At 71.1% G+C, this 115,343-nt stretch carries 89 protein-coding genes and 1 pseudogene; 55 read left to right on the forward strand and 35 right to left on the reverse strand.

Annotation, left to right across the window (positions count from 1 at the left end; translation table 11 throughout):
* A partial coding sequence (locus FB563_RS00005) for an ABC transporter substrate-binding protein (RefSeq protein ID WP_142218380.1) occupies nucleotides 1-972 on the reverse strand: 972 nt, incomplete at its 3' end.
* A gap of 270 nt (nucleotides 973-1,242) precedes the next feature.
* Entirely contained in the window at nucleotides 1,243-3,300 is a 2,058-nt protein-coding gene (gene fusA / locus FB563_RS00010; protein ID WP_055705896.1) for an elongation factor G, read from the reverse strand.
* 413 nt (nucleotides 3,301-3,713) lie between these two features.
* On the opposite strand from fusA, the gene FB563_RS00015 reads away from it, so the two are divergent.
* The 3 genes from FB563_RS00015 to FB563_RS00025 all read left to right on the forward strand — a co-directional run bounded on the left by FB563_RS00015 (nucleotide 3,714) and on the right by FB563_RS00025 (nucleotide 6,412).
* Complete coding sequence (locus FB563_RS00015) at nucleotides 3,714-5,048, forward strand: erythromycin esterase family protein (protein ID WP_055705895.1); 1,335 nt, start codon at nucleotides 3,714-3,716, stop codon at nucleotides 5,046-5,048.
* A gap of 12 nt (nucleotides 5,049-5,060) precedes the next feature.
* Nucleotides 5,061-5,918 carry a helix-turn-helix domain-containing protein gene (locus FB563_RS00020; RefSeq protein WP_055705894.1) on the forward strand — a complete coding sequence of 286 codons (858 nt, stop codon included), beginning with the start codon at nucleotides 5,061-5,063 and terminating at the stop codon, nucleotides 5,916-5,918.
* Nucleotides 5,919-5,980: 62 nt separating this feature from the next.
* Nucleotides 5,981-6,412, forward strand: a complete 432-nt coding sequence (locus tag FB563_RS00025; protein WP_055705893.1) for a helix-turn-helix domain-containing protein — start codon at nucleotides 5,981-5,983, stop codon at nucleotides 6,410-6,412.
* Nucleotides 6,413-6,495: 83 nt separating this feature from the next.
* Here the strand turns inward: FB563_RS00025 and FB563_RS00030 are convergent, their stop codons facing one another.
* From FB563_RS00030 to FB563_RS00050, 5 genes are all read right to left on the reverse strand, one after another.
* On the reverse strand, nucleotides 6,496-7,098 hold the full coding sequence (locus FB563_RS00030; protein ID WP_055705892.1) for a ClpP family protease: 603 nt from the start codon (nucleotides 7,096-7,098) through the stop codon (nucleotides 6,496-6,498).
* Between the two features lies 1 nt (nucleotide 7,099).
* Complete coding sequence (locus tag FB563_RS00035) at nucleotides 7,100-7,738, reverse strand: ATP-dependent Clp protease proteolytic subunit (protein WP_055705891.1); 639 nt, start codon at nucleotides 7,736-7,738, stop codon at nucleotides 7,100-7,102.
* Between the two features lie 134 nt (nucleotides 7,739-7,872).
* A complete protein-coding gene (locus FB563_RS00040) occupies nucleotides 7,873-8,325 on the reverse strand; it encodes an NUDIX domain-containing protein (RefSeq protein ID WP_055705890.1) in 453 nt (150 codons plus the stop codon).
* A 33-nt stretch (nucleotides 8,326-8,358) separates the two neighbouring features.
* Nucleotides 8,359-9,645 carry an MAB_1171c family putative transporter gene (locus FB563_RS00045; RefSeq protein WP_055705889.1) on the reverse strand — a complete coding sequence of 429 codons (1,287 nt, stop codon included), beginning with the start codon at nucleotides 9,643-9,645 and terminating at the stop codon, nucleotides 8,359-8,361.
* A 12-nt stretch (nucleotides 9,646-9,657) separates the two neighbouring features.
* Complete coding sequence (locus tag FB563_RS00050; protein ID WP_055705888.1) at nucleotides 9,658-10,134, reverse strand: hypothetical protein; 477 nt, start codon at nucleotides 10,132-10,134, stop codon at nucleotides 9,658-9,660.
* A gap of 273 nt (nucleotides 10,135-10,407) precedes the next feature.
* Here FB563_RS00050 and FB563_RS00055 point away from each other — a divergent pair, with 273 nt between their 5' ends.
* Nucleotides 10,408-11,457 carry an alpha/beta fold hydrolase gene (locus FB563_RS00055; protein ID WP_199832794.1) on the forward strand — a complete coding sequence of 350 codons (1,050 nt, stop codon included), beginning with the start codon at nucleotides 10,408-10,410 and terminating at the stop codon, nucleotides 11,455-11,457.
* A 63-nt stretch (nucleotides 11,458-11,520) separates the two neighbouring features.
* Here FB563_RS00055 and FB563_RS00060 read toward each other — a convergent pair whose 3' ends face one another.
* The 5 genes from FB563_RS00060 to FB563_RS43685 all read right to left on the reverse strand — a co-directional run bounded on the left by FB563_RS00060 (nucleotide 11,521) and on the right by FB563_RS43685 (nucleotide 18,771).
* Nucleotides 11,521-14,454 carry a hypothetical protein gene (locus tag FB563_RS00060; RefSeq protein WP_055705886.1) on the reverse strand — a complete coding sequence of 978 codons (2,934 nt, stop codon included), beginning with the start codon at nucleotides 14,452-14,454 and terminating at the stop codon, nucleotides 11,521-11,523.
* Nucleotides 14,455-14,466: 12 nt separating this feature from the next.
* Entirely contained in the window at nucleotides 14,467-16,323 is a 1,857-nt protein-coding gene (locus tag FB563_RS00065; RefSeq protein ID WP_142218381.1) for an HSP90 family protein, read from the reverse strand.
* Between the two features lie 46 nt (nucleotides 16,324-16,369).
* Entirely contained in the window at nucleotides 16,370-17,356 is a 987-nt protein-coding gene (locus FB563_RS00070) for a hypothetical protein (protein WP_055710591.1), read from the reverse strand.
* 197 nt (nucleotides 17,357-17,553) lie between these two features.
* The gene (locus FB563_RS00075; protein WP_234358111.1) at nucleotides 17,554-18,069 is read right to left on the reverse strand and encodes a hypothetical protein; all 516 of its coding nucleotides are present in this window, start codon (nucleotides 18,067-18,069) and stop codon (nucleotides 17,554-17,556) included.
* Nucleotides 18,070-18,141: 72 nt separating this feature from the next.
* On the reverse strand, nucleotides 18,142-18,771 hold the full coding sequence (locus tag FB563_RS43685) for a hypothetical protein (protein WP_234358112.1): 630 nt from the start codon (nucleotides 18,769-18,771) through the stop codon (nucleotides 18,142-18,144).
* 460 nt (nucleotides 18,772-19,231) lie between these two features.
* On the opposite strand from FB563_RS43685, the gene FB563_RS00085 reads away from it, so the two are divergent.
* The 4 genes from FB563_RS00085 to FB563_RS00100 all read left to right on the forward strand — a co-directional run bounded on the left by FB563_RS00085 (nucleotide 19,232) and on the right by FB563_RS00100 (nucleotide 22,571).
* Nucleotides 19,232-20,479, forward strand: a complete 1,248-nt coding sequence (locus FB563_RS00085; RefSeq protein ID WP_055710595.1) for a S53 family peptidase — start codon at nucleotides 19,232-19,234, stop codon at nucleotides 20,477-20,479.
* Between the two features lie 213 nt (nucleotides 20,480-20,692).
* Nucleotides 20,693-21,328: a ParA family protein gene (locus FB563_RS00090; RefSeq protein WP_234358113.1), complete on the forward strand. Its 636-nt coding sequence runs from the start codon at nucleotides 20,693-20,695 to the stop codon at nucleotides 21,326-21,328.
* Nucleotides 21,325-21,555 (forward strand): hypothetical protein, encoded by a 231-nt coding sequence (locus FB563_RS00095; RefSeq protein ID WP_055710592.1) that lies wholly within the window; start codon nucleotides 21,325-21,327, stop codon nucleotides 21,553-21,555. The genes FB563_RS00090 and FB563_RS00095 overlap by 4 nt, the downstream gene beginning before the upstream one ends.
* A 149-nt stretch (nucleotides 21,556-21,704) precedes the next feature.
* Nucleotides 21,705-22,571 (forward strand): polysaccharide deacetylase family protein, encoded by an 867-nt coding sequence (locus FB563_RS00100; RefSeq protein WP_167528456.1) that lies wholly within the window; start codon nucleotides 21,705-21,707, stop codon nucleotides 22,569-22,571.
* Between the two features lie 36 nt (nucleotides 22,572-22,607).
* Here the strand turns inward: FB563_RS00100 and FB563_RS00105 are convergent, their stop codons facing one another.
* Together FB563_RS00105 and FB563_RS00110 are read right to left on the reverse strand one after the other, a co-directional pair.
* A complete protein-coding gene (locus tag FB563_RS00105; protein ID WP_055709449.1) occupies nucleotides 22,608-24,194 on the reverse strand; it encodes a Na+/H+ antiporter in 1,587 nt (528 codons plus the stop codon).
* Nucleotides 24,195-24,218: 24 nt separating this feature from the next.
* Nucleotides 24,219-24,467: a hypothetical protein gene (locus FB563_RS00110; RefSeq protein WP_055709450.1), complete on the reverse strand. Its 249-nt coding sequence runs from the start codon at nucleotides 24,465-24,467 to the stop codon at nucleotides 24,219-24,221.
* A gap of 365 nt (nucleotides 24,468-24,832) precedes the next feature.
* Between FB563_RS00110 and FB563_RS00115 the strand changes: the two genes are divergently transcribed.
* Nucleotides 24,833-26,542: an MFS transporter gene (locus FB563_RS00115; protein WP_234357996.1), complete on the forward strand. Its 1,710-nt coding sequence runs from the start codon at nucleotides 24,833-24,835 to the stop codon at nucleotides 26,540-26,542.
* Between the two features lie 64 nt (nucleotides 26,543-26,606).
* Here FB563_RS00115 and FB563_RS00120 read toward each other — a convergent pair whose 3' ends face one another.
* The 4 genes from FB563_RS00120 to FB563_RS00135 all read right to left on the reverse strand — a co-directional run bounded on the left by FB563_RS00120 (nucleotide 26,607) and on the right by FB563_RS00135 (nucleotide 31,486).
* Nucleotides 26,607-27,263, reverse strand: coding sequence for a pyridoxamine 5'-phosphate oxidase family protein (locus FB563_RS00120; RefSeq protein ID WP_079049052.1), 657 nt, complete (start codon nucleotides 27,261-27,263; stop codon nucleotides 26,607-26,609).
* A gap of 704 nt (nucleotides 27,264-27,967) precedes the next feature.
* Complete coding sequence (locus FB563_RS00125; RefSeq protein ID WP_055709451.1) at nucleotides 27,968-29,509, reverse strand: AMP-binding protein; 1,542 nt, start codon at nucleotides 29,507-29,509, stop codon at nucleotides 27,968-27,970.
* Nucleotides 29,510-29,735: 226 nt separating this feature from the next.
* Nucleotides 29,736-30,815 carry an acyltransferase family protein gene (locus FB563_RS00130; protein WP_063797151.1) on the reverse strand — a complete coding sequence of 360 codons (1,080 nt, stop codon included), beginning with the start codon at nucleotides 30,813-30,815 and terminating at the stop codon, nucleotides 29,736-29,738.
* A 98-nt stretch (nucleotides 30,816-30,913) separates the two neighbouring features.
* Nucleotides 30,914-31,486: a hypothetical protein gene (locus FB563_RS00135; RefSeq protein WP_055709452.1), complete on the reverse strand. Its 573-nt coding sequence runs from the start codon at nucleotides 31,484-31,486 to the stop codon at nucleotides 30,914-30,916.
* 459 nt (nucleotides 31,487-31,945) lie between these two features.
* Here FB563_RS00135 and FB563_RS00140 point away from each other — a divergent pair, with 459 nt between their 5' ends.
* The 3 genes from FB563_RS00140 (at nucleotide 31,946) to FB563_RS00150 (ending at nucleotide 34,383) form a co-directional block, all read left to right on the forward strand.
* Nucleotides 31,946-33,196 carry an MptA/MptB family glycosyltransferase gene (locus FB563_RS00140; RefSeq protein WP_142218382.1) on the forward strand — a complete coding sequence of 417 codons (1,251 nt, stop codon included), beginning with the start codon at nucleotides 31,946-31,948 and terminating at the stop codon, nucleotides 33,194-33,196.
* 226 nt (nucleotides 33,197-33,422) lie between these two features.
* Complete coding sequence (locus FB563_RS00145; RefSeq protein ID WP_079049049.1) at nucleotides 33,423-33,842, forward strand: ribonuclease domain-containing protein; 420 nt, start codon at nucleotides 33,423-33,425, stop codon at nucleotides 33,840-33,842.
* Between the two features lie 283 nt (nucleotides 33,843-34,125).
* The gene (locus tag FB563_RS00150) at nucleotides 34,126-34,383 is read left to right on the forward strand and encodes a hypothetical protein (protein WP_055709455.1); all 258 of its coding nucleotides are present in this window, start codon (nucleotides 34,126-34,128) and stop codon (nucleotides 34,381-34,383) included.
* A gap of 171 nt (nucleotides 34,384-34,554) precedes the next feature.
* Here FB563_RS00150 and FB563_RS43690 read toward each other — a convergent pair whose 3' ends face one another.
* Both FB563_RS43690 and FB563_RS00165 read right to left on the reverse strand, forming a co-directional pair.
* Nucleotides 34,555-35,889 carry an eCIS core domain-containing protein gene (locus FB563_RS43690; protein ID WP_234358000.1) on the reverse strand — a complete coding sequence of 445 codons (1,335 nt, stop codon included), beginning with the start codon at nucleotides 35,887-35,889 and terminating at the stop codon, nucleotides 34,555-34,557.
* 778 nt (nucleotides 35,890-36,667) lie between these two features.
* A complete protein-coding gene (locus tag FB563_RS00165; protein ID WP_055709456.1) occupies nucleotides 36,668-37,957 on the reverse strand; it encodes a COG1470 family protein in 1,290 nt (429 codons plus the stop codon).
* A 268-nt stretch (nucleotides 37,958-38,225) separates the two neighbouring features.
* Between FB563_RS00165 and FB563_RS00170 the strand changes: the two genes are divergently transcribed.
* The 17 genes from FB563_RS00170 to FB563_RS43450 all read left to right on the forward strand — a co-directional run bounded on the left by FB563_RS00170 (nucleotide 38,226) and on the right by FB563_RS43450 (nucleotide 58,979).
* Nucleotides 38,226-38,894, forward strand: a complete 669-nt coding sequence (locus tag FB563_RS00170; RefSeq protein WP_055709457.1) for a helix-turn-helix transcriptional regulator — start codon at nucleotides 38,226-38,228, stop codon at nucleotides 38,892-38,894.
* Between the two features lie 124 nt (nucleotides 38,895-39,018).
* Nucleotides 39,019-42,237 (forward strand): TolB family protein, encoded by a 3,219-nt coding sequence (locus tag FB563_RS00175; protein WP_142218383.1) that lies wholly within the window; start codon nucleotides 39,019-39,021, stop codon nucleotides 42,235-42,237.
* On the forward strand, nucleotides 42,234-42,974 hold the full coding sequence (locus FB563_RS00180; protein WP_055709816.1) for a Pvc16 family protein: 741 nt from the start codon (nucleotides 42,234-42,236) through the stop codon (nucleotides 42,972-42,974). Before FB563_RS00175 ends, FB563_RS00180 begins: the two co-directional genes overlap by 4 nt.
* A complete protein-coding gene (locus FB563_RS00185; protein ID WP_055709817.1) occupies nucleotides 42,971-45,049 on the forward strand; it encodes an ATP-binding protein in 2,079 nt (692 codons plus the stop codon). Before FB563_RS00180 ends, FB563_RS00185 begins: the two co-directional genes overlap by 4 nt.
* 195 nt (nucleotides 45,050-45,244) lie before the next feature.
* On the forward strand, nucleotides 45,245-46,801 hold the full coding sequence (locus FB563_RS00190) for a phage tail sheath family protein (RefSeq protein ID WP_055709818.1): 1,557 nt from the start codon (nucleotides 45,245-45,247) through the stop codon (nucleotides 46,799-46,801).
* A 35-nt stretch (nucleotides 46,802-46,836) separates the two neighbouring features.
* Nucleotides 46,837-47,277, forward strand: coding sequence for a phage tail protein (locus FB563_RS00195; RefSeq protein WP_055709819.1), 441 nt, complete (start codon nucleotides 46,837-46,839; stop codon nucleotides 47,275-47,277).
* Nucleotides 47,274-47,777, forward strand: coding sequence for a hypothetical protein (locus FB563_RS00200; RefSeq protein WP_055709820.1), 504 nt, complete (start codon nucleotides 47,274-47,276; stop codon nucleotides 47,775-47,777). The genes FB563_RS00195 and FB563_RS00200 overlap by 4 nt, the downstream gene beginning before the upstream one ends.
* Nucleotides 47,774-47,932 (forward strand): DUF6760 family protein, encoded by a 159-nt coding sequence (locus FB563_RS42675; RefSeq protein WP_167528457.1) that lies wholly within the window; start codon nucleotides 47,774-47,776, stop codon nucleotides 47,930-47,932. The genes FB563_RS00200 and FB563_RS42675 overlap by 4 nt, the downstream gene beginning before the upstream one ends.
* Before the next feature lie 103 nt (nucleotides 47,933-48,035).
* Nucleotides 48,036-51,326 (forward strand): hypothetical protein, encoded by a 3,291-nt coding sequence (locus FB563_RS00205; protein ID WP_142218384.1) that lies wholly within the window; start codon nucleotides 48,036-48,038, stop codon nucleotides 51,324-51,326.
* A gap of 24 nt (nucleotides 51,327-51,350) precedes the next feature.
* Nucleotides 51,351-51,776 carry a phage tail protein gene (locus FB563_RS00210; RefSeq protein WP_055707773.1) on the forward strand — a complete coding sequence of 142 codons (426 nt, stop codon included), beginning with the start codon at nucleotides 51,351-51,353 and terminating at the stop codon, nucleotides 51,774-51,776.
* Nucleotides 51,773-52,495, forward strand: coding sequence for a CIS tube protein (locus FB563_RS00215; RefSeq protein WP_079048912.1), 723 nt, complete (start codon nucleotides 51,773-51,775; stop codon nucleotides 52,493-52,495). Before FB563_RS00210 ends, FB563_RS00215 begins: the two co-directional genes overlap by 4 nt.
* Nucleotides 52,492-54,315, forward strand: a complete 1,824-nt coding sequence (locus FB563_RS00220; RefSeq protein ID WP_055707775.1) for a VgrG-related protein — start codon at nucleotides 52,492-52,494, stop codon at nucleotides 54,313-54,315. The genes FB563_RS00215 and FB563_RS00220 overlap by 4 nt, the downstream gene beginning before the upstream one ends.
* An 88-nt stretch (nucleotides 54,316-54,403) precedes the next feature.
* The gene (locus tag FB563_RS00225; protein WP_055707776.1) at nucleotides 54,404-54,721 is read left to right on the forward strand and encodes a PAAR domain-containing protein; all 318 of its coding nucleotides are present in this window, start codon (nucleotides 54,404-54,406) and stop codon (nucleotides 54,719-54,721) included.
* Nucleotides 54,721-55,143 (forward strand): GPW/gp25 family protein, encoded by a 423-nt coding sequence (locus FB563_RS00230; protein ID WP_055707777.1) that lies wholly within the window; start codon nucleotides 54,721-54,723, stop codon nucleotides 55,141-55,143. The genes FB563_RS00225 and FB563_RS00230 overlap by 1 nt, the downstream gene beginning before the upstream one ends.
* On the forward strand, nucleotides 55,143-57,101 hold the full coding sequence (locus tag FB563_RS00235; RefSeq protein ID WP_055707778.1) for a putative baseplate assembly protein: 1,959 nt from the start codon (nucleotides 55,143-55,145) through the stop codon (nucleotides 57,099-57,101). The genes FB563_RS00230 and FB563_RS00235 overlap by 1 nt, the downstream gene beginning before the upstream one ends.
* On the forward strand, nucleotides 57,098-57,661 hold the full coding sequence (locus tag FB563_RS00240; protein ID WP_055707779.1) for a phage tail protein: 564 nt from the start codon (nucleotides 57,098-57,100) through the stop codon (nucleotides 57,659-57,661). Before FB563_RS00235 ends, FB563_RS00240 begins: the two co-directional genes overlap by 4 nt.
* A 223-nt stretch (nucleotides 57,662-57,884) precedes the next feature.
* Complete coding sequence (locus FB563_RS43450) at nucleotides 57,885-58,979, forward strand: NADase-type glycan-binding domain-containing protein (RefSeq protein WP_244328986.1); 1,095 nt, start codon at nucleotides 57,885-57,887, stop codon at nucleotides 58,977-58,979.
* Nucleotides 58,980-59,682: 703 nt separating this feature from the next.
* On the opposite strand, the gene FB563_RS45080 is transcribed toward FB563_RS43450, so the two are convergent.
* Both FB563_RS45080 and FB563_RS00255 read right to left on the reverse strand, forming a co-directional pair.
* Entirely contained in the window at nucleotides 59,683-60,090 is a 408-nt protein-coding gene (locus FB563_RS45080; RefSeq protein WP_079049071.1) for an NUDIX hydrolase, read from the reverse strand.
* Nucleotides 60,091-60,750: 660 nt separating this feature from the next.
* On the reverse strand, nucleotides 60,751-62,109 hold the full coding sequence (locus FB563_RS00255; RefSeq protein WP_324615883.1) for a protein kinase domain-containing protein: 1,359 nt from the start codon (nucleotides 62,107-62,109) through the stop codon (nucleotides 60,751-60,753).
* Between FB563_RS00255 and FB563_RS45370 the strand changes: the two genes are divergently transcribed.
* On the forward strand, nucleotides 62,045-62,365 hold the full coding sequence (locus tag FB563_RS45370; protein WP_055709654.1) for a helix-turn-helix domain-containing protein: 321 nt from the start codon (nucleotides 62,045-62,047) through the stop codon (nucleotides 62,363-62,365). The genes FB563_RS00255 and FB563_RS45370 overlap by 65 nt on opposite strands.
* Nucleotides 62,366-62,931: 566 nt before the next feature.
* Nucleotides 62,932-65,157 carry a transglycosylase domain-containing protein gene (locus FB563_RS00265; protein ID WP_324615884.1) on the forward strand — a complete coding sequence of 742 codons (2,226 nt, stop codon included), beginning with the start codon at nucleotides 62,932-62,934 and terminating at the stop codon, nucleotides 65,155-65,157.
* A 257-nt stretch (nucleotides 65,158-65,414) separates the two neighbouring features.
* Here FB563_RS00265 and FB563_RS00275 read toward each other — a convergent pair whose 3' ends face one another.
* Nucleotides 65,415-66,791 (reverse strand): cryptochrome/photolyase family protein, encoded by a 1,377-nt coding sequence (locus FB563_RS00275; protein ID WP_142218386.1) that lies wholly within the window; start codon nucleotides 66,789-66,791, stop codon nucleotides 65,415-65,417.
* A gap of 66 nt (nucleotides 66,792-66,857) precedes the next feature.
* The gene (locus FB563_RS00280) at nucleotides 66,858-68,351 is read right to left on the reverse strand and encodes an SDR family oxidoreductase (protein ID WP_055707668.1); all 1,494 of its coding nucleotides are present in this window, start codon (nucleotides 68,349-68,351) and stop codon (nucleotides 66,858-66,860) included.
* A gap of 957 nt (nucleotides 68,352-69,308) precedes the next feature.
* Between FB563_RS00280 and FB563_RS00285 the strand changes: the two genes are divergently transcribed.
* Both FB563_RS00285 and FB563_RS00290 read left to right on the forward strand, forming a co-directional pair.
* Nucleotides 69,309-69,983, forward strand: coding sequence for a polysaccharide deacetylase family protein (locus tag FB563_RS00285; RefSeq protein WP_234357835.1), 675 nt, complete (start codon nucleotides 69,309-69,311; stop codon nucleotides 69,981-69,983).
* Between the two features lie 698 nt (nucleotides 69,984-70,681).
* Entirely contained in the window at nucleotides 70,682-71,341 is a 660-nt protein-coding gene (locus FB563_RS00290) for a zinc ribbon domain-containing protein (protein ID WP_055707640.1), read from the forward strand.
* A gap of 214 nt (nucleotides 71,342-71,555) precedes the next feature.
* Here FB563_RS00290 and FB563_RS00295 read toward each other — a convergent pair whose 3' ends face one another.
* Nucleotides 71,556-73,082 (reverse strand): alpha-L-arabinofuranosidase B, encoded by a 1,527-nt coding sequence (locus tag FB563_RS00295; RefSeq protein WP_055707641.1) that lies wholly within the window; start codon nucleotides 73,080-73,082, stop codon nucleotides 71,556-71,558.
* Between the two features lie 212 nt (nucleotides 73,083-73,294).
* Nucleotides 73,295-75,526: an alpha-L-fucosidase gene (locus FB563_RS00300; RefSeq protein ID WP_055707642.1), complete on the reverse strand. Its 2,232-nt coding sequence runs from the start codon at nucleotides 75,524-75,526 to the stop codon at nucleotides 73,295-73,297.
* 472 nt (nucleotides 75,527-75,998) lie between these two features.
* Here FB563_RS00300 and FB563_RS00305 point away from each other — a divergent pair, with 472 nt between their 5' ends.
* The 12 genes from FB563_RS00305 to FB563_RS00365 all read left to right on the forward strand — a co-directional run bounded on the left by FB563_RS00305 (nucleotide 75,999) and on the right by FB563_RS00365 (nucleotide 87,874).
* Nucleotides 75,999-77,063, forward strand: coding sequence for a sugar ABC transporter substrate-binding protein (locus tag FB563_RS00305; RefSeq protein WP_055707643.1), 1,065 nt, complete (start codon nucleotides 75,999-76,001; stop codon nucleotides 77,061-77,063).
* Nucleotides 77,064-77,109: 46 nt separating this feature from the next.
* On the forward strand, nucleotides 77,110-78,672 hold the full coding sequence (locus tag FB563_RS00310; protein WP_055707644.1) for a sugar ABC transporter ATP-binding protein: 1,563 nt from the start codon (nucleotides 77,110-77,112) through the stop codon (nucleotides 78,670-78,672).
* Complete coding sequence (locus FB563_RS00315; protein ID WP_055707645.1) at nucleotides 78,665-79,708, forward strand: ABC transporter permease; 1,044 nt, start codon at nucleotides 78,665-78,667, stop codon at nucleotides 79,706-79,708. Before FB563_RS00310 ends, FB563_RS00315 begins: the two co-directional genes overlap by 8 nt.
* An 89-nt stretch (nucleotides 79,709-79,797) precedes the next feature.
* Nucleotides 79,798-81,132 carry an L-fuconate dehydratase gene (locus tag FB563_RS00320; protein WP_055707646.1) on the forward strand — a complete coding sequence of 445 codons (1,335 nt, stop codon included), beginning with the start codon at nucleotides 79,798-79,800 and terminating at the stop codon, nucleotides 81,130-81,132.
* The gene (locus FB563_RS00325; RefSeq protein WP_055707647.1) at nucleotides 81,125-82,027 is read left to right on the forward strand and encodes an amidohydrolase family protein; all 903 of its coding nucleotides are present in this window, start codon (nucleotides 81,125-81,127) and stop codon (nucleotides 82,025-82,027) included. Before FB563_RS00320 ends, FB563_RS00325 begins: the two co-directional genes overlap by 8 nt.
* Nucleotides 82,018-82,455: an RbsD/FucU domain-containing protein gene (locus FB563_RS00330; protein ID WP_055707648.1), complete on the forward strand. Its 438-nt coding sequence runs from the start codon at nucleotides 82,018-82,020 to the stop codon at nucleotides 82,453-82,455. The genes FB563_RS00325 and FB563_RS00330 overlap by 10 nt, the downstream gene beginning before the upstream one ends.
* Nucleotides 82,452-83,489 (forward strand): zinc-dependent alcohol dehydrogenase, encoded by a 1,038-nt coding sequence (locus FB563_RS00335; protein WP_055707649.1) that lies wholly within the window; start codon nucleotides 82,452-82,454, stop codon nucleotides 83,487-83,489. Before FB563_RS00330 ends, FB563_RS00335 begins: the two co-directional genes overlap by 4 nt.
* A gap of 1 nt (nucleotide 83,490) precedes the next feature.
* Entirely contained in the window at nucleotides 83,491-84,252 is a 762-nt protein-coding gene (locus FB563_RS00340; protein WP_055707650.1) for an SDR family oxidoreductase, read from the forward strand.
* Nucleotides 84,249-84,878: a bifunctional 4-hydroxy-2-oxoglutarate aldolase/2-dehydro-3-deoxy-phosphogluconate aldolase gene (locus tag FB563_RS00345; protein WP_055707651.1), complete on the forward strand. Its 630-nt coding sequence runs from the start codon at nucleotides 84,249-84,251 to the stop codon at nucleotides 84,876-84,878. The genes FB563_RS00340 and FB563_RS00345 overlap by 4 nt, the downstream gene beginning before the upstream one ends.
* A complete protein-coding gene (locus tag FB563_RS00350) occupies nucleotides 84,875-86,095 on the forward strand; it encodes a sugar kinase (RefSeq protein WP_055707652.1) in 1,221 nt (406 codons plus the stop codon). The genes FB563_RS00345 and FB563_RS00350 overlap by 4 nt, the downstream gene beginning before the upstream one ends.
* Before the next feature lie 59 nt (nucleotides 86,096-86,154).
* The gene (locus FB563_RS00360; RefSeq protein ID WP_055707653.1) at nucleotides 86,155-87,198 is read left to right on the forward strand and encodes an aldo/keto reductase; all 1,044 of its coding nucleotides are present in this window, start codon (nucleotides 86,155-86,157) and stop codon (nucleotides 87,196-87,198) included.
* Nucleotides 87,173-87,874, forward strand: coding sequence for a FadR/GntR family transcriptional regulator (locus FB563_RS00365; RefSeq protein ID WP_055707669.1), 702 nt, complete (start codon nucleotides 87,173-87,175; stop codon nucleotides 87,872-87,874). The genes FB563_RS00360 and FB563_RS00365 overlap by 26 nt, the downstream gene beginning before the upstream one ends.
* A 69-nt stretch (nucleotides 87,875-87,943) precedes the next feature.
* Here FB563_RS00365 and FB563_RS00370 read toward each other — a convergent pair whose 3' ends face one another.
* The 5 genes from FB563_RS00370 to FB563_RS00390 all read right to left on the reverse strand — a co-directional run bounded on the left by FB563_RS00370 (nucleotide 87,944) and on the right by FB563_RS00390 (nucleotide 95,142).
* Nucleotides 87,944-89,596 carry a glycoside hydrolase family 27 protein gene (locus tag FB563_RS00370; protein ID WP_079048903.1) on the reverse strand — a complete coding sequence of 551 codons (1,653 nt, stop codon included), beginning with the start codon at nucleotides 89,594-89,596 and terminating at the stop codon, nucleotides 87,944-87,946.
* A 96-nt stretch (nucleotides 89,597-89,692) separates the two neighbouring features.
* Nucleotides 89,693-89,836, reverse strand: a complete 144-nt coding sequence (locus FB563_RS00375) for an endo-1,4-beta-xylanase (RefSeq protein ID WP_142218387.1) — start codon at nucleotides 89,834-89,836, stop codon at nucleotides 89,693-89,695.
* 185 nt (nucleotides 89,837-90,021) lie between these two features.
* Nucleotides 90,022-91,161: an SGNH/GDSL hydrolase family protein gene (locus FB563_RS00380; protein WP_055707655.1), complete on the reverse strand. Its 1,140-nt coding sequence runs from the start codon at nucleotides 91,159-91,161 to the stop codon at nucleotides 90,022-90,024.
* 93 nt (nucleotides 91,162-91,254) lie between these two features.
* Nucleotides 91,255-92,700, reverse strand: coding sequence for an arabinofuranosidase catalytic domain-containing protein (locus FB563_RS00385; protein WP_055707656.1), 1,446 nt, complete (start codon nucleotides 92,698-92,700; stop codon nucleotides 91,255-91,257).
* A 1,428-nt stretch (nucleotides 92,701-94,128) separates the two neighbouring features.
* Nucleotides 94,129-95,142 (reverse strand): LacI family DNA-binding transcriptional regulator, encoded by a 1,014-nt coding sequence (locus FB563_RS00390; protein ID WP_055707657.1) that lies wholly within the window; start codon nucleotides 95,140-95,142, stop codon nucleotides 94,129-94,131.
* A gap of 314 nt (nucleotides 95,143-95,456) precedes the next feature.
* On the opposite strand from FB563_RS00390, the gene FB563_RS00395 reads away from it, so the two are divergent.
* Together FB563_RS00395 and FB563_RS00400 are read left to right on the forward strand one after the other, a co-directional pair.
* Nucleotides 95,457-96,422: a glycoside hydrolase family 6 protein gene (locus tag FB563_RS00395; RefSeq protein WP_055707658.1), complete on the forward strand. Its 966-nt coding sequence runs from the start codon at nucleotides 95,457-95,459 to the stop codon at nucleotides 96,420-96,422.
* Nucleotides 96,423-96,585: 163 nt separating this feature from the next.
* Complete coding sequence (locus tag FB563_RS00400; RefSeq protein ID WP_055707659.1) at nucleotides 96,586-97,812, forward strand: glycoside hydrolase family 6 protein; 1,227 nt, start codon at nucleotides 96,586-96,588, stop codon at nucleotides 97,810-97,812.
* A gap of 300 nt (nucleotides 97,813-98,112) precedes the next feature.
* Here FB563_RS00400 and FB563_RS00405 read toward each other — a convergent pair whose 3' ends face one another.
* On the reverse strand, nucleotides 98,113-99,018 hold the full coding sequence (locus tag FB563_RS00405; RefSeq protein WP_055707660.1) for a LysR family transcriptional regulator: 906 nt from the start codon (nucleotides 99,016-99,018) through the stop codon (nucleotides 98,113-98,115).
* Between the two features lie 146 nt (nucleotides 99,019-99,164).
* Here FB563_RS00405 and FB563_RS00410 point away from each other — a divergent pair, with 146 nt between their 5' ends.
* On the forward strand, nucleotides 99,165-100,283 hold the full coding sequence (locus FB563_RS00410; protein WP_055707661.1) for a PrpF domain-containing protein: 1,119 nt from the start codon (nucleotides 99,165-99,167) through the stop codon (nucleotides 100,281-100,283).
* The gene (gene dctA / locus FB563_RS00415; protein WP_055707662.1) at nucleotides 100,280-101,695 is read left to right on the forward strand and encodes a C4-dicarboxylate transporter DctA; all 1,416 of its coding nucleotides are present in this window, start codon (nucleotides 100,280-100,282) and stop codon (nucleotides 101,693-101,695) included. Before FB563_RS00410 ends, dctA begins: the two co-directional genes overlap by 4 nt.
* Nucleotides 101,696-102,303: 608 nt before the next feature.
* On the opposite strand, the gene FB563_RS00425 is transcribed toward dctA, so the two are convergent.
* Nucleotides 102,304-103,797, reverse strand: a complete 1,494-nt coding sequence (locus FB563_RS00425; RefSeq protein WP_055707663.1) for an RICIN domain-containing protein — start codon at nucleotides 103,795-103,797, stop codon at nucleotides 102,304-102,306.
* A 345-nt stretch (nucleotides 103,798-104,142) separates the two neighbouring features.
* Between FB563_RS00425 and FB563_RS43700 the strand changes: the two are divergent.
* Together FB563_RS43700 and FB563_RS43705 are read left to right on the forward strand one after the other, a co-directional pair.
* Nucleotides 104,143-104,940: pseudogene (locus FB563_RS43700) on the forward strand (glycoside hydrolase family 97 N-terminal domain-containing protein); the annotation flags it as partial.
* 113 nt (nucleotides 104,941-105,053) lie between these two features.
* Nucleotides 105,054-106,034: a glycoside hydrolase family 97 catalytic domain-containing protein gene (locus FB563_RS43705; RefSeq protein ID WP_234357837.1), complete on the forward strand. Its 981-nt coding sequence runs from the start codon at nucleotides 105,054-105,056 to the stop codon at nucleotides 106,032-106,034.
* A 236-nt stretch (nucleotides 106,035-106,270) separates the two neighbouring features.
* Here FB563_RS43705 and FB563_RS00435 read toward each other — a convergent pair whose 3' ends face one another.
* On the reverse strand, nucleotides 106,271-108,049 hold the full coding sequence (locus FB563_RS00435) for an LPXTG cell wall anchor domain-containing protein (protein WP_234357838.1): 1,779 nt from the start codon (nucleotides 108,047-108,049) through the stop codon (nucleotides 106,271-106,273).
* 243 nt (nucleotides 108,050-108,292) lie between these two features.
* On the opposite strand from FB563_RS00435, the gene FB563_RS00440 reads away from it, so the two are divergent.
* The 4 genes from FB563_RS00440 to FB563_RS00455 all read left to right on the forward strand — a co-directional run bounded on the left by FB563_RS00440 (nucleotide 108,293) and on the right by FB563_RS00455 (nucleotide 113,309).
* Entirely contained in the window at nucleotides 108,293-109,261 is a 969-nt protein-coding gene (locus tag FB563_RS00440) for an expansin EXLX1 family cellulose-binding protein (RefSeq protein WP_055707664.1), read from the forward strand.
* A gap of 145 nt (nucleotides 109,262-109,406) precedes the next feature.
* A complete protein-coding gene (locus FB563_RS00445) occupies nucleotides 109,407-109,937 on the forward strand; it encodes a SigE family RNA polymerase sigma factor (protein WP_055707665.1) in 531 nt (176 codons plus the stop codon).
* On the forward strand, nucleotides 109,934-110,719 hold the full coding sequence (locus tag FB563_RS00450) for a hypothetical protein (protein ID WP_055707666.1): 786 nt from the start codon (nucleotides 109,934-109,936) through the stop codon (nucleotides 110,717-110,719). Before FB563_RS00445 ends, FB563_RS00450 begins: the two co-directional genes overlap by 4 nt.
* 169 nt (nucleotides 110,720-110,888) lie before the next feature.
* Complete coding sequence (locus FB563_RS00455; protein WP_425281725.1) at nucleotides 110,889-113,309, forward strand: non-reducing end alpha-L-arabinofuranosidase family hydrolase; 2,421 nt, start codon at nucleotides 110,889-110,891, stop codon at nucleotides 113,307-113,309.
* A 149-nt stretch (nucleotides 113,310-113,458) separates the two neighbouring features.
* On the opposite strand, the gene FB563_RS00460 is transcribed toward FB563_RS00455, so the two are convergent.
* Entirely contained in the window at nucleotides 113,459-115,081 is a 1,623-nt protein-coding gene (locus tag FB563_RS00460; RefSeq protein ID WP_055706829.1) for an RICIN domain-containing protein, read from the reverse strand.
* Nucleotides 115,082-115,343 lie beyond the last annotated feature (262 nt).

Below are 115,343 nucleotides of genomic sequence, written 5' to 3' on the forward strand. Positions count from 1 at the left end.
CGCGAGGTTGATGCCGGCGACCATCGAGTCGACCTGGGTGCCGGTGCCGGGAGTGCCGGAGATCACGGGGACGGGCGCGATGCCGTAGGCGTCCTCGCTCATGCCCTGGGACTTGAGGTTGGCGGCCGCGGACTGCCACAGCAGCATCGCCTGCCTGCCCTTGGCGAAGTCGCTGACGGACTGGTTCTGCGCGTACTCGGCGTCGCCGGTCGGGATGACCTTGTCCTTGGCCATCAGGTCGACGTAGCTCTTCACCGCGTCGACCACCTTGGGGTCGGTGAAGTCGGGCTTGCCGTCGGCGGTGAAGAAGTCGGCGCCGTGCTGCTTGGCGAAGACGAAGACGTGGTGGATGTTCTCCGACAGGTTCGAGCCCTCGGCGCCGAGCGCGGACTTGCCCTTGGCCTGGATCTTCTTGCCGTCGGCCACCAGTTCGTCCCAGGTGGCCGGGGGCTTGGATATCCCGGCGTCGGCGAAGATCTTCTTGTTGTAGTAGAGGGCGTAGGCCATGGAGTACAGCGGGACCGCGGCCGGGTCCTTGCCCGCCGCTCCGGTCGAGCCGAGCGCGGAGTCGACGAACCGGTCCTTGCCGCCGATCTCGGCGAACTTCTTCGTGTCCCACGGCAGCAGGGCGCCGGTCGCCTGCAGGGAGGCGCTCCAGGTGTTGCCGATGTTCAGCACGTCCGGGCCCTGACCCGAGGTGGTCGCGGTGAGGATCCGGTTGAGCAGGTCGGACCAGGGCACGACCTCCAGCTTCACCTTGATCCCGGTCTGCTTCTGGAACTTGTCGAGTTCGGGCTGGAGGACCTGCTTGTCGACGGCGATGCTCGCGCCCTGGTTGGAGGCCCAGTACGTCAGCGTCTTCGGCGAGTCGTTGGACCCGCCGCCGCTGGACGAGCCGCCTCCGCAGGCCGTGGCCGCGAGGACGAGAGACAGGGTGACGGCGCCTGTGGCCGCGGCTCGGATGCTGCGCATGGCTCCTGGTGTCCCTTTCCGGGAGTCGAGAAGCCCGAGGCTGCTCGCGGGAGCCGACGCCCTTGCCAACCGTTCGGCTCCGAAAGCCCCTCATGGCTTAATTTACGACGTGAGTTAAACCGTCCGGGGAACGCTCGTCAAGAGATCCGACAGCGCCGAACGGCGGAACGGCCGGGAAAGATGAGCTCCCGGATCCCGCCGGGCCCGCGCCACGGACCCGGCGGGCACGTGGCGCGGACCCGGCGGGCACGTGGCGCGGACCCCTCCCCGCTACCGGACCGGCACCGGCCGGGGTGCCGGGGCGTAGCCGGTGGGGCGGGTCGTGAAGGTGCCCCGACCCTGGGTGCGGCTGCGCAAGCGGGTCGCGTAGCCGAAGAGTTCGGCCAGCGGCACGGTCGCGGTCAGTACGGCCGCGCCGCCGCGGGTCCCGGAGCCGCCGACCCGGCCGCGCCGGGCCGCCAGGTCACCGAGGACCGAGCCGACGGCGTCCTCCGGCACGGTGACGGTGACCTCGGCGACCGGCTCCAGCACGGTGAGCGTGCAGGCGCGCAGGGCCTCGCGCAGCCCGAGCCGGCCGGCGGCCCGGAAGGCCGTGTCCGAGGAGTCCTTCACATGGGTGGAGCCATCGGTGAGCGTGACCCGCAGCCCGGTCACCGGGTGCCCTGCCAGCGGGCCCTCGGCGAGCGCGTCCCGGCAACCGGCCTCGACCGCGCGCACGTACTCCTGCGGCACCGCACCACCTGTCACGGCGGAGCGGAACTCGAAGCCGGTGACGCCGACTTCGGGGCCGAGTGGTTCCACGTCGAGCACGACATGGGCGAACTGCCCTGCCCCGCCGTCCTGTTTGACATGCCGGAACACGAACCCGGTCACTCCCCCGACGACCGTCTCGCGGTAGGCGACGCGCGGCCGGCCCACGGTGACCTCCGGTCCGCCGTCGCGGCGGATCTTCTCCACCGCGACCTCCAGATGGAGTTCGCCCATGCCGGACAGCACGGTCTGCCCGGTCTCGGCGTCGGTGCGCACCACCAGCGAGGGATCCTCCTCGGCGAGCCGCGCCAGCGCCGTGGCCAGCCGGCCGGTGTCCGTGGCGCGCCGGGCCTCGACCGCGACGGACACCACGGGGTCGGCGGCCACCGGCGGTTCCAGCAGCAGCGGGGCGCCGGGGTCGCACAGCGTGGAGCCGGCCCGAGCCGACTTCACACCGGCGAGGGCGACGATGTCACCGGCGACCGCGCGCTCCAGCTGCGCGTGCCGGTCCGCCATGACCCGCAGGATGCGCGCCACGCGCTCGGTGCGCCCGGTGCCCGGGTTCCACACGGTGTCTCCCTTCTCGACGGTGCCCGCATAGACGCGCACGTAGGCCAGCCGTCCGGTGGTGCTCGCGGTCACCTTGAACACCAGCCCCGCGAACGGCACTTCGGGGTCGGCGGCGCGCTCCTGCTCGGTCCCGTCGTGGACGCCGCGTACGGCCGGGACGTCCAGCGGCGAGGGCAGATAGGCGACCACCGCGTCCAGCAGCGGTTCGATGCCGCGGTTGCGGTAGGCGGAGCCGCACAGGACGACCACGCCGTCCCCGGTGCGGGTCAGGTCCCGCAGGGTGGCGGCGAGGGTGCCTGCGGACAGTGTCTCGCGCTCGCAGAACTCCTCCAGGGCGGCCGGGTGCAGCTCCGCCACGGTCTCCTCCAGCGCCCTCCGGCGCCGTACCGCCTCCTCGCCCAGCGACTCGGGCACGGGGCCCTCCACGGCCGTACCCGCGCCGTCGGCCCAGCACAGCGAGCGCATCCGTACGAGGTCCACCACACCCGTGAAGGCGCCCTCGGCGCCGATGGGGAGCTGGACGACGAGCGGCACGGGATGCAGGCGCTGCCGGATGGACTCGACGGCCCGGTCGAGGTCGGCGCCCGCCCGGTCCATCTTGTTGACGAAGGCGATCCTCGGCACGCCGTGCCGGTCCGCCTGCCGCCACACCGACTCGCTCTGCGGCTCGACGCCGGCGACGGCGTCGAACACGGCGACCGCGCCGTCGAGGACCCGCAGTGAGCGCTCGACCTCGTCGGCGAAGTCGACGTGGCCGGGGGTGTCGATGAGGTTGATGCGGTGCCCGTCCCAGGCGCAGCTGACGGCGGCGGCGAAGATGGTGATGCCGCGGTCGCGCTCCTGCGGGTCGAAGTCGGTGACGGTGGTGCCGTCGTGCACCTCGCCCCGCTTGTGGGTGGTACCCGTCGCGTACAGGATCCGCTCGGTGACGGTGGTCTTGCCGGCGTCGACGTGGGCGAGGATGCCGAGGTTGCGGATCGCGGCGAGGCTGGTGGTGTTCGTGCGCACGGCCCAGGGCCTTTCTGCGGATCAGGCCTGATGTTGAGGCCCGAATCGGGGAAGAGGGCAGCGCGATTGCCCGTGCGTCCGACGTCAGCGGGGCGTCACGGGTCTCCGGTGCCGGCCGCGCAGCGGGCACCGGCCGGGCCGGGACACGAGGATCACCTCGTACCGGGAGCGGGGAGCGACGACAGCGGTGCGTACGCGCACGGCCGGGCTCCCCTCTGTGTCGGACGACAGGCACCGCCGTACGGTCGGGGCGGTGCTCGGTACGGGACGACGGTACGAGAGGGAGGCGGGCGGGGCACGTCATTTTCCGCCGGGGCCACGCCGAGTTGGAGACTGTTGCCCCGCTGGTGACGCGAAAGGACAGGGTGATGGCCGAGGAAGTGCATCGATGACTGAAGGAGGACGCCGTACCGTTGAAAGGCCTTGACCCCGAGGCATGGGAGCGGGGCGGCGGTGACCTGGAACCACTGCGCGGGATTCTGGGCGACGTACGTGTGCTGGGGATGGGCGAAGCGACGCACGGGACGGCCGAGTTCTTCCGGCTCGAACACCTGTTACTGCGCTTCCTCGTCGAGGAGATGGGGTTCACCGCCCTGGCCATGGAGGCGAGCGCCTCGGCAGCCGCGCCGGTCGACGACTATGTGCTGCACGGAACCGGTGACGCCGCCGGTGTACTGGCCGGCCTCGGCTTCTGGACGTGGCGCACTCGGGAAATGCTCGATGTCGTCGAGTGGATGCGCGCCCACAACCGAACGGTTCCCAAGGACCGGGCCGTACGTTTCGTGGGTATCGCCCCCCAGCGATGCGGCCCCTCCCTGGCGGCACTGGCGGCCGTGCTGCGTACGGTGGCACCGGAACGGGCGGACCTCACCGGCGGCCCGCTCGGCACACTGGTGGACGCCGGCACGGGATCACTCGTGGACCAGCGCCCCCAACTCCTCGCCGAGGCAGGCGACCTGGCGCGGTTCCTCGAGGCAGAGCGTCCCCGGCTTGCCTCGCGCGTCGGGGACGCGGCCGTCGGTCACGCACTCAGGCATGCGCGCATGATCGTGGCCGCGGCCGACGTGGCCTCCCGGCCGCCGCGCGGCGACGGCGAGGAGACGGGCGCGCCGGCCGCCCGGGACCGCCACATGGCCCAGGAAGTGATCTCCCTGGAGGAGGGGTCCGGCGGGAAGGTGGCTGTCTGGGCCCACAACGGCCATGTCTGCACCGACCGTTACGCGGGAGACATACCCGCCATGGGGCATCACCTCAGGGATCACTACGGTGACCGCTACTACGCCTTGGGCCTGCTGTTCGGCGAGGGCGCCTTCCGCGCCCGCCCCGGAAACTCCGCGACACGACCGCCCAGGAAGCACACCATCGGTGCGGCAGGTCCGCCTTCCGTCGAGGCCCGACTGGCCTCGGCCAACTCCCAAGATCACCTGATCGACCTCCGGGCCGGCCGGGCCCGGCCCGCCGTCGCCCGGTGGCTGGGGAGCCCGCAGTTCACGCGGTCCTTCGGGGCCGGCGTGCCACGCGTGACGTACCGCTTCTCCATGACTCGCACCGTACTTGAGCGTGAGTACGACGGACTGGCGTACGTGGCCCGCTCGACGCCTTCCGTGCCGCTGAGCCGAGAGGCGGGGTGTGGTCGTTGCCACCACCCCCGTGGGCGGCAACGACCACACCTCGATCACCGGAAGGTGAAACTATCCTCTTCTGCTGATCTGATCAAGTGGCTAGAGTGGGTTCGACCGCCCATCTGATGGAGTACCCGCATGCCCGAGCGCACCTTCGACGGCCGTGAACTGCGCAACCGCCGTGTGCTGCTGCGCAAGTCCCAGTCCGAGTTGGGTGCGGCCCTGGGTGTGGGGACCAACGCCGTGTCGCGCTGGGAGACCGGTCAGGCCACTCCCCCGCCCGAGCGGCTTCCCGGCATCGCCGCGGCACTCGACGCGGACCTGGACGACCTGTTTCCGCGCCGGGAGCCGCCCAACCTCGCCGACCTGCGATGCGACGCGGGCATGACGCAGGCCGACACGGTGGCGGTCACGAAGACCCGGTCACCGATGTCGGTCCGCGCCGCCGAGCGTGGCAAGCGGCCGCTGCCCGAGGCGTTTCACGAGGCGCTCGCCCAGGCGTACGGCGTCTCCGTGCCGGAACTGCTCGCGGCCCAGAAGCGCAGCTTCGGTCACCTCGTGCCGGTGCAGGCCCCCGCGGGGTTGTCGGCGTCCTCGGTGGCGCACAAGCTCACGCACCTGCGGGACGAGGTCTTCCAGGGCACGCTGCCGTCGGACGCCGAGATCGCCGACGAGGGGAACCGCAAAGCCGGCAGGCCCGTGCTCACCGAGGCTCTCGTCGAAGCGCTGCGGCTGGGGACGTACGCCGGTCTCTCGGACGAGATCCTGGATGCGCTGGCGCTGGCGCTTGATGTGCCGTCAGTGTACTTCCACAGCCCCGACCCGCAGATCGAGCGACTGGTGGTGTCGACGCGCGCCGTCAGGAACAGCTTCACGGTGGAGGCGGCGCGCGGCGGCGAGCACGAGATCCCCGCCGCCGCGCGGGCCGAACTCCTGGACTTCATCAGCAGCACGATGGCCGAGATCCTCGGCCCCGACTCCGACGTGCCCGCCTAGGCTTCACCCAGGGCGGAACGCCGCTCCCTTCCCCCGGCGCCCCGGATCCCTAGGCTGAAGGGGTGAGCACTCATACGCCGAACGAAGCCCGCGTCCTCCCCCTGCGCCCGCAGACCGCGCCGACCGGTGCCGGTGGGGCGGCCCGTACCCCGCAGCGACCGGCACAAGCCCCACGGACCCCCGCGCCGAGGGAACCCCTGTGGCGCGACCTCGTCGGCGACGTGCTGCGACGCGAGCGGCTCGCCCAGGAGCGCACGCTGAAGGACGTCGCGGAGGCGGCCCGGATCTCGATGCCGTACCTGTCGGAGCTGGAGCGCGGACGCAAGGAGGCCTCCTCCGAGGTGCTCGCGGCCGCCGCCCAGGCCCTCGGACTCGGCCTCGCCGACCTGCTGTCGCTCGCCCAGCACGAGCTGGCCCGGAACGCCCGCAGCGGGGTGGGCCGGAGCCGCACGTCGCCCACGGCGCGGTACGACGGCCTCTGCCTGGCCGCCTGACCGAACCGACGGCCGGTACGGCGGGGCGCACCGCCGCCGTACCGGGCGTTCTCGCCGGCCTTCGGTCGCGGCCGAGGGCCGGGTCAGACGAACGCGAGCCGTCGGCTCAGCACCTCGTCGGCGAGCCCGTAGGCGACGGCCTCCTCGGCGGTGAGCACCTTGTCCCGGTCCATGTCCGCGCGCAGCGTCGCCACGTCGTGCTGCGTGTGCCGGGACAGGACCTCCTCCACCTGCGAGCGGATGCGGGCCATCTCCTTGGCGGCGAGGCTGAGGTCGGAGACCGTCCCCTGCCGGCCGCCGCTGGCCGGCTGGCCGAGCAGCACCCGCGCGTGCTGGAGCACGAACCGTCGCCCGGGATCTCCGCCGGCCAGCAGGACCGCCGCCGTCGACGCCGCCTGACCGACGCAGAACGTGGAGATCGGCGCCTGCACGAACGTCATCGTGTCGTAGATCGCCATCAGCGAAGTGAAGGATCCGCCGGGCGAGTTGAGGTAGATCGAGATCTCGTGCTCGGGGTTCGCCGACTCCAGATGCAGGAGCTGCGCGATGACCACATTGGCGACCCCGTCGTCGATCTCGGTGCCGAGGAAGATGATCCGCTCGTTCAGCAGCCGGCTGAAGACGTCGTAGGACCGCTCACCCTGTGCGGTCCGCTCGATGACGTAGGGAACCGTGTACGACCCCATGTCACAACCCCATCCGTCGGCGCGAGGTGGCCGGGCGGATGTCGGCGAGCGACTCCACCACCCGGTCCACGATCCCGTACTCCCTGGCCTGCTCGGCCGTGAACCAGCGGTCCCGGTCGCCGTCCCGCGCGATCGTCTCCTCGCTCTGCCCGGTGTGTTCGGCCGTGATCCGCTCGATGGCCTTCTTCGTGAACTGGAGGTTCTCCGCCTGGATCTCGATGTCCGCGGCGGTGCCGCCGATGCCCGCCGAGGGCTGGTGCATCATGATCCGCGCGTTCGGCAGCGCGAACCGCTTGCCCGGCGCCCCCACGGTGAGCAGGAACTGGCCCATGCTGGCGGCGAACCCCATCGCCAGCGTCGAGACGTCGTTCGGGATGAGCCGCATGGTGTCGTAGATGGCGAGACCCGCGGTGACCGACCCGCCGGGGCTGTTGACGTACAGGCTGATGTCGGTGCGCGGGTCCTCCGCCGACAGCAACAGCAGCTGTGCGCACACCCGGTTGGCCGACACGTCGTCGACCTGGGTGCCGAGGAGGACGATCCGCTGGGCGAGCAGCTGTGCCGCGAGATGGTCGTCGAAGCGGCTGGGCGGGGTGTCGCCCTCCTCCGCGCGGGGCGGGAGCGTGCTGAGTGGAGTCATCTGGTCTCCTTGTCGGGGCAGGGATGCCGTCGACTCCACTCTCGACCCCGGCGGACCCCCGGACGCGGTTTCTCTGCCCGCCGCAGATTCGCCACGGGCAGAGTGCACACGCTCCTGGGAGATCCGCGCCGGCGTCAGCGGGCGAACTCGCGGTACGTGGTGCTTCCCTGCGCGAGGGATGCCAGTGCCGCCTCCCAGACCGGCCGTACGGCAGGCGGGATCTCGTCCGGACCGATCTCGTCCGGTGCGCTGAACCGGTAGTCGGTCAGCTCGCTCTCCTGCAGCACGACGGCGGCCCGCTGCTCTTCGCCGAGGACTCCGCCGTCGAAGACGAAGTACAGGTGGCCACCGGCCGGCGTCTGGACGAAGGCGCTCACCAGGAGCTGCCCGATCGCCTGGTCGATGCCGAGTTCCTCCCGCAGCTCACGGCGCGCGGCCTGGGCCGGTGTCTCACCCTCGTCGACGCCGCCGCCCGGAAGATTCCAGCCCGGCTTGTAGCCGGGCTTGACGATCAGGAACCGGCCCTCGCCGTCTCGCAGGAGTGCCGCGGCGGACATCGTGGGACGGGCGGGGTTGGGGGAAGTCATGTGCACAACCTCGGGGTTCTCGGTATCGGTGGGTCAACCGCGGTCAGCGGTCTGGCGGGTGAGAAGGTTCTCGGCGTCGGCAGCGGTGGTGAGCCGGTAGGCGGATGCCAGGTCCCGCAGGTGGGTGACCTCCTCGCCCGGAGTGGCCCCGGGGTCGAAGGGATACGGCGCGCTCACGCCGGCCGGCTCCTGCACGGGCCCGTCGGCCATGGACAGCGCGGCGCGGATCCAGAGCGCTTCGGCCTGCACCTCGGTGGCGTGCCCGGGCCGGAGCTCGGTCCCGGCACGCGCGAGGGCCCGCTCGGCGAGGTCGAAGGGCGCGTGCCGTCTCAGCAGGAAGACGACGTCGCGGATGTCCATGGCGAATCGGTCCAGGCGGGCCGGCAGCGACGGGTCCGGGCTGAGGAGCAGGTCGCGTACGGCGTCGAGCCGGGCCGCCTTCGCCGTCATGCGGGTGAAGGACGTGCTGGGGCGGTACCGGACGGCGTCCGGGAAGCGCAGCGCGAGCGGCCGCCAGAGCGGATGGAGGGCGACGAGGCCGCGCAGGGCGAGGTACCGCTCGCGTGCGGCGTGCGCCGCCGGGGCGATGGCACCGACGCCCCAGAGCAGAAAGCACGTGTACAGGAGGGTGTCGGTCACCGTCTCCTGGGTCTGTTCGGTGCCGTCCGAAACCCGGGAGAAGGTGACGACGAAGAGGAAGGCCGTGCGGATCACCGAGTAGACCGTCGTGAGCACCATGGCGGTCGACATCATCCGCAGGCCGTTGCGCAGGGAGCGGAACGGTGCGTCCTTGACGGCATTGCCCCACTGCACCGCGCACACCGCGGCCGCGACACCGGAGTACAGGTAGAACAGGCCCATGTAGACGGCGAGGGCCGCCTCGCCGTGGTACCGCTCGATGAAGTAGGGGGTGGTGGTGTCGGGCTTGCCGAGGAGGAAGAAGAAGATGACCGCCATGACGAGGACCGTGGCCACCGAGGCCCGGGTGGCGACCCGGTGAACGATGGCGGACAGCCGTACGGCACGGGACCGTTCTCCGTCCGGGCCGGCCGTGCGGTAGACCGCTGTGACGTAGCGGAGGATGACGCAGATGCCGATGATCGACAGGACGTGCTTCACCAAGTAGGCGAGGTCGGGCAGACCGAGGCCGTCCAGCGCGACGCGTCCGGCGGTGGTGCGGCTCAGCCACGCGGCGGCGAAGGCCACGAAGGCACCCCACAGCGACCGATCCCGTTTGTGGCCCCTGGCGGCGGACTTGGCTCTCAGGCCGGCTTGTATGAGGAGCAGGCCCGCGATGAGGTAGGCCAGGAGGTCGGACATGTTCAGGATCCTTCAGGTCTTGGGTCTGCCGTAGGTGAAGTCCTGGGCGAGGCTACGCGTGGTCGGGTCGTCGATGGCGTGCTGGGTCTGCGCCATCCGGTTGATGAGCGCGGCCGCGTCCTCTGCCCGCTGTTCGACCCAGGTCTCGTATCGCCGACGGGCCGAGGCCCGCCCCTCGGCCACCAGTTGCTCGGCACGCTCGGCCGAGAAGCTGGTCAACAGCTCGTCGGTGCCGACGACCCCGGTGGAGTCCTCGGCCCACAGGTGGACCAGCTCGTGCAGCTTGATCTGCCTCTCGTGCCACGGCGAACCGCTGCTGACGTGGAAGATCAGATCGAGCGGCCGGGTGTCGTGCCGGACGTACAGACCGCAGATGCCGGTGACACCGGCGATGCGGTCCGGCAGGGGTTTCATGACGATCCGCCGGCCCCGGGCCTCTTCCATGTTCCGGACCAGTTGGTCCAGATCGAACGGCTCCGGCAGCGGCATCGAAGAGACGATCCGCTCGGTCTCGCGACGGAGCGCACGCCGTGAGCGCCGGACCGGGTCTACTCCCTCATCCGTCTCCCGCCTTCTTCTTCCACGCCAGATCATCCGCACGCAAGTTCTACTCGGCCGCTGCTGCAGCCCGGATCCTGCAGTGTGCCGGCCGAGCATGTCAACGAACGGGCATACGCGGCACTCCCCTGCGCCCGGCGGAGCAGTCACGATGGCTCCCCCCGCAGGATGACCGCGGGTGTCCCATGGGCGATGCTGTGGGCTGTGACAGCTGATCTTCGCCGAGCCGGAGCCGAACCCGGGGAATCGGTCCCCGCCGAGCCCGCGACCCGGCCACCCCGCTCCCGGCTGCGGCGTTGGATGCGGCGGGCCGCGCTGGGCTGTGCCGTCGTGCTGGTGGTCGTCACGGCGGCCTCGTTCGTCTACAACGCCGTCACGGCCGGGCGCGCCGCGCCGCCCCGGGGCCTGAGGTACGTGCAGGCCGCCGACATCCGCACGCGCTACCAGACCTGGGGCACGGCGGGCCCACCGGTCGTCCTGGTGCACGGCGCCTTCGAATCCGTGGACACCTGGTCGCGCCTCGCCCCGCTGCTCGCCCGCGACCACCGGGTGTACGCGCTCGACCTGACGGGCGACGGATACAGCGAGCGCCACGGCCCCTACACCGTCGGCCATTTCACCCGGCAGCTGCTGGGCTTCCTGGACGCCATGCACCTCGGCGGTCCGGGCGAGCGCCCGCTGCTGGTGGGGCACTCCAGCGGGGCCGCCGTGGTCGCCGAGGCGGCGTTGCGGGCCCCTGGCCGGCTGGGGGGCGTGATGCTCCTCGACGGCGACGCCCTCGACACGGGCGCCGGACCGCCGCCGGCCTTCAAGTACGTGCTCATCGACCCGTACCGCACCAGCCTGCTGCGGCTCGGGCTCGGCATCGACGCGGTGATCCGCGGCATCTACGACGCACAGTGCGGGCCCGCCTGTCCGCGCCTGGACGCCGCCGGTCTGGATCAGTGGCGACGACCGCTCCGGGTGCCGGGCGCGGAGAGCGCGCTGTGGAGCATGCTGGCCGCCGGGGTGCCGGGGCTGCCGGCGGACCGGGTGGCCCGGCTCGCCGCGGTGCGCCTGCCCAAGTCGGTGGTGTTCGGTGCCCAGGACGACGTGTTCACCCCGCGGACACCGCAGGAGACCGCCCGGCGCATCGGCGCCCCGCCGGCGACGCTGATCCCGGGTGCCCGGCATCTGACGATGATCTCCAGTCCTCGGGCGGTCGTTACGGCCGTGGACCGACTCACGGCGGCCTCGATCGCGGCATCCCGCTGACTTGCTCCCCGCTGCCCGGTGCCCGGCCCGCCGTCCCTGTCGGCGGGCCGGGCACCGGTTCCGTCACCCCTCGTCGCGCAGCCGGGCCGCGAGGGAGGTCAGGGGCTCGGTCTCCTCGGTGTGCCCCAGGGCGGTGAGGCGGGAGACGGCCGCGTCGAGACGGGTGCGGGCGGAGGCGGGGCGTTCCAGGTAGATGCCCTCCACGGCACCCGCGAGACGGACGCACTCGGCCCATTCGCCGGCGTGGTGCTCGTCGGGTCCCGGTTCGCCGAGCAGGGTGAGGGCCTGGTCCAGGGCGGCCAGGGCGGTCTCGTACTCACGGCCGTAGGCGTTGACCCGTCCGTGTTCGTAGGCCAGCGCACTGTCCAGGGAGCGGCCCCGGGCCTCGTACCCCGCGGCGCGTGCCTCGTCGGCGATCCGGCCCGCTTCGGCGAGGAAGGCGAGGGCGTCGGCCAGGCCGTCGGAACCCTGCCGCTGGGCCTGGAGACGGGCGAGTTCGCGCAGGCAACCGCTGAGCTGCTCGTAGCGGGGGGCCTTGGCGTGGGCGGCGAGGGCCTGGTCCACGGCCTCGCGGGCCCGGCCGAACTCGCCGGACTCGGCGAGGAGTACGGCGGTCTCCGCGGCGATCACGGCGTGGCTCCCGGGGTCGTCGTCCCAGCCGGCCGACTCGGCCGCGAGGGCGGCGAACTCCGCCGTGGCGGCCTTGAGGTCCTCGCCGGCGTGCAGCGCGCGGGCGCGGGTCAGGCGGAGCTGGGCGGCGAGCCGGTCGTCCAGCTCTCCGGCGGCGACGTCCGGTTCGGCCAGGAGGGAGTCGAGCAGTGCGATGCAGTCCTCGACGCGGCCGAGGTCCAGGCTGAGCTGGGCCGCGTTGCTGTACGTGCAGAACGCCTCGGTCCGGCTGCCGTGGCGCAGGTCCAGCTCCGCGGAGCGCGTCAGGTGCCGCAGTGCCTCGTCGGGGCGGCCCAGGTGCATGCAGGCCTGGGCCAGGTCACCGTGGAGGCGGGCGGTGTCGACCGCGTCGGACGGCCAGTCGGCGGCGAGTCGCAGGCCCTCGGTCAGGTCCGCGTGCGCGGCCTGCGCGTCCCGCAGACCGAGCTGGATCCGGCCGCGCAGGCCGAGCGTGCGGGGCAGGTGCCAGGCGGGGCCGTGCGCCTTCAGCCGGTCGAGGAGGGCGTCGATCTCCGTGACCGCGGCGGGCAGATCACCGGAGAGGGCGTACGTACTGGCCCGCAGCATGAGCGCGCCGGAGACCTGTCCGGCGATGTCGTGCCGGGTGGCGAAGTCGAGCAGCACCTCCACCTCGGCGAAGGCCGGCGCTATGTGCTCCTCGTTCCCCGACGTCTGCAGACGCAGGCCGAGCGCCGTCGCCCGCAGCCGTAGCAGACGGGCCTCCAGGTAGGGGCTGAGGCCGGGCGTGTCCTCGTGCAGACGGACGAGGGCCGCGTGGGCGGCGGTCAGTGCGGCGGCCTTCGCCTCGGCTCCGTCGGCACCCTCCGCCGGCGCCCCGCCTGCGGGCAGCAGGGCGCAGGCGCGGGCGAGGACCGCGTGACCCGGGGCTCCGGCCTCGTCGTACAGGCTCGCGGCCTCCTCGTGCAGGGCGGCGGCCCTGTCGGACTCGTCCTTCTCGCCCGCCTGCCTCGCCTCGTCGACCAGCAGGTCCGCGCGCAGCTGTACGAGCGGTCCCACGGCCGGGTCGTCGGGGTGGGTGTAGTCGGGGGCGGCGACGAGCGTGCGCAGCCGTGCCCAGCAGGCCGCCGCGTCCGGATGCCCCTGCTCGTCCAACTCCCGTGCGCGGGTGATGAGTTCGGGCAGTGACTCGGGGACCGCGGTGACGGTGCGGGGAGCGGGAGCGGCGGCCGGGGCGGCCGGGGTCACCTCGTCGAGGCCGCGGGTGCGCAGGGTCAGTTCCAGCGCGTCCAGAAGGGGGGCACGGTCGAGGCGGGCTCTGCGCCGGACGGTGTGGGCCGTGGTTCCGTTGCGGGCGTCGAAGCGGGCGGCGAGGTCGTCGGCACGGCCCCGCACCTCGGCGCGCAGGCCGGCCACCGTCCAGGTGCGGCCCGCGTATCCGGCGGCGGGCAGTGCGCCGTGGCCGAGGGTTTCGACGCGCTGGAGGAGGACCTCCACGCCGGTGAGGAAGCTGAGCTGGTCCAGCGGCGAGTCGACCTCGTCGAACAGGCTCCGGTTCTCCGCGAGGAGTTCCAGGCCGCGTGCCTCGTTGCCGGTCAGCGCGCAGAACTCCAGGTGCCGGCCGACCTCCCCGGACATCGAGGGGTTGCGGCGGCAGGCGCGGTAGCCGACGAGGTGCAGCTCGCGGGCCTGGTCGGTGCGGCCGGTGCGCAGCAGGGGAAGCAGCGCGTACGAGACCGAGCGGGCGGGCTCCTCCTGGCAGGATTCCTTCCCGGCCAGGACGGGCTCCCAGGTGCCGAGCGCCCGCTCGTCGTCGCCCGCCGTGAGGTGGTACAGGGCGCGCTCGCAGATCTCGCAGGCCTCGCAGTCGCTGAGCCGGGTGCGGGTGCGCCCCGCCCACAGCTCGTAGGCGAGGTCGGTGTCCTCGCCGACGTGGGCGGCGAGCTGGTAGGCCTGTCCGTAGTAGGGCTGGAGGCCGAGGCCGGCCTTCTCGTACCGGTCGCGCATCTCCGTCAGCCACTGGCGCAGGCTGGCCAGCGGTATCTCGGGCAGCTGCCGCAGGGCGTGGGCCACCCACTTGAACCGCCAGAACAGCGTGTGGCGCAGGCGCTCGTCGAAGACCTCGGGCTGCTCGTCGAAGAGGGTGAGCAGGCGGGCGAAGACGACGGGTGACTTCCTGGGTTCCGAGCCGTAGTTGTACGCCTTCTGGAGTGCGAGGAGCGCGTGGACGAGCGGGATCGGCTCGGCGAACTGCTCGGCGGCCTCGGCCAGTTCCTCGGCCGTGACGGTGCGGGTACGGCCGTAGGGGCGCCGGTCGTTCTCCTGCAGCGCCTGGTACAGCTCGTCGGTGGTCTGGGGTGCGGTCGGCATCGTCGGCGGTCCCTAGCTGTCCTTGCGCAGGGCGTGGGCGAGAAGGTCGAGGAAGGAGCGGTTGATGAGGCTCGACTCGGCGGGCCTGAGCGGGCGCCGGGACAGCATCGCGGCCTGTCCGTAGAGGGCTTCGGCGCTGGTGCGGGCCAGTTCGGGTTCGTCGATGGCGACGGCCGTACGGACCAGCGGCTTGAGCTGGTTGAGGATCAGCTGGGCCCGTGGGGCCTCCTGACGCAGATGCCCGAGGATGTCGCCCCACAGGCCGCCCTGCTGCTCGCGGGCGAGCCGGGAACGGGTGCGCTCGTGCCGGGCCTCGCGGCTGTCGAGGAGGAGGGCGGGCGCGGAGGCCGGCTGGAAGGTGCGCAGCGCGACGTCGCAGTCGAAGACGGCGAGGGCGTCGCGGGCCAGGGCGAGGTAGGCCGCGGCGGCCAGTTCCGTCTCCCGGTCGACGGGGTCGAGGTGGGCGGTGAGGGTCGCCGGGTCGAGGTCGGCGACGCTGACCTCCGGCCGGATCTCGGGCAGCCGGTGGACCAGTTCACGGTCGTAGGTGTAGCCGCCGTTGACGACGCCGAGTCCGGCGGCCGAGGCGATCGCCGCGACCTGCCGGAACTCCTCCACGCTGGAGGTCACGAGCACGGTGCGGTGGGTGCGCGCGAACTCGTCCAGCGTGGCGTGTCCGTCGGTGGTCTCGAACGGCAGCCACGGCAGCAGCATCCGCAGGATCTCGTCGTCGTGCACCGCGAGCGACTTCACGGCCAGGTGGTGGGCGTGGAGGAAGCGGCCGAGGAGCTCCGGGTCGCTGGCGGCGGTCCGCGCGATCCACGCGCGCAGCCGTTCGGCGAGGGCGTCGCGTACGGCGGCGAGGGTGTCGTCCTCGTACAGGGACTCGCGGGACGCCGTCGGGCGCAGGCTCTCGGCGTCGACGACGCAGCGGACGAAGAACGCCCACTCGGGCAGGATCTCCTCGGCCTGCTCGGACAGCAGCATGCCCTTGACGTGCACGCGGTGTCCGTGGCGGCGGCCGGCCGGCACCGCCTCGGGCAGCACGCACGCGATGCCCTTGAGGCCCACGGCCGGCAGGTCCAGCTCGATGGTGTCCAGCGGCGTGAACCCGAAGACGTCCTCGCCGTACGCGGCGAGCGCGCGGGCGCGTGCTCCCGGTGTGGGATACGTACGCGCCCAGGGTGCCGGCTCGGGGTTGACGGACGCACCTGCGCCGTCCGGGCCGCCCGTGCCGTCGTCGAAGGTCACCGGGTGGCGCAGCAGGGAGCCGAAGTGGCGGGCCAGCGCGTGCACCTGGGCCGGCCGGGTCCACTCGCCCGCGTCGGCGCGCGGGGTCAGGGTGACGGTGGTGCCCGGCCGGGGGCGGGCGGAGGCGGGCAGGGTCCGCACGGTGTAGCTGCCGTCACCGCGTCCCCGCCACTCCACGACGGGGGCGTCGGGGGTGCGCGCGGAACGGCTCAGGACATGGATCTCGTCCGCCACCAGGAAACAGGAGAGCAGGCCGATGCCGAACTGGCCGATGAAGTCCGCGCGTTGCTCGGCGATCCTCTCGGCCCGCTTGCTGCTGCGGCCGATCGTGGCGAGGAAGGTGTGCACGTCGGCCTCGGTGAGACCGACGCCGTCGTCCTCGACCCGTACCACCGAACCGTCGGCGTACAGGCGGATGCCGAAGGCGCCGGCGGTGGCGGCCGGTTCGAGGCCGTGGCGTGCGGTCAGCGCGTCCACCGCGTTCTGCAGGAGTTCGCGCAGGTAGACGCGGGGGCTGGAGTAGAGGTGGTGGGAGAGGAGGTCGACGAGGCCGCGCAGATCCACCTGGAAGGTGCGGTCGGTGCCGGCCGGGCTCGAGGGGGTTTCGGGCAGAGTCATCGGGCAGTCCGGGGTGAGGTGAGCGACGGCGGGAGGGGTGGCAGGTTCAGGCGTTGCGCCGGGCGCGGGCGTACATCTCTTCCGGCTTCGCCATGTACGTCCAGGGCCACTCGGTGTAGGCGCCTCGGAGTTCGCGGAAGACGCGCGGCAGCACGAGGCGCTCGGAGGCCAGGGACAAGGCCATCGCGAAGATGTTGAAGTCCTCCTGCCAGCCCGGGCGACGCACGTAGGCGGGGTGGAGGATGCTGTGCTCGGCCGCCTCCAGCAACTCGTCCTGGATCGCGGGCTTGATGAGGCAGTTCTTGCTGTCCGACTCGACCCAGTCCTCGATGTGCGCGATGGCGATCACGCAGCCGAGGCGATGACCCTCGGGCGCCCTGGTGAACGCCTCACGGGCGAACGCCAGGGCCTCGCCGGGCTCGCCGCCCCAGCGGGGCTGCAACTGCGACACCCACTCGATGTGGGTCTCCAGGTCCAGCGGGTCGCGGCGCAGGGCGGCGTCGCGCCGGGTCTCGTTGACGGCGGGGCCCAGTGACATGCCGCGGCCGGAGGTGAGCAGCCGGCGCCAGGGCGTGACCCATTCCGGCCGCAACTCGGCGGCCTCGAGCAGCTGCTCCTCGGCGATGTCGAGCCGCTCGTGGAAGACCCGCCACTGCTCCGGGGTGACGTTCGCGGCACGCGCGCGGGTGCGCGCCTCCCAGCCCCAGTGGATGTGGCGCGCCCCGGATATCAGCAGGGCCGTCGCCCGGTGCTCCTTGTCGTCCTCCACGGCCCGGCCGATCCAGTCCTGCACACCGTCCAGGCCGGCCAGCTCTCCGAGGACCTGATGATCGCGGCCGAGATCGAAGGGGGCCAGCGCCGCCTTGACCGCCGCCCAGTCACCCGCGCCGGCCGCCTCCACCAGCGCGAGCACCCGCGCGTCCCCGAGCGCGCGCAGCGTGTACATCCCGTTCTTCGGCCTGCGCGGGGCGGGAAGGGCGTGCGGATCCGCCGCCGGTCTCTCCCCACCCCTGCCGAACAGTCTGCCGAACATGCCGCGCCCTCCCCAGGTTCCGCGTGATCGTCCGGTGCAGCATAAGCGGCCCCACCGACAGCGCTTCCACAGGTTTTCCACCGGCGTTTTCACGGCTCCGGCCCCGCCCTCGCCGCCCCTCCCGGTCCCGGCCGGCGACACGACGGGGATGCGGCGGCACGGCCGAAGCCCGAGGCACTGCCCAGTGTTCCCGGAGGCTAGCCGAGCGAGCCGCCGAACTGGCCGGTCTCGGCTTCCTTCGCGGTGAGTTGCAGCGTGCCGCGGTGCGAGACCTCCACCTTGTAGAACTTCTGCCCTTTGGGGACGTCCTGGACGGCGACGTCGAAGGAGCAGTCGTAGGTGTCCTCGTCATAGCGGGAGTTGCTCAGGGCGCCGGTGGCGACGACGCTTCCAGCGGCGTCATAGACGGTGACGGAGGTGCCGTCGCTGATGTCGTCGTAGCCGTCGGTCCCGGCGCAGCCACCGTCGCCGTCGGGAACGACGCTGTCGGTGAGTTCGAAGCCGCCCTTCAGCGTGAAGGTGCCCGGGGCGCCGGGCCCGCTGCCGGCTGTGATGGCCCAGGCTCCGCCGACGATGCCGGCGCCGACGGCGAGACCGAGGAGGCCGGCGACGAGCGGGCTGAGCCCCTTCGTCACCGGCACGGGCGCGGGCACGGCCGGGGGCTCAGCGGGCGGCGGCGGGGTGATGGGCTGCGGCGGAAGCCGGTCGGTCATGGTCCCCCCAAGGGATGCGCGGAGTGGGCAGGGGCCCCGCCGCCACGAGCGGGCGGGGCCCCGTCGGATCGGTCAGCCTTCCCAGCCGCCGAACAGACCCGCGCTCAGCTGTGCGTCGCAGATGTTGTAGCCGCCGGCCGCGTGGCCCTGCTTCGTCTTGCCGTCCACGGTCACCGAGCAGTGGATGTCACCGGAGCCCTGCAGCTGGGCAGTGACCTGGTAGTACATGGCGTCCTTGTTGAGGGGCAGCGTGGCGGTGAACCCGCCGTTCTTCCAGTGTCCCTGGCGGTTGTCGGTGTCCGACCCGTAGGTGATGTCCAGCGGACCGAGCGCGCCGCTGGGCGCCTTGCCCCACACCTTGAAGACGACGACCTTCTTGGCGCTGTCCTCCTTCTTCGGGCTGGTCTTCGGCTTGTCACCGGCCTTGTCGGCGGCGGGTTTCCCAGCCGTGGACGCGGTGGCCGACGGCTTGGCGCCGGCGGCGCTGCCGGACTTGCCGGAGTCGTCCCCGCTGCCGCCGGCGGCGCTGACGATGCCGCCCAGGACGACGAGGGCGACGACGCCGAGACACCCGAAGCCGACGATCTTTCCGGCCTTCGACTTCTTCGGAGGCTGGGGCTGCGGCGGCGGGGTGCCGTAACCCGGCTGCTGCGGGCCGCCCCAACCGGGCTGCTGGGGCTGCGGGTACTGCTGCTGGCTCATGATCCCCCCAGGGATTGCGCTGTGACTTGCGCGTGTGTGACCGGTGAAGGATCTGTGAGGTTGCCTCGAACCGGACGAAGTCACCTGATCGTGATCAAACTTGCCTCTGTGGCAAACGGACGGCTGCGACGGAGGAGCGGTGCCGCGCCGGCCGGACACCGCGCCGGGGACACACCGGCCCCACCGGCGGTTCACTCGCTCACCTCGGCAGCCCCACAAGACCTGCATTGGCATGGCCTTGACCAGCGGAAGACGGCAGCCGCATGGTGAAACCACCCGGCCCGCAGCTGATCTGACGTGCAGTTTGTCAAGGCTGCTTTTTCGTCATGTGGCCCTTCCGAATCGCCTCAAACCGCACGGAGGCTTGATGCACCACAGCGAGATACCCCCCGGATCCCTGGTGATCCACCGCCGCAAACCGAGAGGCGGGACGCGGCGGACCGCAGCCGCCGTCACCGCGATGCTCACACTCACCGTCACCGCCCTCACCGTCGGCCTGGCCACCGGTGCCCAGGCCGCCGGTCTCTCGTCCGCCCCGCGGGCGACCGCATCCGCGGGTACGACGGACTTCGGCTGCGCCCACCCCTCGCACGCGGGACAAGCCCGCTGTTTCGGCGCCCTGAAGGCCCACCGCACCCCCTCGGGCCGCATGTCGCCGTTCACCACCGGATCCCCGACCACGGCGGGCTACGTACCGTCCGATCTGCGGTCCGCCTACAAACTGGCCGGCACCTCGGGATCCGGTCGAACGGTGGCCATCGTCGACGCCATGGACGACCCGAACGCCGAGGCCGACCTGGCCGCTTACCGCAAGGCCTACGGTCTGCCCTCGTGCACCACCGCCAACGGCTGCTTCCACAAGGTGAACCAGAGCGGCCACGCGTCGCCACTGCCCGCCGGCGACCACGGATGGGCCGAGGAGATCAGCCTCGACCTCGACATGGTCTCGGCCGCCTGTCCCGGCTGCCACATCCTCCTGGTCGAGGCGAAATCGGCGAACGTCCCGGATCTCATGGCGGCCGAGGACACCGCAGCCACCACACCGGGCGTCGTCTCCGTCTCCAACAGCTGGGGCGGGGCCGAGGACAACACCGTCACCTCCTTCGACTCGCACTTCCACCACCCCGGCGTGGCGATCACAGCGAGCTCGGGCGACTCCGGTTACGGCGTCTCCTGGCCGGCCTCCTCCCCGTACGTCACCGCCGTGGGCGGCACCTCGCTGAGCAGGGCGTCCAACGCGCGCGGCTGGAGCGAGACCGCCTGGAGCGGCGCGGGCTCCGGCTGCTCGGCGTACGAGGCCAAGCCGTCCTGGCAGCACGACTCCCGATGTGCCAAGCGCACCGTCGCCGACGTGGCCGCGGTCGCCGACCCCAACACCGGGGTGGCGGTCTACGACACGTACAACAGCTGCGGCGGCGGAATGCTGTGCGACACCGAGCTGCAACTCGGTCTCGCCCAGGGTGCCGACGGATGGGTCGAGGTCGGAGGCACCAGCGTCTCCTCGCCCCTCATCGCGAGCGTCTACGCACTGGCCGGAAACACCAGCCGGGTCGTCAACGGCTCGTATCCGTACAGCCACACCTCGGCGCTCAACGACGTCACCTCGGGCAGCAACGGCTCCTGCGGCGGCAGTTACCTGTGCACCGCGGCTCCGGGGTACGACGGACCGACCGGCCTCGGGACTCCCAACGGCACCGGCGCCTTCTGACGGCGGCGCTCCCTGACCGGCCAGGGCCGGCCCGCGTCGCGCACTGCCGCGGCGCGGGCCGGCCCTGGCCGAGTGCGCCGGGGACCCGGGAACCCGAGAACCCCGTACGGCGTTAGCCCGCGGGAATGATTCACCGGTGCCGCAGGGTGAACCGTGCACGACGGCTCCGCGTCAACGGCGGGCGCCGGCGCTCGGGGGTTAGCGTCGGCTCCTGTGCCGCTCAGCTACGCATTCGTGAACCTCAAACCCGGAGTGGGGAAGACGACCAGCGCCGTCTGGTTGGCCCACGCGCTGCACGCGGCGGGCCTGTCACCGTTGCTGGTGGACAGCGACCCCGCGTCCTCTGCGCTGCGCTGGAGCGAACTGGCCGGCGGTTTCCCGTTCCCCGTGCTGGCCCTTCCCGTGGGCGATGTGCACCGGCGGGTGAACGACTTTCTCGACAGCCGAAGGGCAGTGGTGTTCGACGCCCCTCAGCTGGAGGACCATGCCCACATCGCCCGGGGCGTCATGCGGTACGCGAGCGAGTGGATCGTGCCCGTGACCCCGGCCCCGATCGAGCTGGACCGCATGGCGCCCATCGACCGCGAGATGGATGACATGCAGTCCCTGCGCTCCCACCCGGCCCGCGCCGCCGTCCTGCTGAACCGCACGAACCGTCCCGAGGCCACGCGTACCGGTCCCGACGCCGACGCCCGTGAGGCCCTCACCGAGCGGGGTTTCGACGTGTTGCTCACACATATCCCGCGGCTCGACCTGTACTCCCAGTCCTTCGGCAGCCCCATCGAGGTGAAGGGCACGGCGTACATGGACCTCGCCGAGGAGCTCATCAACCGTCAGGAAAGGGTATGAACCAGCGCAAGGACGCCTATCGGGCCGCACTGCAGCGTCGGGGGGACACGACAGCCCCGGCTTCCGCTCCCACCAAAGTCACTCGGCTGGACACCCGCTACGTCAAGGTGACTGTCGAACTGGACCTCACCTTCGCCCGTGACCTCACCGGCTGGGCCGGACAACCGCTGTCCGCACTCGTGCGCGCCGGCGAGGCAGTCCTGCGACCCCTGAGGCAGGCCCGGTAGGCCGGCCGTCCTTCCGTTCCGCCGCCACGGCCGCACCAGGCCCACCACGCACCGGAATCACACCTGGTCAATGGCCATTTCTTACGCATGGTCGGGTTATCTTTTCAGCGGATCAAGGGCCATGTGCTTCGGCTTTGGGGGACGGCGCGATGGAGCGGCGCAAGAAACGGGCCACGTTCTGCGCGGTGGTGACGGGGGCCGTGGTGGCGACCCTGGCGATAGGCGGCTGCAGCGCGAGCGGAGGCAGCGGGACCCGTCGAGCCGCTCTCCCCTCGCAGCCCGCCGCAACAGGCGGCGCGACCGCGCCGCGCGCCGCCGACGCCACGGCATGGCACAAGTGGGGCCTGACGCCGCTGCCCGCCGCCCCGCGGCCTCCGGCCGACAAGCCGGTGAAGCTCTCCGCCACTGGGCCGGTTCCGGTCTTCACGCACATACCGACCTCCCAGAAGGTCGTGTTCATCACCGTCGACGACGGGCAGGAGAAGGATCCCAGGTTCATCGAGATGATGCGCGACCTGAAGGTCCCGATCACGATGTTCCTGATGAACGACGCCATCAAGTCGGACTACGGCTACTTCCGGCAGCTGCAGGCACTCGGCGATCACATCGAGAACCACACCCTGCACCACCCCGTGATGAGCACTCTCGCTCTGGCCCGCCAGAAGGAAGAAGTGTGCGGCGACCAGAAGATCCTCACCAAGGAGTACGGCACCGCGCCGCTGCTGTTCCGCCCGCCCTACGGCGCCTACAACGCCAACACCAGGACAGCGGTCGCGGAGTGCGGCCCCCGGGCGATCGTCTGGTGGCGGGAGTCCATGCAGATCCGCAACATCCAGTACCAGGTTCCCGGCGGGAAGCTGCACTCGGGCGACATCATCCTGGCCCACTTCCGCGGGCCCTCGGAGCTCAAGGGCGCCACGATGACGCAGATGTTCGCCAGCCTGCTCAAGCGGATCCAGGAGCAGGGGTTCGCCGTGGCACGCCTGGAGGACTACATCCAGCCGCCGGGCGAGTGAACCCGCCGCACTCCCACTTGCCATACCGGCCTTCCGTCAGTCACGGGGGCGGAGGCTGGCCTCTTCGAGGTCGAGTTCGTGCTGGATCCGGCGCCGGGTGGCGTTGCTGATCTTGTTCTCTTCGTAGAGGTGCTGGAGCTCGGCCGCCTCGATGGCGATGAGTGTCCGGCGAATCTCGCGGTAGGCGTCGGCAGGACGGGCGTCCGGATCGCTGTAGTGGGCGTCTTCCACCTGGTGAATGCGCGCTTCCAGATGACGACGGGCCTGTTTCAGCGCGGCCTGGGCGGCGGCACCGAGCTCGCCGAGCTCATCCAGGTCCCCGAGCTGCTTGAGCTCTTCGAGAGCGGCATGGGCGATGTGCCGGCGGGTCCGCGCCTCCTCACGAGCGGTGTGCTCCGGTTCCAGAGCGATGCCCGAGCGGCGGACCACAGGGGCCAGGGTGAAACCCTGGAAGACGAGAGTGAGCGCGACGGTCCCCGTGGTGAGCGTGAGAATGAGGGCCCGGTGCGGCAGCGGCGCCCCGGTGTGGGTGACCAGGGGGATGGAGAGCGCGGCCGCCAGCGGCATGACGCCTCGCGTGCCCGCCCAGGACAGGACGGCCGGAACGCGCCAGGAGAGGCGGCTGTCGCCCATGCTGTGCCGGTGATGGAGCAGGGCGGACAGCGGGAAGATCCACAGCAGACGGATCGCCAGCAGGGTGAAGGCGATCACCGGCACCCACAGCGGCCAGCCGTGCTCGTCGCGCGCGAGATGGCGGACGGCCGAGGGCAGTTCGAGGCCGATCAGGGCGAAGACGACGCTCTCCAGCAGGAAGGCCACGGTGTCGTACACGGCGTGGACCTGGAGGCGGACGGAGGCGTCGCTGAGCTTGTGGCCGGTGCTGCCGAGGACGACCCCGGACACGATGACGGCGGTCACGCCGGAGGTGTGCGACTCCTCCGCGATGACGTAGGAGGCGTAGGGAGTGACCAGTGCGATGACGGTCTCCAGCATGGGGTCGTCGGTCCGTCTGCGGATCAGGGTCACCACCGCGGCGACCGCCGCACCCACGAGGACTCCTCCGCCCGCGAGAACCAGGAACTGCAGCGCGGTCCCGGACACGCTGATGGCGCTGCCGGTGACCGCGGTGACCACGGCGACCTTGTACAGGACCAGCGACGTGGCGTCGTTGAACAGGCTTTCCGCCTGCACCAGGGCCTGCACCCGCGGGGGGAGGGACAGGCGTCGGCCCAGCGCGGTGACGGCCACGGGGTCGGTGCTGGCCAGGACAGAGCCGAGGATGAGCGCGGTCGCGGCGGTGAGCGGGGTGATCGCGGCGGCCACGACCGCGACGCCGACGGCCGAGGCGATGACCAGACCGAAGACCAGTCCGCTCACCGGCCTCCACACGGTACGCAGGTCGCGGACGGAGATCTCCCCGGCCGAGGCATGGAGCAGGGGAGGCAGCACCAGCACGTTGATCACCTGAGGCGGCAGCCGGACCTCGGGAACCCAGGGCATCAGCCCCACGACGAGACCGGCGATCACGAGGAGTGACGGAGCGGGCAGGCTCCAGCGCCGGGCACCGGTCGCCACCGCGGTGGCCAGGACCACGAGCAGCAGGACAACGGTCAGGCCGGTCATAGAGCGTCCCCAGTGGGTCGGCGATCACTGTTCCTGGGCCGTGGGGCGGACCATGATGTCGTTCACTGCGGCATGCGCGGGCCGAGTGACCATGACGGCGTCCTCGAAGACCCGACGCGCCTGCCCGCCGCTGGACGCACCCGTCGCCGGCGCCGCGCATCCCGCCCATGGCGCATCGCCGTCGGCGACGCCGGCGCCCGCCGCCGCAACGCCCTGATCCAACGCTTCTGCATGCCCGGCGTCCGGATCCCTCACACTCATGATCACCCTCACAGGTCATCCTGCCTGGGGCAGGCTGAGGTGCCGCGAACCTCGCACCGCGGCCCACCGGCGTGGTGCCGCCTGTTCTTCGAAGCTTGCACCACGTGGTCCAAGACCGCCTCCGCACATTCCGCCCGCTCGGCCGCGCCGAGCACATGGCCAGGAGGCGCGAGATCACGTTTCGGTATCCCCGCGCACACCCCTAGGCCGTACCGACTGGTCGGTACTAGCCTCTGCGCACATCGTCCCCGTCTGGACACACAGACCCCCGGGGTTCGGCCCACTGGCCGAACAGTGCTCGTGCCCGCCGCACCCCAAGGCGTGCACTGTCCGCATCCACCGCACCGGGCCCATGGGCCCGACCCAGGAGCCGCCGCATGACCGTCATGCCCGCTTCGCCCGACGACACGCATCTCGGACCGACCGACACCGGCACGCCGGAAACTCCCCACCCCGCCGCCCGGTTGTGGCGCCGCGAGTTGAACCACTACCCCGTCACCTCACGCCGGATGGCGTACCTGGCGATCGTGGTGTTGACCACCGTGGTCCTGTACTACGCGCTCTACGTGCAGTACGCGGTCGCCACATCGATCATCACGCACTTCCACATGACCTACGGCTACTTCGTGTGGGTCAGCGTCATCGGCAACGCGGTCGGCGCCTTCGCCTCGCTCGTGGCGGGCCTCGCCGACCGCTGGGGCCGCGCCAACATGGTGGTCTACGGGCTTCTCGTCGCCGCCCTGCTCAGCCTCCTCGGCCTGCCCAACGCCCCGGACAAGGCGACCTACCTGGCGCTCTTCGCCTGCCTGAGCTTCATCGAAGGCATCGTGCTGGTGGCCACGCCGGCACTGATCCGGGACTTCTCCCCACAGCTCGGCCGAGCGACCGCGATGGGCTACTGGACCATGGGCCCGGTCATCGGCAGCCTGGTCGTCACCCTCGTCACCAGCAGCACGCTGTCCTTCGCCGGCTGGCAGGACGAGCTGCGCTACTCCGGCTGGGCCGGGCTCGCCGTCTTCGTGCTGGCGCTGGTGGGGCTGCGCGAGCTGTCGCCCCGGCTGCGGGACCAGATCATGGTCAGCCTCCGCGACCGTGCGCTCATCGAAGCGCGGGCCAAGGGCACCCGGGCGACGACGGCGGCCGCGGGCCACTGGCGGCAGATGCTGCGGCTGGACGTCGTCGGCTCGGCCACGGCTGTCAGCCTCTTCCTCCTGCTCTACTTCGGCGCTGTAGGAAACTTCGTCGTCTATTTCGCCGCCACCTTCGGCTACAGCGAGCAGCGCACCAACGGGCTGGCCAACTGGTACTGGGCGGCCAACGCGCTGGCACTGGTGGCGGCGGGGCTGCTCTCCGACAAGCTGAAGGTGCGCAAGCCGTTCATGCTCGTCGGAGCCGTCGGCTCGATCGCGGTCACCACGCTCTTCGCCCTGCACGCCACGGAGCCGCATACCGGTTACTACACCTTTGCCGCGCTGTTCGTCGCCATCGGCGTGCTCACCGGCGTCACCTACGCACCGTGGATGGCGAGCTTCACCGAGACCGTGGAGAAGCACAACCCGGCCGCCACGGCGACCGGTCTGGCCGTATGGGGATGGATCATCCGGGCGGTGGTCGCGATCTCCACGGCGTTCGTCCCTGTCGTGGTGACGTCGGCCACGCCACTGGTCGAGCATGGCGCCCAGGTGAAGGCCGCAAGCGTCCAGGCCGCCCCCGCTCTGGCCGTCATCGACGCGCACCCGCGGCTTTTCGCCGAACTCGAGGCCTATCCTCCGAACGCGGTCCCGCCGGCGCTGGCGGCCCAGGTGGCACGCGAGGTCGGGGACGACGGCCTGGCGACCGTACGCAGGGCCCAGCCGCAGTTGGCGCTGCTGCAGCGCTACGGGGCCCAGGTGAAGAGCGCCTCGGCCCAGGGCCCCGGGCAGTGGCGCACCTGGTGGCTGATCTGTGTCGCCGGGCAGCTGATCTTCCTGCCCTTCATCTTCGTCATGGCCGGCCGTTGGAGCCCGCGCAGGGCCCGCGAGGAGGCGGCGGAGCACCAGCGCGCCGTGGATCGTGAACTGGCGGCCCTCACCGAGGAGGGCGACTGACCCCACGGCCGCCCTCCGGCCGACGCGTGGCGCGCACGGCGGTCGAGCACAAGGGGACTTCCGGTCACCAGGCCCTTCCGGCCGGCCGGGCGGCCTGCGGCGGGGCCGATGCCCTGGACGGGGTGTCGTCGGCCTTGCGGCGCGGGCGCTCGTCCGGAGCGCGGTCGGCCGCCTCGGCCGCCGCGCCGAAGAAGTCACCGCCCTTGCGCCTGGAGTCGTCCGTGCCCCACGCGCGGTCCCCGCGTGCCGGCACCTTCTGCAGATGCGGGATGTGCTTGGCGCAGTGGATGTACGCCTCCTCCACCGTGACCTCCACCCACAGCCGGGCACGGCGGCCGGGCACGGGTTCGACCGGCAGGTCCGGACGCTCCCGGCGCATCTCCTCGTCGGTCAGGACACGGGCCCGGCCGTTGACGTGGAGGCCTATCCGGTCCTGAAGGAAGTCGATCATGAGAATGCCGACGTGCGGATTCTCCTGGATGTTGCCGAGGCTGGCGAGGACGCCGTTGCCGCGGTACTCGGGGTAGGCCAGCGTCCTGTCGTCGAAGACCTGGACGAAGCCGGGCGGACCGGCCCGGAAGGTGTTGTCACACTCCCCGTGACGGTCGGAGGTGGCGAGGAAGAACATCTCCTGCCGCGCCGCGAACTCCCGCATCCGCGGGTTGAGCCGGTCGAGCACCTGCTCGTCGTAGAACTTGGCGGCGCGGGCCGTGGTGCCCATGCGCTCCTGGAGCCGGTGCTCGCCGTCACTGCCCGGGCGGTCGGGGCGGGAGGGGGGCCGGACGCTGCGGGCGTCCGGTACGTGGACCCGCTGGTGCTGGATCGGAGCGCCGTCGTCGCCCCGGACCAGGCCGACGCCTTCGGCACCGGGCGCGGCTCCCCCGGGATCCGGCTCCGTCCCGCCGGGCCGCCCCGCGGCAGGGGTTCGGCCCGGGTCCTCGTTCGGGTCCCGGCCGGGGCGCCCGTCCGGGTTCAGGTCAGCGTCCACGTTCCTCTGTGTCTCCTTCAGGCGCTGGTGCCGTGGCCGGGCGTGGCCGCGACCAGTTCTCCTGTCGGTAGCCCTCCCGGCGGACCTGCCTCCATGCCACCTCCGCGGGCCCACAGCGGGAAGTCCGAGCCGCACGGGCCGAGTTCCAACCCCGGCTGACACGGCTCGGGGTTCAACGCGCACGACCGCCTGGCCGAGCCGGTCTCAGACCATACCCGGCCGGGATGGACGTACAAGGGGCCGCTCCCCGGCGCATCCGCAAACACCCGATTCATGCGGCACTGTCCGCGGCCCGGAAGCTCATGGTTCCGGGCGGTCGGCCACGAATCGCCGTAATCGCCTCTGCAGGCTGCCCGAGGCGGGTGCCGGTGTTCCGCTCTCCGAGCCGTTTCGGAGCAACCTGGCGAACAGCTTCGGCCGACCGCAAGGATCAGTGGTCAGTTGACCTTCCGGTCCAGGCCGGACCAGTACGGCTGGCGGAGCTTGAACTTCTGGATCTTGCCGGTGGCCGTACGGGGGATGGCATCGCGGAACTCGACACTCGTCGGCGCCTTGTAGCCCGCCAAGCGCTGCTTGCAGTGAGCGATGATGTCGGCCTCGGTCGCCGTGGCTCCCTCGGCGAGCACCACGAGGGCCTTGACCGTCTCGCCCCACTTCTCGTCCGGCACCCCGATGACGGCGACCTCGGCGACCGACGGGTGGCTGAAGACGGCGTCCTCCACCTCGATGGAAGACACGTTCTCGCCGCCTGTGATGATCACGTCCTTCTTCCGGTCGGAGATCGTCAGGTGACCGTCGGACTCGTCGATCGTGCCTCCGTCGCCGGTGTGAAACCACCCGTCCCGCAGAGCCGCGGCGGTCTCCTGCGGCTTCTCCCAGTACCCGTCCAGTACGACGTTCGACCGGGCCAGCACCTCGCCCGTCCCGGAGACCTTCAGCCTGACTCCGAGCGCAGGCAGTCCGGCACGGGACAGCTTGCGCGCCCGCTCCTCAGAGGGCAGTCCCTCGTCTGCCGGCCTGGACCGGTTGAACGTGAGCAGCGGGGACGTCTCGGTCAGGCCGTAGATCTGCGTGAACTCCCAGCCCAGTTCCTCCCCCACCCGCCGGATCAGCGTGCTCGGCGGCGGAGCCCCCGCGCACACGATCCGTACCCGGTCACGGCCAGGGATCTCGCCCTCCCACGAAGCCGCCGCATCCAGCACCGCCTTCCACACCGCCGGCGCGCCGCACATCAGCGTCACGCCGTGCCGGTCGACCCGGCGCAGGATCTCCGCGCCGTCGACCTTGCGCAACACCACCTGCTTCACGCCCAGTCCGGCCATCACATAGGGCATGCCCCAGCCGTTGCAGTGGAACATCGGCAGCGTGTGCATGTACACATCGCGCTCCCACGCCCTGGTGTGCAGCCCGAAGGTCATCCCGTTCACCCAAATGTTGCGGTGGGTCAGCTGCACCCCCTTCGGGCGGGCGGTGGTCCCTGACGTGTAGTTGATCGTCGCGGTGGCATCCTCGTCCGGGTCCGACCACGGCCGGGGGGCTACGCCGAAGCGCATCAGCTCGGTCTCGGTCTGCTCCCCGAGGACGAACCGGTGGCGCGCCTTGACTCCGGACAGCGTCCCGTCCAGCTCCGGGTCGACGAGCAGCACCGACGAGCCGCTCTGCTGCACCACGTACTCGACCTCGTCGGGCTTGAGGCGGAAGTTGACCGGCACGCAGATCCGACCGCTCATCGGCACCGCGAACAGCAGCTCCAGCAGGCGTGCGGAGTTGGGGCTGACCACCGCCACCCGCTCACGCTCACCCACGCCCAGCGCATCCAGTCCCGCCTGCCAGGCGCGCACCCGCTCACCCAGCCGCCCGTACGTCGCCTCCGGTACCGGCACGCCCGGCTGATCCGGCTCGTCCACCACACCGGTGTCGGAGGCGAAACCCAACTCGGCCCGCTCGAGAAAATCGGCGACCGTCATCGGAACACGCATAGCTCACTCTCCAGCGTCCGGAACAACCACTTCACACGGAAGCCCATGCTTGCCAGTGGTCTACCCAACCAGCCGCGTGGGTGACGGTAGCGGTGTACGCAACGGGTGGCGGCGTCGCGGTGAACGCGTGCTCCCCCCCGTTCCGCTGGGTGGTCCAGGCGTCCAGCAGGTAGGGCCCGTGATGCGCGGGTGCGAGGTGTGCGGCGTGGAAACAGCTTCCGTGGTTCTACCTCCCGACCGACTCGATCATGGATTTCCAGGATCTGTTGCGCTTGAACGGCGTTTCGAAGATACGGGAGAACAACCACGCCCCAAATACCGCGACCGGCAGGCCCAGGACGAGAGTGAACCCGAATACGGAAAGTCCAGGCGACACAAAATGCGGTGCTATGCGGCGAGCTATGGCCATGACGATCGGAAGATGGATCAGGTAGAGGCTGTAGGAGAAGTCGCCGAGACTGCGCAGGGGGCGCGCCGTAAGGAGCCGTACGAGGATGGCGGGTCTGCCGGTGGCAACCGCGGCGAGCAGCATCGCCATGGCCGGAGAGACGGCGAGATCCACCCAGAAGTAGTGGTTCACGGTCCAGACGGAACCCTGGATGAACCCGAGAGCCAGGACAGGCAGGGCGGCCAGGGCAGCGAACCATCCCCATGGCAGGCGTTGGACCCTGTCCGAGGCAGTGACGACCCCTGCGCCTACCACTCCTGCAACGAACACGGGAGCGAGGTGCGGAGCGAGCCAGTTGTCACCCTCCACGGGGGATGCGTCAATCGCCATCAGCCCACGGGCGATCACCGGAAGGGTCACACACGCGACCAGGACTGCCGCGCCCCACCGCCGCCGAACGAACAGGAGAAGAGGGAAGAGGAGATAGAGCTCGGCCTCCACTCCGATCGACCAGAACGCACCGTTCGGCGGTGGGGCGCTGACCATGTCCTGAACGAGGGTGCCGTACACAAGGACGGACGCGCCGGTGGGTGGCCCGAAGTGGGAAGCCGGTACCACGAGCCACGACATGAGCAGGCTCATGGCCAGCGCGGCCCAGTACGGAGGCAGGATGCGCCAGGCGCGCCGGCGCAGGTATCGGCTGACGCCACCCGACCGCCAACCGTGATGCGCCGAGGAGAGTGCCAGGGAGAAGCCGGACAGCACCAGGAAGAAGACGACGGCGAGACGCCCGAACATCAGTCCGTCCAGCCACGGAGGCGCCGAACTGTGGGGGTAGCCCGGGAAGGTGTACAACCAGCAGTGGAACAGGACCACATACAACGCCGCCAGCCCGCGAAGGCCGTCGAGGCCCAGCACCTGCCGACGGACATGCGCCCCGCTCGCCCTCTCCTCCCGGTCGGCAGGGCCGACCGAGTCGATAGCGCCGCTGACCGTACGACTCGAGTGCACTGAAATCAGCCCGTCATGGCGGACTTGTGGCCGGTCGGGGTGACCGCGTACCACTGCTTGCCCTTGCCCTGGCCGTTCATCTCCCCGGCCTTGGTGTCGCCCATGTACCGGTACAGCGGCCAGCCGCCGAGGGTGACCTGTTTCATGCCGTTGCGGTGAACCGTACCGAGAAGGCTCTTCTCCACCCCCAAGGTCCGTACGGAGCCCTGCACCATGACGGGCATCCACGTCTTCGTGCACTCACCGGCACACGTCCACTTGGAGGGAGTCGCCTGGTCCTTGTCGTAGCGGTAGAGCGTCATCCCCTTGTCGTCGGTGACCACAGTGCCCATCCCGTTCACCGCCTTGGCCATCAGCATCGTGGTCGTGGCCATGTGCCCGCTGCCGGAACCGGCGCCGTCCGGGGGCGTGGAGGTGGCCGATGCGGAGATCGCGGGGTCCGACGCAGCCGTGGCGACGGGTGTGGCCTTGCCGGAGTTCGTGCTTGAGGCGTTCATGTCCGAAGAGTTGCAGGCCGCCAGCAGGAACGCGGACGCGAGCCCTGCGGCCGAGGCGAGCACGATGCGTTGCGGTATCACGGAATTGCCCTTCGTCGGGAGCCGCCAGCTGCTTCCTCCCTCAGTACGTCGGACATCTCGCGCGCTCTCAGCCGCTGATGTCACATGGCGCAGTCTTGACCATCGGCGGCACGCCGGGGATCGGCCGCTCCGGCCATCGGTAGTCTGGGCGGTGACCTGGCGCAAAGACCGGTCCGGCGGAGGTGGACGGCCCGAACGAACCCAACAACTGCTTCCTCGCCCACCGCGGCGCTGTTGCGGCGCTTTGGCGGCGGGCACAGTATCCGACAGCGGCTACGGCCGGATGTTCGCGGGCAGGATGGTCAGGACCGTTCGCCGCGAGCCGAGGCAACACCCGAGAGAGCGACCTTGACGACCAACCACAACAAGTGGGCTTTGCGTCTCGCGAGGCCGATACGGACATTTCCCTCGCCGAAGCTGTTGGTCGTCGACAGACAGACACCGAGCCCAGCGGTGTGGATGTCCGGGGCCGGTATCGCACTGTTCGCTCTGGTCGGTGCGAGCGCGCCCAACCACAACACGCTCAGGGCACCGATCCCCTGGCTCCGGCTGCCGGCCATGACCGGCACCGTCTCCCAGACGGTCACGATCACGGCCGTCGTGCTGTCGTGCTGGGGCGCGCTGGGCATGCTCAAGGCCCATGAGCGGGGTTGGAGACCCGATGCCCGACTCCTTTACCGGCTCGGCACGCTGACCGCGCTGGCCGTCGCCAACCTCACCCCGGTCGGCTCCTCCGACACGGCCAGCTACGCCGCGTACGGCCGTATCGCCGCGCTCGGCGGTGACCCGTACGTGACGACTCCCGCCCGGCTGGGCGGCGCGTACGCCCATCTGGTGAGCGAGGCGTGGCAGAGCACGCCTTCGGTGTACGGGCCGGTGGCGACGTGGTGGCAGGGTGCGGCGGCGTTCATCGGACAGGAGCGGCCGTGGCTGACGATATGGGCATTGATGCTCGCGAACGCCGCCGTCTTCGTGGGTACCGGGTACCTGTTGCTGCGCACCGCCGACGATCCGGTCCGCGCGGGCCTGCTGTGGACCGTCAACCCGCTGCTGATCGGCGTGCTGGTCGCGGGCGGGCACCTGGACACCCTCGTCGCGGGGCTGGCCGTCTGCGCGATGCACATCGCCCGCAGGACGACCCGGTGGCACCACGACCTGATCGTGGGAGGGCTGGTCGGTCTCGCCTGCGGCGTGAAGATCAGCGCCTGTCTGTTCGGCGTCGGGCTGGCGTGGCCGCTGCTGCGTGCGGGCGCCTGGCGACCGGCCGCCCGGCAGGCAGGCGCGGCCGCGCTGACCCTGGTCGTACTTTACGGAGCCTACGGGGCACACGCCCTGGTCCCGCTGTCCGCGGCCTCCCGGCTGGTCTCGACACCCTCCCTGTGGGCGGTGTTCGATCAGTTCGGTACCACGGTCCTTGGCCCTCGCGCGGCTGCTGCGATCGTCAGCGTGCTGTGGCCGGTGGTGATGCTCGCGCTGGCCTGGCTGCTCCGCCGCGCTGCCGCTCCAGAGGCGCCGGCTGTCGGTGCCCTGCCGTTCGCGCTGGCCTTCGCCTGGGTCCTCTCGGCGCCGTGGTCGATGCCGTGGTACACAGCTCTCGCCTGGGCCCTGGCAGCCTTGTTCAGCCCGGGCCGCGCGACTCCGTACCTCACCCTGACCACCGCCGTCCTGGCCATGTCCCACAACAGCGGCGGTCACGGCTGGACATGGTGACAGACCATCTCGGGCAGGTCGGCCGAGGTGTTCGGCCATACCGAGAGGGCGGGCAGCGCGGTCCCACCGCCCGGGCCGGAAACCCTTGAGCGCTTGCTGGTCGCGGCGGACCGGCCGTGCCTGCGTCAAAGGCAATTGCCCCTCTCCCGCAACCGGCGATACACCCGGTTGTCACGCGAGCCCAGCAGTGTGTCATGTCCATGCGTCTTTTCCCTTGGAGGGTTCCTTGCTGACTCTGCGACGTCCCCGGCTGTCCTGGGCCAAGCGGTTCGCGGTGCTGATCGCCGCCATCGCGTCCGTGCTCAGTGTGTCCGCCGTCAACAGCCCCGCCGCGAATGCGGCCGTCTACGGCTCCTGCAACATCGCCGGATGCTCCGACGCGGCCTCAGCGAACTCGACCTGGTCCGACCTCGGCTACCCGACCACTCGGGGCTGGTACGACTGGCCGGACGGCGAGTGCAGCTACGCGGGCGGCGAGTTCTACAACAACGACGGGCAGTTGCCGTCCGGTGACACCTTCTACGAGTACGACGTCTACCCGCGCGCCTGCGGCGCCCATCGGGACGCCTACCGGATCGTCGTCGACTCCGACACCGGCGTGGTCTGGTATTCGCCCAACCACTACACCGACTTCTACCAGCTCTGACACACCAACGGGATTTCGGCCACCGGCCGCTCGGACGTCCGGGCGACTGTCGTGGGCCGGCGTCCCATCAGGGGCGGTCCGCCCGGGACCGCCCCTCGCCCATGGGCGCGGCCAGACCCCTGCGCCGTAGCGCGACTTCGGCGGACGCCGTCGCCTCACGGCCAAGGAGGTCTGCGGCGAGCGCACCGACTACGTACGACGCCGGGCAGCGCGCTGGCCGCACCACCCCGACCGGCGCACGGACCTCCGCCGGCGGGGATGCTGCACCCTCCAGGAACGGAAGTTGCTCTCCTCGGTCCGCGACCGTCTCGGCCGGCTCACCCGGCAGACGCTCAGTGCTCAGGCCGGCCCCGGCACCGGCCGACGACTCCTGCGCGACCGCCGCTGCACCTACCGTTCGCACGGCCGCACTCTCGCCCACCGCACCCCGCTGCGCTTCACCGTGCATCTGCAGTCCCGCAGGCAACTGCTCGGGGCGCACATCCTCAAGGAATTGAAGAACGGATCTTCCGGCCCCACCGGACATGGGGCCGCACCATGAGCCCCGAGCACTTCTCGTGCGGTCCACCGATCCCAACACACGCCGCGCCCTCGCCCGATGGGATTCCGGTAGTGACCCTTCAGCCCATTGCGGTGGAGAGCCGTCGGGCGCCGGGTTCGCGCCCGGCGGCCCTCGCCGCCCACCGGTGATCTGCGGGCCGGTCGCCGGGACCTACTTCTTCTTCCACTCCTTGACCGTCAGCCCGTCGGGGACCTTCAGCTCGAAGGCGCCGCCGATCGCGGTGTCGAGCGCGGTGGCCGGATCGTTGCCGCTACCGAAGGCGCTGACCGCGAGCAGTTCCTTGAGTTGCGCGCCGGTGCCGCGGAACGCCCTGACCGTCTTCATCGCCTCTCGGGCCTCGTCGGCGTCCATGGACTTGTTCATCTTCTCCAGCAGGTCCGGGGAGATCCAGCAGTCCGGGATCTCGTCGAGGTCCCACTCCGCGTACCAGTGCGTGTTGTTGAGCCAGTTCCGCTGGGGCACCTTGCCGTCCACGGCCACCAGGTAGAACGTGAACTTGATGTTGCCGAGCGAGCGCCAGTCGGCGACGTTCGTGTGTTCGCTCGCCCGGCCGGCGGCCGCGTTCTCGTACGTCGACGCGATCTCCGTGAAGCTCGGCGGGTTCTCCGGATCCCGGCCGGTGTAGTGCCGGATCGTCCACCGCTTGGCCAGCAGCTCTCCGGCCTGCCTCCTGCGGACCGGGGCGATCCGCTGCTGCGAGGCCTGCTTGATGCTGTCGATGATGTTGAACTCGCTCTGCCCCTCACCGGGCCGGAACTGCTGGGAGGTCATGTACTGCATCAACTGCCAGGCGTCGTCGTCCGAATGGCCCGACTTCTTCAGGGCGGCGAGGATCTCGTCCGGCGTCTTGGCGTTGCGCAGGTCCTCGTCCTCGGTCCGCTGGACGAGCGAGGCCGCGTGGGTCCGGTGGCTGCCGGTGTGGTGGCCGCTCGTGTGCTCCGCGGCCGTCCGCTGCACCGGCGCGCTGCCGCTCATCACCCTGCGCGCGTTGGCGACCGCGCGGCGCTCTCCCGCGTCGGCGGGGTCCGAGACGCGCAGACCCGAGCCGTTGTCCGTACCGGGTACCGGGCCGGCCTGCTGGTCCAGGTAGTGGGTCAGCTCGTGCGCCCAGTCCTCCTTCGTCATGCGGCCGCCGTCGACCACATGCTCCCCCGAGGTGTACGCCTTGGCCTGGATCTCCACCGCCGACCGGCGGGCGACCTCGTCCGAGTGGACGCGCACACCGCTGAAGTCGGCACCCCCGAACCGGGCCTCCATCTCGTCCCGCAACCCCGCGTCCATGGGCCTGCCGGGAGAGCGCAGCACGTCATGCACAAGGGAGCGACGCTGCACCTGCCCGTCCCGCTCCCGTGCGACGGCCCGCGTCACCGCCTCGTTGCCCACCGCTCGCTGCAGCGCCTCCAGCCCGGCGGGCGCCGGGCCGGCCGGCCGGCGCGGCGCGGACCGCGTGTCGCTCTGCTCGTTCTCCTTGTCGTGCGCGCGCACGGGCGCTCCCCTCGAAGCCGGACACACTTCAACACCACAGCCTGCCCGGACCCACCGGGCCGCGGAATGCACGCGAGGGCAGCCTTGCGGGCAAGGAGATTGCCGTCGGAGAAGCTGGGTGTGCTGCCGGCCGCCGAGCGGGCGACCGAACTCACCGGTCCCCGACGGCATCGCACTCGACGCGCCCGGGGAGGTCGGCTCATGGCCGCGCTCGACCGGGCGGCCACCGGGTGACCGGGCACCTTGGCGGGCTGCGTATCGGGCTTCTGCCGGCGAGGAACGCGGCGGGCCGGTGCCCCTCCGCGATACGGCGCCACGGCCAGGGGCCCGGGCAGGTAACTCCTCAGACAGGCGATCGCCTCGGTGATCTCCCGGGCCTCGGCGGGCCGTCCGGCGGGGGCTGCGCCGCGAGGACGTCGAGGCTTCCCATATGTCACGCGCCGCGCCCTCGGGGCGAGTGGGTCCGGGGGCCGCGGCGTTGACCCGTAGCCCCGTGCGCCGAACTCGGCGCACGCCCGCTCGGCGCGCCGCCTTGACACCCACTCAGGGTGCTTCGCACCTGCAAAGCATGGCGTCGGGTGCGTGAACTGGCCATCCATATGAAGCAGTTGTATGCGTCGGAACCGTACGGAAGCCGCCGGAGGGCCCGTGCTTCCGGGCTTCCGGCACTTTTCGAAATGTGCCGGTAACATCCCGCGCGCTGCCGGTTTTCGGACGGAGTGGGATTCTCCTCTTCCGCTCGTGCCCTACGAGGCCAACGATGTTCGAGGGAGCGATGTCACCGGGTGACATCGCTGAGTACGCCACTGACGTTCAGGACCTCATGACACTGCTGTGCCTGCCGGCCGGTTGCCGGAGTGCCGGGCTTCGCACATGTCACCTTCACGGCAACCTTGGCGTCCTCGGGGATCTTGATGGGGGTGACCCAGTGGTAGTCCTGATTGCGGAAGGTCTCCAGGGCGATCGTGGTGATCTTGCGGTCGCCGAAGGTGATGGTCATGGTGCCTTCGTCGCCCTGGAAGTTGGCGACCACGATGTCCGTGATCCCGAACACCTTGCCCTTGGGCACCACATAGGTACCGGTCTTGTCCTGCCCGCCGGACGTCTGTACGTCGATCGTGGCCGAACTCTGCTGACCGGTGCCGGCCTCGCCACCGCCACCGTCTCCGCCACTGCCGCCACTGCCGCCACTGCCCGACGTCGAACCCTTGCCGCCCTGGGTACCCGTACCCGCCTTGTCCCCGGAACCGGTCCCGGGGGGCTGCCCGTTCTGGCCGCCGGGCGTGGGCCGCGGCTGGACCACCTCGTCGGCGGCCTGCTTCGCTGCACTGCGCACCGCCGGACGGACGAGCGCGAACCAAGCGAGCAGCAGCGCGATCAGGGCCGCGAGCACCGCGAGCAGCCACTTGGGGAAGATCGGGATCTGCACGAACTCGGCTTCCAGCGGCGGCCGGACGAGGGCACCGGGCCGCTCGGCACGCTCGGCGGCCGCGCTGTCCGTGGCACGTACAGTGAATGGCCAGACCACGGGCTTGCCGAACCAGACCGGCTTGCCGGTGCGCACCCGCAGCCGGGTCTCCGCCGACTCACCCGGCTCCAGCGCCAGTTCGGCGGCGGCGAACGCGAACCGCAGCTCCTCCCCCGGCTGTTCCGGTGTCAGGGCGACACGAGCCGGGGCGTTGCCCTCGTTGCGCACCGCCAGCCGGTAGCGGCCCCGGACCCAGCCACGCCGGCGGCGCGGCAGGATCTCGGTGCGCAGCTCGTGGAACTCCTCCACGTGCACCGTGGTTTCGGGCACCGTGACGGCCTCGGGGTGCTCGGCCGGCAGCACGCGTACGCCCAGCGGCACATCGCCCGCGCGGACCTCGGGCGAGCGGGGCGGGTCCAGCCGGATGGTCACCGTCTCGGAGGTGCCGGGATACAGCGAGACCCGCTCGGGCTCCACGGTGGCCCAGGCCGCACAGTCACCGACGACCTCCAAGGTGTACGCCTCGACGATGTCACTGTCGTTGCGTACGGTCAGGCGCGTCGAGGCGGTACCGCCCGGGGTCACCGTCACGTCGGGCATGTCGAGCCCGGGCAGTCCGGGGCCGGAAGAGGCTGCAGAAGGCGTCACGCGACGACCGTAGAACCGCCTCCGGACGGCCACGAGAGGTGCGGGGGCAACATCCGGGCAGTGCGCGTGCCCCGCGCGGTCAAGGGCAACCTGCCGGATCAGCAGAATCGTTGATGACTCATGGACCGGCCCGCGGACCTCCGGCGGGCCCCGCCGCCGTCCCCTTTTCGGCTTCCGCGACCTTCAGCCCCTTCGCCACTTCCAAGGAACAGGACTCCGCATGTCCCTCTCCGCAGCAGAACATCAGGCCGCTACGGCCGGCCGGCCGTACCGGGTCTCCGTCGCCGTCTACGCCCAGGACCTGGTCCTGCGCATCGGTGTCGTCCATCAGCTCCGCCAGCGTCCCGAGGTGGAGCTGCTGGACGACACCGACGCGGACCGGGCACACGCGTCCCTCGTGGTCGTCGACTCCGTGGACGACGAGGTGATGGCCCTGCTGCAGCGGTTGCAGCGCAACCGTGCGACCCGCACCGGGCTCGTGGTCGGTTCCTTCGAGTCCGCGGCGCTGCAGCGGGTCGTCGAGCGCGGTGTCGCGGCGGTGCTGCGGCGCGCCGAGGCGGACCAGGACCGGCTCCTTCATCTGGTGCTCGCGCTGGCCAACGGCGAGGGCGTGCTCCCCGGTGACCTGCTCGGCAGGCTACTGAGCCATGTCGGCAGTCTGCAGCGCGCGGCGCTCGATCCGCACGGTCTGACCCTGTCCACGCTGACCGCGCGCGAGGCGGACATGCTGCGCCTGGTGGCGGACGGGTTCGACACCGCGGAGATAGCGCGCAAGACGTCGTACTCCGAGCGGACCGTCAAGAACGTGCTGCATGAGATCACCACACGTCTGCAGTTACGCAATCGGGCTCATGCCGTCGGCTACGCACTGCGCAACGGCCTGATCTGACACTGCGTCACCTACCTTCCGCAGACGTGGTGTTGCCCGAAAGCGCAGCCCGCGCTTCCCCCGGGCAGGGCCCCGCCGCCCTGCCGCGCGACGCCCGCGCGGACGCAGAGTGGCGGGGCGACCCATGTGTTCCGAGACTGCGAGGTGGACCGTGAACGGCACCGCTGACCCCGGCGGGCAGCGTCGGCTGGGGAGATTCGGAGCCTCGTTGCTCCTGCTGGTCCCGCTGCTCGCACTGACGGCGGCCTCGGGCCCGGGCAGCGCCCAGGCCCAGCCCAAGGCCGTCGACGCCTCCGCCACCCGGATCGCCTACGCCGGCACCGGGCACCGCAGCCTCGGCAAGGTGATCGGCACCAAGGACAGCGAGCCGCTGTTCGGGGCGGGCCCGGCACACTACGACGTCGAGCCGTCGGCCCTGGGCGACACGATGGTGTTCGCCGGCCGCCGCGACGAGAAGAACCCGCAGATCTATCTACGCACCCCCGACGGCTCGGTGCGCAAGCTGACCAGCAGCCGGGACGCGGCACACCCCCGGCTGACCCCGGACGGCAAGTCCGTGGTGTTCGACTCGGCGGAGCCCGGCGGCCCGAACGGCAGGAAGCAGCGCGACCTGTGGCTGGTGCGCACCGACGGCACCGGGCTGACCCGGCTGACCGACACACCGGCGAACGAGGAGAGCCCGACGGTGTCGCCGGACGGGCAGCGTCTGGCGTACGCCTGTGACAGCGACGCGGTCCTCGGGGAGCAGATCTACGTGCGCCCGCTGGCCGGCGGCACCCCGACCCGGGTGACCGGCACGCCGGGCGACAAGGCGACGGAACCGGTGTGGAACCCGGTGAACGACCCGGCGCACCGTGACCTCATCGCATACACCTCCACCCCGACCGCCTCCGGCGACTCGACGGGCCCCCGGCTGCGGGTGACCGGCGGCACGGCCGGCGACCAGCCGCTGCTCACCGGCGTACCGAACGACTGGCGGACCCATGGGGCAGCGTGGATGCCCGATGGGGAGGGCGTGCTGTTCCTCAGCCCGGACCGCACCTGCGGCTGCGAGGGCGACTGGGACCACGTGTACCAGGTGAACAGCCGCGCGTCGGGCCCGAACCTGGTGCTCATGGAGGACCGCGACGTCGGCACGCCGACCTGGGTCGGCCCGCAGAACGGCGGCTACGTCGTGGTGGACCGCACCTCGGCGAAGGGCAGCAACACGGCGAACGGTGTGCACGGTCCGCATGTGGTGACCCTCCAGGACGTCCGGGCGGACGGCGCCGACCCGCGTGACCTCGGGCTGACCGTCCTGAACGAGGACCCGGCGGCCGACAGCAACACCGATCCGACCAAGGACCCCCTGTTCAACCCGGCGGCGGGGTACGACCCGTGGACCGAGCGGCAGAACTACACACCCGACGGCCGGCGCATCGTGGTGACCCGGTTCGAGGGGGACACGGACAACCGGATCGAGCGGATCTGGACGGTGGACGCCGACGGCTCCAACGCCGCGCCCATGCCGCTCGCCGGACGCGGACCGAAGGACTGGGACACCGACCCCACGTTCTCGCCGGACGGCAGGTTCATCGCGTTCACCCGGACGTCGCCGGGCGGGGTCGGCTCCGCCTCCGGTCCCGGGCACATCCTGATCGCCGACGCCACCACCGGTGCGATCGTGCACGAGATCGTGCCGCCGGCCGGCCGGCAGACGGGCGGCGACGCCCAGCCCACCTGGTCCTCCGACGGCACCACGCTCGCCTTCACCCGCAACATGACCATCGACGGGAACGGCGGCAACAAGCACATCTGGACCGTCCCGGTGGACCGTCTGGACCAGCAGCGCGATCTGAGCGCGACGATCTGCCCCGGCAACTGCGCGGTCATCGACGACAGTCCCGCGTTCTCGCCGGACGGCCGGCAGATCGCCTTCAACCGCAAGAACGGCGGCGGCCAGGTCGACCAGCACAACGGCATGGTGCTCACCTCCGTGTCCGGCGACACCTGCCAGGTGCTGCTGCCCGAGTCGGCCCGCGGCGACGCCGGCGCCTGCCGCCGGGAGCTGCCCGACAGCTCGGTCACCGGACCGCACCAGCCGCGCGACGCGGCCTGGACCGCGGACGGCACCGGGATCGTCTTCAGCGCACGCACCGACACACCGGTCAACTGCCCGGAGAAGCTCCATCTGTTGAATGTGGCCACCGGCCGTCTGAGCGCGCTCACCCTGGAACTGCCGGGGCGGCAGAAGGAGCCCGGCGTCCAGCAGTCGGTGGACCTGGCCGTGCACGCCCCGGGCACGGTGCCCGCGGTCACCGTCGGTCACTCCACGAAGGTCGCCGTCGACGTCGTCAACAACGGCCCGGCCGCCTCGCCCGGCACCCGGCTGACCATCGCGCCGCCGGCCGGGGTGAGCGTGAGCGGGATCCGCCGGCCGGGCGGCACCTGTGACGCCGCCTCCCTGCAGTGCGACATCGGTGTGGTGCCGCCCGGCACGACCGTGCCGGTGACCGTGACGCTGACCGGGCTCACCGTCGGCGACCAGCCGGTGGACTGGTCGGTCACCGGGAGCGTGATCGACCCGCGGCCCGACGACAACACCGCCCGGACCGTGGTGCCGGTGCGCAAGGCCGGCCCTCCCACCCCGCCTCCGACGCCGCCGACACCCCCGGCGCCTCCGACGCCTCCCACCCCGCCGACACCACCCGCCCCGAAGGCCGGCCCCGGCGTCCGGGTCACCGCCCAGCCCGACCCGGGCTATGTCGGCGGCCGGGTCGTGGTGACGTACACCGTGCGCAACGGCCGCAACGCCCTGGCGACCGGGCTGCGGCTGCGGATCGGACTGCCCTCCGGGATCCCGGACGGCGGGCCGCCGGCGGGCTGCGACACCCGGTGGGTGTGTGCGCTGCCGGACCTGGCACCGGGCGACTCCACCGTCGTACGGGTGGTGCTCTCCCCCGACCACGCGCTGACCGGCCGGGTCACCGGCACCCTCACCACCACCGGCACGGACGCCGACCCTCGGGACAACAGGGCGCACACCACGCTGCGGATCCTGCAGCCGAAGATCGTCGCCGTCCCGCCGATCGGCAAGCCCGGCTTCGTCACCTCGGTGCGCGGCAAGGACTTCCCGCCGGGCGTCCCGGTGCGCTTCACCTGGAAGCCGGGGATCACCGCCGCCGCGGCACCGACCGTGCCCCAGCCGGACGGCACGTTCATCGGCCAGCTGCTCATCCTCACCAAGGACCAGACCGGTCCGCGCACGATCACCGCGAGCGGGCCCGGATTCTCCCCGGTGAAGACCGACTTCCTGGTGGTGAACGGCAGTGTGCAGCCGCCGGACGAGGTGACCCGCCGGTGATCCACGAGGTCGACGAGGCACTGCGCGGTCTGCTCGCGGAGTCGGGGCTGGAGGCGTCCGGGGTCGAGATCGTCCTCGACGCGCCGACCCGGGACTGGGCCGCGCGCCGCAACGCCCCCACCGTGTGTGCGTTCCTGTACGACATCCGGGAGGACCCGAGCCGGCGTGGCAGCGGCGCCCAGGAGGTGTACGACGCGGCCGGACATGTGGTGGCGCGCCGCACCCCGCCCCGCTGGTTCGAGCTGACGTACCTGGTCACGGCGTGGGCGAGCCGCCCGCAGGACGAGCATCGGCTGCTGTCCCAGGTGCTGGCCACGCTGGTGGCCGTCGACGCGCTGCCGGAGCGGCTGCTCACGGGCTCGCTGGCCGAACTGGGCCTGACCGTCTCGCTGGACACCGCCGGAGCGGGGCCCGACGGGCCGTCCGCCTCCGATGTGTGGTCGGCGCTCGGCGGCGAGCTGAAGGCATCGCTCGGTGTGCGGGTGCGCGCGCCGCTCGCCGGGGCGAGCAGGACGGCCGCGCCGCCGGTGACCGAGGGACTCGTGGTGCGGGCCACGGAACACCGGCAGGACGGGGCACACGGGCAGGACACGGATCACCGGCAGGACGGGACTCCGGTGCCGGGGCGCCGGCTGCGCTACGAGGGCGTGAGCGACCCGGGTCCGGACGGTTTCGCCGGTCCGCGCGAGCGGCACCCGGCGCCCGCCCGCCGCCGCAGAGGGGGCCGCCAGCCGTGACGTACCCCGCCGATGTCCTCACCGCGGCCGACACGGATCCCCTGTGGGAGCGGCTGCGGCTGGTCGAGGAGCGGGTCCGGCAGGCGGTGGCCGCCCGCCGTGCCGTCGATCCCGACCCCGACGACCCCTACCGCGGCCAGTACCTCTCCCCCGAGGCCGTGGACCGGATCCTGAACGATCCGGGCGGGCTCGACGTGCCCGGACACGAGCCGCCGTCCCCGCCGCCCGACTCCGTGCTCGGCACGCTTGCCGCGCGGTTCGGGCTGTCACCGCTCGACACCGACCTGCTGCTGATCGCGCTGGCACCGGACCTGGACGCCCGCTTCGAGCGGCTCTACGGCTATCTCAACGACGATCTGACCCGCCGTAGGCCCACGGTCGCCCTGGCGCTGGAGCTGTGCGGGCTCGCGTCGGCGTCGGCCGCCCGGTTCCGCTTCGCACCGGGAGCGCCGCTGGTCGCGGGCGGACTGCTGGAGGTCACCGAGCCGGAGCGGCCACCGCTGTCGCGGGTGCTCGCGGTACCGGACCGGGTGACCGGCCATCTGCTGGGCGGCAGGGACCCGGACGCCCGGCTCGCCGGAGTGCTCGGCGAGCCTGCGGACGACCCGACGGCCGAAGGGGACGAGGTGCGCCGGGCGGCGCGTGCCGCCCGTACCGGCACGGGGTCGGTGCATCTGCTCGACCGGGGTGGCGACGCGCCAGGACTCGCCGTGGCGGCCCTGCGCGCCATGGGGCTGGGCGCGCTGGTCCTCGACGCGGCGGCACTCGCCCGACGCTCCGGCGAGGTGCCCGCGCTCGCCCGGGTCGCGGCGCTGGAGGCACGCCTCACCGGCGCCGGAGTGGTCCTGGGACCGCTGGAGGCACTGCCCGAGGCACCGGCCGAACGGTCCCGTGCCCTCAGCGCGTTGTGCACGGCGCTGCGCGGCGTCCCGCTGTTCACCCACGGCAGGGAGGGCTGGGACCCGGCATGGGGGCCGGACACCCCGGTCGTCCTGCCGGTGGCTCCGCCTTCCCCCGACCGGCAGGCCGCGCGCTGGCGGCACGCTCTGGCCCTGGCCGACGCCGACGGCTGCGCAGCCGACAACGCCGACGCCCTCGCCCGGGCCGTCGCCGCGCACCGTCTGGACGGCGGACAGCTGCGGCGCGCGGCGGACGCGGCGCTGCGCTCCGCCGCGCTGGCGGGCCGCCCGGTCTGCCCCGACGACCTCAGGTCCGCCGTACGCGCGCAGAACGGCGCGGGGCTGGCCCGGCTGGCCCGCCGGGTGGAGCCGGCGGTCGGCTGGGACGACCTGGTGCTGCCCGAGCCGACCCACCGCCGGCTGCGTGAACTCGCCGTCCGCGCCCGCCATCGCGAGCAGGTGCTCGGACAGTGGCGGATGCGGCCCGGCGGCGGCCGGGGACGCGGCGTGATCGCGCTGTTCGCGGGCGAGTCGGGCACCGGCAAGACGATGTCGGCCGAGGTGGTCGCCGCGGACCTCGGCATGGATCTGTACGTGGTCGACCTGTCCACGGTCGTCGACAAGTACGTCGGCGAGACCGAGAAGAACCTGGAGCGGATCTTCACCGAGGCGTCCGCGGTCAACGCGGTCCTGCTCTTCGACGAGGCCGACGCGATCTTCGGCAAGCGCTCGGAGGTCAAGGACGCGCACGACCGGCACGCCAACATCGAGTCGGCGTATCTGCTGCAGCGCATGGAGTCCTTCGACGGGATCGCGGTGCTGACCACCAATCTCCGGGCCAACCTGGACGAGGCGTTCACCCGCCGGCTCGACGTGGTGGCGGAGTTCCCGGTGCCCGACGCGGCCCAGCGGCTGGCCCTGTGGGACAGGTGTCTGGGCACCCGGCTGCCCCGCGCGGACGACCTGGACCTCGGCTTCTGCGCGGACCGGTTCGAACTGGCCGGCGGCTCCATCCGGGCCTGCGCGGTCACCGCCGCCTATCTGGCCGCGGAGCGCGGGGGCCCGCTGACCATGCGGCAGTTGGTGACGGCGGTGGTGCAGGAGTACCGCAAGCTCGGCCGGCTGGTCCTGGAGAGCGAGTTCGGGCCGTATCTGGCGGACGTCCTGGGCGCCTGAGGGGCCTCGCCGGCCGGCCCCGTGCCGAACTCGGGCGGCCCGGGACGCCGTTCCTTCCCCAGCGGTCCGCGCGGGCGTCCGGAAAGGCAGTGCGGTTGCCCCCGGCAAGGTACCCGCGCCCCTGCCGCCGGGCCTGATCCGCACCGGAGACTCGGCATCGACGCAGGTGATCCGATGGAACGTGAAGGAGCGAGCATGCCGACGTACCTCACCCCGGGCGTGTACGTGGAGGAGGTGCAGTCCGGTGCCCGCCCGATCGAGGGGGTCGGCACCGCCGTCGCCGCGTTCGTCGGGTTCGCCCGGAGCGGGCCCTTCCACGAACCCACCCTGGTCACCAACTGGGATCAGTACACCCAGCTGTTCGGCGGGTTCACCGAGGGCACCTACCTCGCGCACGCCGTGTACGGCTACTTCGCCAACGGCGGCGGCGCAGCCTACGTGGTGCGCATCGGCGGCTCCGCCGACGGCGCCGCCCCGTCCGGCGGCGGCCGGGAGCCCCGGGACGCCCCCGCGGCCCAGCCGCTGACACTCGGCGGATTCCGGATCACGGCCAGGCCCGGCATCTCCGGGGTGTCGGTGGAGATCGCCGACGCCGACGGCGAGAACCCGCCCGAGGACCGCTTCAAGCTGCTGGTCCGCCAGGGCGAGCAGGTGGTGGAGACGTACGACGTCTCCACCCGTAAGAACGTCAAGGGCTATGTGGTCACCCAGCTGCGCGCGTCGAAGCTGGTCGAGGTCACCGAGCAGCGTGACGCCACGCAGACGCGGCCGGCCGGCCAGACGGTGGCCGTGCCCGACGCCCCGGCCGCGCCCGCGGCGCCCGTCGCCGGCGCGGTGTCCCGGATCGACCCGGCCGAGTACGTCGGTGACGCCTCCGCCCGGACCGGCTTCGCCGGCCTGGAGAGCATCGACGAGATCACCATGGTCGCGGTCCCGGACCTGATGGGCGCCTACCAGCGTGGCGACATCGACGCCGAGGGCGTGCGCACCGTGCAGCTCGCGGTCATCTCGCACTGCGAGCAGATGGGCGACCGGGTCGCCGTCCTGGACTCTCCCCCCGGGCTCACCGCCCAGCAGGTGCGGCACTGGCGCAACGAGGAGGCGGGCTACGACTCCCGGTACGCCACCCTCTACTACCCGTGGGTGCGGGTCTTCGACCCGGCGGCCGGCCGTAACACCACCGTCCCGCCCAGCGGTCACATCGCGGGCGTGTGGGCGCGCAGCGACGCGGAGCGCGGGGTGCACAAGGCGCCCGCCAACGAGGTGATCCGGGGCGCGGTGGACCTGGAGGTCCGGCTCAGCAAGGGCGAGCAGGACCTGCTCAACCCGATCGGCGTGAACTGCGTGCGTGCCTTCCCCGGCCGTGGCATCCGGATCTGGGGCGCCCGCACCCTGTCCTCCGACCCGGCCTGGCGCTATCTGAACGTGCGCCGCCTGTTCAACTATCTCGAGGAATCCATCCTGTTGGGCACCCAGTGGGTGGTCTTCGAGCCGAACGACGACCGGCTGTGGTCGAGCATCCGGCGCAACGTGACCGCGTTCCTCACCGAGGAATGGCGCCGGGGCGCGCTCTTCGGCCGCACCGCCGAGGAGGCGTTCTACGTCAAGTGCGACCGCGACAACAACCCGCAGACCTCCATCGACCAGGGCCGCGTCGTCTGTGAGATCGGCGTCTCCCCGGTCAAGCCCGCCGAGTTCGTGGTGTTCCGGCTGGCCCAGTTCTCCGACAGCACCAGCCTCATCGACGAGTGACCCGCGGGTCTGCGAAGGAAAGGTGACAGACAGTCATGGCAGAAGGCGATGCTCTCTCCACTCACGTCTTCGGCGTGCAGCTCGGCGGGTACATGGTCGAGTCGATCCAGGAGATCAGCGGGTTCTCCGTCGAGGAGGAGGTCGTCGAGGTCAAGCAGGTCACGGCGACGGGCAAGCAGATCATCCGCAAGCAGCCCGGGGCACGACAGGCCGGCGAGATCACGATCACCCGGGGACTCGACAAGAGCAGCGAGTTCACCAAGTGGATCAAGGAGACGCTGAACAACGGTGCCGTCGACACCGCCCGGCAGAACCTGACCATCGAGATCAAGGACACCAAGGGCGAGACGGTCCGCCGTATCCAGCTGATGAACGGCTGGGCCTCCAAGTGGGAGGGCCCCTCCCTCAAGGCCGGCGAGTCCTCCGCGGCCACCGAGACCGTCACGATCGTGTTCGAGGAGATCGTCGTCGAATGAGGCGCCGTACCGTCACGGCCGGCAACCTGGAGGAGTTCCTGGAGGCGACGGCGCCCGCTCAGGCGGCCGACCAGCCCCAGGCCCCACCGCAGGCTCCGGCCGCCCGGCCCGCGACCTCTCAGGACCACGGGCTGCGCACCGAGTTCGAGTTCGAGCTGCCGCGCGGGTACGTGGACGAGGCGGGCACGCTCCACCGGCACGGCGCCATGCGTCTGGCCACCGCCCGGGACGAGCTGCGGCCGCAGATCGATCTGCGGGTCAAGGAGAACCCGGCGTATCTGAGTGTGGTGCTGCTGAGCCAGGTGATCACCCGGCTCGGCACCATCACCGATGTGCACGCGGGGATCGTGGAGCGGATGTACGCCACCGACGTCGCGTTCCTCCAGGACTTCTACCGCCGTGTCAACAGCGAGGGCCACACCCGCGCGGCGGTGGTCTGCCCGCACTGCGAGGGCGGCTTCGAGGTCGACCTCTCGGGTGGGCGCCTGGGGGAATCGTGACGTACGCACTCCCCCGGCTGCGGGAGGAGCTCGCGTACATCGCCTACCACTTCCACTGGCAGCGCGAGGAGATCCTCGACCTCACCCACGCCGAGCGGCGGCAGTGGGTGACCGAGATCGCCCGTATCAACACCCGTGTGAACGAAGGTGGTTGAGCTCATGGCATGGCGGGACAGACTACGCCGCCGGAGCACGGCGCCAGGTGCCGGCGGCACCCTGGCAGGTCCCGGCTCCGCGCAGCAGGCCGCGCCGGGTGCCATGAGCACGCCCGCGTCCGGGGCGGCCGGTCCGACCGTGCCCCGCGACTGGGACGGCGGGTGGCGCCGTACGCCGCCGCCGACGCTGACGGTGGCCCGCACCCCGCTCGGCGTGAGCGACGGCCTCGCCTTCCGCTCGGGTCTCACGTCCTGGCAGAACCCGTCGTTCGACGCGGGTCTCGGCCACGCACTGCTGCCTTCCGCGCCGGTCGGCCTGGTGCACGGCGTCACCGGTCCGGTCGCGCCGCGCGCCACCCACAGCGTCGGCGGCCCCCTGCTGCTGCGCGTACCGCGCCCGCAGGCCGAGGAGACAGTGGAGACCGGTCGGCGCGCCGAGGAACCCGTCGAGGAGCGTCCGGACACAGCCGGCGCGCGACAGCGTTCCGCTGCGCCCGTGCCTCAGGTGTCCCGCAGGACACGACCGGGGGCCCGGCCCGACGACACCGGCAGGCGGCAGGATTCCGGTTCCCGGCAGCGGGCGGGCGGCGACGCGCCAGGTTCCGCCGGAGCGGCGGCGGATCCGAACCCGACTCCTCGCGGCACCCGGAGCGGTGACAGCGCCGGCGCGACCGCTTCGGCGGCCTCGGGCCGGGTCGGGCAGTCCGGCCAGGCCGTTCCGCATTCCGTCCAGCGCTCGGCCGAGACGTCGCCCAGCCGTGCCCTCATTGCCGCCGGCCCCCTGCTGACCGTCGCCGCACCGGACACTCCGGTACGGTGGTCCGCCGCCGATCCAGGCCGCCCGGCCATCGGCCCCGGCCTGCCGGTCGTCCGACGGATCGCCGTGGTGCCCCGCTCCGCGGGCGACAGCCCCGCACCCCGGCCCCCTTCCGGCCCCGGTACGGCCACGGGTGCCGGCCGCACCGCACCGCACGGTCAGGACACGAACGGCGCGACGGAACACACGGCCCCCGCCACCCCGGCGCCCGACGTCTCCGCCACCCCGGCACGGGCCTCGGACACCACGGGCACCCGCTCCGTGCGCCCTCGCCCGCTCAGCCCTCCGCTGACCGTCGCCCGGCGGCCGTCCACGCCGGTGCGCCGCATCGCGGTCCTCGGGCCCGGCCCCGCGGCCGCTCACCCCCCTGCGGGCCCTGATGTTGCGCCGACAACCATCCCTGAAACAACGCCCAATCCCGCGCCTCCCGTGCAGCGCACCGCCGGACCGGCACGCCCCGACAGCCGGGCACCGCTCGGCGCTCCCCTGACGGAACTGCCCGCCACCGCCAGGCCGCTGACCACCGACGGGCCCGAGGCCACCGGTCCGACCAACGGCACACACCCGCCGGCCGGACCGGCGCTCCCGATCGTTCAGCGCACCGCCGGACCGGCACGCCCCGACAGCCGGGCACCGCTCGGCGCTCCCCTGACGGAACTGCCCGCCACCGCCAGGCCGCTGACCACCGACGGGCCCGAGGCCACCGGTCCGACCAACGGCACACACCCGCCGGCTGGACCGGCGCTCCCGATCGTGCAGGGCCAGGCGAGCGCTCCTGGTACCGGTGCGACGCCGGGCCCGCACGGCGCGGACCCCGCAACGCCCCGGACCCGGCCACCGCACCAGATCCAGCCGCGGCCCGAGCCCCAGGCCCAGCCCCAGACTCAGACCCAGACTCGGACGACCGGAAGGCCCCCTGCTCCAGCGGCCGTTCCCGAGCCGTCCGTCGCCCGTGCCCGTGCCCGTGGTGGACTCGGGGCGCCGCTGTCCGCGATGCCGTCGACCGCGGACTCAGCACCCCCGGCCGGCCCCGGTGGCGCGGCGGGCCCCCCGACCGCCGGTGGCGCCGAGGCCCTCCCGCGCATCCAGCGCACCCCGGTGCGCCCGGACCGCACCGTCACGGACACGCCCGCGACCGCGTCCGGTGCCCGGGCGCCCTCCGCGCCGCTGCTGGGCGCGACGCACACCGAGAGCGGCGGCGGGAGCCCCGACTCACCGGTGGTCCAAGGGGTTTCGCTCCCTGCGTCGAGCGCCTCGGACGTTCCCGCCACGCCTCTGGTCACGCCGGTCGGCCCGCAGTCGGCGCCCTCCACCGCCGGCGGACCCGGTTCCGTGCAACGCGCCGTCGCACCGGAGCCCCCTGCGGCCTCGACCGGCGAGTCGGCGACGGCCGGCACGGGCGCGGGCCGGCCGGAGCCGGCCGTCGTCACCCGGATCGCCTCCGCGGCCGATGCCGTGCAGCGCAGGGCCCCGCAGACACACCCGTCCTCCTCACCGGGCCAGGTGTCCACGTCCCCCGAGGCGTCGGCGCCGACGCCGGCGGGCCCGGCGGAGAGCGGCGTGCTCTCGGCCGGCGGTCGAACACCGTCCCGCGAGGCCAGGGCGGCGGGCAACGCGGGCGTGAGCGGACCGGCGCCGCTGGTCGTCGCCCGCTCGGTCACCGTTGCCCGGCCGGGTTCCGGCACCGACGGTGTACACACACCCGGTGTCATCCAGCGCCGAACGCTCCCGGCTCAGAGGCAGCGGTCCGCACCCCGCAGCCTCGCCCTGCTCGCCGCACGCCCGCTGACCGTCAACACCCGTGCGCCGGAAGGTGTCACGCCGCCCACGGGAGCACACGCCGCCGAGCGACCCGTCGTCGCCGCGTCCTGGCGCCGCGCCCCTGCCCCTGCCCCTGCCCCGAGCGCGACCTCGCCCTCGCCCGTGCCGGGTTCCGAAGTGCCGCACGTGCGGCGCGCCGCTGCCGGTCCGGTGCCGTCGGCGTCGGCCGGCCCGCCCTCCGGTGCTTCCGGTCCCTCGCGGACCCGGCACACTGTGCCCGGAGTGCGGCCGAGCCCCTCCGTCCCACGGGCGGTACCCGTCGTACGGCCTGCTCCGCCCGTCCAACGCGCCACCGCCGACGGCGACATGGCCGTACGGCCGCCCAGCCTGCCGTTGTCCGATCCGCAGGCACCACCGCTCCAGGACCAGCCGTACGCCCCGGCTGCCGTCACCCCGCTCGTGCCGGTGGTCCGCGCCACCCGTACGGCACCGACAGCGCCCGCGACGGCGCCGCCGCGGGCCTCCGACCACATGGGGCCGGCCGTGCAACGCGAGTCGGCCCGAGCCGGCGCCGTGTCCGCCGGGGTGCCCGTGACGGCCGTGCCTCCGCGAGGCCGGCAACGGTCGTCCTCCACGCAGCCGGTGCCCGGGACGGCCGGTGCCGGGACGCCTGGGCCGGTGGGGGCGCGGCAGGAGCCCGTGGTCGACCTGGACGAGCTGGCGCGGCGGCTGCTGGACCCGCTGGCCCGGCTGCTCCGCGCCGATCTGCGGCGTGGCCGCGAACGCGCGGGCCGCCCCTACGACGGACGCCGCTGAGGACTGGGAACGGATGACCAACGGATGACGGACAACATCTTCGCGACGAGCGTGTTCTTCCGGCTCGCGATCGGCGGCAACGATCTGGGGGCCTTCCACACCTGCTCCGGCATGGGCGCCGAGGTGGAGATGGAGAGTTACGCGGAGGGCGGGAACAACGGCTTCACCTGGCAGTTGCCCGGCCGGGTCACCTGGTCGAACATCACCCTCAGCCGGCCGGTCACCGCCGACACGGCGAAGATCGCGCGTTGGCTCGACGAGACGCTGCGGCGTGTGGAGCCCAAGGACGGCGAGATCGTGGCGCTGAAGCCGGATCTGACCCGCATCATCAGCTGGCAGGTGCTCGGCATCGTGCCGGTGCGCTGGCAGGGGCCGTCGTTCGATCCGTCCTCCTCGCAGGCGGCGGTGGAGACGCTGGAGATCGCGCACGAGGGACTGAGGCCTTCCTGATGCCTGCCATGCGGACGAGCCGGGCCAGGGCCCAGTTGACCCTGAAGGAACCCCCGGCGGCGGTGGGCGCGAAGCCCGGAGGGACGATCGCGCGGCTGGACCTCCAGTTCAATCCCAACACGCTGCAGCTGAGCAAGACCACCGAGTGGCGGCGCACCCCGTCGCGGATGGCGGGGCAGTCGGCGCTGCCGGAGTTCGTGGGCAGCGGGCCGCGGCAGCTGAGCCTGGAGGTCTTCCTCGACGCCACCTCGACCCATGACAACTCGGTGGAGCAGGCGGTGGAGACGCTGATGAAGGCGTGCGTGCCCAGCCCGGCGAGCCTCACGCGGAAGAAGCCGGCCAGTCCCTGGGTGCGGTTCGAGTGGGGTACGGCCCGGACGACGTCGTTCGACGGCGTGCTCTCCAGCCTGTCGGTGACGTACACGCTGTTCGACGTGGACGGCAAGCCGCTGCGGGCGACCTGTTCGCTGTCGGTGGAGGAAGCGAGTGTCGACCCACCGGGACAGAACCCGACGTCCGGCGCCCGTACGGCCCGCAGCACGCACACGGTCGTGGCCGGGGACAGCCTGGCGCTGCTGGCCTGGCGGGAGTACGGCGACGCGACGGCGTGGCGGGCCATCGCGGAGGCGAACCGGATCGACGACCCGATGGCCCTCGTGCCCGGCACCGAGCTGGTGGTGCCGGCGCTCGGGGACGCGGGCGGTGAGGAGGAGCGGTGACCACACCCGAGGCGCGGGGCGGCCGGTCCTTCGCGGCGGACCCCGTCGTGGAGGCGCCCGGTGAGCTGCCGCAGATCTGGGCGGCGCAGCTGGTGAGCTGTGTGGTGGACGAGAACGTGGGCCTTCCGGACACGGCCGTGCTCACCTACCGCGATCCCGATCACGAGTTCCTGAAGTCGACCGGCATCACGCTGGGCACCCCGCTCAGGGTGTCGGTGGTGACGGTGGCCGGGCAGGCGCGTGAGCGGCTGTTCAACGGCGAGGTCACGGCGGTGGAGATCGACCGGGACAGCACCGGGTCGTTCACGGTCGTCCGCGCCTATTCCGTCGCGCACCGGCTGCAGCGCGGGCGGAAGGTGGTGGCGTACCGGAACATGACGGCCGCGGCCATCGTCCGCAAGGTGGCCGCCGGGGCGGGGCTGCCGGTCGGGAAGGTGGAGGCGGCGCCGGTCACGTACAAGCAGCTGTCGCAGGCCAATGTGTCCGACTGGGACTTCCTGCAGTATCTGGCGGGCGAGAGCGGTGCGCAGGTGCGGGTCGACGACAAGGGCGTGCTGCAGTTCACCAAGCCCGAGAAGGCCTCCGGTGCGCCCGCGCCGTCGACTCCGGCCACGCAGAGTCCGATGGTGCTGGAGTACGGGCGGAATCTGCTGGCGCTGCGGGCCGCGCTGTCCGGGGCGGACGGGGCGTCCCAGGTCGAGGTGCGCGGCTGGGACGTCACCACCAAGAGGCCGCTGGTGGCCCGGCAGCAGTCGGTGACCAGCGACACCGTACTGCCCGGTCTGGCCCCGCAGTTCGGCGCCCGGTTCGGGAAGTCGGCGAAGCTGACGGTGACGGACACGCCGTACCGGACGCAGGCCGAGACGACGGCGGCCGCCGGTGCGGTCGCCGGCCAGGTGAGTGCGGGTTTCGGTGAGCTGGAGGCGCTGGCCGAGGGCAATCCGCGGCTGCGGGCGGGCCGGCCGGTCGCGCTCGGCAATGTGGGGCCCGCGTTCTCCGGCAAGTACACGTCCACGGCGGTGCAGCACACCCTGGAACCGCACGGCGGCTACCGCACCACGGTGTGGGTGAGCGCCAGCCCGGACCGGTCCCTGGCCGGCCTCGTGACCGGTGCGAACGCGCCGGGGCGGGGTCCGCGCATGCCGGGCCTCGCGATCGGGGTGGTGACGGACGTACGGGAGCCGGGCGGCGCGCAGAGCGGCGGGGTCCGGCTGAAGTTCCCGTGGCTGGACGACACCTATGTGACCGACTGGGTGCGTACAGTGCAGTGGGGCGGCAAGGGCGGGGGCGGTGTGGTGAGCCCCGAGGTCAACGACGAGGTGCTGGTCGGCTTCGAGCAGGGCCTGCTGGACAGTCCGTATGTCATCGGCGGTCTGTACAACGGCGTGGACCGGCCCTCGAAGCACCGCGTGCCCCTCGTGGACGGTACCAGCGGCAAGGTCAACCGCCGTTCGGTGGTGTCCCGTTCGGGGCACCGGCTGGAGCTGCTGGATCCACCGACGGGACCGTCCGGGGTACTGCTGCGTACCGCGGACGAGCGGCTGGAGGTGCTGCTGGACGACCGGAGCAACCGGCTGGAGCTGACGGTGTACGCGGCCGGCGGCCGACGGGTGCTGTCCTCGGTGGTGATGGACGGCCAGGGCATCACGCTCGACGCGAAGACCGGGAAGGTCAGCCTGAAGGGCGGCACCGTGGAGATCGACGGCACCAACACGGTCAGGGTCGGCGGCCGGTCGGTGAGCGTCGCGGGGCAGACGGACCTCACGCTCGACGGCGGTCTGCTCGGAGTGCTGAAGGCGGATCTCGTGCGTATCAATTGACGCTCCTGGTCGACTCTCTGACGACACATCATATTTCTGTGAACCAAAGGCCCTTGGGGGCCACGAACCGCTTCGAGGAGCCCGTTGCATGCCCGGCGCAGCCCGTACCGGCGACCCCACCAGTCATGGAGGTGTGATCGCCACCCCGCCGCCCGGCGCCGCCATGGCGGTGGCGCGCGTACTGATCGGCGGCCGGCCCGCCGCCGTCGTGGGAAGCCTGCACACCTGCGTGGTGCCGCCGCACGCCGCCCTGGGCCCGGGGAACGTGGTCATGCCCAACCCGGCCGGGCTGACCTCGGGCCAGGTGCTCATCGGCGGGTTGCCGGCCGCACGGGCGGGTGACCGGATCACGTGCGGCGCCACGATCCAGCTCGGCGCCCTGAACGTCCTGATCGGAGGCCTGTGATGAGCGAGCGGTTCATCGGGCGCGGCTGGGCGTTCCCGCTGCGGGTCGGGCCGACCGGCGGGATCGCCATGGTGGAGCGGGAACGCGAGATCGAGGAGGCGATCCGGCTGGTGCTCGGCACCGCGCCCGGAGAACGCCCGATGCGCCCGGAGTTCGGCTGCGGCATCCACGACTTCGTCTTCGCGCCCGGCGACGGCGCCACCGCGGGGCGGATCGCCCAGCAGGTGCGCGAGGCGCTGGAGCGGTGGGAGCCGCGGATCAGCGTGGACGACGTGGTGGTGGCCTTCGACGCGGTGGACGACGGAACCCTCTACATCGACGTGCGCTACACGGTGCGGTCCACCAACGACCGGCGCAACCTGGTGTTTCCCTTTTACACGATCCCCTCCGAGGAGGGGGCCGAGGAAGCGGTCGCGGACTGATGGCCCTGCCCTCCCCCAACCTGGACGACCGGCGGTTCCAGCAACTCGTCGACGAGGCGAAACGGTATGTGCAACAGCGCGCGCCGGAGTGGACCGACCACAACGTCTCCGATCCCGGTGTCACCCTGATCGAGACCTTCGCGTACATCGTGGACCAGCTGCTGTACCGGCTGAACCGGGTGCCCGACAAGAACTACACCGCCTTCCTGGACCTGCTGGGCATCCGCCTGTTCCCGCCGGCGGCGGCCGGGGCCGCGGTCGACTTCTGGCTGTCCGCGCCGCAGCCCGACACGGTGACGCTGCCCCCCGGCACCGAGGTGACCACGGGTGACGGCGAGGCGGAGGAGCCCGTGGTGTTCGCGACCACGGACGAACTGCGTATCGTGCCCAGCGAGTTGAACCGGCTGGTGACCGCGCCCCGGACCGGCGAGCAGACCGACCGGACCCGTGAGCTGGGCGAAGGCCGCGACGTACGGTGCTTCCAGACGGCGCCCGAACCTGGCGACGCCGTGCTGTTCGGGCTGCCCACGGCCGTACCCCGGTGCATCGTCGCGGTGCGCCTGGACAGCCGGGTGGAGGGCGTCGGCGTGGACCCGCGCCAGCCGCCTCTGGTGTGGGAGACATGGGACGGCGGCCGTTGGCAGGTGTGCGAGACCGGCGAGGACACCACGGGCGGCCTGAACCGGCCCGGCGAGGTGATCGTGCACGTCCCCGCCGGGCACACGGCGTCCGTGATCGGTGGGACGCACGCGGGCTGGCTGCGCTGCCGGGTCACCGAGCCGGAGCCGGGCCAGCCGTTCTACTCGGAGTCCCCGACGGTGCGCGAGGCGTCCGTGTTCACGGTCGGCGGCACCATCGCCGTCGAGCACGCCGAGACCGTCACGGACGTACCGCTGGGCACGTCGGAGGGAGTGCCGGGCCAGACGTTCCGGCTCGGCCGGCCGCCGGTGCTGCTGGACGGCGAGCCGCCCTTGGTGGAGGTCTCCTCGGCCGACGGCTGGCAGCGCTGGAGCGTCGTGGAGCACTTCGGCCGCTCCGCTCCCGACGACCGGCACGTACGGGTGGACGCGACCACCGGCGAGTTCACCTTCCCGCCGGCCCTGCGCGAGCCGGACGGCACGCTCCGGCTGTGCGGTGCGGTGCCCGAGAAGGGCGCCCATATCCGGGTGTCCCGCTATCGCACCGGCGGCGGACCGGCCGGCAACGTGGCGCGGGGCGCGATCTCGGTGCTGCGCAGTTCCGTGCCGTACGTCGCCCGCGTCACCAACCGGGAGGCGGCACGCGGCGGGGTGGAGGGCGAGACCGTCGCCAACGCCAAGCTGCGGGCGCCGGATGCGCTGCGGATGCAGGAGCGCGCGGTGACCGCCGAGGACTACGAGATCATCAGTCGGCAGGCGGCCCCCTCGGTGCGCCGGGTGCGCTGTCTGCCGGCGGCCGAAGGGGCGGGCGCGGTACGGGTGCTGGTGGTGCCGGACGCCGTCGCGGACGACGGGGACCGGCTCCGCTTCGAGCAGCTGATCCCCTCCGACCAGGTGCTCGCCGCGATCACCGAGAGCCTGGACGAACGGCGGCTGATCGGCACCCGGCTGGTGGTGGAGCCGCCGGTGTACCAGGGCGTCACGGTCGTCGCCAGGCTCGCGGCGGCGCCCGAGGACACCGACCGGGTGCGCGACGCGGCCCTGGCCGCGCTGTTCCGTTACCTCAACCCGCTGCACGGCGGTCCGGACGGCACCGGCTGGCCGTTCGGGCGGCCGGTGCAGTACGGCGAGATCTTCGGCCTGCTGCAACGCGCCACCGGCAGCGCGCTGGTGGAGGAGATCCGGCTGTTCGCCGCCGACCCGATCACCGGGCGGCGCGGAACGCCGGTGGACCGCATCGACGTGGCCGCGGGCGCGCTGGTGTTCTCCTACCAGCACCAGGTCGTCGTACAGCCGCTGGAACCGGGAGGCCGGGCATGAGCCGTGCGGCCGTACCCGGCCTGGCGAGCCGGCATCCGATCGGTGGGCTGCTGCCCGCGCTCTACGCCGACGACGACTTCGCCCAGCGGTTCACCGCCGGGCTGGACACCGTCCTCGCCCCGGTGTTCGCCACCCTCGACAATCTCCCCGCGTATCTCGACCCGCGGGTGGCGCCGCTGGACTTCGTCGCCTGGCTGGCGTCGTGGGTGGGCGCGGACGACGATGCCGAGTGGTCCGCCCGGCTGCGCCGGGAGGCGGTGACACGCGCGGTGGAGCTGCACCGCTGGCGCGGCACCCGGCGCGGCCTGGTCGAGCGGCTGCGGCTCACCCTCGGGGTGAACGCCGATGTCGTCGGTGACGGCGAGGCGGTGTGGTCCCGTACCGCGGGCAGCGAGCTGCCGCCGGAGCCGTCCGGCGAGGTCGTGGTGCGGGTGTGGCCGGGCCGCGACCCGCACGTGGACGCGGGCCGGGTCCGGGAGGTCGTCCGGTCCCTGTGCCCGGTGCATGTCCCGTACCGGGTGGAGATCCTGCCCGGTCCGCCCGCGGGCGAGAGGAGCTGACGTCATGCGCGCCTGTCCCGTGTGCGGGGCGTCCAACGATCCCGCCGAGGACTTCTGCAGGAACTGCGGTTCGTATCTGGGCTGGTCCGAGGAGGCCTCGCGAAGCACGTCCGCGTCGTCGCCCACGCCTGAACCAACACCAACACCAACGCCCACGCCTCCGCCGGAGGGCGACGGACCGCGAGCGCAACCCCGATCCGATCCGACACCGGTGCCTGTGTCTGTGCCTGCGCCTGCACCGACACCCGACAGTGACGCGCGTGCCGGGTATGCCGCGGGCAGCGGTGCCGACCCGGACAGCGCCGGCCGGATCGTCACCGGCAACGGCACCGGCACCGGCACCGGCACCGGCAGCGAGACCCGCGGCGGCCACGGCGGTGCGGACCGCTCCTCCGCGCGCATGCCATCTTCGGGCCGCCCCGACGGCGAGCCCTTGCCCTCGGCTCTTTCGTCCGACTCCACCGACCCGTCCGCCGCCGCGCAGCCCTCCGCCCCGCAGCCGGCCCCCGCGCCGCCCTCCGCCCCGCAGCCGGCCCCCGCGCAGCCCGCGCCCGTGCAGCCGGCGAAGCCCGTCGCGCCGCGGCCCGTCGTACGGCCCGTGCTCGCGCCGGAGGAGGTGGCCGGGGTGCCGTGCCCGGTGTGCGGCACGCCCAATCCGCCGGACCGCCGGTTCTGCCGCCGCTGTGCCGGCCCGCTCACCCCGGCGGCGGCCCCCGAGCCGCTGCCCTGGTGGCGGACGATCTGGCCGTTCCGGCGCCAGGTGCGGGCAGGGTCCGGGCGGTGGATCCGGGTGCTGGTGACACTGGCGGTCATCCTGGCGCTCTGCGTGGGCGGTTTCTTCCTGCTGCCCGCCGGACGGGCCCTGATCGAGGACACCCGGGACAAGCTCAGCGGCGCCAAGCCGATCACCCCGGTGGCCATTCACGCCGATGCCGGGGTGCCAGGGCACCCGGCGAAGGACACCACGGACGGGCTCAGCAACCGCTACTGGGGGGCGCCGGGGGCCGGAGCCTCGATCACGTACACCTTCGGCAAGCCGTTCCGGCTGGTCGACCTCATCATCACCAACGGCGCCTCGAAGGAGCCCGAGGAGTACGCCCGTGAGGCGCGGGCGCTGCGCATGGACATGGAGGTCACCTCGGCGGACGGCTCGATGCACCACAAGGAGATCGACCTCAGCGACAAGGCGGGGGACCAGACCGTCGCAACCGGTATCGACAACGTGGTGAAGGTGCGGCTGGTGCTGGGGTCGGTCACGGGGCTCTCCCGGGGGCGGCATGTCGCGCTCGCCGAGGTGGAGTTCTTCCAGCGGAGCTGACCAGGGGTGGGTTACGCGGCCACGCCGTCGGCGCGGAGTTCGTGGATCCGCGTACTCACCCCGCGCCACTGCCGGTGGTCGACGGTGTACGGGCTTGTCCAGTACGGCAACGCAACGAGGACCGAGCAGTTCCCGGCCCCGCCCGCGGTAAGGGGGTCTGTCGGCGGGGCCGGTGATCACTTGCGGCCGGCCTTTACTTCGTCGCGGACGGCACGGACAGACCGAATCGCAACAATCAACTTCTGGGCAAGTGCCGGTACCTGGTCGAAGAGATGTCCCACCACGGTGAAAACCCCCAACGACCGCCGCCGTACCGACGGTCACCCAACCCGCCAGTTCCATGTAGCTCCTTTCGAGAGAGATCGGCGATGGCGCGAGCGGCTCGCCCCCTTCGCCAACCGCCTCGGTCGCCTCATCAGCGCCGATCTCTTCCACGAACTACACGTTCTCTTGGGCGACTTGAGTCCACCCACTGCGGGCCGTTCTGTCCCTGAGGACCGGGAGGTGAGCCGCGGCTACAGCTGCGCTCACCGACGTCGTTGCTCGTCCTGGTACCGGACCTCACGGGCCGAGCGCGGGGCCGGACCGCACTCGGGTCGCCCGACGCCGGAACCGACCGACCGCAGGGCGCGGCCGGTAACCGAACCCGTCCGGCATGCCGCGCAGGCGAGGACCAGCGGCCGGGGCCGCGGAGCGACGACGACTACGTCATAGCCTCGTCGGGGCTCGTGCGACCGGAAGTGGCAACCTCGACGGCTTCGGCGAAGGCCCGGATCAATGGTGTCGGATCGGAGGTACGCCAGACGAGGGCCCAAGGCACGGGCGGTGCGTCCTCGATGGGATCCCCGGGCACCTGCCCGCTCTCTTCGGCAAGTTCACGAACGGCCGCCTGGCGGGGGCTCTCCCCCGGCTCGAGTAGGCCACCAGGTAATTCCCCTTGACCCCGAAACCGGTCGTAGACCATGACGACCTCGTCGCCGTGCCACAAGGCAGTCAGAGCCCTGGGCATGGGAGCACCACCCGGGAGGACGTCTTCGGCGCCGAGTGTGAATGAGACCAGCCGGTTGCCGCGGTGATCGACGGCGAGGGGCTTGGATGAAGGACTGAGCATGCGGAAGCCTGTCCCAACCTCGGCACACCAACGCCTGAGACCGGTAGGAGCACGGTAGCGGCAGCGTTTCCTGCAGCACCATCTGAAACAGCGTCCAAGCCAAGCTGGTCACCCTCACCGACAACGACGGGGCCACGACAGCCGAGCGCGCACTCGCCGGTCGGGGGTGCGGCGGACCAGCAGCAGCGACGGCGCCGGTGCGCAGGAGGCCACGCCCACTGACTCCGGACCTTCCACCATCCGCACATCCGAGTCAGACACCAGCCACACGGACGACCACAACCATCAGCGAGGAGTCGCGCACCGCCGACGCACTCCACTCACACCTCGCACCAGTACGGCAAGCAGCCCGACGAAGACGTCGAGAACGAAGCCGACGCCCACCACACAGGCAGCAACGACGGCCCGGAGCCCGAGGACACACCCGAACCCCCCTACAGGCAAACCCCGAACAGTCGACGACGGCACCCGCGACACCGGCCCTCCAGCCGGACGGCCGCCTAGTGAGACCGAACTCCGTGTATCTCGTGTCCCCGGACAACGTGGACAACTACGAGAGGTCGTACAGCCGGGAGTGCGACTCCGAAAGCGAAGCCGCGGAGCGAGTTGACGGCTGACGATACGGTTCTGGTGGCGCAAGGCAAGCTCGCAAGGCAAGCTCTACCTCTGGTGAGGCGTGCCGGGCGACAGCGTGACCCACAGGACGGCGTGACGTAACACCTGTCTGCCGGGCGAGGGTGTCTGCTCACATATTCGTCCGACGGGCGTGCCCGGGCGAGGGCACACTCGGTGTCGGATCTGGACCCGTACGCCGACTGCCTCGGCGCTCGCTCGGGCTCCGGTCATCGTCTCGCCGATCAGCGAGGGTGCCGCGACCCGGGGCCGAGCAGAGACATGGGATCCGGTGATCACGTAGGTGCCCGCGGCGGCTGCCAGCAGCACCGCCATCGCCTGGAGTGGCCGGCGGATGCGCCGTCGGCGCACGGGGCGTTCTCTCCCGGGATCCCGGGGCGGTGGCGCCGGCAGCGGCGAGGCAACCGCCGTGGCACGACCGGCCAGTACCTTCCCGATGGCGTCGCGCATCTCTTCGGCGGTCTGGTACCGGTCCGCACGATCCTTGCCCAGCGCGCGCAACACCAGGTCGTCGTAGGCGGCAGACAGCTGCGGGGCGTGGGCAGAGGGAGGCACCGGTGGCTCTGCGACGTGTTTCATGGCCACGGCCAGCGGAGTGTCACCGGTGAACGGGGGGCGGCCGGTGAGCAGTTCGTACAGCAGGCAGCCGGTCGAGTACAGGTCGGTGCGGACGTCCACGTGCTCGCCCCGGGCCTGTTCCGGCGAGAGGTACTCGGCCGTACCCACCACCACCGAGGTCCGGGTGAGGGTCGTACCCGCCTGTTCCACCGAGCGGGCGATGCCGAAATCCGTCACTTTCACGGTGCCCTCGTGGGAGAGCATGACGTTCGCCGGTTTGATGTCCCGGTGGACGATGCCGTGGCGGTGGGCGTGATCGAGCGCCTCCAGCACGCCGGCGGTGAGTTCCAGGGCGTGCTCGGGTCCGGTGATCCATGACTCGCGCACGGATTCGAGCAGCGTGGTGCCCTTGACGTACTCCATCACCAGGTACGGGACGAGGTGACCGTCGATCGTGTCCTCGCCCGCGTCGTAGACGGCGACGACGCACGGGTGGCCCAACAGGGCCGTCGAGACGACCTCACGGCGGAAACGCGCCCAGTGTTCGGCATCGGCCGCCAGTTCCGGCCGAAGCGTCTTCACGGCGACCGGCCGGAACAGCAGCAGATCGTACGCCAGCCATACCTCGGCCATCCCCCCTTGGCCCAGGACCCGATCCAGACGGTAACGTCCGCCCAGACGACGTGAACGATCCATGGTGCTCCCCCCAGTTCGCCGACTTCCGCCGAGGCACCGTAGGGACAGTTCTTGTGGGATCTCTGTGATGTGCAGGTCCCCCGCGCACACCGCGCGAGCCGCTCGCGAGGTCGTCCTCACGGCCGGTGCCATCGGCAGCGCCCGGCTCCCGCTGCGCTCCGGCGTGTCCACGCCCCGGCCACAGAATGCTCTGCTGTCGGGCCGGCACCCTGTGTACGCGCTCCGCGAATGGCGGGGGGACACGCATGGGGCCTTGTTGGCCTCGGCCGGTCTGACGTCCTCGGAGGCATCGATCGTTCACAACGAATGGTTGGGATACACAGACGACTGGGACGACTGGTTGAGCAGATCCCGGGGTTGGATCGAACAGGAGATCGACGAAGGCTGAGACACGCTGTCGCGGAAGGGATTCGCGGCAGCGCCGTCGAACTTCTGAGACTTACTCCGCGCCGGGATCGACGCAGCCCGCCGTGGTTGTCACTGTGGCCCCCGGCGCCGTGTGACTTTGCCCGGGGGCGGTTGCCGTCGCATGCCGGGCACCACTTAGTCTTACAACTTGTAGAACGACGTCAGGAGCGATCAGTCCGCGCCAGGCCGGGCCACCGCCCCCCGCATCCCGGCGGGCCGGTCCGCTGCCCAGCGGTGGGCGGGCCTGTGCCTGGCCGAGGAGTGGCGAGTATGAGCGAACACCGGCGCCGACCGTCGGGAAGAAACGGTATGCCGTCCGGCCGGGACGGCGTCCCTCAGGGCGGCCGTGCCGAGGCGCGAAGGGCCGCCCGGGGCGGGGGCGGACGGGGCCGCCGCGCGGCGGGCACCCGACGTGCAGATCCCGAGCGCTCCGGCCGGGCAGCTTCGCGACGCGCGAATGCAGGACGCTCCGACCGGCGTCGTCTCATCGACTACCCGCGGGCCGGCAAGCGTGGCGTCCGACGGTGGCTGCCCTCGTGGAAGCTGGTGTCCGGCACCTTCCTGCTGTTCTTCGGCAGCATGCTGGGCCTGCTCGGGTACGCCTACGCGACGACGACGATCCCGAGCGCGAATCCCAGCACCCAGCAGCAGAGCGACACCTACTACTGGTCGGACGGCTCGGTGATGGCCACGCAGGGGTCGATGAACCGGCAGAACGTCGACCTCGCCGAGGTCCCGAAGCCGGTGCAGTGGGACTTCCTCGCCGCGGAGAACGCCACCTTCTACACCGACCCCGGCGTCGACACCCAGGGCATGCTCCGCGCCGTCTACCACATGGCCACAGGGGGTGAGGTGCAGTCCGGGTCCACCATCACCCAGCAGTTCGTGAAGAACACCTACCTCAGCCAGAGCCAGTCGGTCACCCGCAAGCTCAGGGAGATCATGATCTCGCTGAAGATCGGGGACCAGATGTCCAAGCAGCAGATCCTGCAGGGCTACCTCAACAGCTGTTACTACGGCCGGGACGCCTACGGCATCGAAGCAGCGGCCCGTGCCTACTACCACGTGCACGCCTCCCAGCTGACCGTCAGCCAGGGCGCCTTCATCGCCGCCGCGGTCAACGAGCCGAGCCTGCTGATGTACGCCGACACCGACCCGAAGGCCAAAGCGCAGGCCGAGGCCCGCTGGACTTACGTCCTGCAGCGCATGGCCAAGATCCACAAGATCACCGACGCCCAGGAACAGCAGTACCTGGCCGCCGGGTTCCCCACACCCAAGCCCTACACGCCGTCGGCGGGAATGTCCGGGCAGACCGGATATCTGGTGGATGCCGCGAAGAAGTACGTCGAGGCCCACTCTTCCCTCACCGACCAGCAACTCGGCCACGGCGGCTACCAGATCTACACCACCTTCGACAGGAAGAAGGTGAAGGCGCTGTCGGCGGCCGTCGCCGCGATGGAGAAGAAACACCTCGACCCCAAGCACCGCTCGGCCGACAAGGACGTCCAGGTCGGCGCGGCGTCGATCGATCCGTCGACCGGCGCGGTCGCGGCCCTGTACGGCGGGCCTGGCTGGGACAAGGGCCACTGGACCGACAACGCCGACGCCACCGGTGTGCCGGTCGGCTCCACCTTCAAACCGATCGACCTGGCCGCCGCCCTCGACCACGGCGCCGTGCTCTCCCCGGGCCGGCCGCCCTCACCGATCACCCCCGACTCCAAGTTCAACGGCAACGACGGCATCACCATCAAGAACCAGCAGGGCCAGGTAATGCCGGACTCCAGCGACCCCTCCGGATTTCTCCACCAGCGCAACGACGTTCCCACGAAATGGGGTTACATCACTCTGCGCAAGGCCATGGAGCAGTCGGTCAACACACCCTACGTCCAGCTCGGTGAGTACGTCGGCTACGACAACGTGGAGCACGAGGCGCTCCAGGCGGGCCTGCTCCGCAAGAGCCTGCAGTACGACACCCCCGGCTTCTACATCGGCACCTCCACCCCCTCCGCGATCCGCATGGCCGACGCGTACGCCACCTTCGACGACGGCGGCGTCCAGCACGAGCCGTACTCGGTGACCAGGGTCATCGCCGACGGCCGGCAGCTGCCCGGCTTCGACAAGCCCAAGGGCACCACCGCGATGCCGTCCTCGACCGCCGACACCGTCACCGACGTCCTGCAGGACGTCGTCAAGAACGGAACGGGAACCCACGCCCAGGCGTTGGGCCGGCCGGCGGCCGGCAAGACCGGTACCACCGACGACTACAAGTCCGCCTGGTTCATCGGCTATACCCCGCAACTGGTCACCTCCGTGGCCATGTTCAAGGAGGACCCGAAGAACGCCGGCCTGCAGTCGATGCAGGGCGTCGGAGGCTACTCCAAGGTCTTCGGCGCCGACATGCCCACCGAGGTGTGGACCGCGTACATGACCGCCGCCCTCCAGGGCCAGCCCGTACAGCAGTTCCCACCCGCGCCACAACTGGGGCGGAGCACGGACGAATACGGCGCCCCCTCCCCCACGCCCTCCGCCACCTTGAGCACACCCTCGGCCACGCCGACCACGGCCGCGCCGAGCACCACCACCGGGCCGTGCCACGGGCGGAAGAAGCACTGCCCCGGCCCGACCCCGAGCGACACCTCCTCCACCACCACCGGCGGAACCGGAGGCGCGGGCGACGGCGGCCTGCTCGGCGGCACCACCGACGGCGGCACCACCGGCAGCACGTCACCCACTCCCACGCCGAGCTTCACCGGCCCCGGCCGGCATCCATAACGGCGCAGCCCGCACCATCCGAACGGCTTGGTGACGGCTGACCGGGAGCTCTCGTCGAGCGGGGCGAGAACGGCGTCGATGCGGCGTTCGTGGGCGGTCGTCCAGGCGGCGAGCTTCTCGCGGCCGGCGTCCGCGAGGTCGCTGATCCGTGCGGGAGAGTGCTCGCCGAGGACTTGGAGCGGCTCGACCTGTGCCATGAAGAGGGTTTCAAGGGGCACCACGCACTCGACATCCACCGTGGTCGGGGTCGGCCGTGGTCACTCCTGCAGGTGGCGGGCCCGGCGGAACCTGTCCAGGCCCTCGCGCAGGTCCACGATGGGGTCGGGGTAGTCGAGCGCGGCTCGGTCTGCTCCGGGCAGCTTCCACGGCTCGTGCACTGCAGGCGCGTCGATGTTCCTCAGTTCGGGCACCCAGCGGTGGACGTAGGTGCCGTCGGGGTCGTACCGCTTGGCCTGGGTGACGGGGTTGAGGACCCGGCCCGGCCGGGTGTCGGTCCCGGTACCGGCCACCCACTGCCAGTTGAGCTGGTTGCTGGCGATGTCACCGTCGACCAGCCAGTGCAGGAAGTGGGCGGCGCCGATGCGCCAGTCGACGTAGAGCGTCTTGGTCAGGAAGCTCGCGGTCAACAGGCGGGCCCGGTTGTGCATCCAGCCCTCGTGGCGCAGTTGCCGCATCGCGGCGTCGATCACCGGGCAGCCGGTACGGCCTTCCCGCCACGCCTCGATGTCGGCCTTCGCCGTGCGCTCGGTGCGCCAACGGTCGCCCTTTGTCCGGTAGTCGGCGCGGGCGGCGTCCGGGCGGGCTGCGAGCACCTGACGGTGGAAGTCGCGCCAGGCGAGCTGCCGTACCAGCGCCTCGGCGCCCGGTCCGCCGCGGCGGCGGGCGCGGTGCACCAGTTCTGCCGGGGAAAGGGTACCGAAATGCAGGTGCGCGGAGAGCCGGGAGGTGGCGTCGGCGGCCAGGTTGTCCCGGGTGTCGTCGTAGGCGTCCAGGCCGTGCCGCCAGTAGGCGGTCACCCGCTTGCGGCCCTCGGTCTCTCCGCCGGGCGGCAGGGCGGGCGAGACCCCGGTGACCTCGCTCCGGGCGGGCACCGGCTCGCCGTGCACCCGGTCGGGCACACGCACGCGACGCGGAGCGGCCACAGCCGGGCGCAGACGGGCCTGGGCCCACTGTCGGTAGTACGGCGTGAAGACGGCGAAGTGGTCCGACGAGGAGGGGCTCACCTCGCCGGGCGGCACGGCCACGGTGACCGCGTCGTGGACGAACAGGCGGCGGCCGCCGGACTCCAGGGCCCGCCGGAGCCGGTCCTCCCGGCGGGTGGCGAAGGCGCTGTGCGCCGCCGCCATGTACACCTCGTCGGCGTCGGCCTCCCGCACCGTACGGCACACCTCCTCCACCAGGTCGCCGGAGCGCACCACGAGGCGTCCGCCGCGCTCGCGCAGGGAGGCGTCCAGGTCGGCCAGGCAGTCGGCGAGGAAGGCGCTGCGGTTCGGCGTGGCGAACCCGGCGGCTTCGACGGCCAGGTCGCGCACGAAGAGCGGGACGACCGCGTCGGCGGACTTCAGCGCCGCGCGCAGCGGCGGGTGGTCGTGCAGGCGCAGGTCGGAGGTGAACAGGACGACCGAGACGCGCATGGGCTCATCCTCTCCCCGCTGTCCTCCGGCCGCGCGGCGCGGCAGCGGTGGCCGGCCGTGAGGGGCTCAGCGGTGCGGGGCACGGTCGTGCTGGACGCGGGTGGCGGCGCGGACGATGTTGCGCGCCATGCCTCCGAAGACGATCGCGTGGAAAGGAGAGACGCACCACCAGTACAGGTGACCCAGCAATCCGCGCGGATGGAACAGCGCCCGCTGCCGGTATCGGACAGGCCCGCCGCCGTTGCCGTCCACGCGCATCTCCAGCCAGGCCAGACCCGGCAGCCGCATCTCGGCGCGCAGCCGCAGCAGCCGGCCGTGCTCGATCTCCTCCACCCGCCAGAAGTCCAGCGAGTCGCCCATCCGCAGCCGCCGGGCGTCCCGCCGGCCCCGGCGCAGGCCGACGCCGCCGACGAGGCGGTCGAGCCGGCCGCGCACGATCCAGGCCAGTGGAAAGGAGTACCAGCCGTTCTCACCGCCGATGCCCTCGATCACCTGCCACAGCGCATCTGGCGCCACATCCGTCTCGCGTTCGCGCACGTCGGCGTACAGGCTGCCGCCTGCCCAGTCCGGGTCGGTCGGCAGGGGGTCGCTGGGGGCGCCCGGCACGGAAGCCGAGGACCAGCGCGTTGCCACCTGGGCTTCCCGGACGCGCTGCAGCGCCAGGGCGACTGCCTGGTCGAAGCCGAGCGGATGGCCGGGCGGAGTGGGCAGGTACCGCTCGATGTCCCGCTCCCGGCAGACCACTTCGTGGCGCAGGGACTCCGTGAGCGGGCGGGCGATCGAGGCGGGCACCGGGGTCACCAGGCCGACCCACTGACTGGACAGACCGGGTGTGAGCACGGGCACGGGCAGGATGAGCCGCCGGGGCAGCCCGGCGACGGCGGCGTAGCGCTGCATCATCTCCCGGTAGGTGAGCACCTCCGGGCCGCCGATGTCGAAGGCACGGCTGACGTCGGCGGGCAGACGGGAGCAGTCCACCAGGACGCGCAGGACGTCCCGCACGGCGATGGGCTGGATGCGGGTGCGCACCCAGCGCGGCGTGACCATCACCGGCAGCCGCTCGGTGAGGTAGCGCAGCATCTCGAAACTGGCCGAGCCGGAACCGATGACGACGGCAGCGCGCAGGACCGCGGTCGGCACACCCGAGTCGAGCAGGATGCGGCCCACCTCGGCACGGGAACGCAGGTGGGGGGAGAGACGCGACTCGGCAACCCCTTCGGGGGTCAGCCCGCCGAGGTAGACGAGACGGCGGACGCCGGCCCGGCGGGCCTGCTCGCCGAAGACGCGGGCCGCTTCGCGGTCGGTCTGTTCGAAGTCGCGGCCGGTGCCGAGCGCGTGCACCAGGTAGTAGGCCACGTCCACGCCGTTCATCGCCCGTGCCACGGACGCGGCGTGGCGGACGTCGCCCTGGACGACCTCAGCCCGGGCGGCCCACGGATGGTCCCGCAGCTTGCCCGGCGTGCGCGCCAGGCAGCGTACCCGGTACCCGGCGTCCAGCAGCTCGGGCACGAGCCGACCGCCGATATAGCCGCTCGCGCCGGTGACCAGGCAGGTCGGCACCTCGTGAGCCGTCGCCCCGTTCCCGGTCGTCGTCCTGGTCGCCTCGTCCGCCACGGGTACCGTCCCTGTACTCGCTCGTGCGCCGGTGCACCGCACTGCACTGACCTGTACTTCCACAGTGCTGGCCGCCCGGCCGGACGCGCCTCGCACGCACGGCGATCGAGTGAACCGCCCGGCACGATCGGACCGGCCCATGCATCACGCGGGGCGTCTGCTCACGCACTCGGCCGACGGGCGTACCGGGCCGATCAGGCCATCACACAGTGTTACGGCCCCTGACTTCTCCTGCTTGACCTGCTCCGATTCGATGCCGACGGATTTGATTCAGGCCCCGGCCCTTACATTTCAGAAACAAAGCGACATTCCTCACAGGCCGGAATTATTAAGCAAGGCGACAGGCCTCCCTTAATGTGGTCGGACATCATGCCTAAACCGGATGTACCAGCCATCTCCATCGACAGCGGGGTCCGGGGCCGGGCGACGAAGCCCACCGCCGGACCGACCCCTCGGAGCACATGGAGCGACCGGTAACCCCTGGGCGCTGGCCCACAGGGACGTAGATCACCAGCGGACCCGACCATGGATGCCGCCGTGCCGTCGACCGGCAGCGCTCCTGCGCTCTGCCCTGCCTCGGCATGACCAGTACAAACACCGATTTGAGCACCGAGTGGTGCCGACGGAGGTAGACCTGTGGCGTTGGCCAGAATCAAAGTGGCGACGGCAACCGCCCTCACAGCGGCGATCGCGGGAGCCGTGATCACGGCGTGCGGGCACCACGCAGGCGGCCACACACCCCCGAGCTCGCCCCACAGCGTGACTCCCTCGACGACGCTCTCCTCTTCCAGGCCGCACTCGCCGTCCCGGGCGCCGTCGCCCTCGTACGCTTCCCCGTCCGCGTCGGCATCCGGCCGCCCGGCAGGAGCAACGCAGTCCGGCCGTGACGGAGGCTCGGCCGCGGTGCCGTCCAGGCCCGCTTCGCCATCGGGCTCGGCGAACACCTTCGGGCAACTGCCGAGCGCTCCGGCGGGCTCCGACGCGCTGGTCGGCCACGGGGTGGAGGGCAGCGGCAGGTCCGTGGCGCTCACCTTCGACGACGGCCCAGACCCGCGGTGGACCCCGCAGGTGCTCGCCCTCCTCGCTCAGCACCACGCCAAGGCCACCTTCTGCGAGATCGGGCCGCTCGCCCAGCGCTACCCGTACCTGACCAAGGCGATCGTCGCGAACGGGGACCGGCTGTGCGACCACTCGGTCCATCATGACGAGCAGCAGGACCGCAAGTCGGTCGAGTACAACATCCACGAGATCGTCGACGCCAAGCGCGAGATAACAAACGCCGCGGGATACGGCCTGAAGCTGATGTACTACCGGGCACCCGGCGGCGACTGGAGCCCGACGATCCGGGGGATAGCCGGCGCCAACCACCTGCAGCCGCTCGGCTGGAGCGACGACGCCAACGACTGGCGGCGCCCGGGCGTGGACGGCATCCTGCGCAACATCAACCAGAACTTGCGACCCGGCGCGATCATCTTGATGCACGACGGCGGAGGTGACCGTTCGCAGACGGTGCAGGCGCTCGCCCGTCTCCTCAACCAGCTGGACGCTGAAGGCTACGGCTACGGCTTCCCGGCCTGAGCTCGACGCTGTCGGGATCTTGCCGTCGGCGAGGTCATCCGCTGACGTCCCGCCGGCTTCCCAGCGCGGGATTCGTGGCGGTCCAGGAAGTAGTAGGTGGCGTCCAAGGGGCTCTCGCCCGTGCCGAGCGTCCGCCTCAGCAGCCGCAGCGCAAGGTGAAGGGAGGCGGCCCGCCTCCGGACTGCGCTCCGCGGTCCGTCAACATCGGCCACGTCGCCCAGCAGAAGCTCACCGCCCCGAGCATCGAGCCCTGCCGGTTCTGCCGACCGGAGTGGGGCATCGCCCCGCCGTGAGCATCCGGCGCGGGCCGTCGCCCAGCACCGCCGCTGCCTGCGCGTCCTCGTCCCCGAGGCGCCGCAATCAGTAGCCGAAGCTTCCCCAGCCGATGAGCCGTCCGGCTCACCGTGACCGGCCGGGCACCGTTTGGCCGACCGTACTCGGGCCCGACACGCTGCCGTCCGCGAACTGCTGGACGCCGGCCACAGCCGACGCTCCACCCAGAGGCAGCACGGCATGACCTACCGCACTGTCCAAGCGTCTCGCCGCCGCGTTCGCCGCCGGCCCGCTCGGTGATATCCGACGGAGCTGTGGCGGGCGGCCCTGCCGTTGGCCGAATGCCTCGCTGATGGCGAGAACCAGTAGCCTTCCGCCGGCGTCGTAGGGCAGTGTGCCGATGGCCTGAACTGTGGGGGGACCACATGAGCAGTGAAATCTACTTCAGCAACAACTACCGTGACCTGTGCGAGCGCAGCGGTACGGGGGCTGGTTTCCAGTTCGAGTTCTCGTGCTCCCGCTGCTACGACACCTGGCGCTCGCCCTTCGAGCCGTACGCCGGTGAGCGGGCCGCCACCTGGCTGGGCAAGGGCGTCGACATGGCCTGGAGCCTGCTGGGCCGGGCCGGCGGCGGGCTCACCTCCGCGGCCGACGGACTCGCGGGCGCCGGCTGGGGGCCCGCCCGCGACAGGGCCTTCGAGCGGGCGATCGGCAATGCCCAAGGACACTTCAACCGCTGTGCGCGATGCACCCACTACGTCTGCGGACGCTGCTGGAACGCCGCGCAGGGCCTGTGCCTGAACTGCGCCCCGGACACCGCGGCCGAGGCCATGGCGGCCCAGCAACGCGGCCTGAACGACATGGCCTCGCAGCGGGCGTACGCCGTGGGTCAACAGACCGGACAGCGGTACGACCCCACCACGCCCCGGCAGCTGGTCTGCCCGCAGTGCCGCACCGAGACCCGTGGCGCCGCTTTCTGTTCCGGCTGCGGCTATCACCTGGCGCAGTCCACCGCATGCGTCGCCTGCTCCGCCGTCGTGCCGGACGGCGCGGCCTTCTGCCCGGGATGCGGCACTCGGCAGTAGCACGACTCCCCACCGTGGGGGTGTGCGGGACGCATGGATGCAGGCGACTTTCCATCACCCCACGAGTTGTGGAGTCACGCTTGCTGCTCGGCGCGGCGCTCCTCGTGCTCGACACGTCCGGCGTTCTCGTCCCTGAAGCCGAATCAGACGGTGGGCAGCTTTTCCGATCCACGTCGGCTCCTATGCCACCCACCCCCTGTCTCCCGACTGCACATCAGCTCCAGGGGGTGGAGGCGAGCCAGCTGGTGTCCTGGCGCCACAGCGAGGTGGTGTCCCAGGCGTAGGAGCCGCCGTCGCTTGCGACGTACGCGACGTGGGAGTAGTGGCGAATGTACTTGGCCGGGTAGTTGAACGACTGGAACGAGTAGCCCGTGCCGCTGTTGCCGGGGGACGGGCAGAATGTGGCGTCACCGGCAAACTGCGCGGTCCCGTCTCGGGGCTTGAGGTAGAGCTCGAATGCGTAATGCCTGAGGTACGCGCCGGATGTGTTGGCCGACTCGAAGGAGACGCACTTGCTGTCCGCCAGACCGGGCCTGACGATCCACGTGGCGTCGGCCTTGTCGGTCGATGAACTGCTCGAGGTGACCGGCGCGATCACGACCTTGTCGTCGCTCGCGTCGTGCTGCAGGTAGTCGGAGGTGCAACAGGCGGTCGTGGCCTGGAGTGAGATCCTCGCCCCCGGGGTGAACGGCGTGGTGGTCGTGGCGTAGCCGGCCGCGGCGATGTCGGCCTGGACCGCGGCTTCGGTCGTGTCGGAGGGGGAGCCCTTGACCATGGCGCCCTCGTAGAAGGTGCCCGCGCTCGCGTTCGTGTTGGTCTGGCAGCAGTCACCGCCGCTGCCGAGGATGATGGCGCCCTGTTTGTGCATCGGGTTGTATCCGCTGGGCAGTGGGCCGCTGTAGAGCCTGGTCAGGCTCCTGGACTGGGCGTTGGCGGCGCCCAGCGCCATCTGGGTCGTGCCGTTGTTCTTGAGCATGGCGGTGACGAAGTGGCTGGTCTGGGAGACCTGGTTCGGGTTCCACGTCCTGCTGCCGCCGGAGAACAGGCCGTTCTCCAGGTCCGCCTGCACCCAAGGCCCGGTTCCGCTGCAACCACCGAACCAGCACTCCGTGCCGAAGTTGATCGCGTCCATGGCGCCGTTGCCGTCGGCCCTGTGGTCCGTCTCGGTGTTGCCGTAGTCGAAGCAGCAGCCGTTGTTCACGTGGGTGCCGCTGGTGACCATGTACTCGCCCTCGGGTGAGCTGCCGGTCGGCACACCCGAGGCGGAGCCGTCGACGAAGTAGCTGTTGCCGGGGTTGATGTAGAGGGCGTAGGCCTTCTGGCCGCCTACCGTCACCGCTTCCGAGGTCGCGGTGGCCGCCGTGTCGGCGCCGCCGGTCCCGCCGGGTCCCTGGTAGAGCAAGGTGTTGCCCTTGCCGGTCTGGTCGTAGACGCGGGTGACGACGCAGCCCGTACCGGCGCAGAACGAGTCCTGTGCGGCGGCGTTGGCGACGCCTCCGGCGCTGAGCACACCGATGTCGCGGGTGGTGTTGTCCGACGAGCGTCTGACCTGGTAGAGCGCGCCGTTGTAGGACGCGTACAGGGCGCGGGTGGTGCTGTGGGCCGCGACGCAGGGTGTGCCGCCCGCGGCGTAGATGTCGCAGGGCCCTTGCGTAGCGGCGTGCGAGGCGCCGGTGGAGGCCACCAGACCGGCGAGGGCGAGCGCCAGCGTGGCCAAGAAGGCCGCCAACCCCTGGCGCATTCGGCGAAAAGTGGACAGCTCAGGCAACAGGAACTCCCGTGTTCATCGGTGCGGATCATCAAGTCGCGCCCCGACCGAGTCCGCGGCGGACCGGTCGGCGCGGCAAGGGTCGTGCAGGCGAACGGCGGTGAGAGGCCGCCGGGGCCAATCCAGTGGGGCAGCCGCCCCCTCGAGCGCGCCCGCGGCAGCCGCTCGTCATGCCGGCGCCGGAGTCACACCGCCGTGAAGGTCCACTCCAGGTTGGGACTGCTGTTCCCGGACCACTGCTTGGTCACGGAGCCCGAGGGCATGTTGCCGCCCCCGTCGAGGACGAGGCCGGTGGTGCGGTTGACGATCCAGTACCTGCCGCCACCGCGGGGGTTGATCTGCCACTGCTGGTTGGTGCCGCCGTTCCAGGGAGCCTGCTGGGCGGCGGAGCCGTTCGTGGTGGCGCCCCATCCGTCGGCGACCATGCCGTTGGTGCGGTTGACCAGCTTGTAGTAGCCGTTGCCGAGCTCGACGGCCTGCCACTGCAGGTTGGTGCTGCCGTTCCAGGTCCACTGCTTGAGGTTGGAGCCGCTGGGGACGTTGCCGCCGCTGTCCAGCACCAGCCCGTCGGTGACGTTGGTGATCCTGAACAGGGCCGAGGGGTTGAACTGCACTTTCATCGACACGACGGTGTCGTTGTTGCCGGTGTTGCGCAGGTCGGCGTTGTCGGAGGTGAAGGTCCAGGCGGTGCCCGTGAAGTTGTCACCGGAGTAGCCGATGATCTGGTAGCCGGGGGCCAGGTTCAGGGAGGACAGGCTGAGACCGGGCAGTCCGGCGAGCGTCAACTGGTCTGCTGTGTAGGAGCCGATGGGGAGCACGGCGTAGCCACCGGAGTAGTTGACGTCCTGGTAGGCCACGGCCCCGGCCAGTGGCTGCAGGGTGGGTATCCGGCCGGAGAAGGTCAGCTTCACGACGTAGGCGAGGGCGGAGAACGGCGCCGACGACGGCAGGGTCAGGTGCAGCCCGGTCGAGTCCTGCGTTGGCGTGGGCAGGTTCGTGTACGTGCCGGCGGTGGAGTTCAGGAGCTGCACCGAGGTCAGGGAGCTGACGTCGATCCGGGCGGAGTTGAGCGTCGATATCGTCAGTGTGCCGCCCGGCCAGCCGAGGACCGTGGCGTACAGGACGGTGTCGTTCTTGTTCCGGGTGAAGCGGATGTCCTTCGGGGTACCTGCTTGCGGGGCGGTGAAGGCGCCGCCGCCCATCTGCGTGGGACCTTCGCCGTATGCGGTCCAGGCCCGGGTGGAGTACACCGACTCACCGAAGCGCTTCAGGTAGTCGCCGATGCCCAGGAGGATGTCCTGCTGTGCCTGGGGGATGGTGCCGTCCGCCATCGGAGCGATGTTGAGCAGCATGTTGCCGTTCTTGCTGACCCGGTCGATCAGTGAGTGCAGCATCTGCTGGGTGCTGTAGTAGCCGATGCCGTTCGTGTAGCACCAGCTGGAGCTGGAGATGCTGTCGTCGGTGAGCCAGTAGGGGGCGGTGATGTCGGCGGGGCCGCCGCGCTCGTAGTCGAAGACCTCGCCGTGGCTGTCGAAGCCGTCCTTGTAGGTGGCGACGACTTCGCGACCCCAGGTGTTCGCCTGGTTGTAGTAGTACGACAGGAAGTTCAGCCGCCGGCCCTCGTCGACCTTGGACAGGTCGAAGTCCTCCCAGAGGATGTCGGGCCGGGCGAGGTCGATGACCTCCTTGAGCTTGTCGTACCACAGCTGGTTCTCCGCCGTGGTGCCCAGTTGCCCGTACAGCTTCTGCAGGCTGGGGTCGGACTGCGTCGGCACGTGGTCGTAGTAGCCGTTGAAGTTGTACGCGTGGTGCATGGCCACCAGGAGCTTCAGCCCCTTGGCGCGGATGGAGTCGGTGAACAGCTGGAGCAGGTTGAGCCTCGGCCCCTTGGCGACCGAGTTCCACTCGTTGACCCGGCTGTTCCACATGGAGAAGCCGTCGTGGTGTTCGGCGACCGGCCCGGCGAACCTCGCGCCCGCGTCGACGAACAGCTGCGCCCACTCGTCGGGGTCGAAGTTGCCGCCCGCCGACTTCAGCTTCGGTGCGAACTGCACGAAGTTGCCCGCCAGGTCCTTCGCCCCGTTGATGAAGTTGTGGTACGGCCACACGGACGGGTCGCCGTAGGTCGCGATGTGGTGCTGGTTGACCGAGTCGCCGCTGATGTACATCCTGCGCGGATACCACTCGTTCCCATAGGCCGGAACGCTGAAGACGCCCCAGTGGAAGTAGATGCCGAACTTGGCGTCCTGGAACCACTCGGGGGCGGGCGGGTGCTGGTCGAGCGAGGGCCACGACGGTGTGTAGGTGCTCGGTGCCGCCTGTGCGACGCCGGACCCGAGGCCGCCGCCGGCGACGGTCGCCGCCGCTGCACATGTGGCGGCGGCCAGGAACTGGCGTCTGTTGAACGAGCTCGGCATGAGGACATCCCTGAGGTGGGGGACAAGGGGAGACACGACGCCCACGGCTCTGGAGCGCCGCACGTTACGCATGAAGTTCGACCATGTGACGCGCGGATGTCAACGGGCGTGCAGGGATGAAAGCAAGCTCTTGACTCGCGGATTCATGGCGAGTTGGGCACTCATGTCCCGTTTGTTGGGCGTCAGACATGGCATGTTTGCGCGATGCGATGCGCGAAGGGCGCACCGCCACACGGAGAGCCCGAGGATGAGCCGCCGACGCATCACACATGCGCAGCATTGATGGGATTGATTTGGTTCCCGGCCATCGGGGGCCGCTCCAAGTCCCCCTGTTTTGCAGCGGATTCTGCCGACACCTAGACAGCACCCTCGGTCGCCGCCTATACATACATCCCATCTCTCCGATGTGGCGGCCCGCAGTCGTCGCCCTGCACACCCTCTCCCGCTCCGGGACCAGCGCGAGGAAGTATCGATGAGACTCAGAACCGCTCTCTGCTCCACCGCCTCGGCCCTGTCCGCCCTGGCTCTGCTCAGCGCCTGCAGCAGTGGCTCGGGCACCGCGTCCGCATCGAGCGACGCGCCGCTGGTCGGCGTCGACTACCCGCGTTCCGACACCGACTTCTGGAACTCGTACATCAAGTACACACCGGAGTACGCCAAGCAGCTCGGCCTCTCGTTCAAGACCACCAACTCGCAGAACGACGTCGCCAAACTCACCGCCAACGCACAGACGTTCATCAGTCAGGGCGTCAAGGGGATAGCGATGGCCCCGCAGGACACCGCCGCCATCGCCCCCACCCTGGCGCAGCTGGAGGCCAAGAAGATCCCGGTCGTCACGGTCGACACCCGTCCCGACACCGGCAAGGTCTTCATGGTCGTCCGGGCCGACAACCGCGCGTACGGCGAGAAGGCGTGCAAGTACCTCGGCATCAAGCTCGGGGGCAAGGGCAAGGTCGTCATGCTCCAGGGCGACCTCTCCTCGATCAACGGCCGTGACCGCACCGAGGCGTTCAACGCGTGCATGAAGGCGAACTACCCGGGCATCAAGGTGTTCGGCGAGGCCACGAACTGGGACGGTGCAGTCGCCGCGCAGAAGCTGCAGACGGACCTGACCGCCAACCCGGACATCAAGGGCGTCTACATGCAGTCCAGCTTCGCGCTGTCCGGGACGCTCCAGGTCCTCAAGCAGAAGGGGCTGTTGGCCGGCCCGAAGGACAAGAAGCACGTGTTCGTCGTCTCCAACGACGGCATCCCGGAGGAGCTGAAGGACATCGCCGCCGGGCAGATCGACGCCACGGTCTCCCAGCCGGCCGACCTCTACGCCAAGTACGCCCTGTACTACCTGAAGGCCGCGATCGACGGGAAAACGTTCCAGCCCGGCAAGACCGACCACGACAGCACCATCGTCAAGGTCCGCGACGGGCTGCTCGAGGACCAGCTCTCGGCTCCGCTCGTCACCGCCGACGGCGCCACCTACGGCGGCGTGCCCAGCGTCAAGAGCGACGACAAGTCGCTGTGGGGCAACAACCTCGGCTGACACCACGTCCGGAAGGCCAACGGCGAACACCACCAAGGCGGTTGAGATGAGCGACGGGGAACGAGCAGTCCGCCCCGCACCCGCCCCGACGGACGACGGACGGGTCCCGGCAGATCCGCCCGTCGTCGAGGCGACGGGCGTGGTCAAACGATTCGGTCCTACGGTGGCCCTGAACGGCGCCCGGATCACCATCAGACCCGGCGAGACGCACGCGCTCGTCGGCCGCAACGGCGCCGGCAAGTCGACCCTGGTGTCCGTCCTCACCGGCCTGCAGGCCCCGGACGAGGGAACGGTGACGTTCGGCGGCAGCCCGGCGCCACGGCTCACGGACCGCGACGCCTGGCGCCGGCGTGTGGCCTGCGTCTACCAGAAGTCGACGATCATCCCCACGCTGACCGTCGCCGAGAACCTCTTCCTGAACCGGCACGAGCACGGCCGCCACAGGCTCATCAGCTGGCAGGGCGTACGCCGCCGCGCACAGGACCTGCTGTCGACCTGGTCCGTGGACGTCGACCCGCAGACGCCCGCCGCCGATCTCAGCGTGGAACAACGGCAGTTCGTGGAGATCGCCCGGGCACTGTCCTTCGGTGCCCGGTTCATCATCCTCGACGAGCCGACCGCCCAGCTCGACGCCGCGGCGATCAACCGCCTCTTCGACCGCATCCACGACCTGCAACGGCAGGGCGTGACCTTCCTGTTCATCAGCCACCACCTGCAGGAGATCTACGAGATCTGCGACATGGTGACGGTGTTCCGGGACGCCCGACACATCCTGACCGCCCCGGTGACCGAACTGCCCCGCGCGGAACTCGTCGCCGCCATGACCGGTGAGGCGGCGGCCGACCGCCGCGAGGAACGGGTGAGCACCCTGGACGCCGGCGCCACGGCCGCGCTCCGCGTCCGGGGTCTGGGCGGCGAGACCTACGGCGACATCACCTTCCAGGTCGGCGCCGGGGAGATCGTCGGGCTCGCGGGGGCCGCGGGCAGCGGACGCACCGAAGTGGCCGAGACCGTCGTGGGACTGCGGGCCGCAGACAGCGGGGAGGTGGAGATCGCCGGCAACCGTCCACGTCCCGGCAGCGTGCCCGCCGCGCTCGCCGCCGGCGCCGGGTTCGTCCCGCAGGACCGGCACCACCAGGGCTTCGTGCCGGACATGTCGATCGCGGACAACGCCACACTGTCCGTTCCCCGCAGGCTCGGCAGGAACGGATTCCTCAGCCGCAGCCGACGCGACCGGCTCGCCGAGGGGATGATCGAGCACCTGGCGATCAAGACGCCCGGCCCCGACGTGCCCGTCTCCGCCCTCTCCGGCGGCAACCAGCAGAAGGTCGTCATGGCCCGTGCCCTCGCCGACGACCCCCGGCTGCTGGTTCTGATCAATTCGACCGCGGGCGTGGACGTGCGCTCCAAGGAGTTCCTCCTCGGAAAGGTCGAGGAGACCGCGCAGACCGGCACCGGAGTGCTCATCGCCTCCGACGAACTCGACGACCTGCGCATGTGCGACCGGGTCCTGGTGATGTTCCAGGGCCGTGTGACCTCAGAGATCGCCCGCGGCTGGCACGACCACGAACTCGTGGCCGCGATGGAAGGAGTGGACCTCGATGCCTGAAACCGTCCCCGCGGACACCGCCGCAGCGGGGGGCACGGAGCCGCGGGCGAAGCGGACCGCGCTGCTCGGCGGCCGGATACCGCTGGCCCGGCTGCGCGACCTCGCCCTCGTGCCCGCCATCGTGGTCATCGCGATCGTCGGCCAGATCGTCAACCCGGTCTTCCTGCAGGTGGACAACCTCATCAACGTCCTGCAGACCATGTCCGAGATGGCCCTGCTGGTCCTCGCCCAGACGATGATCCTGATCGTCAAGAAGATGGACCTGTCGCTGGAGTCCACCATGGGGCTCGCACCGGGCGTCGCGGCCTGGCTGGTGGTGCCGGCCGGCGCCGGGCACGGTCTCGGCCTGCTCCCCGGCGCCTGGGCCATCCCCGTCACCCTCGCCGTGGGCGCGCTCGTCGGAGTGATCAACGCCCTGCTGATCATCCGCTTCGGCCTCAACGGCTTCATCGTCACCCTCGGCATGCTGATCGTGCTGCGGGGCGTCCTCACCGGCATCTCCGGCGGCCAGACCTTCTTCCAGCTGCCACCGTCCATGCTGTACCTGGGCACCGCCGAATGGTTCGGGATGCCCGCGTCGATCTGGATCTGCCTGGTGCTGTTCGCGGTCGCCATCGTCGTCCTCGGCTGGACCAGCTTCGGCCGCTCGCTGTACGCCATCGGCGGCAACGTCGATGCTGCGAAGGCGGCCGGCATCCGTACCGACCGGGTGCTGTGGATCGTCATCGTCACCGGCAGCGTGCTCGCCGCCCTCGCCGGGCTGCTGCTGTCCGGCCGCCTCGCCTCGGTCGCCTCCGCACAGGGCAACGGCTACATCTTCACCGTCTTCGCCGCCGCCGTCATCGGCGGAATCAGCCTCAACGGCGGCAAGGGCACCATGTTCGGCGCCTTCAGCGGCATCCTGCTGCTGTTCATGATCCAGAACGTGCTGACGCTCGCGGGCGTCCCCGCGCAGTGGATCGGTGCCCTCAACGGCCTGATCATCCTGGTCGCCCTGACCATCTCGCGTATCACCGGCGGCAAGGTGCAGGAGTGAACCGGGCGGCCGCCGCCGCACACCGCTCGCCGCTCGCCCTTCCGTCGCAGGGGGCCGTGTTCCCACCTGCTCTCACAGGAGTTGCCGTCATGTCCTCTGCCGTGTCCGTTCCATCGGCATCTGCCCGTATCACCGCCCTCGACGTCCTGGACGTGCGGTTCCCGACGTCCGAGCACCTGGACGGGTCGGACGCGATGAACCCCGAACCCGACTACTCGGCCGCCTACGTGATCCTGCGCACCGACGCCACCGACGGGCTGGAGGGCCACGCCCTGGCCTTCACCACCGGACGCGGCAACGACGTGCAGGCCGCCGCCATCGCGGCCCTCGCACCCCACGTGGTCGGCCTGTCCGTCGAGGAGGTCTGCGGCGACCTCGGAGCCTTCTCCCGCTCCCTCGTCCACGACCCTCAACTGCGCTGGCTGGGACCGGAGAAGGGAGCGATTCACATGGCCACCGGCGCGGTGGTCAACGCCGCCTGGGACCTCGCGGCCAAGCGTGCGGGCAAGCCCGTGTGGCGCTTCCTCGGCGAGATGCCGCCCGAGGAACTGGTCGCGCAGGTCGACTTCCGCTGGCTCAGCGACGCACTCACTCCACAGGACGCCCTGGACATCCTGCGCCGTGCCGAGCCGGGCCGCCAGGAGCGCACCGCCCGCCTGCTGGAGCGCGGCTACCCCGCCTACACCACCACCCCCGGCTGGCTCGGCTACTCCGACGAGAAGCTGGCCCGCCTGGCCCGGGAGGCCGTCGCCGCCGGCTTCACCCAGATCAAGCTGAAGGTCGGCGCGTCGCTGGAGGACGACGTACGACGCATGCGGGTGGCCCGCGAGACGGTCGGCGGCGGCATCCGTATCGCCGTGGACGCCAACCAGAGATGGGACGTCCAGGACGCGATCGACTGGGTGCGCGCCCTGGCGCCCTACCAGCCGTACTGGATCGAGGAACCCACCTCCCCGGACGACATCCTCGGCCACGCCGCCGTCCGCAAGGCCGTCGGCCCCATCAAGGTCGCCACCGGCGAGCACATCGCCAACCGGGTCGTCTTCAAGCAGCTCCTCCAGGCCGGCGCGCTGGACATCGTGCAGATCGACAGCGCACGGGTCGGCGGCGTCAACGAGAACATCGCGATCCTGCTGCTCGCCTCGAAGTTCGGCGTGCCGGTGTGCCCGCACGCCGGCGGTGTCGGTCTGTGCGAGATGGTGCAGCACCTGTCGATGTTCGACTACGTCGCCGTCTCCGGGACGGTCGAGAACCGGGTCATCGAGTACGTCGACCACCTCCACGAGCACTTCACCGACCCGGTGCGCATCGCCGGCGGTCACTATCTGGCGCCGGAACTTCCAGGGCTGAGCGCACAGATGCACCCGGAGTCCCTCAAGGAGTACGCCTACCCCGACGGACCCGTCTGGACCGCCCGTGTCTGATGCCCAGCCCCTCGTCGACGCCCACCACCACGTGTGGAACCTGGACATCCGGCCGCAGCCCTGGCTGGACGAGCCCGGGCACGAGCCGCTCCGCCGCAACTTCGGCTCGTACGCCCTGCGATCGGCCGCGACCCGGCCGATCGCCGGACGACGGCTGACGAGTACGGTGCTCGTCCAGTGCCTCACGTCCGTCCCCGAGACACGCGACCTCCTCGCCCTGGCCGACAGCGACCCGCTGATCGGCGCCGTCGTCGGCTGGGCGGACCTGACGTCCCCAGCGATCGGCGACGTCCTCGACGACCTGCGGACGGGCTCTGCAGGCCGGTACCTGCGGGCCGTCCGGCACCTCGTGCAGGGCGAGTCCGACCCGAACTGGCTCGGGCGCCCGGAGGTCGAGCGGGGGTTGCGAGCGGTCGCAGAGCGCGGGCTCGGGTATGACGTGCTGATCCGCAGCCACCAGTTCCCGCAGGCGATCCGTCTCGCGGAGAGGCTGCCGGAGCTGTCCCTCGTCCTGGACCATGCGGGCAAGCCCCCTCTCGCAACGCGGGAACTGGCGGACTGGGCACAGCAGGTGCGGACACTGGCCCGGCATCCCCAGGTCCGCTGCAAGGTGTCGGGGCTCGTCACGGAGGCCGACCACGAGAAGTGGACCGTCGACGACATCCGCCCGGTGTGGGACGTCCTGCTCTCCGCCTTCGGCCCCGACCGGCTGATGTTCGGCTCCGACTGGCCGGTCTGCGTCCTCGCCGGCGGCTGGAACCGCTGGGCCGCCACCGTCGAGGAACTCCTCGACGGCTGCTCCGGCACCGAGATCCACGCGGTGCTCGCCGGCACCGCGACGGACTTCTACCACCTGACGCCTGCCCCGACGAAGGAGGGGACGCCGTGCTCCTGACGGACCTGCTGCACCCCGGAATCCTCGAAGCCCTGGCCGGAGCCGGCCACGGCGCCCGCGTCCTGCTCGCGGACGGCCACTACCCCGCCAGTACGGCCACCGGAGAGCGGGCCAGGACCGTCCACCTCAACCTGAGGCCGGGTCTGCTGGACGTCACCACCGTGCTCGACGTGCTCCTGCGGGCGATCCCCGTCGAGTCGGCCCAGGTGATGGTGCCGCCCGAGGGTGAACCGGAGCCGCCGGCCATCGCCGAGTACCGCGCCAGGCTGGCGCCCGCCCCGGTGGAGACGCTGGACCGGTTCGCCTTCTACGACGCCGCGCGCTCCCCCGACCTGGCGCTGGCCGTCGTCACCGCCGACATCCGTACGTACGCCAACCTGCTGCTGACCATCGGCGTCCGCGCTGAAGGGACCCTGACCCCACGATGACACTCGCAGTCCGCTACACGGCCGCCCGCACCCTGGACACGGCACCCGCCGAAGCCTCCTCCCCCGGCCCCGGCGAGGTGGAACTGGCGCCCGCCTACGTCGGCATCTGCGGCACCGACCTGCACATCTTCCACGGCGACATGGACGCCCGGGTCGCCGCGCCCGCCGTCCTCGGACACGAGATGTCCGGCCGCGTCGCACGCGTCGGGCCGGACGTGGAGGGCTGGCAGCCCGGTGACGCGGTGACCGTGATGCCGCTGCGCTGGGACGGAACCTGCCCGGCGTGTGCCTCCGGTCACCGGCACGTCTGCCAGAACCTCGACTTCATCGGCATCGACTCGCCGGGCGCGATGCAGCAGCGCTGGACCGTGCCGGCCGCCATCCTCGTCCGGCTGCCCGGCTCCCTCGCCCTGGACCGGGCCGCACTCGTGGAGCCCACGGCCGTGGCTGTGCACGACGTCGGCCGGGCCGAGGTGCGGGAGGGCGAGCGGGTGGTCGTGGTCGGCGGCGGACCGGTCGGGGTGCTCATCGCGCTGGTGGCGCGGGCCGCCGGGGCCGAGGTCCGCGTGGTGGAGCTCAGCACTCACCGACGCCTCCTGGCCGAGGAGTTGGGCTTGACCGCCTGGGACCCGGCCGCCGACGACGTGCCCGAGCTCGTCCAGCGGTGGACCGGCGGCGCGGGCGCGGACGTCGCCTTCGAGGTCTCCGGCGCCGCGGGCGGTGTCGGCACCGCCGTCGAGGTGCTGGGCGTGCGCGGCCGCCTGTGTCTGGTGGCGATCCACCCCCGCCCGCGCGAGGTGAACCTGCACCGCTTCTTCTGGCGGGAGCTCACCCTCGTGGGTGCCCGGTTGTACGACCGCTCCGACTTCGAGCGGGCGGTGAGGCTGGTGGCGGACGGCACGATCCCCGCCGAGCGGCTGATCAGCAAGGTCGTGCCGCTCACCGAGGCGCCCGCGGCCTTCGAGGCACTGGAGGCGGGCGGGGACGTGATGAAGATCCTGGTGGACTGCGGCAACGACGCGACGGGAGCCTGAGATGCCTCTTTTCGATCTGACCGGCAGGCTCGCCGTCGTCACCGGCGCCCGGCGGGGCATCGGCCGGGCCATGGCCCGCGCGCTCGCCGAGGCCGGCGCGGACGTCATCGGCGTCAGCGCCTCGCTGGAGGAGTCCGGCAGCGCGGTGGAGAAGGACGTCGTCGCCGCGGGCCGCACCTTCGAGGCGATCCGCACCGACTTCGCCGACCCCGACGCCGTACGGGCCCTGGGCGCGGACCTCGCCGGGCGCGAGCGGCCGGTGGACATCCTGGTCAACAACGCGGGCACGATCCGCCGGACCCCTGCGGCCGAACACACGGACGCCGACTGGGAGCTGGTGCTCCAGGTCAACCTCAGCGCCCAGTTCGCGCTCACCCGGGCGGTGGGCGCGGCGATGGTGGCCCGCGGCCAAGGGAAGGTCGTCTTCACGGCCTCGTTGCTCAGCTTCCAGGGCGGCATCACCGTCCCCGGCTACACCGCCGCCAAGCACGGCATCGCCGGACTGACCAAGGCACTGGCCAACGAATGGGCCCCGCACGGCGTGAACGTCAACGCCATCGCGCCCGGCTACATCGCCACCGACAACACCCAGGCACTGCGGGACGATGCGGTGCGCAGCCGGGCGATCCTGGACCGCATCCCCGCCGGGCGCTGGGGGACCGCCGACGACCTCGCGGGCGCCACCGTGTTCCTGGCCTCGGACGCCGCCGCCTACGTCCACGGCACCGTCCTGCCCGTCGACGGCGGATGGCTGGGCCGATGACCGCGTCTGTCGCCTCCGTGCTGTCCGGCGCCCGGGTCCTGCCGGTGCTCACGGCTGCGTCCGTCGCGACCGCCGGCCCGCTCGCCGACGCGCTCACGGCGGGCGGTGCCCGGTGCGCCGAGGTCACCTTCCGTACCCCGGACGCCGAGCAGGTGGTGAAGGCGATGGCGGCGCACGGCGGGCTGACGGTCGGCGCGGGCACCGTGCTCACGTCCGAGCAGGCGGAGCGGGCCGTGGCGGCCGGGGCCCGCTTCGTGGTCTCCCCCGGTTACGACGCCGAGGTCGTCGCCACGTGCCGCGAGCTCGACGTACCGGTCGTACCGGGTGTCGCCACCGCCACGGAAGTGATGCGCGCCCTGCGCGCCGGTCTCGACACGGTCAAACTGTTTCCCGCCGAGCCGCTCGGCGGCATGGGCATGCTCAAGGCACTCGCGGCTCCGTTTCCCCGGGCACGCTTCCTGCCGACCGGAGGCATCGGCCCCGAGCAGCTGCCCGGCTACCTCGCCCACCCGGCGGTCCTCGCCGTCGGCGGCAGCTGGATGGCGACCACCGGCCACCTGGAGCGCGGCGACTACGACGGGATCCGGCGGCTTACCGCCGAGGCCGTCGAGAGGAGCAGGGGATGAGCTCTCCCGAGGTCATCGCCCTCGGCGAGGTGATGCTCCGCTTCGACCCCGGCGAGGGCCGCGTCCGCACCGCCCGCACCTTCCAGGTCTGGGAGGGCGGCGGCGAGTACAACGTCGTACGCGGACTGCGCCGCTGCTTCGGCCTGCGTACGGCCGTCGTGACCGCCCTGGTCGACAACGCGGTGGGGCGGCTGGCCGAGGACCTGATCCTCCAGGGCGGAGTCGACACCTCACTGATCCGCTGGGTGCCCGGCGACGGCATCGGCCGCACCGCCCGCAACGGGCTGAACTTCGTGGAGCGGGGCTTCGGCATCCGGGGCGCGCTGGGTGTCAGCGACCGCGCCAACACGGCCGTGTCCCAGCTGCGCAAGGGGGACGTCGACTGGCACGCGCTGTTCGCCGCGGGCCCGCGCTGGTTCCACACGGGCGGCATCTTCGCCGGTCTGTCGGACACCACGGTGGACGTGGCGGACGAGGCGATGGCCGCGGCACGCCGGCACGGCGTCACCGTTTCCTACGACCCCAACTACCGCCCGAGCCTCTGGACCGACCGCGGCGGCGCCGAACGGGCCCGCGAGGTGGACCTGCGGCTCGCCCGGCACGCCGACGTGGTGGTGGGCGCCCTCGGCCTGGCCGGGCCGTACCCCGGAGCGGTGCACGTCCGCGCGGACCAGGTGCCGGAGGCGCTCGCCGAGGTCGCCGACCTGCTGCCCGAGGCCAAGGTACTGGCCACCACGCTCCGGGGCGTGCCCTCGGCAGGCGTGAACGACTGGTCCTCGGCGGCCTGGTCACCGGCGACCGGCTTCGTCGCGGGCCCCGACATGCCCGGCCTGCACGTCCTGGACCGCATCGGCTCCGGCGACGCCTTCGCGGCCGGACTCGTCTACGGGCTGCTGACGTCGGCCCCCGGGCCTGAGGACGAGTCCACGGCCGGTTCCGGGCCGGCTGACGGACGGTGGAGCGCCAAGGCGCCGCGGCACCGCCCCCTCGGCCGGCCCGCGTCGCAGCACGCACCGCTCCGGCGCCCCGCCGCCGAGCCGCTCACGGGTGCCGAGCCGACCGGTGCGCCGGTCACCACCGCCCGTCTGGAGCGCGCCCTCGCCTACGGCACGGCTCACGGCGCACTCGCCATGACGACGCCCGGCGACGTCTCCATGGCCTCGCTCGCCGAGGTCGAGGCGCTCGTGGCGGGCGGCTCGGCAGCCGTCAGGCGCTGAACGGCGCCTTGTCCCGCCCACAGGTAGCCGTCCCACCCGTAGGACCCGAGGAGCACGTCTTGCGAACCCGGAAGATCACGAACACCGCCGTCGACGTCACCGAACTGGGCTTCGGTGCCTCCGTCATCGGCAACCTCTACCGGGTCACACCGGTCCAGGACGCGGCGGCCGCGATCGAGGCGGCCTGGGACGGCGGCATCCGGTACTTCGACACCGCGCCGCACTACGGGCTCGGCCTGTCCGAGCAGCGGCTGGGGGCCGCCCTGCGCGACCGCCCCCGCGAGCAGTACGTCGTCTCCTCCAAGGTGGGCCGGCTGCTCGTGCCCAACGAGCAGCCGCGGGGCGTCGACAGCGAGGGCTTCGTCGTCCGGGACGACCTGCGCCGCCAGTGGGACTTCAGCCGGGACGGCGTGCTCCGCTCCATCGATGCCACCCTGGAGCATACGGGTCTCGACCGTCTCGACATCGTCTACGTGCACGACCCCGACGACCACTGGCGGCAGGCCGCCGAGGAGGCTCTGCCCACCCTCGCGGACCTGCGCGACCAGGGGGTGATCGGCGCGATCGGCGCCGGCATGAACCAGTCGGCCATGCTCGCCCGCTTCCTGGGCGAGACCGCGGCCGACGTGGTGATGCTGGCCGGACGCTACACGCTCCTCGACCAGTCGGCGCTGGACGACGTGCTGCCCGCCGCACGGGAGCACGGCAAGAGCGTGGTCGCCGTCGGCGTGTTCAACTCGGGCCTGCTCTCCCGGGACCGTCCCGTGCCGGGCATGAAGTACGACTACAAGGACGCGCCGCCCGAGTTCGTCGCCCGGGCCCTGGCCATCGCCCAGGTCTGCGAACATCACGGCACGACCCTGCCCGCCGCCGCGATCGCTTTCCCGTTCGGCCATCCCAGTATCATCAACGTCACCCTGGGAATGAGGAATCAGGAGCAGGTCAGGCACAACGTGGAACTCCACCGTCGGCACGTGCCGGAAGCTCTCTGGGACGATCTTCGCGCCCAGGGCCTGATCAGGCCGGACGTACCCACGCGGAACAGCGCGGAGAACACTCCGGAGGAAGGGGTGCGCGTTGTCTCTGACGGACAAGGCCATTGAGCGGATCCGTGAACTCATCCGCACCGGGGCGCTGCCACCGGGCTCGAAACTGCCGCCGGAGCCGGAGCTGGCGGCCCAGCTGGGCCTGTCCCGCAACCTGGCCCGCGAGGCGGTCAAAGCGCTCGCGGTCGCCCGCGTGCTCGAAGTCCGCCGGGGCGACGGCACCTATGTGACCAGCCTGCAGCCGAGCCTGCTGCTCGAGGGCCTGGGCGGCGCGGTCGAGCTGCTGCAGAGCGACTCGGCGGCGCTGCTGGACCTGATGGAGGTGCGCCGGCTCCTCGAACCGGTGGCCACTGCACTCGCCGCCACCCGGATCTCCGACGACCAGCTGGCAGAGGTGAAGCAGCACCTGGACGCCATGCGAGCCGCACGCGACGACGTCGAACAGCTGAACGCGCACGACGCGGCGTTCCACCGCGCGGTCGTCTCGGCCACGGGCAACGAAACGCTGCTCACCCTGCTGGAGGGCATCTCGGGCCGCACCCTGCGCGCCCGCATCTGGCGCGGCCTGGTCGACGACCAGGCCGCGGGCAGGACCCTCGCGGAACACGAGGCGATCTTCGAGGCGCTCTCCACCCGTGACGCCACCCTCAGCCAGGCCGCCGCACTGATGCACGTGAGCCATACCGAGCAGTGGCTGCGGGAACATCTGAGGAGCACCGCGCCCGCAGGATGACGCCGCTCCCCGACGGCCCTTCCCGGGGACGCCCGCCCGGCCGGTGCCCGGCGTGGCGCGGCGGGGGACTCATCCCAGTGTCCACTGCTGATTGCTGCCGCCGTTGCAGGTCCACAGCTCGGCGAGGGTTCCGTCGGCGGTGGCCGCTCCGGTGACATCCAGGCACAGGCCGGACTGGGCGCCGGTGACGGTGCCGTTGGAGTTCAGCGTCCACTGCTGGTTGGTCTGGCCGTTGCACGGCCAGATCTCCACCTTCGTCCCAGGGGTGGTCTGGTTGTTGTAGGCGTCCAGACACATCTGGGCGCTGCCGGAGTAGACGGTGAGCTGGTCTGAGGTGGAATGCGTCCATGTCTGGTTGGCCCCGCCGTTGCAGCTCCAGACCTCCACCTGGGTGCCGGCGGTCGTGGTGGAGTTCGGTACGTCCAGGCATTTGCCCGCACCCACCGCGTGCAGCTCACCGGTCACGCTGGTGCCGCCGCCGCTGCTGGTGCCGCCCGCGACCCGGTACATCACCGTGCCGTGGGCGGGCACGGAGGCGCTGATGGTGCCGGAGGTGGTCGAGGACGCGCCCGACCACAGGTCGGTCAGGGTGTAGGCGGACGCCCCGGTCTTCCCGATCGCGGCCGCGGTGGTGGTGATGGTGGCCGTCGAGCCCGTCTCGTTGAACAGGGCCACCGACACGTCCCCGTTCGCCAGCGGCTTGGCCAGCACGTCCAGGCCGCCCGACGACGACACCATGGTGCCCTGTTTGCCGAGGGGGTCCTGGTCGACCGCGATCACCCGGGAGTTGGTCAGGGTGGACAAGGTGTCGGAACTGGCCGAGGAGATGTTCGTGCCGGCGATCAGCGGCGCGGCCATCTCCGCCCACAGGCTGAACTCGCTGCGGTTCTCGGTGGCCGTCATCGAGCCGTTGCCGATCTCCAGCATGTCCGGGTCGTTCCAGTGGCCGGGTCCGGCGTAGGAGGCCAGTCCCGCGTTGCTGTGGAAGATCGACAGCATGCTGGAGTAGCTGGGGCTGATGTCCCCGGTGGTGCGCCAGCTGTTGCCCACGCCCGCGCCCCAGGTCCACACGTTCTCCTGGCCCCAGTTGCACAGGCTGAACAGGATCGGCCGGCCGGTGGCGGCCAGGGCGTCCCGCATCGCGGTGTACCGGGTTTGTGCCGGCACCCCGGTGTTGTTGCAGTTGTCGTACTTCAGATAGTCCACACCCCACGACGCGAACGACTGAGCGTCCGTGGTCTCGTGCCCCAGGCTGCCCGGGTACCCCGCACAGGTCGCGGTGCCCGCGTCCTCGTAGATTCCCAGCTTCAGCCCCAGCGCGTGCACGTAGTCCGCGGTGCCCTTGATGCCGTCGGGGAACTTGGCCGGATCCGGCACCAGGCGGCCACCGGAATCGCGGCTGTGGGTCATCCAGCAGTCGTCGATGTTGACGTACGAGTAGCCCGCCGCCTGCATGCCGTTGGTGTGCATTGCCTGAGCGGTGGACTTGATCAGCGACTCGGAGACATTGCAGCCGTACGCGTTCCAGTCGTTGAAGCCCATCTGCGGCGTCAGCGCGAGCCCGTTGCCCAACGCAGCGGCGGGCTGCGCCGTGCCCAGGGGGAGCAGGGGGGCGACCACGGTGAGCAGCACGGCCGAGAAGGTGAGTACCAGGGTTCTACCCAGGGACACCAACGGGGGCAGCGGTCGGAGGCGTCTGGCTCTCGCAGTGGTCATGGTCATAAGTCTTGGCTCCTGTGATCAGTTGGACGAACGGACATGAGTTCAGCGGCCCTTCATGGCGAACCTCGACGTCACGCCAGCGCGGACAGGACCGCGTCATAGGCCGGCCATGCACGCCTGCACGGTGTTGGCGTAGGCGGTCGGTGAGGCCCGGGGGATGTCGAGTTCGGTGATCTGGACGTCCACGCCGAGCGCGGCCACTGCCCGCCGCGGCCGAGCCCAGCGTGCCGGAGGCCGCATGCGCCGCGGGTGCCGCCGTCCCGGCCAGGGCCGGCACCGTACCGACCGTCAGACCGGTGGCCGAGGCGAGGACCTTGCGGAGACGCGGCTCCTCGTCGAGCCAGGACATGGAGGATCACTCTCCTTGTGTGTGGGGGCGAGACACCGACCGCGAGACAGTGCTGCGGTGCAGTCGGGTCACGAGCTCAGGAGACCGGCAGAGCGGTCCACTTCTGGTGGGCGCCGCCGTTGCAGTCCCACAGGACCAGTTGCGTACCGTCGGTGGTGGATGCGCCGGGGTCGTCGAGACAGCGGCCGGAGACCGGGTTGCGGTAACCGCCGTTGTACGCCTGCCATTGCTGGTTGCTGCCGCCGTTGCAGTCCCACACCTCGATCTTGGTGCCGTTGGCGGTACCACCGCCCGTGGCGTCGAGGCACTTCCCGAGCGCCCGCAAGGTGCCGTCGGAGCGCGCGGACCACCACTGCGCGGCGGAGCCGTTGCAGGACCAGATCTGCGCGGCGGTCCCGTTGGCGCTGTTGCCACCGTTGACGTCCAGGCACTTCCCCGCGATTCCGGAGCGCACCTGCCCGCCGACGGGAACCGGCGGCATGATCCAGCCTGCCGCGTCAGCGGCCTGGACCCCGGCGTTGAAGGCGTCCGCCATCTTGCGGTAGCCGTTGTCGTTGGGGTGGAGGGGGTCGGAGAGGTCCGCGGTGGTCAACGCGCTCATGTCCACCAGGCGTACGTGTCTGCCGGCGGCCTGCTCGGCCTGGACGATCCCGGGGAGCTTGGCGTTGAACGCGGGCCGGTTGGCCTCCTCGGTGCCGCTGGTGGAAATGATCACGGTGCCCAGAAGAACGGTGGCGTCGGGTGCGTCCTCGGTGATCCGGTCGATGAGCGCACGAAGCCGGTCGGCGGCGGTCGGGATCTGGTCATTGCCGTTCAGATCGTTGGTCCCGATCTCCAGTGTGATCACGTTCGGCCGGTAACCGGCCAGCACGGAGTCCGCGATACCGGTTATCTGGTCGATCACCCAGCCGGAGTGGCCTTCGTTGTCCGGGTCGGACATGGTGCCGTTGCGACCCGAGCCGACGAAGTCCAGGGCGTGGCCCTCGGCCGACAGCTGGTTCCAGAGAAAGCCCCGGTAGCCGTTCCCGGACGGGCTGCCGACGCCCCAGGTGATCGAGTCGCCCAACGGCATCAGCCGCAAGGGGGCGGGCGCGGCGGCGGCCCGGACGGCGGAGGGCGGCGCCCCGGTGCCGGTGGCGGCCGCCGCGGGCAGTGCACAGGCCATGCCGAGGGCGGCCGTCAGCGCCGCGGTCAAGGGCGCCAGGTACTTCTTCATCAGCGTTCCTCACTGGGACGGGACAGTGGGTGGGGGTGAACGAGCCCGCGAGCCGGTCAGCGCGGGGTGAAGTCCTGCTCGGTGCCGGAGGCGTCAGTCGAGTCGCCATTGCTGGTTGGATCCGCCGTTGCACGGCCAGAGTTCGGCCGGCGCCCCGTTGGCCGTGGAGGCGGCGGTGACGTCGAGACAGAGTCCGGACTGCGTGCCCGTGACGGTGCCGTCGGCATTCAGCTGCCACTGCTGGTTGGCGCCGCCGTTGCACGGCCAGGTCTCCACCTTGGTGCCGGCGGAGGTCTGGTTGTCGTATGCGTCCAGGCACATCTGGTTGCCGCCGCTGTAGACGGTCAGCTGGTTGGAGGCTGTGCGGGTCCAGGTCTGGTTGGCGCCGCCGCTGCAGTCCCAGATCTGCAGCTGTGTGCCGGCCGTGGTGGACGAGTCGGGCACGTCCAGGCACTTGCCCGCGCCCACCGCGTGCAGCGCACCGGTGCTCGTCCCGCCGGAGGAGTTGCCGTATCCCGCCGCGGTGATGTCGGCCCGGACCGCGTTCTCGGTGGCGTCGGACGGGTAACCGGAGGTCATCACGCCCTCGTAGAAGGTGCCTTGCGCGCCCTTGCTGTTGTCGCCGCCGGTGCCCAGGATGATGGCACCCTGCTTCCGCATCGGGTTGTAACCGGCGACGTTGGGGCGCGGTCCGTCGTAGAAGGTGGACAGGCCACCGGACTGCGCGTTGCCGCCACGGATCGCCCAGTGGTTCGGCCCACCCTTGATGATGGCGGTCGTATACCGGTGGTTGATGGTCGGGTCGCCCGCGTTGTAACGCTGGTTGACCCCGGAGAACAGGCCGTTCTCGAGGTCGGCCATGACCCACGGACCGTTGCCCGAACCGTAGCCCCAGACCTTGATGTTGCCGAAGTAGATGGCTTCCATGGTGCCGTTGCCGTCGTCGTTGCTGTCCGTCTCGGCGTTGCCGTAGTCGAAGCAGCAGCCGCCGTTGTAGTGCGTACCGTCGAAGATCGCGTACATGCCCTCGGGGTTGTCCCCGGTCGCGATGCCGTTGGTGTGGTTGTTGCGGTACCCCGTGCCGGGCGCCACGAAGACGCCGTAGCCCTTGTGACCTCCCACCATGGTGGGCGCGGCAGTGGCGTTCGCGAGGTTGTCGGGGCCGCCCGCGGCACCGCCCGCGGGCGCCTGGGTGAGGCTGTTCCCGCGGCCTGACTGGTCGTAGATGACCGTGATCAGGCAGGTCGTCCCCGCACAGAACGAGTCCTGGGCGGCGGCGTCCGCGTACCCGCCCGCGCCCAGGACGCCGATGTTCCGGGTGGTGTTGTCCGAGGCCCGCCGGACCTGGTAGAGCGGCCCGTTGTACGAGGCGTACAGCGCTCGCGTCGTGCTGTGCGCCGCCACACAGGGCGTGCCGCCTGCCGCGTAGATGTCGCACGGGCCGGACGCGGCGGCCCGAGCCGTGCCGGCCGTGGCCGTGGCGCTGACCAGAGTGCCGACGACGAGTACGGCTGCGGCCCCGGCCCGGGCGAACGTCATCGACGGCGAGCGGGGCGAGCGCGCCGACGGCGGGACATGTCCCTGCTCCGGCACACTTTCCGGCGCGCCCCGGTGGCGTAACGCCGCCAGGAGCCGTCGTACGCCACCGCGCCCGGACAGCGGATGGTGTCTTGTGCGCATGGTTCCCATCTGATCTCCCCTACGTGCCGGCGCGGCCCAGTCGGGTGTGCTGGCGGCGCTGACGATCCGAAGCACTTGAAGGTGCCGTATGTGCAGTGAGATTGCAGAGAGGTTTCGGGGGGAGACGGTCCTCCCGAGCCGCGGGACTGTCAAGGGTTCGAAGCTCCGGCCGGGAAGGTTGTCGCGGAATCGATTCGACGGCTGATTTCTGCGGTTCGGAGCTCGTCCGCACACTCGAACAGATCCGGCATGACAGCAGGCAGCAGGCAGCTTCCCTTGCCGCAGCGCCTTGGCGCCGTCTTGCCTCACGGCACGCCATTGACCTCGCACGCGGTCGGTCGGTAACCCTTTGTCGAAGCGCTTGCCTGAACCAATTCGTCTAATTTGTTCGGCACTTGCATGGGACGCGGAACGCGCGGCGGTTCCGGCAGTCCCGCCGCCGCGGCCCCGCGGAGGCCGGCCCTCGCGCGTCCTTCGTCCGTCCGGCACCATCCGTGACGAGCCCTCGGGGTGGCTGCACCGCCGCACGCGCGGCTCAGCACCGTGGACCCACAGGGGCAACCGCAGCCGGCAGACGGGTACCGCGGCACCTGGCCCGTTGAGGAGCTGCATGAACATCGGGGAAATCGCTCGCCGCGCGGGAGTGTCGCAGTCCGGCGCCCCCGCCTGCCGACGGCACACCCTCCGAGCGGGGGTCGCTGCCGCCGGCGTCCGGGCGTCCGGCAGCGCAGCGGTCGAGTGCCGGGCGCCGGACCGAGCTGTCGGCCGAGCTGTCGGCCGAGCTGTCGGCCGATGTGTCCGGCTGGCGCGTCACGGCACACCGCACCCGCACCCGCGCGGTCACCCTCACCTCGCACATCACCCTGGCGTGCCGACGCGGCGCCGTCCGGGATGTCCCGGCCGCCCATGAAACGCTTCCAGCGCGCACGCTGCGCCGCAGGCCGACCGCGTGCGGTACGACGTGGTCGACGGTGTGAGCCGCGAACGCGTCGACCGGCTGCCGTGCCGGCCTGGTTGACACCGCGGGAGATCGCCCGGCAGGCGAGGACGCCGGCGCGGACTCGGCCGTTCTCCACGACCGAAGTGGAGTTCACGCCGCCGTGGTTGACGGTGACCTTGCCGTGCTGCCGTCGCTGCCGAGCAGGAGCTTGGTGTTCCCGGCGGTGTTGTCCTTGGTGGCCAGGCCGTCGACCGGCCGGGGCGTGGTCGCGCCTCGCAGCGGGCTGCGTGCCCCTCCGCGCTCCGCCGGCAGGGACTGAGCCCCCAGCAGTCAGAAGGAGACCGCCATCAGGCGCTGGAGCGGGTGACCAGACGGGTGGGCAGGATCAGCGGGGTGGGGTCCTGCCCGTTGATGAGTGTGACGAGCATACGTGCCATCTCCCGTCCGAGAGCCGTTATGGGCTGATGGACGGTGGTGAGCGGTGGATCGGCGATCCGGGCGACGGTCAGATCGTCGAAGCCTACAACTGCGACGTCGGCGGGGACCGGCCGGCCGGCCTGGCGCAAGGTGCGCAGTACTCCCGCCGCCATGTTGTCGTTGGCGGCGAACACCCCGTTGACCTCAGGGCGGTTCGCCAGCAGTGCGGCCATGGCGGCGGCTCCGCCGGGCTCGGTGAAGTCCCCCTCCCACGGCGGGTACGGCTCCAGGCCGGCTGCCAGCATGGCGTCCCGGTAGCCGCGGTACCGGGCGCGCCCGACCTCGGTGTCCAGCCGCCCGCAGATCGTGGCCACACGGCTCCGGCCACGGATGAGCAGGTACTCGGTGGCCTCGCGCGCTCCACCGGCGTTGTCGACGTCCACGTACCGCCGGGGAGCCGAACCGACCGGGCGTCCGCCGAACACGACGGGCATCTTCGCCTCCTCGGCCGTACGGACCAGCGGATCTCCCTCGCGCAGCGCCATCAGCATGACGCCGTCGGCACCCCTGGACCGAAGGAGTTCCTCCACCCGCTTGCGCCCCCGGTCGGAGGCGGCCAGGCACAGCATCAGATGCAGGTCGGCCTCCTCCAGAGCGGCCGACGCCCCCACGATCACCTGGGCGAAGAACGGGTCCGCGAAGATCGACGGATCCTCTCCCGCGACGATCAGGGCGGCCGCTCCCGTCTGGCGGGTGGCCAGCGCGCGTGCGGCCGGATTGGGCACGTAACCGAGCTGCCGGACGGCCCGTTCGACCGCCTCCCGCTTGGCGCGGCTGACGTGCGGGGCGTCGTTGAGGACGCGGGAGGCCACCGAGCGCGAGACGCCGGCGCGTTCGGCCACCTCGTCGAGCGTCGGCTGCCGACGTGACACATCCTCAGCCATGAATTCCGAGCCTTTCCCTTCCGGCTTCGCCGAAAGCGTCCCGCCCCGGCCCGGTGCATCTGGAAGCGCTTCCAGTTTCAGACTGTAGAGCCTTGCTCGGGTCCTGTGAAGTGCGGGTTGCGCAGCGACACTTGACAGCTCCACCAGGGCGCCACACGATACCGGCCACACCCCAAACGTTCCCAGCGCTACAGGGAGCGCTTCCAATGGGAGCGCTCCCACCCCCTACGCCGTACCACCGCACTTCCTCAGCGCGTCGCACGCTCGGGACGAGAACGTGCGGCGCATCCCTGCCAGGAAACCGAGGTACAGTCATGCGCCGCAGACTCCGCGCTCTCGTGGCAGCGTTCGTCGCCCTGCCGATGGCGCTCGCCGCCGCACCGTCCGCCCACGCCGCCGACCCGACCGCCATGACCAACGGGTTCTACGTGGACCCCGACTCCAGCGCGAAGCGGTGGGTGGCCGCGAATCCCGGGGACGGCCGGGCGCCGGCGATCAACTCCGCGATCGCCAACACCCCGATGGCCCACTGGTTCGGCTCCTGGAGCGGCACCATCGGCACCGCCACGGGCGCGTACGTCGGCGCGGCAGACTACCAGCACAAGCTGCCCATCCTCGTCGCGTACAACATCTACAACCGCGACTACTGCGGCGGACACTCCGCCGGCGGGGCCGCCTCACCCTCCGCCTACGCGAACTGGATCGCCCAGTTCGCCGGCGGTATCGCAGGCCGCCCGGCCGTCGTCCTCCTCGAACCGGACTCCCTCGCGGACTACGGCTGCATGACCCAGGCTCAGATCACCGAACGCGAGGGCATGATCACCGGCGCCCTCACGCAGTTCAACCGCCAGGCACCCAACACCTGGGTCTATCTGGACGCCGGCAACCCGGGCTGGGCGAGCCCGGCGACCATGGCCCAGCGCCTGAACGAAGCCGGCCTGCGACAGGCACACGGCTTCTCGCTCAACATCTCGAACTACTACACCACGGCCGAGAACATCGCGTACGGCAACGCCGTCAACAGCGCACTCAGCGCCCGCTACGGCTACACCAAGCCGTTCGTCGTGGACACCAGCCGCAACGGCAACGGCTCCAACGGCCAGTGGTGCAACCCCTCGGGCCGCCGCATCGGCACCCCCACCCAGACGGGCGGAGGCGCCGAGATGCTGCTGTGGATCAAGACCCCGGGCGAGTCCGACGGCAACTGCGGCGTCGGAGCCGGCTCCTCGGCCGGACAGTTCCTCCCCGAGGTCGCCTACAAGATGATCTACGGCTACTGATCCGGGACCCCGTGGCCTGCCACATCCCTGTCTCGCCGCCGGGCCACGGGCACCGTCCGCCGCAGCCCGCCGGGTCCACCGCTCACCGCCTTCCGCACAGGCGGTCGACAGCCTGCCCCGGCTCCAGACGCTCCCCCACTCCATCCACCGCACAGGAGCAGCCATGAACCCACGCAGCCCACGGCGCCGCGCAGCCGCCGTCATCGCGACGCTCACCGCCTGCGCCGCCCTCACCGCGACGCAGGCGCAGGCCACACCCGCGCAGGACGTGATCACCCCGACCACGAAGTTCTACGTCGACCCGCACGACAACGCCGCGAACATGGCCAGACTCGCAAGCTGGCCGCAGGCCGAATGGTTCACCGAGGGCACGCCCGAAGAGGTGCGCCTCAAGGTGAACAGGCTCGTCCGCCGAGCCCGCGCCGTCGACCGGACCCCCGTCCTGGTCGCTTACGACATACCCGGCCGGGACTGCTCGCAGTACTCCAGTGGCGGGGCCGCGTCCTCCGCCGCCTACCGCCAGTGGATCGACGCCTTCGCCGCAGGCATCGGCGAGGACAAAGCGGTGGTCGTGGTCGAACCCGACGGCCTGGCCAACCTTCCCAAGGACTGCGGGCCCACCACCGACCCGACCGGCGAACTCACGGCCGCCCGCATCGCCGACCTCGCATACGCCGTGAAGACCCTGAAGGCCCGGCCCCGCACCGCGGTCTACCTGGACGCCGGCAACGTACAGTGGCGCGCCGTGGGCGACATCGCCCAGCGACTGCAGGACGCCGGGGTCCAGTACGGCGACGGCTTCGCCCTGAACGTGTCCAACAACCACCCCACCGACCACAACGCCAGATACGGCACCTGGATCGCCAAGTGCATCTGGTTCGCCACCAAGGGCCCCGAGGAGGCACGGGGCCACACCGACTGGTGCGCCAGCCAGTACTACTCGTCCGCCGCCCCCAACGACGGCGCCCCCGGCGACGCCGTCTCCCCCACGGACCCCACCACCTGGCGGTGGACCGACGCCTGGTTCGACCAGAACGCAGGCACCCCGGTGGCCGACCAACTGCACCACTTCGTGATCGACACCAGCCGCAACGGCCGGGGCGCCTGGACCCCACCGCCGGGCAAGTACAGCGGGGACCCGGAGACCTGGTGCAACGCACCCGGCCGCGGTCTCGGCCCACGCCCCACGGCCGACACCGGCGTCCCGCTCGTCGACGCGTACCTGTGGATCAAGACCCCCGGTGAATCCGACGGCAGCTGCACCCGCAACACCGGCGGCACGATCGACCCCGAATACGGCATCGTCGACCCGCCCGCCGGCGCCTGGTGGCCCGACCAGGCCCACGCACTGGCCCGCAACGCGGTACCGCGTCTGACGTTCAACCGCTGACGGCGATCGCGGCTCCGACCAGCCGCCTTTCGAAGGACTGAAGTATCTGTTCAAGATCCGTCGTCGAACGACGTCGCATCCGTCCCGAGACTGATTCCGGCCGTCTCGAACATGTCCGACACACTGAGGGAACCTGCGCGCCGCGCACTCGGCCAAGGCGCTGCCCCGGATCCGCTGGCCGGACGCGCCCCCGCCAGGTTGCTTGCCGCCGCCCGTTGCGCAGGTCCGACGCCGAAGTGCGGGGCTTGGATTGTCGGCGGTGAGCGCGACGGTTCCATGACCGGTGGGCGTGGTTCGGTGTCAGAGGGTTCGGGCCGCGGCGGCGTCGCGGAGGAGTCCGGCGAAGGTCAGGGCGGCGGGGGTGAGCGAGTGGTCGGCCATGCGCACCAGGAGGATGCGGCGGACGGGGGCCGGCGGCTGGAGGGGCAGGACGTCGACGCCGGGCCGGATGCCCTCCAGGGCAAGGGTGGGGGCGAGGGCGACGCCGATACCGGCGGCGACCATGGCCTGGGCTTCCTGGTAGTCGTGGGCCTCGTAGGCGATGTGGGGCTCGAAGCCGACGGCGCGGCAGCTGCGGACGAGGGCTTCGGCCACCGGGTGACGGTCGGCGCGGGTGATCCAGGGATCGTCCGCGAAGTCGGCGAGTGAGGCGGCGTCGCGGCCGGCGAGTGGATGGTGGTCGCTGACGAGAAGGGCCGGCGGGTCGTCGAGGAGGGGGGTGACGACGATGTCCTCCCGGTCGATGCGGCTCCAGTCGTAGTCCCACATCAGCGACATCTCGATCTCCCGGTTCTCCAGCATCGTCCAGAGTCCGGCGATGCGGGCGCTGCGGACGGTCAGCCGTACGCCGGGGTGGGCGTCCCGGAAGGCGATCACGGCCTGTGGGAGGAGCGATGCGCCGACGGTGGGGAAGGTGCCGATGCGCAGGGTGCCCGCCCGCAGACCGGCGTGGTCGGCGAGTTCGTTCTCCGCGGCCTGCAGTTCGCGTTCGATCCGCTGCCCTCGTTCTGCCAGCGCCCGTCCGGCGTCGGTGAGGGTGACGCCCCGGGCGTGGCGTTCCAGCAGGGGCTGTCCTGCCTCCGTTTCCAGGCGGCTGATCTGCTGCGATACCGCTGACGGCGTGTAGTTGAGGGCGCGGGCTGTGGCGGTCACCGAGCCGCGCCGGGCGACCTCCGTGAACAGCAGGATGCGCCGGACGTCGAGCATGCCACCACCTCCAGCGTTCACTTCACCTTAATGGCCATGCAGATTTCCGAGATTGTACTTCACGCTGCCGTAACCCACCGTGGAGGACACCACGCACGGCGAGACCGTCGGTGGACTTCCCCTTCCATGGCTGTGAGGAGTCGGTTGTGCTGCGTCTGCAGGGCGAGATGATCCGCGGAGGAACCAGCAAGTGCTGGATCTTCGACCACCGCGACGTGGCCGCCACGGGCGTGGACGTCGATGCCCTCCTGCTCGCCGCCTTCAACGCCGCCGACCCCCGCCAGATCGACGGCGTGGGCGGCGCCTCCTCCACCACCTCCAAGGCCGCCGTCGTACAGGCGTCGACCCAGGCCGCCGTGGATGTCGAGTACGCCTTCGCACAGGTCGGCATCGGCGACGAGCGCGTGGAATGGGCCAGCAACTGCGGCAACTGCGCCACCGCCGTGGCCCTGTACGCCGTCCACCACGATCTCGTGCCGATCACGTCGGACACCACCACCGTCCGCATGCTCAACGTCAACACCGGGGCACGCCTCACCGGCACGATCCCCACCCCCGCGGGCGTGGCCCCGGAGGAGGGCACGGCCGTGGTCCCGGGTACCTCGGCACGGGGCGTGCCGGTCCTGCTCGGGTTTCTGGACCCGGCGGGCTCGACGGCCGGACGCGCTCTGCCGACCGGCCGGACGCTGGACGAGCTGACCGGCCCGGGCGGTCCCGTCGAGGCATCCCTGGTGGACGCCGGCGCGCCGGCCGCGCTGTTCGAGGCCAAGGCGTTCGGCCTCGACGGCACGGAATCCCTCACCGCGTTCGCCACCGCAGTGCCCGCGCTGACCCTGTTGCGCCGCCAGGCAGCGCTGGCCATGGGCCTGGCCCGCGAGGGCGATCCGGTCAGCCACGCGGTGCCGAAGGTGGGCATCGTCGCCCGGCCCGCCCCCTATCACACCACACAGGGCATCCTCGTCAACCAGGACGAGTACGACCTGGCCGTGCGCATGGTCTCCATGCACGCCCCGCACCCGGCGATCGGCCTGACCTCCGCCGTGGCCCTGGCCACGGCCGCCGCCACCCCTGGCACCCTCGCCCACCGCGTCGCCCGGCAGACCGCCGACGGCACGCTGCGGCTGGGCACCCCCGCCGGCGTGGTCACCACGCAAGCCGTCCCCGCACCGGACGGCGCGTCCCCCACGGTGCTGCTGCACCGCGCCGCCCGGCGTATCGCCCGAGCCGAACTCCTCGTTCCCGTCCTGGAAGGACGCCCCGCATGAGCCGCAACGACGCCGCCCCGGGTACCGTCACCCCACCACCGGGCCGCATCCGCCGGATGCTGTCCCACCTGTACGTCCAGTGCCTGATCGCCGTCCTCCTCGGCGCCACCGTGGGCGGGCTGTGGCCGTCCGTCGGCGCCGACCTCAAGCCGCTCGGCGACGGCTTCATCGCGCTGGTGAAGATGTTCGTCGCGCCGATCATCTTCTGCACGGTCGTCCACGGCATCGCCTCCATGGGCAACGCCCGCGCGGTCGGCCGCGTGAGCCTGAAGGCCCTGGTCTACTTCGAGGTGCTGACCACCGTGGCCATGGTGATCGGCCTGGTCGTCGTCAACGTGGTCGAGCCGGGCAGCGGTCTGCACATCGACCTCTCGACCCTGTCCGCCAAGAGCCTGCCGCCGGAGGCGACCACGGCCCACGAGGGCTTCGCCGCCTTCCTCCTCGCCATCATCCCGGCCACCCTGGTCAGCGCCCTGACCGGCAACGAGATCCTGCCGGTGCTGCTGGTGTCGGTGCTGTTCGGCTTCGGCCTGCACGCCGGCGGGGCGGCCGGGCTGGGCATCGCCCGGGGCGTCGAGAAGTTCTCCACGGTCCTGTTCACACTCATCCGCTGGATCATGCGGCTGGCCCCCATCGGCGCGTTCGGCTCGATGGCCTTCACCATCGGCCACTACGGCCTGGGCACCCTGCGCCACCTGGCGCTGCTGGTCGGCTCGTTCTGGCTGACCGCCCTCTTCTTCGTCCTGGTCGTCCTCGGGACCGTGATGCGCCTGAACGGACTGCGGCTGCTGCCCTTCCTGCGCTACATCAAGGAAGAGTTGCTGATCGTCCTCGGCACCTCCTCCACCGAGCCCGTCCTGCCGCGCATGATGGCCAAGCTCCAGCACGCGGGCGCCTCGAAACCGGTCGTCGGCATCACGCTGCCCGCCGGGTACTCGTTCAACCTCGACGGCACCGCCATCTACCTGACCATGGGCTCGGTCTTCCTCGCCCAGGCCCTCGGCATCCACCTCAGTCTCACCCAGCAGCTGGCCATGCTCGCCGTCATGCTGCTCACCTCCAAGGGCGCGGCGGGCGTCACCGGCTCCGGCTTCATCGCCCTGGCCGCCACCCTCAGCGCCGTCCCCCACGTCCCGGTCGCCGCCCTCGCGCTGATCTTCGGCGTCGACCGGTTCATGTCCGAAGCCCGCGCCCTGACCAGCCTGGTCGGCAACGGCGTCGCCACCCTGGCCGTCGCCCGCTGGGAGGGCGAGCTCGACGAGGACCGCGCCAAGGCCGTCCTGCGCGGCGAGATCCCCTACGCCCCTGCTCCCGCTCCCTCCGCGGTGCCGGCCGAGCCCGACCCGAAGCAGACGCCCGCACCCGAGGCGATGCCCGAACCGACTCGCGACCCGGTCCCCGCCGCAAGCTGACATCGCGTGGGCGGGCCGGCCCGGAGCAGACGCTCCGGGCCGGCCCGCCCACGTCGCAACCGGACGTCGTACTCGCCGTCCTGGCTGATCGGGAACGTCTGGCCCTCCGGTACGCCCGGTCGTCCAACCGCTGATCAGGTCCGGCGACCGCATCCGAGCCGGAGACCCGGCAACCGGAAGCATCCTGCCTGCAGGCCCGCGGCACCTGGCTCGGCCACTGCAACGAACTCCACCTGGTATGGGGCATGTTGATCCGGCTGAAGGTCGAGCATCTGCCCCGGCGACCGCATCTGTTGCCGCCGCACCCCTCGGCTCATGGACAGCTCCAAGCGGTGTGTTGGCGCGCCCCGTCTACGGCGAGGTGGGCCGGGTGTGGGGAGTGGAGCACGAGCTGGGTGATCTCGCTGGGGGCGAGGACGCGGAACGGCGGGCCCCGGAAGCCTGGCCGGTGTGCCAGCAGCAGGACCGGGCAGGCAGGTCGGCGCGGGGCTCCGGTGAGGTGGGCGCGGTGGCGGCGGCGAAGTGGCACAGGTGCTGCTCGACGGTGACGACCTGGAACACCTGGCCGACGTGGCCGTTGATCCGCGTCAGTGGTCCTGGCGCACCTGTCAGGAAAGGCTCCACTGCTGGCTGGCCGCGCCGGTGCCCAGTTCCTGGTCCACGGCCGCTCCGCCGGTGGTCGAGGCGGTCGTGACACCGATGTCCAGGTCGCTGCCGACGCCGGCGAGCATGTAGGTGCTGCCGGTGTAGCTGCCGACGAGGTCGAGGAACCATTCTTGGTTGGTCCCGCCGTTGCAGGCCCACTGCTGCAGTTGCAGGCCGGTGGCGGCCGACTGGTTCGGCACGTCCAGGCAAAGGCCGCTCTTCACGCTCTTGAGTGTGAAGATGTTGTCCCCCACCCGCGTGAGCGTCCACTGCTGGTTGGTACCACCGGTGGACGGCCACTGGATGATCTTGGCGCCCTTGGCCGTGGAGCCGCTCGACACGTCCATCAGCATGGAGCTGTTGACATCCTTCAGGGTGTGGACGCCCTCGGCGGGGATCCCGCTGTCGGCCGTCCAGGTTCCCGCTGCGGTGTCGAGTGACCAGGTGGGGTACTGGCCGAGGTTCACCGACGTTCCCCTGATGGTCAGGGGCAGCCATATCAGTTTCGACGCGCCGAGGTCGGAGGTGTTCCAGCGGTCGCCGGCGTAGATGTAGGTGGTGCCGGAGGAGCCCTGGACGGTGATGACGTTCGCCGTCTGGCTGCCGTAGGTGTGGGTGCCGGGTGCGGCCAGGTCACGGAACGACGACCAGGGGCCGCCCAGTGACGTGGCGGTGGCGTAGATGTTGTCGTTGAGGCCCCAGCCCGTCAGGTGCGAGCCGAAGACGTAGTAGGTGCCGTCGGCCTTGACCATGGCGGGCGCCTCGACGCTGCCGCTGCTGCCGCTGCTGCCGAGCACCGCCACAGCGCTGTCCACGGACAGGTAGTCGGCGGACAGCTTGTCGATGCGCAGGCCGTTGTTGCGGTCCTCGCTCAGCAGATAGGCGGTGCCGTCGGTGTCCTGGAACAGGCCGAGGTCACGGCTGAGGTTGCCCAGCGGCCGGAAGCTTCCCCGGTAGGTGTAGGGGCCGCAGGGGGTGCTGCTGGTCGCCACACCGACCTTGGCCTCGGAGTAGTTGGTGCTGTCGATGTGCATGTACATCACGTAGGTGCCGGTCGAGGCGTTGTGGATGACCTTGGGTCGCTCCACGACGCGGCTCGGCCCCAGGTCGCCGCTGCTCTGCCTGGCCAGGGCGACGCCCCGGTAGGTCCAGTTGGCCAGGTCGGTCGAGGTGTAGCAGGGGATGTCCTGGAACGACGTGTCCGACGACGTCTCGCCGGTCTTGTCCTCCCCGAAGCCGTACCAGGTGCTGCCCACCTTGATGATGCCGAGGCCGTGCAGCTGAAGCGCGTTCCCGTTCTGGTCCGTGCGTGCGGCACCCGTGGTGAACGACACCGGGGCCGCGTGCGCCTCGGTCGCCGGGAGCAGGAGCGCCGCAAGGCCTCCCAGCAGGGTCAGTGACGCGGCGGCTCTGCGCCACCATCGGCCGGCGGGCGTCCGGGCGACTCCCTTGAACATGTGCGTCCCTCTCTGTCGAGGTTGACGGTCCCTTGGTGTCGGCGGAGACCCATGAGAGTCGTGGCATGTTTGCGGCGTCAAGGACGGCGTTCGAATTTGTTTAAGCTTGACCGGCTCACGGGATACCCAGCCGGGCCCGCCAGGGCCGCAAGTCGCCCGCACTGTCCGGGATTTCGGACATGTAAGGGGTGGATATGAGGGGTTGACCTCTGGTTAGGGAGGGGCGTAGAAACGTCGCGACAGTCAGAATCTGTTACTTGCTGGTTGAGTTTGTTGGAAAACATATCCAGGCGAGGTGGAACGACTGTGCATGTGTCAGGGCCTCAGGCCCCCTCCCGCCGCAGGGTGCTCAAGGGCGCGGCTGTCGCCGCCGCAACGGCCGCGCTGGGCATCGGCAGCACATGTCCGGCCGAGGCCTCGGACGCCTCCGTCACCGCGACATCGCCCGACGGCACCACCAGCATCACCATGTCGCTGACGGGCGGCTCGCTCCAGTGGTCGGCCCGGCGCAAGGGCGCGGCAGTCGTGGCCGGTTCGGCCATGGGCCTGCGGCTGAGCGACGGAACCACCCTCGGCACCGACGCCGCTCTGACGAACTACCAGCACTGGCACGTCGACCGCACATGGAACCCGGTGTTCGGCCGCAACGCGACCGTCCTGGACGCCTACCAGGAGATGCGCTGGAACCTCCGGGACAACCGCACCTCCATCAACTTCGGTGTGCAGATACGCGCCTACGCGACCGGAGTCGCATTCCGTTATGTCCTGCTGGACCCGGGCACCGCCTCCATCGCCGGCGAACTGACGACGTTCGTCTTCCCGGACGGCACACTCGTCCACAGCGCGCGGGACGAGGACGACTACAACCCGGTCACGCCCGGCTCCATCCCGCCCACCGGAACCTCCTCCACGGACACCGGCCCCCTGACCGACCTCCCCCTCACCGCGACCTGCAGCGGCGGGCTCATCGCCTGCGTCTGCGAGTCGGCCCGCTTCAACTACCCGCGCATGATGCTCAGTTCGGTATCCGGACAGCCCAACACCCTCGCGGCGTACCTGATGCAGCACACCGCGCGCGGCTCGGGAACGGTCCAGACCACCTCCACCGTCAGTACGCCGTTCGCCACGCCCTGGCGCGCGGTGGTGATCGGCTCCACCCACGCCGAACTTGTCGACAGCGCTGAGCTGGTGCTCAACCTGGCCCCGGCCGGCGCTCTCGCCGACACGTCGTGGATCAGACCGGGCAAGGTCTTCCGGTGCAACCTGACCACCGCGGACGGGCTGGGGGCGTCGACTTCGCCGCCGCCCGCGGCCTGCAGTACATCGAGTACGACTCGGGGTGGTACGGCCCGGAACACACCTCGACCGACGCCACGCAGCCGATCTCCGCCATCGACCTGCCGAAGGTCATCTCCTACGCCACCGGCAAAGGGATCGGCGTCCTCCTCTACGTCAACCCCATGGCCCTGAGCAGCCCGGACAGCCTGTTCGCCCTCTACCAGAGATGGGGCGTCGCGGGCGTCAAGCTGGGCTTCATCAACGACGGCACACAGGCGATGACGAACCGGATCACCGCCTGGGTCAGGACAGCGGCCGAGCACAAGCTGCTGATCGACACACACGACGACGTACGGCCGTTCGGCTGCGAGCGGACCTACCCCAACTGGATCAGCCTGGAGGGCGTACGGGGCAACGAGCACTTCCCGACCGCCACGCACAACGTCACCCTGCCCTTCACCCGCAACATCGGCGGCCCGATGGACTACACCATCTGCTACGGCCAGTCCCGCGACCGGACGACCAACGCCCACCAGATGGCGATGGCCGCCGTGTACTACCAGCCCCTGGAGTTCCTGTACTGGTACGACGCCCCCTCGAAGTACTCCACCCCCTCCAACTGGCCAGGGCTGCCCTGGTTCGACGCCATACCCACCGTCTGGGACCAGAGCAGGACCCTCGCCGGTGCGATCGGCGAGTACATCGCGGTCGCCCGGCGCAGCGGCACCACCTGGTACCTGGGGGCGATGACCGACGAGACCGCCCGGACCCTGTCGATTCCGCTGTCCTTCCTCGGCAGCGGCACCTACACCGCGACGATCTACGCCGACGGAACACCGGGGAGCAGCCCGTACCGGACCCCCGTCGTCGTGAGCACACGGACCGTGACCTCGTCGACCACGCTGAGCGTCGCGATGGCACCCGCCGGCGGCCAGGCGGTCGTCCTGAGCCAAGGATGAGCGTCCGTGACCCGCGAACATGTCATGGATCCCGATCACGCTGGACTGCCGCTGCCGAGGCTACGGCGGCACAGCTCGACAGGACACTCCAGGACTACCGGCGGGAGATCCAGCGGCGGCCGTCGGCGTCATCGCGACTGCACATGTCGACGTCGTGCCCATGAAGACGGCCCGGGGCACACGCCACGCGTGGGTGGCGGTGCTGCCGGGCCGTCGGCCGCTGGGGCGGCGGGGGTTCACCTGCCGTGCGTAGCGCTGGTGCGGCGGTGGCGGAGCACCAGCACAGAGCCGGCGGCGAGGGCCAGCAGGCCACCGACGGCGCTGTAGGTGACAGCGTTGCTCATCCCGGTGGAAGCCAGGCCGCCGGCCGTGTTGCTCCGGTCCGGCCGGCCGACGGGTACACCGGCCGCCGTCGCCTGCGCTCGGGTGCCGATCGTGCCTGAGGCGGAGGCAACCGGGGCAGCAGCGGTCGGTGTGGGGGCGGGAGACGGGATGTCAGTGCGGGTGGCCGCCGACGAGGACTTCAGCCGGAGAGTCGTGATCGAGTACGGGGGCAGTGTCTGTGCGGTCGCTGTTCCCCGTGTCGCCGTGGTCAGGGCGGGGTCGCCCTTGGCGTACGAAACGGTTGTGACCGTTCCCGGGGCCGGGGTGTATCCGGCGTAGGAGAGCGACACCTGCGCCGCGTTCTGCGGGTTCTTGTTGATCAGCATGACGTTCAGGCCGCCGTTGCTGCTGCGCACCGCGTGCACGGCGACCGACGGGTTGGCCGAGGACGCCTTGACCATGGTGTCGCCGGGCTGGGCGAGTGCGGTCAGCGAGCGGATGCCCCAGTAGGTGGGGAAGGGCGTTTCGCGGGCCGGCTCGCATGTCCCGCCGACGCACCTCCCGCTCGAGAGCACGCCCTGGTCCAGGTATTCGGTCTCGCCGTTGACGGTGGTGGGTGCTGTGCCCATGCCGTTGTGCAGGTCCCACCAGTCGACGCTGACGGCGCCGTGTTCGAGCCAGCTCATGTAGGTGTCAGGCGCGAACAGGGCCGCGGCCTGGCTGGTGTTGACCGGAGACATGGAGCTGTCGGTCTCGGTGACCGCGATCTCGACCGAAGCGGCGTGCGCACCTGCATAGGTGTTGATCAGCGAGCGCACCGCAGAGGTGGTACCCGCGATCTTGGCGGGGGTGTTCAGCAGGTCGGCCGTGCCGGTGCCGCCCGGGTACCAGTGGATGATCACGAAGTCGATCGACTTGCCCACGACGGAGAGCACGGTGTGGTTCCAGTCGGCTTTGTCGCCGGGAGCCTTCACCGCGTCCGGCCAGTAGCCGGGGGTGTTGAGCACCGCTCCGATCTTCACCGTCGGGTCCACGGCCTTCATCGCCTTCGCGTAGGCGACCAGGTTCTTCGCATACGCCGTCGGGCTCTTGTCGGCGTGGTTGTCGACCTCCCATTTGCTGCCGTAGTACCCGTTGCCGGAGACCTCGTTGCCGATCTCCCAGTACTTCACGCCGTAGTGCTTGTCGACGTTGGCGTACCTGACCCAGTCGGCGGCCTCCTGCGGGGTGCCGGACCCGTAGTTGGCGGTGATGATCGGCTGGGCGCCGACCTTCTTCGCGGTGGCCATGAAGTGGTCGAAGTCGGTGCCCGGCGCGGCCCAGCTGCCGCCGGTCACGGTGTGGGTCTTCCAGTGGTAGGCGTCCGCGACCGAGCCGCCGGGGAAGCGCAGCTGCCGGATCCCGGCCGCCTTCATCAGCGACGCCGCCTTGGCGTCGTTCATGTGGGCGTCGTAGACGGCCGTGTTGAGGCCGACAGCCGTGCTGGGCACCGTGCCCAGGGAGGTACCGGCATCCACCGTGATGTCGACGGCCGGCGCGGCGCCCGCGCTGAGTGCCAGGGCACCGGCACCGGCGCCGGCCACGAGTGCGGCCACCGCACCCGCGACCATGCGGCGGCGTGTGCGGTTACGGCGGTGCGTACGGCCCCGGGGCATCGGCTGCTCGGTGGTTCTCGGGTCGTCAGGTGACACGTGTGGCTCCTGATCGGAGTGCGTGGATACGGGTGGCGTAGCGCCGCTGACTGCGATCGCCGTGGTTGGTGCACCCCTAGGTGGCCGCTCGGGAGGGAAAGGTTGCCGCCGTATCCGATGTTCTTCAGATCCCTTTCTTGCGGTGCACCGGTCGCCGGGAAATCAGCGTCGGGGCGGCAACCTTCTCGTCTCCTGCGGCGACTGGGAGTCGGAAGGCCGAGTCGAACTACCGGATGGACGGGCATGAGGGCAACGAAGCACGCCGCGCCGCAACCCTGGCGCAGGCGCGGACTGGTCACGGGCATTCCCTTGGGGCTACTGGTCGTCGGTGTGCTGGCGTGCCTGGCCCTGACCGTCCTCACCGGGAGCGGAACCAGGGCCGGGAGGGCAGCCGACGCGTCCGCCACAGGCGCACGAGCGGCCGCCCCGTCCGGTGCCGGGCCGGCGGCGGGCGGCGGTGCGGGTGCGGCGGTGCCGCCGACGCCCTCGGCCAGTCCGACGATCCCGGCCTCGGCCTCGGCCACGCCATCGCCTTCGGTCACTCCGACGGCCTCGGCCACCCGTACCGCGCCCGCGAGCGCCGGCGCGGCGGCCCTGGCCGGACGGATCAGACCGGCCGTCAGCTACCGGGGAGTCGCCACCGCCTACGCCGCTGGTGACGGCAGCGGCTCCTGCCTGTACGGGGCGTCCGACGACCTGATGGTCGCGGCCATGAACGTCACCGACTACGAGTCGGCCAAGGCGTGCGGGGCCTACGTGCTGGTCCGCGCGGCCGGCGGGGCCACCATCACGGTACGGATCGTCAACGAATGCCCGTCGCCCTGCGCGCCGGGACAACTCGACCTCAGCCGACAGGCGTTCGCCAAGCTCGCCGACCCGTCGGTGGGCCGGCTCCCGATCACCTGGTCGCTGCTGAGCCCGGACCTGCCGGGCACGATCACCATCCGGTACAAGACCGGGTCCACCAAGTGGTGGTGCGGGATCCAGGTGATCGGCCACCGGAACCCGGTGGCCGCGCTGGAGGTGCGGACCGCCGGCGGCTGGCGGCAGCTTCCCCGCACCGACTACAACTACTTTCTGTCCGCCGATGGCACCGGCTGTGGCGGGGCGCTCAGGATCACCGACATCTACGGGGAGCGGCTGACCGTCGACGGCATCGCCGTGCGGCCGGACGTCGCGCAGCCGACCGGCGTCCAGTTCGCCCGGCATTGACCAGCCCGCCGGCCGGCCTTCACCGGCCCACAACCGAGCACGACCGCCGTTCGGATCCCGGGCTGGGCACTGTTAGGCTGCACCCCCATTGTTGTTAAACGCGCAACCAACGCGCACGTCATTGCCAGGAGAGGGCGACCGGGGGATGGTCCTCGATGACGCGTCCGCGGAGTTCCACGAATTCTTCGAACGCCACTATGCCGAACTCGCCCGTCTAGCACACCTGCTGACCGGCGAGACCGACGCGGCGGACGACCTTGCGGCGGATGCCCTGGTCGCCCTGTGGCAGCGCTGGGACCGGTTGCGGCAGGCCGACCACCCGCTCGCCTACGCCCGCGGTGTGGTGGCCAACATGGCGCGCGGACGGATCCGCAGCGCGGTGCGCGAGCGACTCCGGATCACGCTGTTCTGGTCCCGCATCCCCGAGAAGGTGGAGGGGCCGGACATGGCGGCCGTGCTGGACGTCCGCGCGGCGCTCGCCCGGCTGCCGTTCCGCAAGCGCGCCTGCGTGGTGCTGCGGCACGCCTTCGACCTGTCGGAGAAGGACACGGCGGCGGCGCTGGGCATATCGGTCGGTACGGTGAAGAGCCAGACCTCGAAGGGAATGGCCGAGCTGGAAAGGATACTGGGCGCGCGAGCGGTCGGGGACCTGGTGGCAGGGAGGAGGAACCGGTGAACGAGGAGATCGCCCGTCGGCTGCGCGAGGCCGCCGAGGCCCACCGGCCCGACCGTGCGAGGATGCTGGCCCGGGTGCAACGCGGCATGGCCGGCCCCGCCGTCCGTCACCGCGCGCGGCCGTTCGCGAGGTCCGGTACCAGGGTCGCGCTCGCCGGGCTCGCCGCCACCGGCATCCTGGCGACCGGCGGCCTCGCCGTCGCCGCCATCGTCGCGCACTCGTCGCCGTCGGCCACCGTGACCACGCCTGCCACCCCGTCCCCGACCGTCAGCTCTCCGCACCCGACACCGGGCCGCCCCACCCCTGTCGCGCCGGCCCCGGCCACCACCCCGGGCAGCGCGCGCCCGACTCCGTCAGCCACCAGTCCCTCGCCGACCGCCGGCCAGAGCCAGAACGGGCCGCTGTGGTCGGCCGGCTCGGTGGACCCGCACAGCACCGTCTACTGGACGCAGAGCGACCTCGCCCTCAAGACGACCCGGCCGCTCACCTCGCTCACGGTCGAGATGCGGATCGTGCAGACCGGCGGGGTGAAGAACACCGGCACCTGGCAGACCCTGCCGAGTGCTGACTTCACCGTCACCGCCCAGGAGGCCGGCGGCACGCTGGTCTACCGCTGGGTCCTCAAGCCGGGCCTGACCGTGCCGGCCGGGAGCTATGAGTTTGCCGCCCAGTTCAACAACGGCACCGGCGTGCGCAGTGCCGCGGGCGACGGCTACCGCGTCGACGCGCAGGGTCCGGGCGGCTCCGCGTCGGTCCGGGGAGGGTTCGTCCCGACCCGGTGAACGCCGCTGTGCGGCAAGGGGACGAGTCCCCTTGCCGCACGCTCGATGGGAGAACAGTGACGGCAGCCGTGAAAATTCTTCTCTCGATCGCGGCAACCTTTGTGTGCGTGGCGGCAACTGGCGGGTAACCAGGGCCGGATCAAGGCCCGTTGTGCCAGAAGGACATACCTTGCCAGATCAGAACCGCTCTCATCGCCGCCGTCCGGCTACCGGCCGCGTGCTCGCCGCCGCCGTGGTGCTCGCCGCTGCTGGTGCTGCCGTACCCCTGGTCGCCCAGGCCGCACACACGCCGAATGCCCGCACGCCGAGCCTGGCCGGTGCAGCGGCCGGCAGTGGCCGCTACTTCGGTACGGCAGTGTCCTCGGGCAGGCTCGGTGACTCGACGTACTCCACCCTTCTCGACCGGGAATTCAACATGATCACCCCGGAGAACGAGATGAAGTGGGACACCGTCGAACCCTCCCGCGGCACCTTCAACTTCGGCCCGGCCGACTCGATCGTCGGCCACGCCGCCGCGCACGGGCAGCGGATGCGCGGACACACCCTGGTGTGGCACTCGCAACTGCCCGGCTGGGTGAAGTCCATCACCGACGCCAACACCCTGCGTCGTGTGATGGACAACCACATCACCACCGAGATGACCCACTACAAGGGCAAGATCTACGCCTGGGACGTGGTCAACGAGGCCTTCGCCGACGGCGGCAGCGGTCAGCACCGCAGCTCGGTCTTCCAGGACGTGCTGGGCAACGGCTTCATCGAGGAGGCGTTCCGCACCGCCCGGGCCGCCGATCCCTCGGCCAAGCTCTGCTACAACGACTACAACATCGAGAACTGGACCGACGCCAAGACGCAGGGCGTCTACAACATGGTCAAGGACTTCAAGTCCCGCGGTGTGCCCATCGACTGCGTCGGCTTCCAGAGCCACTTCGGCGCGGGCGGCCCGCCGGCCGGCTACCAGACCACTCTGTCCAAGTTCGCCGCGCTCGGCGTGGACGTCCAGATCACCGAACTCGACATCGCCCAGGCGTCGCCGACGGCGTACGCAGGCGCCGTCCAGGCGTGCATGAACGTCGCCCGCTGCACGGGCATCACGGTGTGGGGCATCCGCGACAGCGACTCCTGGCGCACCGGTGAGAACCCGCTGCTGTTCGACGCGGGCGGCAACAAGAAGCCCGCCTACAACGCGGTACTCACCGCCCTGGGCGGCAGCAGCGGTGGCACGCCGGGCGGGGGCGGCATCACCTCCGGCACCGTCTACACGCTCTCCGACGTGGCCGCCGGACGCGTTGTCGATGAGCCCGCGGGATACAACGGCAACGGCACCCCGCTCCAGGTGTGGGACGCCAGTGGTGCCTCCAACCAGCAGTGGCGGGCCGGCCGGAACAGCGACGGCTCCTACACGCTGACCAACGTCGCCAGCGGCCGGGTCCTGGAGGAGCCGGGCGACCAGACGGGCAACGGGACGAGGATGCAGGTCTGGGACTCGAACGGCGGCGCCAACCAGCACTGGCGGGCCGACCGCAACAGTGACGGCTCCTACACGCTGACCAACGTCGCCAGCGGCCGGGCACTGGAGATCCCCGGCGGCCGGACCGCCAACGGCACTCCCGTGGAGATCTGGGACTCTAACGGCGGCGCCCACCAGCACTGGAGCCTCAGGACTTCGACGCCCGCGCCGACGGGCGGCACGTGTTCTCTGCCGTCGACGTACCGGTGGACGTCGACGGGTGCGCTGGCGCAGCCGGCGAACGGGTGGGACGCGGTGAAGGACTTCACCGACGTGACGTACAACGGCAAGCACCTGGTCTACGCGTCGAACGTGTCGGGGTCGTCGTACGGCTCGATGATGTTCAGGCCCTTCACGAACTGGTCGGACATGGCGTCGGCCGGCCAGACCGGGATGAGCCAGTCCGCGGTGGCGCCCACGCTGTTCTACTTCGCGCCCAAGAAGATCTGGGTGCTGGCGTCCCAGTGGGGCGCGTCGCCCTTCGTGTACCGCACGTCCAGCGACCCCACCAACCCGGGCGGCTGGTCCGCGCCGCAGCCGCTGTTCACCGGCAGCATCCCCGGCGCCGCCCCCATCGACCAGACCCTGATCGCCGACGACCAGAACATGTACCTGTTCTTCGCCGGTGACAACGGCAAGATCTACCGGGCGAGCATGCCGATCGGGAACTTCCCGGGCAGCTTCGGCTCGTCGTACACGACGGTCATGAGCGACACGGTGAAGAACCTGTTCGAGGCGCCGCAGGTCTACAAGGTCCAGGGCCAGAACCAGTACCTCATGATCGTCGAGGCGCGGGGCGCGAATGAGCAGCGCTACTTCCGCTCCTTCACGGCCTCCAGCCTGAACGGTTCATGGACCCCGCAGGCCGCCGGCGAGAGCAACCCCTTCGCGGGCAAGGCCAACAGCGGTGCCACCTGGACCAACGACATCAGCCACGGTGACCTGGTCCGCAACAACCCCGACCAGACCATGACCATCGACCCCTGCAACCTGCAGTTCCTCTACCAGGGCAAGTCCCCCACCGCGACCGGCCCCTACGACCAACTGCCCTGGCGGCCGGCTGTCCTCACCCTGCAGCGCTGAACCGGCCTGATCCACGGTGATCGCGATCGGGTGCGGTGCACCGGCACATAGACGAGCGGTCTACGGCGTGAGCACCTCCACCCGCTGAGCCCGACGTAGATGACGAATGCGCCCCCATCGGAGAGATGGGGGCGCATTCGTGCCTTCGCCTACTTGAGCGCTGTACCGCCCGAGTTGTGATAGCCGATCGTCTTGCGGATCAGGTTTCCGCCGTCGGACTCGACCGTGGTCTGTTCCTGCTGCCCCGGACCGAAGAGCAGGCCGGCGACATGGGCGTTCGCGACCTGGTCCATGTGCGCGAAGAACCAGTCCACCTTGTCGTCCTTGTAATGGTTGAGAGTGTTGTTCTGCGCCATGTTGCCCACGGGGATCTGCCACAGGACCACCGGCTTGCCCACGGACTCGGCCATCGTCTTGTAGAACTGCAGCGCGGCGGCGGCCTTCTGGTCGGTCCAGAAGTGGTCACTGCCGCCGTGGGCCGGCTGTGCGTACCAGCCCGCGTCGCGGTCCGACACGTCGGTGACCAGGAAGTCGGCGTTCTGCGCCCCCAGGTTCGCGTAGTCCTTGACGCATGCCTGTGTGTTGTTCTGCCAGTCGAAGCAGGAAAGGTGCAGCCCCACGGCGGTGTTCGGCGCGTACTTGTGCCCCATCGAGATCAGGCAGCGGGCCAGTCCGGCGGCGCTGTTCTCCTGCGATCCGCAATCCGTCGGATTCGCGCCCGAGACCTGTGCGGGAACCTGGTGCGGATTGCCGAGCGACCGGACGTAGCCCCAGAAGTCGGGCTCAAGGTCGATCGCGTCGTGCGACGTACCGATCTTCTGGAGGAAGAACCGGTAGTCGTTCAGGTACCGGGTGAGCAGGTCAAGCCGGTTGATGGCCTTGACCTCGCCCGGACCGTCGCCCTCGCCTGCCGCATCCCCGAGGTCGCGCAACGAGTACCAGGTCCAGAGCATCTTCTGCGGACGCGCGCTGCCCTTGTACGTCGCCTGGGCCGCCACGCTGTCCCGCCAGGTCACGTAAGTGCCGGGCGCCGTGGTGCTGCCGTTCCAGCAGCCCCACCAGCCCGACCACCCGTCGTGGCAGCGCGCTGCCGTGTAGTAGTCCGACGAGGGCGCGGGCTGGCTGTGCACATAGGCGTACCGCACGTCGAACGGCGCGGCGGCCGCCGAGGCGTCGGACATCGAGCCGCCGATGAGCACCGTGCTGCTGCCCATGAAGCGTGTCATCGAGCTGCCGCCACCAGGCGCGGGAGACGGCGCCGACGACGGCTGCGTGCCGACACTCCCGGCCGGGACGAGCTGCCACTGCTGATCGGCGCCGCCCCGGTCGCGGTTCTGGACGACGTCGCCCCCGTCGGCCTTGGCGGCGTTGTGGACCCCGACGGCCATGCCACTGAAGCGATTGATCAAACGCACATAGCCGTCCGGCGACTTGGCCGGTTTGAACTGCTGGTTGGTGCCGTTCAGGTCTTTCCACTGCACGATGGCGGAGCCGGCGGTCTTCGACCAGCCGAGGTCGTCCAGCACCTTGCCGGAGTTCCGGTTCTGCAGCCGGTAGTACCCGTCACCCGCGTCGATGAACCGCCACTGCTGGTTGGCCCCGCCGTGGCGCGCCCACTGCACCACCGCCGCGCCGTCGTTCGTGGCGAAGCCGCGGTCGTCCAGCACCTTGCCGCTGTTGCGGTTGACCAGCACGTACCACTTCTTCAGATCCAGGGTTTGCTGCGCCGAAGCCTGGCTGACCACAACGGCGGAGCCGGCCACGACCACCATGACGAGGCCCGCCCAGAAACCCCGACGCGCGAGCAACCGACGGCCACGATGCTTCGGGCGACCACCGCGGGCGCGGCCGTCGGCGCGGGACGCCACCGCTGACGTGGGTGGGCTGGGGACATGTCTGTGCTCTCGTTCAAGGGGCATCTCTGTGCTCTCTTTCAGCCGTGCATCTGACCGGACCACTTGGCCGGACACCACTGAGTGGTCCGAGAGGCCGAAAAGGTTGCCGCGAAGATCCACGGAGTTTTTCCGCCTGCGC

Origin of the sequence: Streptomyces puniciscabiei (genome assembly GCF_006715785.1) — a bacterium.
In the GTDB taxonomy this organism is placed as follows: Bacteria; Actinomycetota; Actinomycetes; order Streptomycetales; family Streptomycetaceae; genus Streptomyces; species Streptomyces puniciscabiei.

What these genes read in the sequence shown, in the direction of transcription:
- FB563_RS00020 (WP_055705894.1), top strand. Translation starts at nt 5,061, where the DNA reads ATGCCCGAGCGCACCTTCGACGGCCGTGAACTGCGCAACCGCCGTGTG.
- FB563_RS00030 (WP_055705892.1), bottom strand. Translation starts at nt 7,098, where the DNA reads ATGGGGTCGTACACGGTTCCCTACGTCATCGAGCGGACCGCACAGGGT.
- FB563_RS00035 (WP_055705891.1), bottom strand. Translation starts at nt 7,738, where the DNA reads ATGACTCCACTCAGCACGCTCCCGCCCCGCGCGGAGGAGGGCGACACC.
- FB563_RS00040 (WP_055705890.1), bottom strand. Translation starts at nt 8,325, where the DNA reads ATGACTTCCCCCAACCCCGCCCGTCCCACGATGTCCGCCGCGGCACTC.
- FB563_RS00045 (WP_055705889.1), bottom strand. Translation starts at nt 9,645, where the DNA reads ATGTCCGACCTCCTGGCCTACCTCATCGCGGGCCTGCTCCTCATACAA.
- FB563_RS00050 (WP_055705888.1), bottom strand. Translation starts at nt 10,134, where the DNA reads ATGCCGCTGCCGGAGCCGTTCGATCTGGACCAACTGGTCCGGAACATG.
- FB563_RS00060 (WP_055705886.1), bottom strand. Translation starts at nt 14,454, where the DNA reads ATGCCGACCGCACCCCAGACCACCGACGAGCTGTACCAGGCGCTGCAG.
- FB563_RS00065 (WP_142218381.1), bottom strand. Translation starts at nt 16,323, where the DNA reads ATGACTCTGCCCGAAACCCCCTCGAGCCCGGCCGGCACCGACCGCACC.
- FB563_RS00070 (WP_055710591.1), bottom strand. Translation starts at nt 17,356, where the DNA reads ATGTTCGGCAGACTGTTCGGCAGGGGTGGGGAGAGACCGGCGGCGGAT.
- FB563_RS00075 (WP_234358111.1), bottom strand. Translation starts at nt 18,069, where the DNA reads ATGACCGACCGGCTTCCGCCGCAGCCCATCACCCCGCCGCCGCCCGCT.
- FB563_RS43685 (WP_234358112.1), bottom strand. Translation starts at nt 18,771, where the DNA reads ATGAGCCAGCAGCAGTACCCGCAGCCCCAGCAGCCCGGTTGGGGCGGC.
- FB563_RS00085 (WP_055710595.1), top strand. Translation starts at nt 19,232, where the DNA reads ATGCTCACACTCACCGTCACCGCCCTCACCGTCGGCCTGGCCACCGGT.
- FB563_RS00095 (WP_055710592.1), top strand. Translation starts at nt 21,325, where the DNA reads ATGAACCAGCGCAAGGACGCCTATCGGGCCGCACTGCAGCGTCGGGGG.
- FB563_RS00100 (WP_167528456.1), top strand. Translation starts at nt 21,705, where the DNA reads ATGGAGCGGCGCAAGAAACGGGCCACGTTCTGCGCGGTGGTGACGGGG.
- FB563_RS00105 (WP_055709449.1), bottom strand. Translation starts at nt 24,194, where the DNA reads ATGACCGGCCTGACCGTTGTCCTGCTGCTCGTGGTCCTGGCCACCGCG.
- FB563_RS00115 (WP_234357996.1), top strand. Translation starts at nt 24,833, where the DNA reads ATGACCGTCATGCCCGCTTCGCCCGACGACACGCATCTCGGACCGACC.
- FB563_RS00120 (WP_079049052.1), bottom strand. Translation starts at nt 27,263, where the DNA reads ATGGGCACCACGGCCCGCGCCGCCAAGTTCTACGACGAGCAGGTGCTC.
- FB563_RS00125 (WP_055709451.1), bottom strand. Translation starts at nt 29,509, where the DNA reads ATGCGTGTTCCGATGACGGTCGCCGATTTTCTCGAGCGGGCCGAGTTG.
- FB563_RS00140 (WP_142218382.1), top strand. Translation starts at nt 31,946, where the DNA reads ATGTCCGGGGCCGGTATCGCACTGTTCGCTCTGGTCGGTGCGAGCGCG.
- FB563_RS00165 (WP_055709456.1), bottom strand. Translation starts at nt 37,957, where the DNA reads ATGCCCGACGTGACGGTGACCCCGGGCGGTACCGCCTCGACGCGCCTG.
- FB563_RS00170 (WP_055709457.1), top strand. Translation starts at nt 38,226, where the DNA reads ATGTCCCTCTCCGCAGCAGAACATCAGGCCGCTACGGCCGGCCGGCCG.
- FB563_RS00175 (WP_142218383.1), top strand. Translation starts at nt 39,019, where the DNA reads ATGTGTTCCGAGACTGCGAGGTGGACCGTGAACGGCACCGCTGACCCC.
- FB563_RS00190 (WP_055709818.1), top strand. Translation starts at nt 45,245, where the DNA reads ATGCCGACGTACCTCACCCCGGGCGTGTACGTGGAGGAGGTGCAGTCC.
- FB563_RS00195 (WP_055709819.1), top strand. Translation starts at nt 46,837, where the DNA reads ATGGCAGAAGGCGATGCTCTCTCCACTCACGTCTTCGGCGTGCAGCTC.
- FB563_RS00200 (WP_055709820.1), top strand. Translation starts at nt 47,274, where the DNA reads ATGAGGCGCCGTACCGTCACGGCCGGCAACCTGGAGGAGTTCCTGGAG.
- FB563_RS00205 (WP_142218384.1), top strand. Translation starts at nt 48,036, where the DNA reads ATGAGCACGCCCGCGTCCGGGGCGGCCGGTCCGACCGTGCCCCGCGAC.
- FB563_RS00210 (WP_055707773.1), top strand. Translation starts at nt 51,351, where the DNA reads ATGACGGACAACATCTTCGCGACGAGCGTGTTCTTCCGGCTCGCGATC.
- FB563_RS00225 (WP_055707776.1), top strand. Translation starts at nt 54,404, where the DNA reads ATGCCCGGCGCAGCCCGTACCGGCGACCCCACCAGTCATGGAGGTGTG.
- FB563_RS00230 (WP_055707777.1), top strand. Translation starts at nt 54,721, where the DNA reads ATGAGCGAGCGGTTCATCGGGCGCGGCTGGGCGTTCCCGCTGCGGGTC.
- FB563_RS00235 (WP_055707778.1), top strand. Translation starts at nt 55,143, where the DNA reads ATGGCCCTGCCCTCCCCCAACCTGGACGACCGGCGGTTCCAGCAACTC.
- FB563_RS00240 (WP_055707779.1), top strand. Translation starts at nt 57,098, where the DNA reads ATGAGCCGTGCGGCCGTACCCGGCCTGGCGAGCCGGCATCCGATCGGT.
- FB563_RS45080 (WP_079049071.1), bottom strand. Translation starts at nt 60,090, where the DNA reads ATGCTCAGTCCTTCATCCAAGCCCCTCGCCGTCGATCACCGCGGCAAC.
- FB563_RS45370 (WP_055709654.1), top strand. Translation starts at nt 62,045, where the DNA reads ATGTGCAGGTCCCCCGCGCACACCGCGCGAGCCGCTCGCGAGGTCGTC.
- FB563_RS00255 (WP_324615883.1), bottom strand. Translation starts at nt 62,109, where the DNA reads ATGGCACCGGCCGTGAGGACGACCTCGCGAGCGGCTCGCGCGGTGTGC.
- FB563_RS00275 (WP_142218386.1), bottom strand. Translation starts at nt 66,791, where the DNA reads ATGCGCGTCTCGGTCGTCCTGTTCACCTCCGACCTGCGCCTGCACGAC.
- FB563_RS00290 (WP_055707640.1), top strand. Translation starts at nt 70,682, where the DNA reads ATGAGCAGTGAAATCTACTTCAGCAACAACTACCGTGACCTGTGCGAG.
- FB563_RS00295 (WP_055707641.1), bottom strand. Translation starts at nt 73,082, where the DNA reads ATGCGCCAGGGGTTGGCGGCCTTCTTGGCCACGCTGGCGCTCGCCCTC.
- FB563_RS00300 (WP_055707642.1), bottom strand. Translation starts at nt 75,526, where the DNA reads ATGCCGAGCTCGTTCAACAGACGCCAGTTCCTGGCCGCCGCCACATGT.
- FB563_RS00305 (WP_055707643.1), top strand. Translation starts at nt 75,999, where the DNA reads ATGAGACTCAGAACCGCTCTCTGCTCCACCGCCTCGGCCCTGTCCGCC.
- FB563_RS00310 (WP_055707644.1), top strand. Translation starts at nt 77,110, where the DNA reads ATGAGCGACGGGGAACGAGCAGTCCGCCCCGCACCCGCCCCGACGGAC.
- FB563_RS00315 (WP_055707645.1), top strand. Translation starts at nt 78,665, where the DNA reads ATGCCTGAAACCGTCCCCGCGGACACCGCCGCAGCGGGGGGCACGGAG.
- FB563_RS00320 (WP_055707646.1), top strand. Translation starts at nt 79,798, where the DNA reads ATGTCCTCTGCCGTGTCCGTTCCATCGGCATCTGCCCGTATCACCGCC.
- FB563_RS00335 (WP_055707649.1), top strand. Translation starts at nt 82,452, where the DNA reads ATGACACTCGCAGTCCGCTACACGGCCGCCCGCACCCTGGACACGGCA.
- FB563_RS00340 (WP_055707650.1), top strand. Translation starts at nt 83,491, where the DNA reads ATGCCTCTTTTCGATCTGACCGGCAGGCTCGCCGTCGTCACCGGCGCC.
- FB563_RS00345 (WP_055707651.1), top strand. Translation starts at nt 84,249, where the DNA reads ATGACCGCGTCTGTCGCCTCCGTGCTGTCCGGCGCCCGGGTCCTGCCG.
- FB563_RS00350 (WP_055707652.1), top strand. Translation starts at nt 84,875, where the DNA reads ATGAGCTCTCCCGAGGTCATCGCCCTCGGCGAGGTGATGCTCCGCTTC.
- FB563_RS00370 (WP_079048903.1), bottom strand. Translation starts at nt 89,596, where the DNA reads ATGACCATGACCACTGCGAGAGCCAGACGCCTCCGACCGCTGCCCCCG.
- FB563_RS00375 (WP_142218387.1), bottom strand. Translation starts at nt 89,836, where the DNA reads ATGCGGCCTCCGGCACGCTGGGCTCGGCCGCGGCGGGCAGTGGCCGCG.
- FB563_RS00380 (WP_055707655.1), bottom strand. Translation starts at nt 91,161, where the DNA reads ATGAAGAAGTACCTGGCGCCCTTGACCGCGGCGCTGACGGCCGCCCTC.
- FB563_RS00385 (WP_055707656.1), bottom strand. Translation starts at nt 92,700, where the DNA reads ATGACGTTCGCCCGGGCCGGGGCCGCAGCCGTACTCGTCGTCGGCACT.
- FB563_RS00390 (WP_055707657.1), bottom strand. Translation starts at nt 95,142, where the DNA reads ATGGCTGAGGATGTGTCACGTCGGCAGCCGACGCTCGACGAGGTGGCC.
- FB563_RS00395 (WP_055707658.1), top strand. Translation starts at nt 95,457, where the DNA reads ATGCGCCGCAGACTCCGCGCTCTCGTGGCAGCGTTCGTCGCCCTGCCG.
- FB563_RS00400 (WP_055707659.1), top strand. Translation starts at nt 96,586, where the DNA reads ATGAACCCACGCAGCCCACGGCGCCGCGCAGCCGCCGTCATCGCGACG.
- FB563_RS00405 (WP_055707660.1), bottom strand. Translation starts at nt 99,018, where the DNA reads ATGCTCGACGTCCGGCGCATCCTGCTGTTCACGGAGGTCGCCCGGCGC.
- dctA (WP_055707662.1), top strand. Translation starts at nt 100,280, where the DNA reads ATGAGCCGCAACGACGCCGCCCCGGGTACCGTCACCCCACCACCGGGC.
- FB563_RS00425 (WP_055707663.1), bottom strand. Translation starts at nt 103,797, where the DNA reads ATGTTCAAGGGAGTCGCCCGGACGCCCGCCGGCCGATGGTGGCGCAGA.
- FB563_RS00440 (WP_055707664.1), top strand. Translation starts at nt 108,293, where the DNA reads ATGAGGGCAACGAAGCACGCCGCGCCGCAACCCTGGCGCAGGCGCGGA.
- FB563_RS00445 (WP_055707665.1), top strand. Translation starts at nt 109,407, where the DNA reads ATGGTCCTCGATGACGCGTCCGCGGAGTTCCACGAATTCTTCGAACGC.
- FB563_RS00460 (WP_055706829.1), bottom strand. Translation starts at nt 115,081, where the DNA reads ATGGTGGTCGTGGCCGGCTCCGCCGTTGTGGTCAGCCAGGCTTCGGCG.